Here is a 115,343-nt window from a genome sequence, read left to right on the forward strand (position 1 = left end):
ACGCGTATCCAGTTGATATTTTTTGGCCAAATCAAGAAGGTCTTGTTGTGCGACCGAAGCCATGGCCAGCGTCGCGGGAGCGCCGTTCGTCGTGTTCCTTAATTCTTTTGTACGCGCAGCCTGAAGCGTCGCATTTTGCGTCAATTGATTCTGTAGTCCGCTGATTGCCGGGCGCACAAAGGCGATATCGGCGGATACCGCCACGATAAGCAGCACGCCTACGCCTAAGCCGGGCAATCCCATTACGCCGGCGATCCGATACCATTCCCATTTGAGGCGCAGTGGCAAACGCTGTAGCACCGCTTGCGACATCAGGCTTGATTCTGGATGAGGCACCAATTTAGATGCCAGCTTAGATTCGCCCTGAGGTCCAAGCCGAGCCCCCGCCTGCGCTGCTGACCGGCGTCTCAACTGCGCTACCATGTGCGAAATCGATTGCGATATCGTTTGCGATATCTTTTTTAATTGAAAAGTCGGGACGTTCATTTCCACCCCAGTACCAGACTTGCGTCCAAGATCCAGCCATCCTTGATGACTTCATTTTGAGCATGGCGCTGCAAAAAAACTTCGTTCCCAAACTGTGACTTGAGGCGATCTACCAGACTAAATAGCGCGTCGCTCGATTTCGCGTTGACGTGTAACTGCATGCGGCCACGACCTAAATCGGTCTCGATCCGTAGCAAACTGATGTCGTCCGACATTGCGGCTTCAATCCGCTTAAGGACGGTAATTGCGGATTCCGTCGACGTATTTATCACAGACGTTCCTGCCAATTTAATGGCGCGCCGGTGGCTATCTACCTTGCTCTGCAAAGTAGCCAGCTGGCCGCTTTTGGCTTCCAGGCGATCGGTTTGCCGACTCATCACGCCAATATCCTGCAAAAGCACTAAACTGGCAGCAACGGTAATGATCAAAGCGACGACAATAAAAACAGGAAGAAACCGCTCTGTCGCAACGACCGGGTTAGTACTCCGCTTATAAAGAGACATTTTTACTCTCCTGCGTTATGCTGACATGTGTGCCAACTGTTTCAGCCCCAGCTAATATGCCTAGGTCAAGTTGGCTGCTCTGAGACTGACTAGCGCTAACGACGTAGTCGATCACGTGAATATCGGTCGGGAAATAATTTGCCATCATTGAGGCAGCCATCACAGCTTGTTCCGGTGTTTGCCCGGTGCCGGGTAACGCAAAGGCGTTTACCCACAGACGGTCCCGCCGGAACGCGAACTCGTAACCGTCCGAATGACGGACCACGTAAACAGCATCGGGGTGCGAAGAACCAGAATATGCTTTGATCGACTCTGTCAATACTGTGCTCAACCCTAACAACCGGATTGCGTTTTTTTTGCAGGCGCTCACGATCTCATCGACGATATCGCGCCGAATCGCGCTGGCAATTGCCGCGCAACCAAACCGCTCCTGTGCAATTTCACAATACCAATCTGCCCGTGCGATACCGTATTGCTGTTCCAGCATCGACTCTGCGTAAGCAATGCGATCGGCGGGCACAATAACCTCGTCCTGCCATGGTAAAATCATGTGGTGCACGTAGGGATATCCCACTGAAACCGCTATCGCGTCAAACAGTGACAACGAACCACGCGGCAGCTGAGCAAGAATGGCATCGAGCGTGGCGACGCGATCTGCGGCACTACCCGCCGTCGACAACATCGGAAACGGCTGCGCCTGAGCCATCGGGCTCCCCCCCGGCCGGACTGAACTTTCTGTGCCGATTACGGCAATATATTTATTCCATCGCAATGACACGCTGCACCTCTTGTAATGTAGTTTTTCCTTGCAGAACGGCGGACATCGCCACTTCGCTCATTGATACAAATCCTTCTGCCTTGGCGATTGCCTTCAGTTCACGCATAGGCACCTTCTGGATCACAGCGTCTTTGAAAGCTTCGCTACAACGCAGAATTTCCGCTAATGCGATGCGCCCGTGAAAACCAGTAAAGCGGCAGGCGTCGCAACCTGGCCCAGCCATCAAGTTGGCGTTCTGACCTGTAACGCCGGAATGCAGAGGATGCAAGCCTTCGGTCGGGGGCAGCGCACTTTCAGCAACCGGTACCGAGCATGTGGGGCAATTGCGTCGGACTAACCGCTGGGCCACGACGCCGTTGAGTGCTTCCAAAAGACTAGCGGGCTCAACTCCCATATAAAGAAACCGTTCCAGTACGCTAAACACGCCATTTGCATGGACCGAGGACAGCACCAGATGGCCTGTCAACGCGGCCTGCACGGCGATACCCGCAGTTTCTGTATCGCGGATTTCTCCCACCAGAATGATGTCGGGATCGTGCCGCAAAATGGATCGGAGACCTTTGGCAAACGTCAGGCCTTTCTTATCGTTGACCGGAATTTGTAGCACGCCGTGCAATTGATACTCCACCGGATCTTCGATCGTGATGAGCTTTTCTTCACCGCTGTTAAGTTCAGAAAGCGTCGCGTACAATGTCGTCGATTTTCCGCTCCCGGTCGGACCGGTGACCAGCACCATACCGTGTGGGATCTTGACCAGACTGCGAATCCGATCTAGCGTATGGATATCGAAACCTAAAGTTTCTAGTTTGATGGCCTGATTCTGGCTGGATTTGTCCAGCACGCGCAGCACCGCATCTTCACCATGAATACTCGGCATAACGGATACCCGAAAATCGATATTCCGAGACTGGATACAAGCCTTGAAACGTCCGTCCTGTGGGATACGCCGCTCGCCAATATCCATGCCGCCAAGTACTTTAATGCGTGAGATGGTCTGCTCGGCAAACTCGCTACCCTGTACTTCAGTGATCGCCTGCAAAACACCATCAATGCGATATTTAACGACCAGGCCGTCATCAACACTTTCCAGATGGATGTCGCTGGCACGCGATTGCAATGCATCAAAAAGTGTCGAATTGAGCAGTTTGACGACCGGGCTTTGATCCTGCGAAATCGTACTTAACGATATCTCCACAACGTCGTCGGTTTGTCGCTCAGATTTATCTTGCTGGAACTGATCGATCGCACGCTCCTGCGCCTCAATCAATTGAAGCCGTTGCGTCACCGCATCGGGGATCGTGATCGCCAGCATCGCTGCATGTTCACTAGCCAGCCGTTGGGTCCAGTTTCGCGACGGAATTGAATCGGGGCGCCCCATTACCAGATGGAGCACGCCGTCGACGCGTATCGGCAAAATCTGTTTTTCCAGTACGCGCGCCAAGGGCATAATGTCAAAGTCACAATCCGCCGCTAATACTATCTCGGCGGGGATCGCCACCAGACCCATCATGCCAGCGACCTTTTCGAGCATCTCTGGATGGGTATTTAATAGCTGAGAAATTCCTGGCTCGCCGCTATCCGCCATATAAGCAGATAACCACGCTGGCACATCTATATTGAGGTTATTGGTCATGAGACACTTCCTGCCAACTCAAAAATCGGCATATACAGTAAAAAGACAATAGTTCCGATCAGGCCGCCAACGATAAGCATCAGAATTGGCTCAAATATTTTGCTAAACATTTCGATGGCACGCGTTAGCGCTTCATCATGAAACTGCGCAATCCGCTCACACATTCCGGCCAGATCGCCACTTTTTTCACCGACTCGGAGTAACCGTGCTGCCACCGGGGTTGTTAGATTTGCTTCCACCAACGCGCCCGCCACCCCGCGCCCCTCCTCCACATGCCGAACCACTTGTTGAAGGTCTGCCTGACGGTCTGCCGGGAGCAACTTTCCGGTTAATTTCAGCGCATCAACGACTTGCATTCCGCCCAGCAACAACAAACCGAAAGTCCGGTAAAATCGTGCCAGTACAAACAAAACCCGCTGCTCATTGAGGCGTTTAATACTCCACACCATTTTCCATAAGGCGTTTTTGACCTTGGCTGTACGTAAAGCCATCACACTGGTAGCGACGACGCCGCCCAACGCAATTAATAGTTCCATCCCGTGTTCAGTGACCATCCCGGCCCACCACACCATTAACTGTGCAGTGCCATTGAGGTCTTTCATGCCGCTAAAGACCGTGGCAAAGCGCGGAATCACAAACACCACGAGAAAGCCCAGAATCAACGCGCCGACAGACACGACGATCAGTGGATACATCAGGGCGCTCCAGACTTTCTTTTTTAATCCGGCAATCTGCACTTCATAGTGATGAAACCGGCCCAGCGCCTGCGGTAACTGCCCGCTGTGTTCGGACGACGCGACACTGGCAATCAGTAGCGTCGGAAATATCTCGGACTGCTGCTCCATTGCTTGTGACAAAGGTTGGCCGCGGTATAAATATGTCAGCAGCCCGTCCAGTACTTCTTTATGTTCTTCATTGGCAGATTTTTCGGCCAGTGCCTCTATTGCTTCGACCAATGCCAGTCCGGCATCCAATAGCGCAATCAGTTCCTGAATAAACAGGGCAAGTAAAAATTTGCTGCGCTTTTTAGCGCGCTGCTTTACTTCTTTTATGCGTAATACCTGGCCCAGCTTGGCACATTGACTTGTCGCATCGTTGCCATCTTTAGCTTGCACAATATGGTGCTCAGCATGTCCATCTCGCAGGACCAGCACGTCGAACTGCTTCATCGGGCGCTCGTACTTAATTGCGGGATCGGGGTGAATTTCGCGGCCCCAATCCTGATTGGCCGGTTTTTCAAGACGCGATATTGTCCGGCGACCTTTTTAATATAGCGCCGCCTTGCTACTGTGCGGTTGGCGCCGATGCCAGCGTTATAGGCCCCAACCGCAGTCCAGTTGTACCCAACGCGACCGACAAACTCAGCCAATATCCACGCGCCAACCATCACCGAGGTGCATGGCTCCGTCATCAAGCGTTTCTCTGTGATACCGAATGCGGCCAATCGTGGGAAGTGCAGCTTATTAATTTGCATCAGGCCGACATCATGCGAACCGTCATTGTTAGTGTTGTAAGCGGCTACATTCATACCCGACTCAACATGCGCGATTGCCTGTAGCAAAAGCGGATCAATGTTGTAGCGTGCACCGGCTTCCTCCCAACAGGCAGCATGTGATGGGGCTACTGCCGCGATGCATAAAGTGAGGGCTATCGTTGATATGTTCATACGTTAGAAACCCCTCGTAATATCTTTATTTTTGCCGGAACCTCCGAGTTGACCATCAGCACCCAACGACAAAATTTCAACTTCGTGCGTTGCATTAGCATCGCGCGCCGGGTTATGCCAGACATACGCATGATCCCAGGGATCTTTTGGCACTTCATTGTTCAGGTAAGGGCCTTTCCAGTTATTTTCGCCAGCGGGCTGGACGATCAACGCTTCCAATCCTTGCTCTTCGGTTGGATACTCCCCAGTATCTATACGATATTGGCCCAGCACGTCGGCTAATGTTTTCATTTGCGACGCAGCGGCGCTCTCTTTTGCCTGCTCGATTTTTCCGAATAGTTTTGGACCGACATAGCCTGCCAGCAGTGCCGTGATCAACAGAACCACTAACAACTCAAGCAACGTAAAACCGCGTTGGAATTTGGATTTTAAATTCATCATATACATTTCCTTAATAAATCAGAGGCTGTTGAGCCGACGTAAATTTTTTGTTACCGTCACAAGGTCCCTAAGCTGCTGGACGATGATTCGGCAATAAACATTCCAGATATGGCTTAATGCAATTTTTGCTCAATCGCGGCTGCGGGAGCGTAACCACTAATGCGCGTTCCATCATCAAAGATAAGGACTGGCGTTCCCCGAATATCAAAGCTGCGTCCGAGGTCCAGCAACTCTTGTAGTCGGGATGAGCAAAGTGGATTCCTGGCCGGAGATTTACCTTGCAGCATCCAGTCGCCCCACGCTGCGGATGGATCCGGTGCGCAAAGAACATCGCTCGCTTTATCACGTGAAGATGCTGATAAAAAAGGAAAAATAAAAGTATGAACGGTCAAATTTTTGATCTTGGCAAGCTCAGCCTCGACGCGCTTGCAATAGCTACAGTTGGGATCGGAAAAAACTGCAATTTGACGCTTGCCGGTGCCCTGAATGCGTGTAACCGATTTCTCCATCGGTAGACGGTTCCAGAGGTTTTTATCTGCGCTTTTGACATCATTTAGTGCCACGGTCTGACGAGAAAAAGCGCCGCGAATATTTTTAAATAATTGGTAGTGCTCTGCAGCTGGTGCCGGTTCACCGCTATCGTATTGGCTATCTGTCAACGAAGCAAAAGTACCCAAACGCTGCGCATCATCTGGCTGCAAACCGGCGGCAATATTCGATGCCATTGCGAGGGGGGCAGATACCAGAAGAGAAAACGCTACGGCGGTCATGATGATATTTTTATGCATGGTGGAAGGCTCCTGATGAGATGAGCAACTTTCTGAACTGGCTGATACGCCGGATCTCTTGGCTCGAATTAAATGGATAACGAAGTTTCACAGGGAAAGTGATTCTGGGAAATGGGATTTATCCCAAAGTACGCATCAATTTGGGATGCCATGCACGCCCGTTCAGCCCTATTTTTTTTAAAACGTGAGTCGCACCATTTCGTTAGCCGCTGGTGCGCCTGCAGCGCAATAGGCGTTGTTGGATCAATCAATAAAGTGATAACAGGAAGGCTTCTACCCGAATGGCGCGCAGCCTCATCGATAGTAAATCTGCGACCAGCCTGGACTGCAGTGTTCCGTACATGCCCGTCAAGCATTCGATCATCGGCATTGCTCCGTGGCCCCGCGCTCCTCATCAATGGCTTCAATTCATCGCTGGGGTTCGGCTGAGGTGAGCAATCTATCTCAATAATCCCATGCGCTTGAGGAAGAATAAAAGCGACGAGTATGACGGGGCTCCCGGCGACGCTTGCATCAGCGACCGAGAAAATTTGTTCGATAATTTTGACAATCCAATTGTTTCACCGAGTCTTCAAAATAATTTTCTCGTACAAAAATATGCAAGAGGATAGTAAATATCGGAACAAAAAACAATGAGAATTATCTAAATTTTCCTAAGAATATTCTGTACTTACAAGACTATTCTTAGACCGCCATAGGAGAAAAAATAAGACGCTATAAAAAACCCCATAAATGCCTTATAAAAAAATAAAAATGTGCACACTTTCTATAAAAAAAAATTATAAATCCTATCGGACTGGCTCTAGATATAGCTAATTGAGACTACAGACAAATCTGTAGAAAAACCAGATACCAAGAATTATCTGTAGTGAATATAGATTTATCTCTGTGATTTATAGGATTTATCTAGTTACATTGAGCGCAGTAACTAGTCAGAATGTGTCTCATCATTCGAATCGAATTTACTAAAAATTCGTACTCATCAAGCGTCATAGATGTGTGCCGATCTCGCGTATCAGGACGTACCATAATTTACGTTCCGCCACGTAAGCAAAGCGTGAATCCCATGATAAAGCGGAATAATATTTGAAACAGCATTGCAGTATCCAGAGCCTTTGGCGTGAGACGCTGGAATCGATGAAACGCCGTGACTATAATTTTCTTATTATTTTTGTCACCTTATTTTTGGCCTCGACACTTTTAAATCCTGACCAACTGTGAATACCGATGTGAGACCTGAGCAGCAACATCGCTGCCGGAAAAACATGATCGCAGGTGGACTACCAACTATCCATTACACTATGAAAAATCGTTTCAAACTCACTCCGTTAGCAGTTGTTCTGAGCGTTCTCTTTCTCAATAATGTTCAGGCACAAGCGATTGCTTCTACCGCGCCATCAGAACACCCGCTTATCGCGCAACAAAGCGCGCCTCTGCCAGAGGTCGTCGTGACTGCACCTCAAATGTCCGCGCCGTTGACAGTGGTCACCGATCCAAAAGCACCACGACAACCGGTTCCTGCGCATGACGGTGCCGATTACCTTAAAACAATTCCAGGTTTTTCGATAGTTCGCAAGGGCGGCACCGATGGTGATCCCGTCCTGCGCGGCATGGCCGGATCGCGTTTGAATATCGCGACCGATGGACAACAGATTTTGGGCGGCTGCGGCGGTCGCATGGACCCACCAACTGCGTACATATTCCCTGCGGAATACGACACCATCACCGTCATCAAAGGGCCGCAAACTGTACTTTACGGTCCCGGCAGTTCTGCCGGAACGGTACTTTTCGAGCGCAGCACCTTACGTGCCGCGCCCGGTCTGAAGATGAACACGAGTATTATGGCAGGCAGCTTCGGTCGACAAGATGAGGTCGCCAGCGCACGATATAGCTTGTCCGATTTTTACGCTGAGGCTGGTGCCACGCGCTCACATTCCGACGATTATCGCGATGGAAACGGCAACTCTGTGCACTCTTCCTACACACGCTGGAGCAGTCGCGCAGCATTCGGCTGGACTCCTGACGACAACACCTTGCTTGAGCTTTCTGTTGCGAAAAGCGACGGACACGCCGCCTACGCAGACCGTGGCATGGATGGCGCACGTTTTGCACGCTCCAATCTCGGACTGAAATTTCAAAAGCGTAACATCTCGCCAGTAGTGAAAAAAATTGAGGCTCAGATTTATCGCAATTACATCGATCACGTAATGGATAATTACAGTCTGCGTACACCGCCGCCGAAGAGCATGTTCATGGCGAGCAATCCTGATCGCACCACTGAAGGTGGGCGCGCTGCGATTACCTTGAATCTGACGGACACGACGCAACTGATCACAGGTTTCGATATGCAAAGCAACACCCATACTTCGCGCATGGGCATGGGAATGAACGCCAGCGAAGCCTCCTATCAAAATAAGCCTCGCGTGACTAATGCACACTTCTCAAACGTCGGCATATTTGGTGAATTGACGCAACATCTGGGCGAAAAAGAAAACAGCCGAATCATTTCAGGTCTGCGGACTGACTTTTGGCATGCCTCTGACGAGCGTAAAGCGACTGCCATCGCTGGCAACACCACGCGTCGTAACGCTACGCTAGGCAGCGGATTCTCGCGCTATGAGTACGATCTTGCAGCGGTTCCGATGACGGTCTATGCGGGTCTGGGCGTCGCCCAACGCTTCCCCGATTATTGGGAGCTGATTTCAAAGGAAAGCGCTACCAGTAATAGCGCGTTCGGCACCAAACCAGAAAAAACCACACAACTGGATATCGGCGCGCTATATCAAGCCGGTCCCTGGAGCGTGACCGCGTCCGGCTTTTACAGCCGGGTACAAGACTTTATCCTGATTCAGTCGAATGTGAGTAAAGGTTCAAGGTCCGGCATTTCCATCGCCCGCAATGTCGCGGCGACCACCTGGGGCGGAGAAGTCGGTGCGGCTTATGCGTTAAATCAACTATGGAAACTCGACGGTTCCGTTAACTATGTACGCGGTAACAATCGCACTGACAATACGCCGTTGGCGCAAATGCCACCGCTGGAAAGCAAGTTCGGACTGACCTTCGATAATCAAACGTTTTCTCTGGCATCCATGGTTCGCTCCGTGGCAGCACAAAAACGTTTCGACCTCAACAAAGGCAATATCGCAGGACAAGATCTGGGTGCCAGTTCCGGGTTCACGATTTTCTCAGTGAATGCCGGATGGAAGCCGCGTAAAGACGTACTTGTCTCCGCCGGGATCGACAATCTGACCAACAAAACCTACGCAGAACATCTGAGCCGCCGTGGCGCAGCATTACCCGGCTATGATCAGACTTCGCGTATCAATGAGCCAGGCCGCACGTTGTGGGTTAAGGCGCAGTTTGAATTGAAGTAAGGCGGATGCTTGTGTTTTTTTGATATATCAGCGGCGTAGTAAATCGCTTTCAAAGGTGACGACATTGTCGTCACCTTTTTTGCTTTTTTCGCTATTATTACGTGATATCAGTTAGTAGCTGTATTGACTACCGCGCTACAGACCGATACTCCGCTGTTGAACCCGACTAAGTGCATCGTAGACCTGCGCACTCTGGCGGACTGGCTCGCCCCCGGAGCCTTGCACATTTTCTGCCAATGATTACCTAGATTATCGAGGTCATACGCGACGTTATTACCTGCACCATCAGTGGCAGCAATCAACCGATGCGCGCCGTCGTACACATAATTAATCGCATCACCGCCGGGTAGGGACTTGCGCAACAATAGCCCTGCACCGTCATATTCATAGCTAGTCACCTCCTGCGCGCCATTGGTCGTTACGGTCTTCGCGCTTAACCATCCGCGCAGCGTATAGGCCAACAGCGTCGTCTGTCCGTTGGAAGTCTGCAATGTCCCTGCGCGACCGTTAGCGTCATAATTGGACAGCGTGGTAACGCGGCCCGCCGGACTGGTCGCCTACGTCAGGTTACCCGCGTCATCGCAGGCATAACGCGGAACCTCGGCACGCGGACCGGTGACGGCCGACCTTTGTCCTAACGTATTATAAGTATAGGCCCACGTTTGCGCTTTACCGACCGTGGCACCCGAGAAGTTTTGCGCGCCAGCAGCATCGGTAGTGGCCTGGTAAGCCTTGGTTATTACGTTACCGAAGTCATCGTAGGTCAGCGTAATAATACGATGTGGCTCAGCGATCCTGATCGGCTGTCTAAACACAGGATGCCATTCGGTGGTCGTCGTGCGGGCCTGCGCTGTGCCGGATGACGCCACTAGAGCTTTCCAAAAAAATAAAAACTTCATTCCTCCATAAGAATTATTTCAAAACGCCTTCGTCAAGAAGCGCATCACTTTCTGAAAACACCTAAGACGTGAGTAAAACCGATGACCACGAACTCTGGGGTACATGCAGAAAATTCTTAATCTCTTAAGCGTTTTTCTGAGACAAACAGCGCGCTTGTCAGGTGTTAAGACTTCGTCTAAAACTGCACAATGATGCTCATCAACAGTAACGAAGCGGTGCCATCTTGGTGGCTGCAAAGATACTCACTGAGATTTCTGGTTCATGCAGATTGCACGAATTTTTTAATGCTTTTTCATCCATTAACAAAGGCTCTATTCAATGTCTACTTCAGCGTCAACAAATAAATTCTTTAAACTATCGCTTGGTCTCACACTAGTACTAGGTTCGGTAGTCGCTCAACAAGCTACTGCGCATGGCTATGTCGATTCTCCAAAGAGCCGTTCGCTGGCTTGCTACGAAGGTATCAACTCCAATTGCCGCGCTCCTTACGAGCCGCAAGGCGTTGAATTCGGTGGTGGTGGCGGCGCGTTCGGCGTACTACCTCCTGGTAACGAAGCGTTTCCGGTTGGTGGCCCTAAAGATGGCGACATTGCTGCCGGTGGCCTCACAAGTAAGTACGGCAACCTGAACACGCAAACCGCGGATCGTTGGACTAAAACCAAAGTCAGCACAGGCAAAAATACATTCAGATGGCATTACACGGCAGCGCATCAAACAGCATATTGGCAATTCTTTATTACCAAGAAGGGCTGGAACCCAAATATGCCTTTGTCACGCAGCTCGTTTGAGTCGACACCAATCGGCCAAGAAATTCATAACGGTACTAACGCGGACAGCAAGCTCGGCGGCATGAAATCAACGCATACCCTTAATATTCCTGCTGATCGTAGCGGATACAACGTTATTTTGGCGACATGGAAAACTTCCGATACTTCTGCAGCGTTTTATCAAGTCATTGACGTAGATGTTCAAAACGGTGTAATTGCTGTTCCTTCGAAATGGTCAAAAATTGGTTCGATCCAACCAAGCCAGACAGATCTGAAAGCTGACTCAGTCGTTACTGCGCGCGTTATGGTGGGTGGTGCAGAAGATGTTTCCAAGCAAACTGTATTGACTATCCAAAGCGATGAAGATGGTAAAAGTTCGCAATGGCCGCATAAGTTGGCCACTAAAATCAACGCTGAAGACTTCGGTTACAAGGCCGGCCTGTTGAACAAAAATGATGAAGTTAAGCCAGCCTACGGCCTTAACAATGCGTACGTTCAAAAAGACAGTAAAGTGTCTGGTCTGATCATCGACATTCAACGCGCATCGCCTGCATTCTCGATGGATATTACTGGTCTGAATTCGACCTATAAAATCCAGGACGGCAAAGTAACGCTACATTTTAACGTTAACGCGATTGGTGATTCTAGCCATGTGCAAAATATCGTTTATAACGCACAACGCGAAGAAGTTGCCCGTGGCGAAGCCGATGTTAACGACGGTACAGAGCATTTTTCTATTGACGTGAATAAAGCAGTTGCCGGCAATTATGATCTGGTTACTGTTGCTAAAGCTAAATCGGGCAAAGTCATTCAGAAAACTTCGAGCTTTAAGATGATGGGCGAAGATATCTCGATTCCTGATGATCCGATTGATGTCGTACCACCAGTGAACGACAAGTATGATTTCACCTATCCTAACGGTATTGATTCGTACACTTTCGGAACACGTGTACTGCAACCGAAGGATGGCAGTATCTACCAATGTAAGCCACTGCCGCACGGCTTCTGGTGCAAACAGGGTGCATATGCACCGGGCGGCATCTATTCAAGCGAAGCATGGACCAAGGTCAGCAACTAAATAGTTGATCATCGTTTTCTTTCAACTCAGCTGGCGTCAGATTTTGCAGTATTGACGTCAGACCGACTTGCGCCAAAACACCTCGATTCGAGGTGTTTTTTTTCGCCCGAAACAAGTAGAAATTTTTTCGTCTTAGCACAGCAACGCGGCTATTCATCTTTTTGGGATATATCCCATTCTAAACATTGGCGGTTAAGAATATTCTGTATATCAACCGGCCAGGACCCGTCCTTCTCGTTACGTAACTATTGTTTTTGATAGCGGCGTCACATTCGACGAAGATGTTCTGGCGACAATCTGAATGAATGGAGATTATATGCCGTTGAATATTATTATCGTTGAAGATTCCACTTTGGTCCGCAAGGGCATGGTTTCAATGGTCAGCAATATGTCACTACAAAACGTAACGCATCCGATGTCTGCGGACGAAAAAATGCCTTATCGCGTCGTCGCAGATGTGGCTTCGTCCAAAGATTTGCTGATAGCGCTAAAGGAACATAACCCCGATATGCTGATACTGGATTACTCGTTGCAATCCGACGGGGAGGAGACCCATCCGCTACATACGCTCGATGGACAAAATCTGATCCGACATATCCGCAAGACATACAGCACAAACATGCTGGTTGTATCACTGCACCATTCTCCCGTGATCATTCGCGCGGCGTTGGAAGCAGGGGCAAACGGTTACATAAGTAAAAATGCCAATGAAGAAGTATTAAGTCAGGCAATCCAGGCGGTAATGAAAGGCGACACATTTGTCGAGCATAACTTACTAAAAAATATGCTCAACCGCAGTCCGGAAAGCGCAGTCATCAGTCCAAAAGAAATAGAAGTATTGCGCTTGATAGGAAAAGGCAGTCGTCTGACCGATATCGCGCAACGCATGAGCCTCAGCATTAAAACTGTCAGCGCACACAAGCTGCGTGCAATGGAGAAATTACGTATCCGTAACGACTCTGAACTGTACCGCGTAATTACCGGAATGGCGCTTTGACGACAAACATTTCTTACAGTCATTGCCGATCTCATGACCTGTCCCACACCAATCACAAATACATTAATTTATAAGGTTTTTATGACTACTATAACTCCCGATATCGCCACCCTGCTAAAGCAGCCGACCCGCTACGACCTCCTTACGCGAGGCCTGCATTGGTTCGCCGCGGGCATTATCAGCTATACGATGATCGCCGGTTACTCACTCCAATTTTTGATAGACACGCCTTACTTCCATTTTTTCTCAGTCCTGAATATGTCGCTTGGCACCTTGGTAATTCCAGTTACCATCGCGCGCTATTTATGGAAATTCTTTCGACCGTCGGTCCCTTACCCGGCAGATCTCTCACGCCCTAAAAAAAACCTGGCACATTTTGCACATGAAATGTTCTACCTCGTAATTTTTATCATGTTGATCAGTGGCGTCTTGATGCTGACCCACGGATTCACATTTTTCTGGTTAATCGATATTCCACATCCGCTGGATAACCCTGAAGTCAATGCATTCTTTTTTGAAGTACATCGTATAGCCTGTGCCGCTGTGGCCCTGACGCTCGGCTTGCATGTTGCAGCGGTAGTGAAGCATCAGATTATAGATAAGCGGAATATTCTTGGACGCATGCTCTGAGCGAATACGCAATCTCATCAGGCATTAGTCGTCGTCCGGATCAATATCCAATCGAATCTGCACCAGCATGGTCTGCAATATAGGCGCTAAACGGAATGCTTCTTCGGGCCATTCATACTCTGCGCTTTCTTCTATGGCGCGGCAGAGAGCTGTTGCGGGGCGCATATCCAGTGCCGCCATACCGCCGTGAATGCGATGCGCGACCTCACCCAGATAGGTGAGGTCTGCCCGGGTAATAGCAGCCACCAGAAGAGCAATGTCTTCTGAAATGCCTGCCACAGCGGCACGTAACATTCCTGGCTGCCACATTTGCGATGCGATTGCAGAGGCTTCTGCAATCGCTTTTTCTCGATCAGGCGCATCATCCTGAAACTGATTGCCAGAAATGGTATCGCGCAAGATACCTGGCGCTTCTATGCGTGATCCAATGTGCCGGTCGAGCAGCTTTTCCAAGTCCTCCATCGTGAACGGTTTAATCATATAACCATTCATACCAGCCGCCAAACCGCGCTCCCGCTCACCCGTTAATGCGCTCGCCGTCACCGCCACGATGGGGCAGGTCACGGCACGAGCACGCAACGCCAATGATAATTCATAGCCATTCATCAAGGGCATGTGCAGGTCGCTCAAAATCAAATCAAATTGCAGTCCATCCTTGATCAGTTGCAGGGCTTGAGCAGCGCTGCCAGCGGCTGTAATTTCGCATCCCAGATAGCCCAATTGTTTTTCGAGCAGCAGTCGGTTAATAGCCTGATCATCCACGATCAGAACATGCGCGTTGATTGCGCGGCGATTTCCTTGTAGTGCATCCTGAGCCGGTTCTGCAATATAAATTTTGCGACCGGCGACCATCAGGATCGCATCGACAATACCCGGCCCTGACAAAGGATTGGCGTAGCCTATGTCGTGCTTAAGAAAGGCGCTATAGGACGAGGACAGGTCGAGAAATACGCTGCCGTCACCGGCGGTAAACGGTTGCCTCTCCGTCGCAAACGGGATCGAAGACTCCGTCAGGTTAATGTCTATTCTTGCGTAATGCCCCGCTCTGTCAGATACATCGTCGCCAGTCGCGATCACCCTGCCGCCCTTAGAGGCTAACAACACGCTCAGGTGGGCTGCAAACTCCGCATCGCCCTTATCAATGTTGATCACAAACTTCAAACCACGCAGCGTATCGTCCATAACTGCCACTATTTTTGATGAGATAAGAGGGATGCTTACCACGAAAGTGGTCCCTGTTCCAGGTATCGAGTCAACGCTAATCACCCCGCCCATGGCGGCGACATATTTTTTGCAGATAAAAAGGCCGAGACCGGTACCAGGGAATTGCTGACGGGTCGCGACACCGCTAGCTTGTCCAAATGGTTGAAAAATCCGCTCCATGTCTTCTTCAAGTATTCCCGGACCGGTGTCACGGATCGAAAGAGCGATCCGTAGTGCGCCATGGTCTGATTTATCTGTTGCGCTGGCGGAGTCTCTTTCACCCCCTGCGGCGATGTCGGATGATAGCAGTATGCCTGTCACTACCACTTTTCCTGAAGGAGTAAATTTGACCGCATTATTGATAAGGTTATTTAAAACCTGGATTAATTTAAGCGCATCACCGTACCATATGCCGTTCAGGGCCGGGTCCATCAGGCACACTAACTCTAGATTTTTTAATAGTGCACGTGACCAAAATCCCTGCACTACCGATTCTACTTCTTTGGTTAAATCGAACGGATGGCTGTCGATCTCAACAGCTTCGGTCTCACCCTTCGTAAAGTCGAGCGCATCATTCAGTATATCCTTCAGCGTACGCGCGGAACCGTCCATAGTGTGAGATAACTGGCGCTGGCCTGCATCCAGTCGGGTTTTCGCCATGAGTTCAATTGACGCCAGCATACCGTATAAAGGCGTTCGGATCTCGTGGCTGATGGTGGCCAGGAACAGACTTTTGGAAGCACTTGTCGATTCGGCAAAGCGTTTGGCCTCCGCCAGCGCCTGCTCTGTGCGTTTGTGGTCGGTCATATCGCTGAGCACGCAAATCAATACGGACTCGCCGTCATGCATCGCAGAGGCAATCCCGATTTGGTAAAAATGGCCGCTCTCAATATCTTCCACATGCAGCACGTCCTGAGGACTTTGCTGCGTATGCAGTAACAGCAAAGACCATGCTTTCGCAGAAAGGACCTGCTCCGGGGTATCGATCAGTCGCCAGCGTTCCAGAGGGATAAATTGTGCATTCTGTATGATCACGCCGCAGTCACTGGCGCGCAAAACGGCAAGCCCGACCGGCGACGTCTCAACCACGGTGCGATTGAAATTTTCGCTATCCGCTAAGCGCTTTTGCTGCCGCGCTGCCGGCCCGATCACAGCAAGATTGATTTGGCGCGTGCCTAATAAAACACTTAGCACGGCTAGAAGGTAAATCAATATGCCCGCACCGATCGGCACAGTCTTATCCTGCAATAACGTCCACAACCTGACCGCGTACACCACACGCCACTCAATGTTCGGGACCGCATAGCTGACTTGCAGCATCGCGTCTCGGGGCCGAAACTGTAGAGAACTTCGGTGATATTTGTATTCCTGTTCAGAGTCCAGATTGCGGTAAAAAGTTACCTCCTCGGCGGTCGGCACACGACCGTCGATTAACATTAATCGGCCGGTATAAGCATAAATCAGCACTAGCCCGGCCCTTTGGTAGAAGGCATTGCCGGTAATCCGTGTTCTGGCTAATACGGTGTCCGGCGACATATCGGTCGCAACGTAACCAATGACAACACCAGCACGATTACGAAACGGAATGAAGCAAGTGAACACAGTACGCCCGGTAAAGGGATCAGTCATCGCCTTGGTCCAATACACGCCATCGGCATTTTGAGCATCGGGATAGTCACGCAAAATCCGTTCGAATTCATGACGCTTCTGCGCCGAGAACGCAGCATTTCTGTGTGCGTCCGGTTGAGGGACTGCCAAATCGGGTGATTGCTGGGTAAACACGATCAGCGAGCCATCAGCATTCGACAGAATCGACTGATCGCTTCTGGCTCGATAGCCCCAGAACCCTTTTTGAAAGTCAGCCAGGCGACGCCCAAGCCCCAACCATTCTTGTTGCAGCTTTTCCTGCGCGCCAGCGGCAACCGCCAGGTCCCCCACCGCAGGGCCGTTACGAAGGACCCAGAATTCTTCATTGAGCTGGGCGGCCTCCCCTGCAGACGGCAGCAAAACATGTTTGTCCTGCGTTTCTTTACAACGCGATGCCATCGCACAAATATAATCAGGCGCTAACTCCGCAAATCGCCCAATAAAATATTCCTGTCGGGTTATCTGCCGCAGCAAATCGGCATAATTCTCATGCGCCCATTCACTGCGATCCCATAACATAAATAGCAGAAGAAAACCAATATATAGTGCAAGCAATAAAGTTAGTAAAGCAACAATTAAGTAAGTTCGCGCATGCAGAAAGCGGCGCGAAATCGTCGTTATACCTTCTGCTACATCCGAATGGCTCATAGACATCCTTACCTCACTTTTACACAAGGCGTACTCTCACCCCCATTGTTGGGAGCATAACATTACCCGCAGGAAAATCTCTAAACTAAGAATTCTCTTAACCATTTACAGATAAGTCTGTAGTGAAAATAGATTTGTCTTAGTTCATTTACGATTTTTAACTGAGATAATTCTATTTGCTCAAAAAGGAACTTGGCCCATCAAAAGGGCCATGTACGCGTCCGCCATTTTTGTACAAAAAAAGTAAGGAGAGCAACATGGCAGAAACCGAACAGCAATTAGAAAACCCGCTTTTAAGTCAAATGTGCGACATTATTGTTGCGGACGATCACCCTATTCTTTTGCATGGAATTGAAAAAATATTAGCAACTACTAAGAGTCTGAGAATCGTCGCGACCGCGCAAACGGTCACCGAGATATTCCGGGTGCTTGATTTATATCCATGCGAAATTCTGATTTGCGACTACTCCTTCTATGGTGATGATCTGCCAGACGGTTTGCCGATGATCAAAAGAATCCGGACTCTCTATCCCCATATCAAAATAATTATTCTTTCAGCGCGCGACGATCTGGGCACCGCCCGCAATACGCTTGAATGTGGCGTCTACGGATTTGTGCGTAAAAATAGCGATATGCGCAACGTGATTAATGCTGTGCAAGAGGTCAGGTCGGGCAATAAATTTACTGACACCGCTACCACCCAGGACATGTTAAAAAATCTTCTCTCGCTGGGCAGAAATGAGCGCTCGCCTTCCGAGGGACGCGTCTCGTTTACGCCTAAAGAAATCGAAACTATTCGTTTGCTGCAGCGCGGCCTGACGTTGACGGAAATCGCCGAATTAACCAATCGCAGCGTCAAGACCGTGAGTGCACATAAACAATTGCTGATGAAAAAACTCGGCACCAGAAGCAATCTTGAATTTTTTCATACGCTGAGTAACGAGCAATTGATGGCTGCTATCACTGCACAATGATCAGACCGGGCGCGAACAAACCTTTCTCCACGCTGTACACACCACTGCATCGCTCTAACGGCAACAGCCCGGTCCAGCTTTTAGGCCGATACCATCGATGGATTATCTATGGCGGTGCCACGTTAGTGACGGTAGCTGTACTTCTGGCCGCTGTGATCGCCATGGCCTTGTATGCCGAAAATTTCATTCATGCGCAACGCCTGTTATTTGACGCAGAACAACGCCAGGTAGAAATCAAAGTACTTTCTGCCAATTCCAAGATGCGCCAGACCATCGTCCGCCAGCAATTCCTGCGCGTGCACCGCGGAACAGATATGGCACCGCAATCGACCACAACGCTGGCTGCGCGACATCCCCGCACCCACAGGCACGATACAGTCGGACATAAAAACCTTGAAAAGTCGATTGAGAACGCAACCGTCAATGCGTCGGTCAACGCTGCAATAAACGCCATCAATGACCCCGATACTATTTCTACTGAGTCTTATGTGACCACGATCCTGGACGCCACGAGTCGCCCATCAGCATTAGAAGCCTTGTTGACGCAATTTTATGATGTCGTCCCCAGCGCCGTGATGAATACCTCGCCCGCGGAACAAGGAACTACCATCATGCTCTATGATAAAAATCTGACATTTCTGGGTATGCATATGCCGCAGGCTGAAAAGCCCCATTTGCTCCAGAAAAAAAATCGGGCGGCAACGCGCGCTGCCATCGCTAAGGCAGTTGCGCCAATCGAACACGCGTTACAATCTATACCGCTGGAACAATTACGCGCTGGCAAAACGGTGTGGCTGGCACCCTATGTGGACGCCCTGACCGACACCTTAATGTTAAGTCGCGCCGCCGTGGTTTTTCACGGCAAACAGCCTTTCTCGGTTCTGGTTATCAGCGTCCCTGCAGAGCAGTTCAGCCAACATTTTCTATCACAGCCGCTTTCACACGGTTTTGCCGTAATTACCGCCGCTGGTCGGGTACTGTCAGGCAAGCTGATTAATCATATTTCGACTGCTGCGGTGCTACACCACCAAGATCGGGAGGAAACCTCAAAAACCTATACCAGTTCCCTTAATAGCTTATTTTCCGGCGACGCCACGTTGATTGCATTAAGCCATCCAATCGGCGCAACCGGATGGACGATGGTGTATACATTTGACTGGGCCATGTTATGGGAGGCTTTGCACAGCGAAATCCTTTTTGCGATGGCGGTCGCATTGACGCTCTGTACAATCCTGTGGACGATTGTCATATTATTCAATCGCCTGATATTTATTCCGGTCATGCGGGAGGCGCTACGTGTCCACGATAGCGAAGCGTTTTCGCGGGCGATGATGGGCGTTGCACCACTCGGATTTTTTGTATTGAGCTATCCGACCGGCGCACTTATGCTTGACAATGAGCAAGCCCGTGCAGTCGGCAATCAGGATTACAACTCGCCTGATCTGGCATCGTTTCACCAAAGACTTATGGCATGTTATAAAAATCTGGGAGCAGCCATCGAGGCCGATCAGACGCTCGCCCACGCTGTGCTGGAGTTGTGCGGTGAAGACGGCGATTACACCTATGCGCTGGCCGCGTTTACCCGTACGCGATATTTGCACAATGATGTATTGTTATGCTGCCTAAGCGATATCACAGTTCAAAAACGCGCTGAACGCACGCTTGTACAGGCAAAAACAGACGCAGATGAGGCGAACAAAGCAAAATCGATGTTTCTTGCGTTAATCAGTCATGAGATACGCACGCCTTTGCACGGGGCTGCAGGCCATCTTGAGCTGTTGGAGATGGCTACTTTACCGGACGCCGAACATGAACTGGTACAGACCATCCGCGGGTCGTTTGACTCACTTTTGAGAATCATCAATGACATACTCGACATATCGAGAATAGAGGCCGGACAGTTAGCGCTGAATAACGCACCGTTCAATTTGCATGAAGTCGTGACTTGCTGCACGCATTTATGGACCCCGGCGCTTGACGCCAAGTCTGTTGCCTTTATTTGCCGCACGGCGCCAAACGTTCCCACCTATTTGCTTGGCGACGCTGGTCGAATCAAGCAGATATTAAATAACTTACTATCAAATGCGGTTAAATTCACCCATCAGGGCAGCATCGTTCTGGATATTTCAGGAAGCCCAAAAAATGGCGGATATGTACTCCAGATCGGCATACGCGATTCTGGAATCGGTATTTCCCAGCACGATCAAAAACGCTTATTCACCCCGTTTAGCCAAGCTAACGCCAGCATCGCGGGTGAGTTCGGCGGCACTGGGCTGGGATTGTCCCTATGCAAACAACTTATTGATGCCATGCACGGCAGAATTAATATCGAAAGCACCTATGGATCTGGCACCATCGTGATGGTCACGCTTTTGCTTTGTCATACAGAGACGGATCGGATTACGCCTGCGATCAAACGCGCAATTCGAGATACGTCACCAACCAAAGCCCGCCCACTAACCGATCTGATTAGTAACGTATCCCCAGTCTCAGCGCCGTTCCAGCAATTGCATTCTCTTACCGACTGGCTGGCTGCCGCCAACCGCTTACGGGTGCTGGTCGTCGAAGACGATCTGGTCAGCAGTAAACTAATGGAAAAACAATTATTGGCACTAGGATGCATCCATGTCGATTTCGTCAATAACGGGATGGAGGCGCTGGAACGTGCCACTTCGCGCCAAGGCGACTTCGCCTATGATCTGATATTGACCGATATGAGCCTGCCCCAAATGAGTGGCCAAGAATTGGTGTTATCGCTACGCCAGATCGGGTTATCGACCCCTATTATCGTCATCTCGGCTAGCGTGTCGAATAGCCAGACCACGGCGATTCTACCTGAGATTGATGCTTTTCTAATCAAGCCGGTTTCCTTAAACAAACTCAAGGCGGCGTTGGCCCCCTATGTGTTGGCCGCAACAACGCACGACCAAAAACTTATGCCGGCTCTTTATCTATCACCTGATGCAGCAGCCGAATCCACCTTCGATACAACCGGTGCGAGGCGCTGGCCCGTTGTAGATGCCGACATTGCTATTATTTTTTTAGATACTTACCGCGACGATTTACGCTCACTATTGCAAGCGTACCAGGTCGAAGATGTGGCAATTCTGAGCGCACGGCTGCATCGCCTCAAAGGCGCGCTATTAGTCATACAAGAAGATGCTCTCGCGCAACACGTCGAGCGATTATGCCATGCCATTTTTAGCAACGGATGCAATCCGAACCGAGAAGATTTACGCCTGTTCGTTAAAGGGTTGCTTTTCGTGGTTCGCCATTTGCGGGTAGCTTTACTGGCCGATCCTGGGGTGACCAAACCTATAACCTGATCACGGCGAACGTTGAATTGAATGGCGGAAGGCAGCAAGAGTCGAACTTACGAGAGGACGGCTGACGCCCCCTACCGGGTTTGAAGCCCGGCCGCACCACCGGATGCGTGTGCCTTCCAAGGGAATCGGCTTGCGACATGGGATAGTACTGCTTAATGGAAAACTGCGCGACCAAAATCAAGTCAGCCACCTCTATTCCGTCGTATCGTGTGGCTAATCTGACGCCCTGTTAACTGTCGCTTGCCCACAGGCCCGCAGAACGCAAAATATGTGCATCTTTAAAGCGTCGGGTATAACCTACTCTATCAAAAAACTCCAATAACTGGATTGCACGTTTACGACCGAGACTGCTTGCATCTCGAAATGCAGCCGCGCTCACCGGATGTCGGGTAGTAGCCAAAGAAACTATGCGACCGTTAGCCCCGTCTTCGTTCCCTGTGCCCAGTTCACCGGTATCGTTTTTTGAATTTTCCTGGCGTGCAACGACGTCATCTGTACCTTCCGCAAGTTTAGCAATCATGCGCGACAGCTCCTCAATACGGGACGGATGATAGAACAAATCCGGCACGACTTGACTGGCTTGCCCGCGTTTGGCGCATTTGCAGAGCAAATCTCGCACGACGGTTTCACTCACGTCACACAGGCGTGCCAAATCGCGTACCCAGGGCGGATTGAATCCGGCTGCGTGGATTGCGCCTAGCATACGTGCAGCGAGGGCCTGTTCATCGGCGCCCAGTTCCACGGTATGCTCGGATAGATGCACCCAGGGGCCCTGGCGGATGATCAATGCCGAATCACATAAGAAAGTCAGTAGCGCGCGCCACAGGGGCTCATCAAGCGCTGGCTCGACGATACGTCTGAGACGTCCGGTTTGCGGGCCGATATCATCCGGCGCACTTGCATGAAAATCCCGTAGAGCATCGATAGTACGGCCAGCGAGGGAACCCCATGCGACGTCCGACATCAGCAATGCATCGCCATCCCGAAGAGGAATAATATGCGTCTCGTTTGGTAATCCCAGCCGTTCTTGCGACACCTGCGACAACCGGACCAGCGTAGACCGGGACAGGCCAAGGGGACTGCAGTCCAGAAGCGCAGCGCTGTCACCGGATAGGATAAAAGCCGCAAGGGCGTCGCGCCACACATCGCTGGCAGCGCTTCGCCGTTTATAGGCAGGGCCGAATGGATTGAGCACCTGCCCGCCGCCGATAGTGCGCGACGCTTGCGCGTTCCGGATCACAAAGCGATCGCCTGGCACCGCATGCACCGGCTCGTTAAATACAAGTTGTACCCTAGTCCGCTGTCCGGGTTTCAACAGCTCGCCTTCGAGTAACACGACATGCGCAGTGCGATGCGTCGCACCCAGATGTACATGCACCGGCGACCATGATTTGAGAATCAGGCCAGCGTCGCCCAGCAAGCGCAAGTCCACATCAATCCGCTCTGAGCATTCTGCGAGTGCCGGAGATAAAATCCAGTCGCCCCGATTAATCTGTTCGCGCGCAATACCGACGAGATTCAACGCCAATCGTTGACCCGCATGACCACTGGTGGCAGGACGATTTTGCGCATGAATACTGCGCACGCGCACCCGTTCACCGCCCGGGACCAGCATAAGCGTGTCGTCTACACACACGCGTCCCGCCAATGCCGTTCCAGCCACTATAGTGCCATGTCCAGCCAACGTGAAGACACGATCTATCGCAAGGCGAAACAGGTGCGTCTCTGGTTGAATACGCTTGGTTAGCGTGGCATCGGCAACCGTCGCAGAAGTAATTGCCGAGTCACCGTGGTTATCACTGTTACAGTCGTTACCATTGTTACCATTGTTACCATTGTTACCATTGTTACCATTGTTACCATTGTTACCATTGTTACCATTGTTACCATTGTCATCGCTTTTGCCATTATTGGTACAGCCAGCAAAATGCGTAAGATACGCAAGCAGTGCGGCAACGCCTACATCGCCGGGGATATGTGCCCGCGTGCGAAATATCGGTACGCCGACGAATACGGTGGGCGCCAGTAACGCATTAATATCGTTTTCGACCACAACGATGCGATCACTATCCACCCGATCAATTTTGGTCAGTGCGACGGCAGCACGGGTAATGCCTAGTAACTCCAGTATTGCAAGATGCTCCCGGGTTTGCGGCATGATACCGTCATCGGCAGCAATTACCAGTAATGCAAAATCGATTCCACTGGCGCCGGCGGCCATCGTATGGATCAATTTTTCGTGGCCCGGGACGTCGATCAAACCTAGTATTTCCCCATTGGGTAAAGGCAAATAAGCGTAGCCAAGTTCGATAGAAATACCGCGCTCTTTTTCTTCCTTGAGGCGATCAGTATCCACGCCCGTCAAAGCGCGCGTTAAAGTAGTTTTGCCGTGATCAATGTGTCCTGCAGTGCCGACAATCATGAAGATAATTTATTTAGCTGTGCAATGAATTGGGCTTCATCAGCATTTTCCAGGCAGCGCAGATCCAGCCACAGTGCGTCGTTAGCGATGCGTCCGACTACCGGACGCGGCAACTCACGCAGCATCTTTTCTATTCGACCGAGGCCGCGGCCATGCCGGGATTTACCACTCGTGCGTAACGTCAGCCCATAACTAGGCAACAAGTCTACCGGCAAGGCGCCACTGCCGATTTGACTAAACATTGGCTCCGCGGAAATGACATATGCCGACCCGAGCACTTGTTGCAATACTGGCAAGATCCGCTCTGCCTGCAAACGCATTGCCGACTGATGCCGGGTGAGCAAACGCAATGTGGTCAAACGTTCCGGCAGAAATTCCGGACTACGATATAACGCTAAAACCGGTTCAAGGGCAGCCAGCGTAAGCTTACCCACACGGAGCGCGCGTTTTAACGGATGGCGCTTTATTTTCTTGATCAGATCGGCCCGACCGACGATCAGACCAGCCTGCGGTCCGCCTAATAATTTGTCACCGCTGAAGGTCACCAGGTCGGCGCCTGCTTCAATGGTCTCGCGCACCGTGGTCTCGTGCGGCAATCCGTATTGCGTAAGGTCAACCAACGTCCCGCTGCCTAAATCGACGACGGTTGGTACACCATGGGTGCGGCTGAGTTGTGCCAGTTGGTCAATCTCAACGCTTTTCGTGAATCCCTGCACTACATAATTACTGCAGTGAATTTTCATCAGCAATGCGCTACGCGGGCCGATGGCCTCTGCATAGTCGGACAAATGGGTGCGGTTGGTAGTACCGACTTCGCGCAATTTCGCTCCTGCCCGCAACATCACATCCGGGATGCGAAACCCACCGCCGATTTCAACCAACTCGCCACGAGACACGATCACCTCGCGGCGCGGTGCCAGCGCGCTAATCATCAATAGCACGGCGGCAGCATTGTTATTGACAACGGTCGCCGCTTCAGCGCCTGTCAGTTCACATAACAGGTCTTCCACCAGATCGTCGCGATCACCGCGTTTGCCGGTCGACAAATCGAACTCAAGATTCATCGGAGAGGTCAACGCGGCAACCACTGCCTTTATCGCGACGTCCGGCAACAAGGCTCTGCCAAGATTGGTGTGCAACACGGTGCCAGTAAGGTTGAACACCTGTTTTAAAGATGAAACCGCAGCGGTTGCCAGACGCTGAGTCAGAACCGCATTGAGACCAGCGATCCCGGGCAAACCGTCGCCATTAACCATAGCTGAGCCGATAACAGCGCCATCGGCGGAATTAGGCGCCTCGACCTTCCCGGCCAACATTTCTGCACGCAATTCACCGAGCAATGTTCGTAGTGCCGCCAATGTTTGCGTTCGTCCATATTCTGCGATTAACGGTGCGCTCGATGGATCGGAGAGAACCCGCTCGACTGAAGGCAAACGTATCGAAAAAACGGCATCGCGTTCCACCGCTGATTGCGGTTCGGTCATTCGGCGGCGCTAAACCAGAGTAACGGATTCATACTGGCGCGGGTATATCCGGCCTCGGTAACCAGTACGTCAAGCGTCAGGCTTGCCAAGTCATCCGCTAGCGGTTCCACCTCGTAGTCGTGCTCCTGATTCACAATTTTTCGATAATTATGGCAGTCATCACAAGTCTCGGCGCGGATCACTTTTTGTGGATCATTCGCTTTGTTAAGTTTGTTCGATAGCGGCTTGGCGGCGCTATTAGCGTCACTGTCTGACGCAGCAATCTCTTCATCGCTACGATTGTCCACACCCTGATAGGCGATGTTGGCATTTTTCTCGCAATATGAACACTTAACCCGCACCATGTGCCACTCACTCGCGCACAATTCACAATGCAGATAACGATAGCCCTGCGACTGACCACCAATGCGCACAACGCTTGCGACCGGATGTGAACCGCAAACCGGGCACAAGGTAGCTGCCTCCAGAACAGGCACATCTTTAAGCAACAATTTGCTGGCACGATGCGTCCAAAGTACCTGCAGCGCGGCGGCAACAAAAGGTGCCTGGGCGGCATCGAGGGTTTCTGTCCGCTGGGCCAGCACGTCATCCGCTAGTGCATTCAGCGCATTTTTATCGAGCGCATGTAGCGCGGCAAGTACCGGAACCAATTGCGGACGCTCCGCCGCAGTCGGCACCAGAAACGTGAGCAGTCGGTCAAAAATAGTGGGCCATATTGCAGGCCGTTCGCGCGTTACAGGCAGTGGTGGCATTGCGTACTGGCGCGCCCTATCCAGCGCATTCTGATCAGGTAATTCTGCGTCGGCGTCTGTCAGGGATTCAAACACCGCATCCTGCGCGTCCACCAATTCAGCCATCAGGTCCAGATAACCGCTCAATTCAGGACTAACCGGCGTCCCTAAAACTTCACCGGCTGCTAACTTGCGCAGCCGCGCTGCGCGTGCTCCAAATACGCCATCCGCTGGTGGTAACCGCAGACGGGGAATGGTAGTGTGATCAAGCGACTCAATTTCTCCGCGTTCCAAAATTCGCTGCACTAAAACTTCCTTTACATGACTTGTTCGGACAACAACCTCGGGCCGTTTACACGGCACCGAGGCGAATTTACACACTGTTTTGTCATTGCATTAGCGTTGTATTGCATCCGCAACACATGAGCAAGGCTGCATTATTTCTTTTTAACAACATCATTAAACCAGCGTGGATGATGTTTTCTGGCCCAGCCATAGGTCACGCTGCCACGTACCATTGCGCCCATTGATCCTTTAATCCAGAGACCTGCATAGATATGAATAATAATACCCATGATCAGTACAAATGCGCAAATAGCATGTAACAAGGCTGCCGCCCGTATCAGCGGGATAGGAAAATAAAACGCAAAATACGCCCGCCAAATGACAAAACCTGACAGCAATAGCCCGAGCATGCAAATAATCAATGTGAAGAATAATAGTTTCTGACCGGCGTTGTAGCGACCAACCGGCGGCAATTTTTCTTCGCGATTGGCGAGAACGTCGTCAATCTGTTTTAACCATTGAACATCGCCCGGTTCCAGCAGGTTGTGATGCCAGAAGCGCAATACCAAAAAAGCGAACGATACAAACATCACCACCCCGGCAAAAGGATGGAGAATCCGCGTCCATTGCCCGCCACCAAACAGCGCCGCCAGCCAGGACATTGAAGGATGGAATAGCGCCAGCCCCGATAACGCCAGTAGAACAAACGTTATCGCGGTGACCCAGTGGTTACTCCGTTCGTTAGGCGTGTAACGCAGGATCAGTGGCGTCGGCAACTCCAGCGCTGTGTGCTCGGCATGCGCAATATACCCCGGCTGCCCGGGTGTTGTTTCCGGTTTCATTTTGGGATTCATGTCACCTCCCCGCGCTGCTCTTCCTTAATTTTAAGCGCAGCTTCCTGCGCCTCGCGCTGCTCTTCCTTAATTCTAAGCGCAGCTTCCTGCGCCTCGCGCTCCTCTTCTGCACTCACTTCGGACGGTCCGACCCGCGTGTAATGGAAGAACCCAGACAAGGCCGCTAACGCCATCCCGGCCACCGCCAATGGCTTGGCGATCCCTTTCCATACCGACACCATCGGACTAATGCGGGGGTTATTGGGCAGGCCATGATACAGAGACGGCTGATCGGCATGATGCAACACATACATCACATGCGTGCCGCCCACCCCTGGTGGATCGTACAATCCCGCCTTATCGAACCCACGCGACTTGAGATCAACAATACGCTCTTCTGCATGCTGCTTCATGTCCTCTTTGGTGCCAAACACAATCGCCCCGGTCGGACAGGTTTTTACGCATGCCGGTTCTTGTCCGACGGCAACACGGTCTGAACATAATGTGCATTTGTAGGCACGGTTATCCTGTTTGGATATCCTCGGAACGTCAAAAGGACAACCGGCGATACAATAACCACAACCGATGCAGTTTTCCTGATGGAAATCAACAATACCGTTGGTGTATTGCACGATGGCGCCGGGTGCCGGGCAGGCTTTAAGGCAACCCGGATCCTCGCAATGCATGCAGCCGTCTTTACGAATCAGCCACTCAAGGTTCTTTTCCTGATTCTCGTACTCCGAGAACCGCATCACCGTCCACGACTTATCGGTCAGGTCACGCGGATTGTCGTAAGTACCGGCGGTATCGCCAATCTCATCCCGTATATCGTTCCACTCCATGCAGGCGGTTTGACAGGCTTTGCAACCGATGCATTTGGAGACATCAATCAGTTTGGCGACGGTTCCGGTAGACGGTTCCCTCACCGAAGGCGGCTGGACCGTCGTTGCCGACAGTCGCCGGATATCAAGTGATTGCATTGACATCGTTATTCCCCTCTTTCAGAACACATTAGGTGGTTGATCATGCTTTTTCCACCTTCACCAGGAACGATTTAAATTCCGGTGTCTGAGAGTTCGCGTCGCCTACCGAAGGCGTAAGGGTATTTATCAGATAGCCGGGCTTTGCAAGACCCGTGAAACCCCAGTGAATCGGGAGTCCGACTGTATGCATTTTTTTACCTTCAATCATCAATGACTTAATCCGTTTGGTCACGACCGCTTTGGCAATGATATGACCGCGCTTGGAACTGACACGCACGCGCTCACCCGCTACAACACCGACTTCTTTGGCTAGCTCCTCGCCTATTTCAACGAATTGCTCAGGCTGAACAATGGCGTTCAACTTGGCATGCTTGGTCCAGTAGTGGAAATGCTCGGTTAATCGATAGCTGGTTGCTATATGCGGAAAATCCTCATGCTTACCAAATTGCGCGCGGTCCTGCGGAAATACCCGTGCCGCTGGATTACTGGTGGCAAGCGGATTTTTAGGGTGCATCGGGTTATAACCGAGCGGATTTTCAAATGGTTCATAATGTTCCGGGAACGGACCTTCCGCCATCGCACCGCGGGCAAAGAAGCGCGCGACGCCCTCGCCTAACATGATGAACGGACCCATTCCGTTTTCCGGCGGTTCGTCCGCTTTAAAGTCGGGAATGTCCGGGCCGTTCCAGGTCGTTCCGTTCCAGGCTATGAGCTTACGTTTGGGGTCGAACGGTTTACCTTTGACATCGCACGAGGCACGGTTGTATAACACCCTGCGATTTAAGGGCCAGGCCCACGCCCAGTTCAGCGTCTGACCAATACCAGTTGGGTCGGTGTTATCACGCCGCCCCATTTGGTTACCGGCCTGCGTCCACGCACCGCAAAATATCCAGCAACCGCTCGTCGTCGATCCGTCGTCACGCAACATGGAAAATGAAGACAATTGCTCGCCTTTTTTTGCCAAAAGCTTGGTCGCATCTTTGGGATCGTAAAGATCGACTAATGCCTTGCCGTTAAATTCCTTGGCCAGCTCTTCCGGCGTCGGGCTTTCGGAATTGGCATAGTTCCAGGTCAAATTAACGATAGGGTCGGGAAACTTGCCACCGTCGCGCTTATACATGGTGCGCATACGCAAGAAGATGCCGGACATGATATCCAGATCGCTGCGGGCCTGGCCGGGCGGTTCGGAACCTTGCCAATGCCATTGCAACCAACGCGCCGAACTAACCAGCGATCCACGCTCTTCAGCGAAACAGGTTGTTGGGAGACGGAATACTTCGGTTTGAATCTTGGCGGGATCCACCTCATGAAATTCGCCATGCGGCTTCCAGAACTCGGCCGTTTCCACAGCCAGCGGATCCATTACCACCAACCATTTCAGTTTCGACAGCGCTTCGGTGACTTTTTGCTTGTTTGGCGCAGAAGCCAGCATGTTAAAGCCTTGCGCAATATAGCCGTTCATTTTGCCCTGATGCATCAGCTCAATCGCTTGCAATAAGTCGTAGGGCTTATCAAGCTTAGGCAGATAGTCGAAGGCCCAGTTATTTTCTGCCGTGGCAGCATCGCCCCACCACGTCTTCATCAAACTGACATGAAAGCTGCGGTAGTTTTTCCAATAGCTCAGCTGGTTAGGACGCAGCGGCTTGGTTGCGCGAGTGGCGATATAGGCGTCGAAATCCTGTTCTTTCTCGTTCGGCAAGGTCATATAGCCCGGCAACAGGTTCGACATCAATCCCAGATCAGTTAAACCCTGGATATTAGAGTGTCCCCGCAAAGCGTTCATACCACCGCCAGCGATCCCCATATTTCCGAGTAACAACTGTATCATCGCCCCGGTCCGGATAGTCTGCGCCCCGGTCGAATGATGGGTCCAGCCCAATGCGTACAAAATCGTGCCGGCACGATCCGGCGTGGCGGTCGACGCTAACGCCTCAGCTACCTTATGAAATTTATCCGAAGGCACGCCACAAATACGCTCCACCATTTCTGGCGTATAGCGTGAATAGTGGGTTTTCATCAACTGATACACGCAACGCGGGTCCTGCAAGGTAGGGTCAATTTTGGCATAGCCATCACTGCCCATCTCATAATCCCACGTGCTCTTATCCGGATACCCGCCAGCCTTTTCGCTATAACCTGAGAACAGGCCGTCCTTGAACGCAAAATCGTCACGCACAATAAATGGCATGTCGGTGTAATTGCGGACGTACTCGTGCTGAATCTTATCGTTGACCAATAAGTAATTGATGATCGCGCCCAAAAACACGATATCGGTACCGGTCCGGGTCGGGACGTGAAAGTCCGCTACCGAAGCTGTACGCGTAAAGCGCGGGTCGACCACGATCAGGCGCGCTTTGTTATGCGCCTTTGCTTCTGTTACCCATTTAAATCCACATGGGTGTGCTTCAGCGGCATTGCCGCCCATTACCAGGATCACATCGGCATTCTTGATGTCAACCCAATGATTCGTCATCGCACCACGGCCAAACGTCGGGGCAAGACCTGCCACCGTCGGTCCGTGTCAAACGCGCGCTTGATTATCGAACGTCAACATTCCTAAACTACGTATTGTCTTGTGCGTCAGATAACCGACTTCGTTACTGCCCGCTGATGCCGCCAGCATGCCGGTGGTCAACCACCGATTAACCGTTGCACCTTGTGCATTTTTTTCAATGAAATTCTCGTCGCGATCTTTCTTCATCAGACCCGCGATCTTATCAAGCGCATCATTCCACGATATTTTTTGCCACTTGTCGTCACCGGGGGCGCGATATTCCGGCGCCAGCAATCGACTAGGGCTATGAATAAAGTCAATCAGACTGGCACCCTTAGGACATAACGTGCCGCGATTAACGGGATGGTCTGGATCGCCCTCGATATGAATAATACTGGCAGAGGCATTTTTCGCACCATCGCCTAGCCCGTACATCAGAATGCCGCAACCCACTGAACAATACGGACAGGTGTTGCGTGTTTCCGTCGTGCGGGTAAGTTTATATTGTCGGACTTCCGCCAGCGCCGCTATTGGCGCAAAGCCAAGTAAAGCGAGGCTGGAACCCGCCAGCGTAGAGCCAGTAACCTTGAGAAACTGGCGCCTTGATAATTGGACCATGGTGAATGCCTATGTGGGTACTACAAAGAAATGTGTCAGATGATAAAAAATATATCACGCTTTTGTAACTATTGCGCGGCAACGTAAATCCGGGCGAGCGTCAAAAAAAGCAGAGGCTGTACAGGTGTTAACCTTCGAACGCTATTATCGCATTTTCGGAGGAAATATTTTATTTACGCATAATTTTTTACTATTGTTATGCGTAAATTGCCGTACATGGGGTGGATTTTAGATGTAAATACGACACCACAGGCCAACGCAAGCGCGCATTAAAAACGGCCCCCTATGACTGAGACCCAGCCGCGCGATTTATTTTTAAACTATTTTATTTAACTTTTGTCTATTTTTACTGATACATCTGTTGCCGCGATGTGTCAGTGTTCGCCTGAGTTTATCCAACCGGCCAAAGTCACAGCAATGCAACTATCCAAGCAAACAACGCCGCTCGGACGAGTTCACGTAAGTACGATCAAACGTAACCAAGGAGTGAGCAATGCCCTCAACTTTTTCAGACGTCGATAATATTTGCGTTAATACTCTGCGTTTTCTTTCCGTCGATGCCGTTCAGAAAGCCAACAGCGGGCATCCGGGATTGCCATTAGATGCGGCACCGATGGCGTACGTGCTTTGGTTACAAGTGATGAAACATCATCCGGCCAATCCGCACTGGTTTGACCGTGATCGCTTTTTTCTCTCTGCCGGCCACGGATCGGCGCTATTGTACAGCTTGATTCATTTGAGCGGTTACGACTTGCCGCTGGAACAAATTAAACAGTTTAGGCAATGGGGCAGTATCACGCCCGGCCATCCAGAACGTGGTTTGACTGCTGGCGTGGAAATGACGACAGGCCCGCTTGGCCAGGGCTTTGCTAACGGTGTCGGCGCGGCAATGACGGAGGCGCATCTCGCGGCGCGTTACAACCGCGATGGTTTTCAGGTCATCAACCATTACACGTACGGCATTGTCAGTGATGGCGATCTGATGGAAGGCGTCGCTTCAGAAGCTGCATCGTTGGCGGGGCACCTGCAACTGGGCAAATTAATTTATTTATATGATGATAATAACATAACTTTATCAGCAGGCACCGACATGGCCTTCAGCGAGGATCGGGCCCAGCGCTTTGACGCTTACGGCTGGCACACCCACATTGTCGAAGATGGCAATGATCTGTCGGCCATTGCGCAAGCGCTAGATATCGCCCGCGCCGAAACCAGACGTCCATCACTGATACTGGTGCGCACACATCTGGGTTATGGCTCGCCCAATAAGCAGGATACCTTTGAGGCGCACGGCTCACCTTTAGGGTTAGACGAGGTGCGCTTGACCAAGCGTAATCTTGGGTGGCCGGAAGAGCCTGCCTTTTTAATTCCCGAAGCCGCACGCGCCCACTTCAAGACCATCAATGCGCGTGGCGAACAAGCAGAAGCAGAATGGACTGCTCATTTCTCAGACTACGAAAAACAATTTCCTGACCTCGCCCATGAATTAACACAACGGAGGAGCGGCGGTACGGCAGCGTTTCCAGACGGATGGGATACCGATATCCCGCTGTTTCCGGCCGACGAAAAAGGCATGGCAACACGCATTGCGTCGGGCAAGGTCATGAATGCCATTGCGGCACATTTTCCCGCACTGATCGGCGGCTCGGCGGATCTTGACCCATCGACCATGACCGCGTTAAAAGGCTTGGGTGACTTCCAGCCCAGCGGCGTCAGCGCCCGTGACCGCCAAGGCTCCAATGGCGGTGGCTGGAGTATGGATGGGCGCAACCTGCACTTTGGCGTCCGTGAACATGCCATGGGCGCGATTATAAACGGCATGGCAGGACATGGCGGCGTCGTTCCTTTTGGGGCAACCTTTCTGGTTTTTTCCGATTACATGCGACCCTCAATTCGACTGGCAGCGCTGATGGGATTGCACGTGATCTTTGTCTTTACCCACGACAGCATCGCGCTGGGAGAGGATGGTCCGACTCACCAGCCGGTGGAACAACTTGCCAGCCTGCGCGCGATACCGCAATTGGTCGTCATCCGTCCCGCCGATGCAAACGAAACAGCGATAGCCTGGCGCGTTGCGATACAGTCGATTGATCGCCCCGTAGTGCTTATATTAACCAGACAAAATGTGCCGACGCTAGACCGCACCCAATTTGCCAGCGCCGACGGCTTGCAGCGCGGCGCTTACATTCTGGCAGACGCGACCGGCGGCAAGCCCGACCTGATCCTGCTGGCCAGTGGTTCGGAGGTAAAGTTAATTGTCGCCGCGCAGCAACAGTTATCGGCCCAAAATATTCAGGCGCGCATTGTATCCATGCCAAGCTGGGAGTTATTCGAGGACCAGCCACAGGCATACCGAGACGCAGTGCTACCGCCCGCATTCAATGTCAGGCTTGCGGTCGAGGCTGGCGTCGCCCAAGGTTGGCATCGCTATGTGGGCGATGGCGGCGACATCATTTCGGTAGACCGCTTCGGTGCCTCGGCGTCCGGCGATACGGTGCTGCGAGAATATGGGTTTACCGTTGAAAATGTCTGCGCACGCGCCGTTGCGTTACATCAAAATAAGCGCCAAAGTTAACACTGTATTCACGCGAGCCTTGTAATGCGGCGCATCTGGTACTTATGCAGTACGTTAGCTTGATTCGTTAGCTGGTGCCAAGCCAACCGCCAGTAAAACCGGCCCGTCGTAGTCCGCTCACGATGAAAGGACAGTCGCGCATCAGCTGCCATAAAAATCCAGACCGGTAGTTCTCAATCATCAAAATCATCGGCCCTTCATTGATGCCGAAATGCCACGGCGAAACCCAGCCATAGCGATTATGTGATTTTTCCGGGAAGGTCGGATTAAAGGTGGCCTTGAAGCCATAGGGATTGCCAGCTTTCAGCCCGACCTGGTGAACAAAATAATCGATAGTCGGCAAAACGATCTCTGGCGCAAAAGGAAGCGACGCCACGACCACCCACGGCGCAATGGTCCCATCATCCGGACCGTATGGCACGCCCCGCGCCACGTAATCGTAAAACTCTCGTTGCACGCCGTTGATTTCAAGCGATGTCGGACCGGGCCCATCACTGGCCGTAATACCCCAGCAACATTCCCCAAATCCGGAAAATCCGCGAGGATTATCGATCGCATACTTTTGCTGCACGAGCGTTGCGCGACGACTGTTTTCAAAATAGTCCAATCCTTTGGTACGCATGAAGGTGTCCTGAATGCCGCGAAAATCTACCCATATATGAGAAAGTTGGTGAGTAAAAAGCGACCCGGCGTACAAATAATCAATGCCATAACTTTGCTCCCATTGATAAGCCGCTGCCCACTCAGCGTAACTGCTCACGCTGAGCGGATGGGTCGGCGAACCGAATCCGAGGATGTATAACAGCAGCGCCTCGTCATACCCTTTCCAGCGGTACGGCGAAAACCCGTTCTCCGGCGTCCATCCCAGCGACACCGCGGCACCTTCAGCTTGTGCCCATTGCCAATCGGCGCGCAGATATAGGTTCTCAGCCAGCGCCCGAATTTCGGTCTCGTCAGCCGTACTGCCATCAAAATATCTACCTGCCGTCAACGCCCCCGCTAGAAAAAAAGCGCTATCGATAGTCGATAATTCACAGTTCCAGACCCGCCGCCCAGTGGACATATCCAGAAAATGATAATAGAAACCTTTATATCCGGTAGCGTCGGGTGCCGTTCCTTGTGGACTATTCCAGAAAAATCGTAGTGTCACCACCACCCGCCGGACCGCCGCGGAGCGAGAAATGAAACCACGTTCCACCGCCACCGGATACGCAGAAAGCCCGAGACCGACTGCAGCGATACTCGCTGGCGACCCGGGCGCGCTTTTATCGATTACCAACCCATTTTCGGGATTAGTCTCATGCATAAAATAGCTGAAGGATTCACGCTGAAGCAAGATCAGTTCAGCTTCGGTAGACAATTTTCGGGTCATGATCATGGTCAGAACAATACTAATCTCTACGTTAGTGCCATCAAATTAGTACCAACGTAGCAACGCACTAATATACCAACGCACCAACGCGTTCATTCGCCCGACAACACCAGTCGACCTTCCCGATAATCCATGGCCCTGATCAAATCACACACCCTCTCAACTGTCAGATCAGCTGCCGGATAGGTGGCGATAACATCGGGATCCCGCGCGTAGTGTCCCTGCCGTGGGAATACCGTTGTCAGCCGTTCCTTCATCACGTTTTTCATAGCAGCCAAAATACGTAATTTATCGTCGACCATTACGTACTGACGCGCCGGATAACGTTGCTGCAGGTCATCCAGCATTTTTTCCTTATGAATATAGATCAGCACCCGCCCGCAAACGGCATCCCATAATCCCGAGCGCTGGATTTTACGAGGCTGAAAAACAACGTCACCATCCGAAAGAATCACCGTTGGTCCCCATTTACCAAGGTGCGCGACGACGTCCAGCGCCTCAGGATAAAGGCGTTCGGCAAACGGGTAATCCATTAAAAAAGCGGACATTTGCAGCAGACGTGGATCAGTCATAGCGCATAACCGATAGCGCTGTAACGCGCCTAGATAATCTGCGTAACCCAGCTCAGTGCGCAATTGTTCAAAAATCTCCCAATACCGAGTGCGATTTTCTGCCCCAAATTCTTGTTCCAGATGCGTTTGAAGGTCAAATTGCACGCGGTCATTGTCCAGCAGCGTGTTGTCGCAGTCGAACAAAAAAACAATCTCGCTTGGCGTGGTCATGGCGGTGTGTCCTTCAATGCAGGGTTATGCCACCCGTCGTTAGTGTCCATAATTTGCTCTGCCGCTTCCGGCCCCCAGGTGCCGGGCGCGTAAGAAATTACCGGCATAGTCTTGGTTTGTCCCGTCGAGATAGTCACTGTATTCAGCACAGGATCAACCACGCGCCAGGCAGCCTCTACCATATCGCCGCGTGTAAATAACGCCGAATTTCCCTGCAACGCATCCCCAAGCAGACGCTCATAAGGCGTCATTTCTTGACCCGGTTGGCGATGGGCGATTAGTGGCGTCGCCATGCCTACCATTGCTTCGCCGGGCAATTTAGTGCGGGTGCCGAGTGCGATCAAAAAATCAGGGCTGAGCCGAAATAGAAAATAATTCGGATGCTCGGCACCGGTTTTATCAAACAAAGTACTAGGCGGAGGTTTGAGTTCAACCACGATTTCCGTACAGGTCACCGGCAATTGTTTGCCCGCCCGAATGTAAAAAGGTACGTCTTGCCAGCGCGGGTTATCGATGTGTAATTTTAAGGCTGCGAAGGTTTCCACCTGAGAATCGGACGCTACGCCCGGTTCATCACGATAGCCCTGAAATTGCCCACGCACCAAGTCTGTTAGCAGCAGTGGGCGCATTGCACTTAAAACGCGACATTTTTCATCGCGGATGGCGTCCTGCGCCGTATTTTTTCCTGCTTCCTGCCATGCCCCGAATGGACTCACAGGCGCATCACCCGTATGATTATCTATGTCAGCTATCGGCATCTCCATGGTGAGTAGCGCCATCACTTGCAGCATATGATTTTGCACGACATCCCGGATTGCGCCGACTTCTTCATAAAATGCGCCGCGACCCTGAACGCCGAATTTTTCCGCCATGGTGATCTGTACGCTCGCGACATAATCGCGATGCCAGATTGGTTCTACAAAGGTATTGGAAAACCGAAAATACAGCAGATTCTCGACCGCCTCTTTCCCAAGATAATGGTCTATCCGAAAAATGGCGTCCTCCTCGAAGGCGGTATGCAGCATCTGATTGAGCGCTTGTGCGGAGGCAAGATCGCGACCGAAAGGTTTTTCAACTATCACGCGGGCGTTTTTTGTCCCTCCTGATTTGGCAAGACCCAGCGTCACCGGCTCGAACATGCTCGGCGGAATAGCGAGGTAATACAAAGGTCGCACCGACTGGCCGAGTGCTGAACGTATTTGAGCGTACGTCGCATCATCTTGATAATCCCCATCAATATAAATGAGTTGCGCAGATAACCTGGCAAACGCCCCTGCGTCAAAGGTACCGCTATTCTGGATGCTATCTCGCGCGCGTTCGCGCAATTGATGGACCGTCAAACCGGATTTGGCGACGCCGATAATCGGAAGATTTAGATGACCGTGCCTTATCATCGCCTGCAAGGCAGGGAAAATTTGTTTGTAAGCCAGATCGCCGGTCGCACCGAAGAAAACTAATGCGTCAGAATGGGATGCAGTCATGATCCATCCTTCTGCGACTTGTGACTTGGCATTGACTCAGGAGCTGCTTCAGGAACTGGTGCTGGATCGGACGCCGTAGTCGGCCCGGTAATGGGTGCAAGACCAGACGACCCATCTGGGGGGAACAGTTTTTCTGTATGCCCGCCGAACCCATACCGCATCGCCGATAAAACCTTATCTGCAAAATCGGCTTCGCCACGCGAACTGAAGCGTTCATACAAAGCGGCGCTCAAAATCGGCGCTGGCACGGCCTCATCAATGGCAGCGGTGATTGTCCAACGTCCTTCGCCAGAATCCGACACGCGGCCAGCATATTTTTCCAGTATCGGGTCTTCGACAAGCGCTCTGGCGGTCAAATCAAGTAACCAGGAACCGATCACGCTACCGCGGCGCCACAGTTCTGCGATCTCGGGCAAAACCATTTCGTACTGGTAATATTCTGGATTGCGTAAAGGCGTGGTTTCGGCGTCTAGATCGGATGTCTTCAATCCGACGTTAGCGTTGCGGAGGATATTTAATCCCTCGGCATACGCGCCCATGATGCCGTACTCAATACCGTTGTGGACCATTTTTACGAAGTGTCCCGCACCTTGCGGTCCGCAGTGTAAATAACCTTGCGCCGCGGTGCTTCTGGTGTTGTCCCGCCCCGCCGTCGGCGGGGCAGCGTCCACTCCCGAAGCAAGGGTCGAAAATATCGGGTCGAGATGTGCAACGATGTCTTTGTCGCCGCCGATCATCAGGCAATAGCCGCGCTCTAACCCTGCTGTGCCGCCACTCGTCCCGACATCTACAAAATGTAGCTGCAGCGCGTTCAATGATTTGCCACGCCGGATATCGTCGTGATAATACGAATTGCCGCCGTCAATAATGATATCGCCAGCGTTCAGTAAAGGCATCAGCAAAGCTAGGTCGTCATCCACCAAAGCGGCGGGTACCATTACCCAGATTACCCGGGGCTTTTGCAGTCCGGCAACCAACTCCGTCAATGTAGAAGCACCCTTGATGCCTTTGCCTAGGAGCGTATTAATCGCATCTACCCTAACATCGTAAACCACGCACTCGTGGCCGCCTTGCTGCAAACGTCGGACCATATTGGCCCCCATGCGCCCCAATCCAACCATGCCGATTTGCATTGTGAACCTCCTTGTAAGGGGACCGTTCAACGGTATCTGTTCGGTATCTGTTCGGCATCTTGAGCTGGACTGAAATGGGCCGAACGCACACTCTGCGTTATTCGCTAATCCTGTTAAATACTCACAACGCTTGCAACATGCAACGAGTTAGATTCAACGCAGAAAAGATGATAAATGATATTCCATCAAGGCGCCTCCCGCCAAGGTAAGCTATGCCAAGCCGCACTACGCACGAGGCGTCGTAACTACACAAACCGCTCCAGCCCACCGCAAATTTACGTAGAATTATTCTACGATGAATTTGACCGTTAATGCAGCGGTTATTAGCAGCTATTGTCGGCATACAGTTTCCATGCCTTCCAGCAAGCCTATGGTTGCGCATCGTCTGACCAGCCTCCTTCACCCAAATTTCTTGCCGGATATAAAAATTATTTAGCGTCCAGCAACAAAGGCGGCAAATCCAGATTAGCCAATGTATCAAGGAAAGTCCTGCACCACCAATGTATGTCCTGATCTTTTATCCGTTGCAACAGCGCAGCGTGGCGGGTACGTCGCTCATCCAGAGGCATATGCAGCGCCTGCTGAATGACTTTGGCCGTATGCTCGATGTCGTAAGGATTGACCAGCAGCGCCTCTTTTAGTTGTTCCGCGGCCCCGGCGAAACGCGACAACACTAGCACACCGGGATCCTCGGGATCTTGCGCGGCGATATATTCCTTCGCCACCAGATTCATGCCATCGCGCAACGGCGTCACCAGTCCGACCCTGCTGGCGCGGTATAAACCCGGCAAGCGCTTGCGTGCTACCGTGCGGTGAATATAACGAATCGGCATCCAGTCCAGTTCACCGAAATCGCCGTTAATGGCACCGCACAGATGCTCCATTTCAGTCCGGATATTGGTGTAGGCGTCTACATCTTCCCTGCTTGGTGACGCAATCTGAATCAACGTTGCACTATTTTTATTTTCAGGAAAGCGTGTAAGCAATTCACGGAAGGTGCGCATGCGTTGCGGCAATCCCTTGGAATAATCCAGTCGATCAACGCCCACCAATAGTTGACGCCGAGAATACTCCTCGCGCAGGCGCTTAAACATTTGACTGCCCTCCTTGGTCTCAGCCAGGCGGATGAGTTCATCAACGTCGATACCGATCGGAAAAGCACCCGCTTGCACGGTGCGGTCGAAAGCGCGGTAACGGCCATCGGGCAGCACATCCGCATGCGCCTCGCTCTGGACGTAATGAGAGAAATTTAAAAGATCGGCGTCGCTTTGAAAGCCCAGAAGATCATAGGCAAAAAGCGTGCGCATTAGCCATTCCTGATGCGGAATAGTGGCGGTAATGAGCGGCGGCGGCATCGGAATATGCAAAAAAAATCCCATCCGGTTGCGGCATCCCATAGCGCGTAAATTGGCTGCCAACGGGATCAAGTGATAATCATGGACCCAAATCTGGTCGTCTGGCCTGAGTAACGGTAATAACTTGCGTGCGAAGAGCTCATTTACCCGACGATAACCTTCTGCAAAACCGGGTTCATAATTACCCAGGTCCAGTCGATAATGGAACACCGGCCATAACACGCCGTTGGCATATCCAAGATAATAAGCGTCATGATCTTCGCGGCATAAGTCAACTGTAACCAGCTCAATATTGCCGGCTTGCTCGGTATGCAGCCGCCCTTCACCAGGGACGCCACCATCGGCTTCTTCGATAATTTCTCCGCTCCAGCCAAACCACAGCGCCCCGGTTTTTTTCATGCTTTCACCAAGCGCTACAGCCAGGCCACCCGCAGCGGGTTTGCGCGGATCGGCAACCCGATTAGATACGATTACGAGACGTGACATAGTTTTCCCTTCAAGGCTTTTATATGGCGCTATCCCAAGGTGCGGAGAGTCGCACCGCACAGTTAATCAGCCCTACCATTGAGTAAGTCTGCGGAAAATTCCCCCACATTTCACCGGTGTCCGGATGCGTATCTTCCGATAATAATCCTAGATGATTGCGGGCCTTAAGCATAGTCTCAAAAATTTCACGCGCTTGCTCTTTCCGGCCAATCCGCGCTAGTGCATCAATACGCCAGAACGTGCAAATATTAAACGTTGTTTCGGGCTTACCAAAATCATCCGGCGCCTCGTAGCGGCGCATATACGGCCCGTCGCAAAGCGATTTCTCAAGTGCATCTACTGTGGCGACAAAGCGCGGATCTTTGGGATCGATAAAATTAACTTCTGCCATCAATAAAACGCTTGCATCCAGATCATGCCCGCCCAGACTTTCGGCAAATGCCTGCCTTTCTTCACTCCAAGCGTCGCGCAGCAAGTGTTCGCGGATGATTTGGGCGCGTTCTTCCCAATGTAATGCACGTTCAGTCAGACCAAGCGCATGGGCAATTTTGGACAAGCGGTCGCACGCCGCCCAACTCATCAACACCGATGAGGTATGCACCCGTGCGCGCGAACGTAACTCCCACATCCCTGCATCCGGCTCGGCATACACCCGAAATGCCTGGTCGCCCACTGCTTCGAGATATTTAAACTCTGCAACACCGGCCCGATGAAACAAACGCTTATCAAGAAACGCCTGCGTCGCACCCAGAATGATATTTCCGTACACATCATGTTGATAATGTTCCTGCGCCTGATTGCCTATCCGCACCGGGGCGTGATCGCGATATCCGGGAAGATGCTCAACGATGGACTCCGCCAATGACTCTTCCAGACCGATGCCATACAAAGGCTGAATATGGCCGCCTTTAGAGCGGGCCACGACGTTGGTCAGCCAGCGCATATAATCTTCCATCGTGCCGACTTCGGACAAGCTGTTAAGTGCACGCACGACAAAAAATGCATCTCGCAACCAGCAATAACGGTAATCCCAGTTGCGGCTGCTACCCGGTGCCTCGGGGATGCTGGTAGTCATCGCGGCTATAATCGCGCCGGTGTCCTCGTACAAGGACAACTTTAGCGTAATGGCCGCACGAATAACAACATCCTGCCATTCCAGTGGCACCGCAAGGCGTCGGCTCCAGGTCAACCAATAGCTGATGGTTTCTTTTTCAAACATGCGCGCCGTGTCCTCGATTCCGTCGGCCAGCGTTTCATCCGGTCCTAGCAAGAAATTGGCGGTCTTATCGAGCACAAAGAACGATTCCGTAAGGATATAACTCAGGGGCGCATCCGTATTGAGCCGTAATGTATCGGCTTGGCCGACATAGCGTATATGGTGACTTCCCTGCGTAATTGTGGGAATCTGCCGCCCCCAGTCAAACCTTGGTCTGAGTTTGACCTTGATGCGTATCGCGCTATCCAGCGGTCGCACCCGACGGATCAGCATCAGCGGACGGAACATGCGGTCGCGGCTCAGAAAGCGCGGCGCAAAGTCGGTAATTTCTACACCGCGACCTTTTGTATCGTAAAGGCGCGTCTGTAGTACGGCGGTATTGGGTTCGTAAATTTGCTCGGAGCGGGCAAAATTCTCAATTTCGATACTCCATAAACTGCCGTTGTCGGATTGATCGAGCAGCGCATTAAATACCGGATCGCCATCGAAACGCGGCAGACAACACCATACCATTCGCCCCATCTTGTCTATCAGTGCGCTGAATGCACAATTGCCGACCACCCCACAATCAAGGGTAGAAGTGCCTTGCTGCGGTTCAATTTTCGGTGTTGCAGATTCCTCAAAGAGCTTGGTCATATCAACACCCTTTAGACAAAGTCGGGACGCTTTGCGCCGGTTGTACGGATGTTGACGCCTGCGCCAAGGTGGCCAACTCGGCCAGTTGGAACAGTTCTGCGCGCAATGCGTGAGGTGACGCGATGCGATATCGTGCCACGCTGTTGCCTTCTCCTATCTTGATGCCAATACCGCCAGTTTTCTGTACATACTCGAACCCACTTTCGTCCGTCGTATCATCGCCAGCAAAAATTGGGCTGGTACCCATAAATGGTGACTCCGCCAAAAATTTCTCGATGGCAGCGCCTTTAGTGACGGTGGCGGGCTTTACTTCAAATACCATTTTTCCGTGTAATAAAATCATCCCCGGGCAATCGCGCAAGGCTATAGTTAATTCAGACTGACAAAGCGCCTCCAACTCCGGTGCCTGGCGATAATGCAATGCCAAGGTGCCGCGTTTTTGCTCCACGCGTAATGTTGGGTGACTCTCTTCAAGCCGTAACGCACATGCCTGCACCGCAAAAAAATCGGGTATAGGCGCATAATGAAGTGCCATTCCAGCGTCGCGGCGTTCCATACCGTGCACCCCCGCTACCGGTAATATCAACGGTGAAAGCATGGTGTCGATCTGCGCGATCGGACGGCCCGAGACAATTGCCAGGCGACCATCGAGAAAATCATACAGTGACCTTAACGTATCAATGAGTTGGGGGCTAACAACGACTTCTTCTGGCCTGGGTGCAAGATCAACTAGCGTCCCATCAAAATCGAGAAAAAGAGCGGAGGCGTGAAGCGCGCTCAAAATGCGCTTTAAGGGGAATTCAGACAGCGGAGTTTGAGGGGGTGAAGCTTGCATCGCCGACGATTCAGGAGATGAATCGCCGATAACATTTTCTTGCGATTTTGAACTTTTTTCTGAATGTTGTTCTGCTTGTTTTTTTATGGGTGCTTCTGTAGAGCCCGTAAGATTTACATTTTTCATTTCTGGATGATCCCAGTGAATAAAGCGAAAATGGTAACCTTTTTACGTCGCTGAGGTTAAATGAAACTACGTGGCACAAGGTATACATCTCGTTGCAAGCGGCATGAGGAGTCTGCTTCGCACTAAAAAAATATCCAAATTGCATCACTTCAGTTCGAGCAACCTTTAGATAGTTTAGTTCACAATTATTTTTTTTAAGCTGGAAAACTAGATGTAATGAAGAAGAAAAAGGCGGTTCGCGTAATTAATACGTGCGGCCCACCTGACTGCCTTTAGCTAGCCTCTCTTAACGTCAGCATCACCTTGCCAATCCTTAAGCCATGCATGTTTCATTTTTGGAACTTTTTAGGTGTTTTACTTTGAATACGTCGTCTAAGAAACGTCTCAAGTTTCCCCGCGCGTAAAATTTATTGCGCGGATTACATCCAGAATTCACGAAGCCTGAATCACGCCACGTCTGATCTGATCGCGTTCGATCGATTCAAACAACGCTTTGAAGTTGCCTTCGCCAAAACCATCATCACCCTTGCGTTGAATGAATTCAAAAAAGACCGGGCCCAACATTGTTTCTGAAAAAATCTGTAGCAATAACCGTTTGTCTTTTTGTTCGACCGAACCGTCCATCAAGATGCCGCGTACCTGCAACCCTTCCACGCTCTCGCCATGACCCGGCAAGCGGCCTTCGAGCATTTCGTAATAGGTGGCGGGCGGCGCGCTCATCAAGGGCACACCGGCTTTGCGCAAACTGTCGACGCTGGCAATAAGGTCGTCGGACAGCAACGCAATGTGCTGAATGCCTTCACCGTTAAACTTCATCAGAAATTCTTCGATCTGGCCACCGCTGCCGGAGGCTTCTTCGTTCAATGGAATCCGGATTTTGCCATCCGGTGCCGTCATCGCGCGTGAGGTCAACCCCGTGTACTCGCCTTTGATGTCGAAGTAGCGGATTTCTCGGAAGTTAAAAATGCGTTCATAAAAACTGGCCCAGTAGGTCATGCGTCCGCGGTAAACGTTGTGCGTCAGGTGGTCAATCAGCTTCAGACCGTGCCCGACCGGATGGGGATCGACGCCGTCGATAAATTCAAAGTCGATATCGTAGATTGCCTTGCCTTCGGTGAAACGGTCAATCAGATACAACGGTGCACCACCGATGCCCTTAATGGCAGGCAATCGCAGTTCCATCGGTCCGGTCGGCAGTTCCAACGCTTGCGCGCCCAGCGCTAACGCGCGGGCGTAGGCTTTGTGAGCGTCCTTAACCCGAAAAGCCATGCCGCAAGCTGAAGGTCCATGCTCCGCTGCAAAAAAGGAAGCCACGCTATTCGGCGCATTATTAATAATGAAATTAATGTCGCCCTGGCGATATAAAGATACGTCCTTGGAACGGTGTTGCGCTACCTTGGTAAATCCTAACAGCGTGAAGACCGGTTCCAGCGTATTAGGGATAGGAGAGGCAAACTCAACGAACTCAAAGCCCATAAGTCCCATTGGATTTTCAAAAAGATCAGGCATTTTTAGTGTTCCTTATCAGATTAAGTCCTATATTAACGGGATATTGGATCAGCGACCTAGTGTTGACGCGACGGCGCAGGCAATTTCAAGCAAGCAGTAGCCGAGAGGTTGGAGCGGATGAAAGCTACCATCTTCCGCGCCAACTGGGCGTCGTAACAAAAGAAGCCACAGCGGCAGCGGTAGTTAAAACAGGAGTCGGCACTCGAATCTTTAACGGTGGAAATAACATTCTAAGGAACGCTAACCTGCCATTCCCTGCTTAGTCACCAATTAGTCGCCCATCAACTCGCCCGATCCTTAACCAATCACGCAATCAAACGAGCTCCGTATCCCGGGCTATCTCCGCCATGATTTCGTAAGAACGCAGTCGTGCCGCGTGGTCGAAAACGTCCGAGACGATCATCAATTCGTCCGCGCCAGTCATATCGATCAATCGTTCCATCCCAGCGCGAACGGTGGCCTTTGATCCAACTATGGAGAAGGCTAACATGTGTGACGCTTGCGCCTTTTCTGCGCCTGACCAATAGGTTTCAATATCATCAATTGGCGGCTTGCTGAAGCCCCGCGTACCGCGAAACATATCGGCGAATGACATTTGCTGCGTCGTTGCCAGGCGCTGCGCCTCGGCATCGGTCTCGGCCGCGATGATGTTAATGCCGACCATTGCATGTGGCGTCGACTGCTGATCGGATGCTTCGAATTGGGCGCGGTAAAGCTGCAATGCAGACTCTAAAGAGTCGGGCGCAAAATGGGACGCAAATGCATACGGCAACCCCAATTTAGCTGCAAGTCTGGCGCCAAATGTACTCGATCCCAAAATCCACAAAGGCACTTCGGTCCCCACACCAGGCACGGCCACGATACGTTGACCCGGTTCAGCTGGCGCGAGAAAGGCTTGAAGTTCCAGCACGTCTTGCGGAAACGACTCTGCACTGGCGGGGTCGCGTCGCAGCGCACGCGTGGTGATCTGATCGGTGCCCGGTGCTCTGCCCAAACCAAGGTCAATACGTCCGGGGAATAATGAGGCAAGCGTTCCGAACTGCTCGGCAATAACTAGTGGCGCATGATTGGGGAGCATGACGCCGCCAGCGCCGACCCGGATTGTGCTGGTTCCAGCCGCGACGTGCGCGATAGCCACTGCAGTTGCCGCGCTGGCTATGCCTATCATATTGTGGTGCTCTGCCATCCAGAATCTGCTATAGCCCCAGTTCTCGGCATGAAGTGCGAGATCGCGCGCATTATCGAGCGCATTACGGGCGTTGCCACCTTGTCTAATACGGACCAAATCGAGAATCGATATGGGGATCATTGGTCGTTCCTTATCTAACTGCTTATGAAGAATAAGTATAACCGTTATGAGCAATTCGATTTTGCAACGGTCAAGAGTGACCAATTACTGTCTCGACCAAAGCAATGCCGTCGGCTTTATCCAATGCATCACGACGCAAAAAGTCAACGAACAAGCGCCGCGCAGATGTTCACGCTACCATTCCGTTCGCCATTCCGTTAATTTCGGATGCCTTGACCGCTCGAGAATTAACGCGGGTTACGCGCTGAACGTCGACAATTTGAGCTGGACGTCGGATCGCGCGTTCTCAAGCGCTGCGTGATTTGCCGTTCCGTGCGTCGGGAGTCCCTCCGCGATATTCGCCCGCGTCCAGGGAATTTTTATTTCACCCTCTTTGCTGACAGAGTATTCCGCTGCCCACACGTCGCCTGTCGGGACGGCACGCGTGTGTATTTCATAACCTTCGTAAAGTGTTACTGTGATGGCGCTCATAGGGTTCTTTCTGTCGAAAAGGGGCTTTATAATGTCCTTTAATCCGGTATTTCAATCCTGTACTTTAATCCCGTACTTTTGAATCGTGCGTGGCATGTAAGCCTATTGTGGTTTTTAAGGCAACTATATGTAATGATGTGTGGTTTTCGATGGCTACCTGTCTGACCAGAATACACGCAATGCCGACAGGCGTTCCGATAACCGGAGGTTCACATTCCAGAAGACAGCATGCACGCATTAACTTCAAATTGTAGAAGCCTCGCCCGTGCATTCCTGCGCCTGCCGTCAGATTCATACAAGCTATAGGGAGAACATTCCATGGCGCATGGATAATACAGAGGAGCGATCCTGAGTTAAACTAGTTCCCGCATGGAAGACTCCGACTGCATCAAAAAATTCCCTTATGAACGTGTTGGCTTTATACACTATCACCGAGACCTTCATGCAGCGTATAGAGAACTTGAAGCATCTATTTCATTGCCTTGGATCTGCCTCGCAACAATTAACCACTTAACAATTAGCAATGGAAAAGTATGAAAGAACCATGTCCGGGCAAAGTCTTTCTCGGTGCCATTCTGAGCGGCTTGACAGGGATGGCATTAGCGACCGGCGCGGTGACGCAAGATGCCCCTCCTCAAGACGCGAGTCTCGTTAACATTGAAGAATTTCCTCAACACGTCGTGGGTGATCTGGGGTTTGGCGCGTTCGAGTCACCGAGTGACACGCGCGGAGAAATTCGCAGCAAACGCAGTTCCACACGAGTGCTGCCTTATGCGTACCTTGATTACGGTCGTTTTTTTGCCCGGGTCGACACGTTTGGGATCAAGACTTTTAAAATGGGTTACGGCTACTTTGAACTTGCTGGCCGTATCACTTTCGATGGCTTTAAAACGTCGAACTCCGCACTACGTGGGCTGACCAACAGAAAGAACGATATCCCGTTAGGTATCGGTACCTTCCAGGAAACGCCGATAGGTGCGTTCTTTCTTAACGCTTTTTATGATGTCAATCAATCCCATGGCACGATGCTCGAAGGGCTCTACACCGCGGAAGTAAAAGCGGGATCAATTAATTTCTATCCCCAAATCGGCGCTGAATACCGGAATGCGAATTTCGTAAATTACTACTATGGCATCACGCCCGCCGAGTCGGCCGCCAACGGACATTACAAGGTTTATGAAGGCAAGGGCACGATTAATCCCATGGTTGCGCTACAAGTTGAAATTCCTTTAAACAAATTTTGGGTAGTCAATTTATACGGGCGCTATAAATGGCTAGGGGATGGCATCAAAAATAGCCCCATCGTGGTTAAAAAAACGTCGCAAAACTACTTCGTTTCACTAGCATATCGATTTCAGTAAACTGTCAAAGTATACGGGAATGAATAATCGTTGCAAAAAGCGATATAAGGTCGCGCTTGAAGTCCGCTATCATTGAAGTCATACAATGAGAGATGATGTGAGCGCAACCTCAAAAACACGTCGTGCGACACAACCGCTCACCGCCACCATTAACGGTCACCTTCTGGAGGGAAACAATGACTAAACAGATTATCGGTGTGATTGGACTGGCCGTCATGGGCCGCAATCTTGCACTTAATATTGAAAGCCGGGGTCATGCGGTGTCGGTCTACAACCGCAGCCGAGAAAAAACCGATTCGCTAGTGGCCGAATTTCCCGACCGCAATCTCGTAGCGACCTTTTCGCTAGAAGAATTTATCAATTCGTTAGATAAACCACGACGGATACTTTTGATGGTTAAGGCAGGGGCGGCAACAGATGAGACTATCGCCGCCGTCAAACCATTATTGGAAAAGGGCGACATCCTGATCGACGGTGGCAACACGCATTTTACCGATACAATTCGGCGCAATGACGATCTGGCTAAATCCGGCATCCACTTTATCGGCACTGGCGTTTCCGGCGGCGAAGAAGGCGCGCTGAAAGGCCCGGCTATTATGCCCGGCGGTCAACGCGAAGCTTACGATCTGGTCGCACCAATCCTCACTGAAATCGCCGCAAAAGCGCCCGATGGCGTGCCTTGCGTGGACTACATCGGCCCCAACGGCGCAGGGCATTTTGTCAAGATGGTGCACAATGGCATCGAGTATGGCGATATGCAACTGATTGCCGAAAGTTATGCAGTACTCAAGCATGTAGTCGGCCTGTCAAATCACGCGCTGAGCCAGGTATATGCGGACTGGAACAAGGGCGAACTAAATAGTTACCTGATCGAAATAACCTCACAAATTTTCCGCAAAAAAGATAGCGATACCGCTCAAGATCTGATTGACGTCATCCTCGACCGTGCGGCGCAAAAAGGTACCGGCAAATGGACCAGCCAAAACGCACTGGATTTAGGCGCACCACTTCCACTTATAACCGAGGCGGTTTTTGCGCGGGTAATTTCATCGCTCAAAGATGAACGGTTGATTGCAAGTAAAGTACTCAGCGGACCTCCACAGAAAGCTTTCCAGGGCGACCCCGCGGTATTGATTGAAGCGGTCCAGCGTGCGCTGTATTTCAGTAAAATTATCTCCTACGCGCAGGGATTTGCCCAGTTACGTGCAGCATCGGACGAATACAAATGGGATCTTGATTACGGCAATATCGCCAAAATCTTCCGCGCCGGATGCATTATTCGCGCAAGTTTTCTGCAAAAAATCATGGAGGCGTACGCTGAGGACAAACAGCTGACTAACCTGTTGCTGAATTCTTATTTCTCCGACATAGCAGCGAAATATCAATCGGCATTGCGTGAGGTTGTTATTGCCGCATTGAATGCGGGTGTTCCTGTACCGGCATTCTCATCCGCGATTGCTTATTTTGACGCATATCGTACGGCAAGCCTGCCCGCTAATCTGATTCAGGCGCAACGTGACTTTTTTGGCGCGCACACGTTTGAGCGGACGGACAAAAAAGGTAGCTTTCACGCCAGCTGGCCTTAACAGGCATCCCGGCGCTGTTCCCTGACAGGCGCAGCGCCTTTTTCTTTTATGCATCCACATTTCAATACCAGTGAGTAGACATTACTCAGCTTTCTGTTCGTCGCTATGAAGTCATCTTGTTCGCTATCGAAAGAATATAATGCCATTTATAAACAAAGCAGCGGAAGAAAAGAAACAGCAACAGCTTGCCGATATGTTGAAATTTGCTGCGGACCGTTTGCCAGCCGACGGTTTTGCCATCGTGCAGCCGTTCATGGCGGATTACTACTCTCAGGTTGGCGAGGAGCAGGTACAAAGTCGCAACATCGCCGATCTCTACGGTGCTGTTATGTCTCACTGGCAGTTTGCACGCCATTTTAAATCCGGTGCGGCGCGGGTGCGCATATACAACCCCCAAATTGATGAGCATGGCTGGGAGTCTGCCCATAGCGTGGTCGAAATCGTCAACGACGATATGCCATTTTTGGTGGACTCGGTCACCAATGAAATTAACCGCCTTGGGCTAACTCTGCACGCCGCAATACACCCGGTGTTCCGGGTCTGGCGCGACACATCCGGCCAGATCGAGAAGATCCAGTCCGCCGCTGAAAATGGCACTAAGGCGAACGGGATCGGCATCGGAATCGGCGCACATAACCCAAACGCGAGTAATCCCAAACTCGAATCTTATATCCATTTTGAAATTGACCGCTGTACCGAGGCCGTCAGGCTCGAAGAAATTCTTGCCGGCATCAACAAGGTATTAGCTGATGTCCGTGCCGCTGTGGAGGACTGGCGTGGCATGATGAACAGCGCCAGCGCCGCTGTGACCGATCTGAAGGACCAAGCCTGCAACGGCGAAAAAGTACAGGCAGAAACCGATGAAGCCCGGGCTTTCCTTGAGTGGATGATCAATGATCATTTCACCTTTCTCGGTTGCCGCGATTACGAGCTCGTTATCAATGCAGGCGAAAATTATCTGCAGGCAATACCCGGTTCCGGACTAGGCATTCTTCGTGATGCGCTCCGCGATACAGCGCGCACCTCCGACAGCGGCGACGTTACAAAATTACCGAGCGGTTCACAGGCAATTATCGATTCGCCCTCCCCCGTGTTTATCACCAAAGCGGATTCGCGCGCGACCGTACATCGCCCGGGCTATCTCGATTACGTCGGAGTCAAGCGCTATGACGCCACAGGTAAAGTCATCGGTGAGCGGCGCTTTGTTGGCCTTTACACTTCCATCGCTTACATGGTGTCAACCAGCGATATCCCGATAGTCCGGCGCAAAGTAGCGAAGGTACAGGAGCGCGCCAGTTTTGTGCCAAAAGGACATCTGGCAAAAACACTGGCGACTATCCTTGAACAGTATCCTCGCGATGAACTGTTTCAGGTTGATGAGGATAATTTATACGATACCGCCATCGGCATTCTGCGTCTGGAAGAACGCCAGCGCACCCGCCTGTTTGTGCGGCGCGATGCGTTCGGGCGTTATGTCTCGTGCCTCGTGTACGTGCCACGCGACAAATTCAATACCGAACTCCGGGTCCGAATTCAGACCTTGCTAACAGAAGCGTTTAATGGCGTCAGCATTGAATTTACGCCGTTACTGTCGGATTCAGTATTGGCCCGCATTCAATTTACGGTCCGCACCGAGGCCGGTACGGTTACAGAGGTTGATATAGCCGCGCTTGAAAAGAAAATCGTGCAAGCCACACGGCGCTGGCAGGATGATCTGGCCGATGCCCTGCTTGAGAGCCGCGGCGAAGAGCGCGGCAATCGCCTGTTACGTCGTTATGCGGCGTCCTTCCCTGCTGGTTTCCGCGAAGATTACGCAGCCCGCGCCACGGTACGTGATATCGAATTAATGGAAGTCGCCCAGCAGCAGGCCGGACTGGCGATGAACCTGTATCGCCCTATCGAAGCCACAGCTTCTTCGTTGCGCATGAAGATTTATCACGCCGGAAAGCCGATTGCGTTATCACAGAGTTTGCCGATGTTGGAACATATGGGCGTCAAAGTTCAGGAAGAACGCCCGTATCGGATTGAGTTGCAAGATGCGGCACCGGTATGGATTCATGATTTCGGGATGCAAACCGCGGACGGCGGCGAGGTCGAGATCGACCGTATCAAAGAAATATTTGAAGATGCTTTTTCCCGTGTATGGAGTGGCGAAGCCGACAATGACGACCTCAATCGGCTGGTGCTGGGTGCCGCACTCAGCTGGCGTGAAGTTACGATACTGCGCGCCTATGCGCGATATCTGCGCCAGGTGGGGTCAACCTTTAGTAACGCCTACATAGAGCAGGCCGTCACCGGAAACCCGGCGATTGCACGCAATCTGGTAGAACTGTTTATTGCTCGCTTCGATCCTGCCGCTGCCGGTTTGACAGACGGCAATTTCACCGATGACATCCGCCCCAATACGGAGCGCGTCAACACCCTCCTGAAGCTGACTGAAGAGGCGATGGATCAGGTGCCGAATCTGGACGAAGACCGCATCCTGCGCCAGTTCCTCGGCGTGATACAAGCGACCACCCGCACCAATTATTTCCAGCGCGACGCCAATGGCAAACCTAAGCCCTACCTATCGTTCAAGTTCGATCCCGCCAAGATTCCGGGCCTGCCTGCTCCCAAGCCCATGTTTGAGATTTGGGTGTACTCGCCCCGTTTTGAAGGCGTCCATTTAAGAGGCGGCAAGGTCGCCCGCGGTGGGCTGCGCTGGTCTGACCGGCGCGAAGATTTCCGCACCGAAGTATTGGGTCTGGTCAAAGCGCAAATGGTCAAGAACGCAGTCATCGTGCCGGTCGGCTCCAAAGGCGGATTTGTACTCAAGAATGCACCCCCGGCATCCGAGCGCGAGGCGTATTTAAAAGAAGGTATTGCTTGCTACCAGAACTTCTTACGCGGTTTGCTGGACCTGACTGACAACTTGGTGGGCGGCAAAGTCGTACCACCGACCGACGTGGTGCGCTACGACATCGACGATCCATATCTGGTCGTCGCAGCGGACAAAGGCACCGCCACGTTCTCCGATTTTGCCAACGCGATTTCAGCCGAGTACGGATTCTGGCTGACCGATGCCTTTGCATCCGGCGGATCGGTCGGCTACGATCATAAAAAAATGGGCATCACCGCGCGCGGCGCATGGGAAGCCGTCAAGCGCCACTTCCGCGAACTTGGCGTCAACACGCAGGAGCAGGATTTTACCGTTGCCGGCATCGGTGACATGTCTGGTGATGTGTTCGGTAACGGAATGCTGTTATCACGCCATATCAAACTAGTAGCCGCGTTTGATCATCGGCATATTTTCCTTGATCCCGATCCTGATACCAACGCCAGCTTCAACGAGCGCGAACGTCTGTTTGCATTGCCACGGTCGAGTTGGGCAGATTACACCACCGCATTGATCTCACGCGGTGGCGGGATCTATCCCCGCACCCTGAAAACGATTCCTTTATCGCCTGAGATGCGTGTGGCGTTAAACGTTACCGCGACCGAGTTGGCACCCATCGAACTGATTCGCGCCATACTGGTGGCCCCGGTCGACTTGTTGTACAACGGTGGTATTGGCACCTACGTCAAGGCCGCCTACGAAACCCATGCGCAGGTTGGCGACCGCGCTAATGATGCCATCAGGGTCAACGGTGCCGAGCTGAACTGTAAAGTAGTGGCAGAGGGTGGGAACCTGGGGCTAACTCAGTTTGGGCGGATCGAGTTTGCGCAAAAAGGCGGCCGGATATGTACCGATGCAATCGATAACTCCGCCGGGGTCGATTGCTCTGACCATGAAGTTAATATCAAAATTTTGCTGGGTCTTGTCGTCACCGAAGGCGAAATGACCGAAAAGCAACGCAACAAGTTACTTGCCGAGATGACCGATGAGGTCGGTAAGCAGGTATTGACCGATAACTATTATCAGACCCAGGCATTATCTGTCGCCGGGCGCTGCGCCGCGACATTACTTGAACCGGAAGCACGCCTGATACGCTTTCTGGAGCGCGCCGGACGACTTGACCGCAGCGTCGAATTCTTGCCATCAGATGAAGCAATCGCCGAGCGCAAGACCGCCAAGCAGGGATTGACGGCACCGGAACGCGCCGTGTTAATGGCCTACAATAAAATGTGGCTATATGAGGCCTCGCTCGCTTCCGATTTGCTGGATGATAGCTTCATCAGTCGTGCACTTGCACAGTACTTTCCGCAAGCGCTGCGTGAGCGCTATCCCGACGTCATGACGCGTCACCCGCTGGCGCGCGAGATCATTGCGACCTACGTGGTGAACACGTTTACTAACCGGGTCGGCACTACCTTTGTGCACCGTCTCAGCGACGAAAGCGGCGCCAGCCCGACTGAGGTAATCAGGTCCGCCATTATCGCACGCGACGTGTTTGGCTTTGAAGAAATCTGGCGCGATATCGATGCACTGGATAACCTTGTGCCCGATGCACTACAGGCGCAAATGTTTATCGAAATCAGTCGTTTGATCGAGCAGGCCAGCTTCTGGTTCTTGCATCGTCATGCTAAAGCAGAGACGATTGAAGCAACGGTCGCCCGCTTCCGGCCTGCCGCCGATCAACTCGGACCGATACTGGTGTCGTTGCTGACACCCACCGATGCAGATGCGTTAACTGCTAAACAAGCGGCGCTGGTACAAAGCGGCGTACCGGAAACCCTGGCACGCCGGGTCGCCAGCGCCGAACTAATCGGTGCGGTACTGGATATCGCTGAAGTGGCGACGATAACCGGTCGTAGTCTGGAAATGGTGGCACAAGTCTATTTCGCGCTCGACCTGAACCTGAACTTCGGCTGGATGCGTGAACGGGCGGCGACACTTCCGGTCGATACCTATTGGCAAACGCTGGCTCGCACGGCATTGCAAAGCGATTTGACGACGCTACAGCGTACATTGACTGCCAACGTAATCCAGCTGTCGCCGGTCATTGACCAGTCTGCCGATATGCTGGAAGCGTGGCAAACCGCCCATCGCCCTCAGCTTGAACGCTATCGTCGCTTGCTGATTGATTTTCAATTAGGAGGTAACGTGGATCTGGCGATGCTATCGGTTGCGGCACGAGAAATGCGGGCAATAGAAACCTAGCAGAAGAAAGTTAGTGTCCTGTATGGAGGGTGACGCAGGACACTACATAGGAATTGCTATAGGTTACAACGCATAGGCTTCTGCCGTTTAAGTTGAGAAAAGTTAATTCTCGTATTTTTTCGCCATTGTGCGGAGCTAATTAGCCTAAGGTTAATCAGCTCCCTGCTTTACAGCGCTTCCATCTCAGCCGAGTACTGCCCGCGCACCGCAGCGCTATTCAATCGTGCACGCAAATACAGCGCCTGCTGCGCGGCCTCTTTATTCGACGCCTCGCCGTGCCATGACTTGATTGCTGAAGATTGCAGCGCCCGCCCGTAAGAAAAACTGACCTGCCACGGAAGCGGGTTTTTGATACCCAAAACATTCATGGCGTTCAAATTCTCCGTGGCCGCAGCATCGGTTTGTCCTCCAGAGAGAAAAGTAATCCCCGGCACTGCCCCTGGAACGGTACGCCGCAAACACCTGAGCGTGGCGTCCGCAATTTGTTGAGGCGAAGCCTGGACTGTGCATTGCACGCCGGGCACCACCATATTCGGTTTCAAAATCATGTATTCGAGCACCACGCGCTGCTTGTTTAACGCATGAAACACGACATTCAAAACCTGTTCAGTGACTGCAGCGCACGTCTCGATTGTATGATCGCCGTCCATTAATACTTCTGGCTCAACGATTGGCACTAATCCAATATCCTGACAAATTGCAGCGTAACGGGCCAAAGCATAGGCATTGTTGGCGATCCCCCCATGCGTCGGAATGCCATTAGCTATCGTCAGCACTGCCCGCCACTTAGCAAAGCGCGCACCCAATTGTTTGTACTCGGTGAGCCTTTTGGCCAGTCCATCCAGCCCCTCGGTCATTTTTTCTTCCGGAAATCCCGCCAGAGGGACGGTGCCGCTATCAACTTTAATACCGGCCAGCATACCTTGCGCCTTTAATAAATCAGGCAACGGCACCCCGGTGGTATTTTGCTGTTTGATGGTCTCGTCATATAAAATCACGCCACTAATAAATTCGTTGAGGCCCGGCGTGGAGAACAAAAGTTCACGATAATCTCGCCGTGACTCTTGCGTGGATGCTACGTTCACCGCGCTGAACCGCTTTTCAATGGTGCCTCCGCTTTCATCGGCAGCGAGAATGCCCTTGCCTGGGGCAATGAGTGAAGCGACAGTTTGCTGGAGCTCTTTTGCAGTTGTCGACATACTTCCTCCAATGGGTTATTTCCGGCGTGGGTAATCCTTTTTATCTCTGGACCCCGTTCTTTTATTTAATGCTACTAAGCGTATTGATTCGGCCATTCACACACGTTTGATGCTTATATACAAGCGCCACTTTTTTAGGTTTTTGCTACAAAACCTGTGCGATTTTCACGGTGACTCCGGCGCAATTCCTCCTTTAGCATTTGCCAAAATCGTAAAAATATCCATCGGCACCGGGAAGATAATCGTGGAGCTTTTATCTCCGGCAATATTAGTCAATGTTTGCAGATACCGTAGTTGCATTGCTTGCGGTTGTTGCGCCAGCATCTGTGCCGCTTGCAATAGCTTTTCGGATGCCTGAAGCTCGCCCTCGGCGTGGATGATTTTGGCGCGCCGTTCACGTTCGGCTTCCGCCTGACGGGCGATTGCGCGAATCATGGTCTCGTTGATATCAACATGTTTTATTTCGACGGTAGACACCTTGATCCCCCAGGCATCGGTTTGCGTATCCAATACTTTCTGGATGTCCAGATTAAGCCTCTCGCGCTCAGACAATAATTCGTCCAGCTCGTGCTTACCCAGAACGGAACGCAACGTCGTTTGGGCTAACTGACTGGTCGCGTCTAAAAACTTGACCACCTGAATCACCGATTTCTCGGGATCGACGATCCGAAAATACACCACCGCATTGACCTTGACTGAGACGTTATCCCGGGTGATGACATCCTGTGGTGGTACATCGAACACCACCGTGCGCAAATCGGTTCGCACCATTTGCTGGATGACCGGAATTAACAATACCAGACCGGGACCTTTGACTTTCCAGAATCGGCCCAGCATAAATATTACGCCACGTTCATACTCGCGCATAATCCTTACCGACGAAATGAACAGCACGCCAATTATCAACAATAAAATGCCACTGAATCCAAATCCGAATGCCCTCTCCATTATCAACCTCCAGGTTCCACCTCATTAATCGGCACCACATTTAAAATCAAACCGGTTCGCGCTGTTACCCGTACCCGTTGTCCTTGCAGTAACGGAAGCGGGCTCTGGGCACGCCAGCGCTCACTATGCACCCGTGCCCACCCCTCATTGATCACACCGTCGGATTGCATATCGCTGAGCATGATCCCTGCGCTGCCGAGCAGTTGTTCGGCTCCGCTCACTATCGGTCGCTTGCGTGATGTCAGGACCGCACTGGACACAAAGTAGATAAAAACCGCTGCAAACGCAGCCAGCCCCACAATTAGCCCCAACGGAATGCCATAACCGGGCAAGTCCGTATCAATTAACATCGTCGCGCCAAACCCAAACGCAATCAGTCCACCTATTCCCACTACACCAAAAGTGGGCAAAAACACCTCCGCAACTAAAAATCCCAAACCCAGCAGAATTAATCCCAACCCGGCATAATTTATAGGCAGCATCTGGATGGCGGACAATCCAAGCAATAAGCAAATGCCCCCGACCACACCTGGCAGTAGAAGGCCCGGTTGCGTGAATTCAACAATCAAACCGAAAACGCCGACCAATAACAAAATCAGCGCAGTCCCCGGATCGGTGATGACCGCCAGGAACCGCGTTCTGTTGTCTGGTTCTCTGGTGAGAATGTTGGCACCCCCAGTGTGTAGTACGTGCATCCCGTTGGCTGTAGTGACCTGACGCCCGTCTAGCTTGCGCATTAAGTCAGGGATATCCTGCGCGGTGAGATCGATCACTTTTTGTGTCAAGGCTTCATTCGAGGACAGGCTGACGGCTTCACGTACTGCGCGCTCTGCCCATTCCGCGTTACGCCCGCGCAGTTGCGCCAATCCACGAATATAAGCTGCCGCGTCCTGTATCTGTTTTCTGCGCAACGTACTCTCGCTATCAGAGGCCAGTTCTGGTGCGGAAGTATTGCCTATCTTTGGGTCAATGTCATGGGGAGCGTTATTGATTGGCGGTCGCCGCGGGGGGCCACCTTGCCCGGAAATTCTAATTTGAACAGGACTGGCAGCACCCAGATTGGTGCCCGGCGCCATCGCCGCAATATGGCTTGCGTAGAGAATATAAGTCCCGGCGCTTGCAGCGCGCGCACCGCCGGGAGCCACAAAGGTAGCTACCGGTATCGGGGAGGCAAGTATCGTCTGAATAATCTGTCGCATCGACATGTCAAGACCGCCCGGCGTGTCCATTTGCAGGACGATTAACTGCGCACCCTGTTTCTGCGCTCGCACAATATTACCGCTAACAAAATCTGCCGTCGCCGGTCCGATCACACCTGTGACAGGTATCACCAAAACCGGCCCCGTGACTGGTATTCCCCGCAACGCTGGGGCTGGGGCGGCATTTGCACACGCAACAGACCCAAGGCTCAACGCGAACCCAATACATAGCACGCCTGCGGATCTTAAAAACATCAACATGATTGCGCGAAGGATAGGTGGCAAATTGTCTTATCTGTTGCGATAAGACCATCGTATGCAAAATAATATCCCAAACTCGAATGTAATTATTAAAAATACACTATTTCCGTGAACTCTACCTGCACCGATAAGTCCTCAATACCATAACTGGTTTGACAATACCTGTACCGGGCATTAATACGCCTTGGTGTTTAGTGCACACATTGGGTTACAAGCCACTACAGTAGTTATTTCTCGATGAGGCGCGTATAAACCCTCATCCGGCCGAACAGGAAGGTACCGTAGGCTTCATTGATGAGGCAAAAGGCACCGGATCTTGAAAAATAGCTTTAGGGTGCAGTAATTTCAGGATGTGCCAGCAATACCTGCGCCGAAAGCGTCCCGTCAGATTGCGCATCTGCATGATAAGAAGACCGCACCATCGGACCAGACGCCACGCGCGTGAAGCCAAGCTTTAGGGCGACAACACGAAGCCCTTCAAATTCGGCCGGGGTCACATAACGTATGACCGGCAGGTGATGCGGGCTGGGCTGCAAATACTGGCCGAGTGTTAGCATATCGACCTGATGGGTCCGCAAATCCCGCATCACATCTTCTATTTCTTCCAGCGTCTCGCCCAATCCCAGCATGAGTCCGGATTTGGTAACGACTTGGGGATGGCGATCCTTAAACCGGCGCAGTAACGTTAAGGAATTTTGATAGTCTGCGCCGGGGCGAGCCTCGCGATATAGACGGGGGATAGTCTCCAGATTATGGTTAAAAATATCGGGTACGGCCAAACCTAGTACGTCGAGCGCAGTATCGATCCGCCCACGAAAATCAGGTGTCAGAATTTCAATCCTTATCTCTGGGCTGAGGGCCCGGGTCTGTTGCATGCATTCAACAAAATGCGCCGCACCGCCATCGCGTAAATCGTCTCTGTCTACCGAGGTAATCACCACGTAGCGCAAACCCATCGCCTTGATGGTTCGCGCCAGATTTTTAGGTTCTTCAGCATCCAGGGGATTGGGACGACCGTGCCCGACGTCACAAAACGGACAACGTCGGGTGCAGATGTCACCCATGATCATAAAGGTCGCGGTACCGTTTTTAAAACATTCGCCTATATTCGGGCAATTTGCCTCTTCACAAACAGTATGCAGATGATTCTGGCGGAGAATATCTTTTAAGCGCAGTACTTCCCGCGTGCCTGTGAATTGGGCACGTATCCAGGCTGGCTTGCGCAGATATTGCCCTGCCTCCGTCGGAATGATTTTGATCGGGATACGGGCCATCTTTGCCGCCCCGCGAAGTTTTTCGCCCGCTTCCACCGGACGCTGTATTACGGTTGATTCAGGCATAGCACCCCCGCTGTTGGTCTCGTTTTAATATTTTTACCCGCGATAGTAGTGCTGGGGTGTGAACGGCATTTTGGTAACGACCACCGGAATTGGTTTGCCGCGCACAATCGCGTGTAGTGCGCTGCCACTGCTGGCATAGGCGGTCTCGACGTAACCCATCGCCACGGGTGCGCCTACTGTCGGACCAAAACCGCCGCTCGTTACTATGCCGACAACATGACCGCTGGGATTAACAATTTCTGCACCTTCGCGCACAGGCACCCTGTCTTGCGGCAACAAGCCAACGCGCTTGCGCGCCACGCCTTCTGCCAGTTGGCGCTGGATAATTTCTGCCCCAGGATATCCACCGCCACGCGGCTGGTCGGCGCGGCGTACTTTGGATAAGGCCCAGACCAGACTTGCCTCTACCGGTGTCGTGCTGACATTCAGGTCGTGACCGTACAGACACAACCCGGCCTCTAGCCGCAATGAGTCGCGTGCTCCTAGTCCGACGGGTGCGACTTCCGGTTGCGCCAACAACAAGCGTGCCAAGGCTTCGGCATGGTCATTGGAAACGGATATTTCAAAACCGTCTTCGCCAGTGTAACCGGAGCGACTAACCACGCAATTGAAGCCCGCGAGCATCACGCTAGAAGTTTGCATGAATAACATTTGAGCCGTTTTAGGGGCGAAGCGCGCTAGTACCTTTGCAGCCTGTGGCCCTTGTAACGCTAATAATGCGCGATTGGTCAACGCTTCAATCGCGCAACTATCCGGCAAATGATGCTGCAAGTACGCAAGGTCCTGGTGTTTGCAGGCGGCGTTAACTACCAACAATAAATGATCGCCTGAGTTCGTTACCATCAGATCGTCCAGAATGCCGCCACTTTCGTTGGTGAAAACTGCATAGCGCTGAGTATTGGGACGCAGGCCGAGAATATCGACCGGCACCAGCGCCTCCAGCGCCGCGGCGACATCCGCTCCGCTCAGGCGAATCTGCCCCATGTGCGACACGTCAAACAGGCCTGCCTGCGTGCGGGTATGCGCGTGCTCTTTGAGGCCGCCCATTGGATACTGCACCGGCATTTGGTAGCCGGCAAACGGCACCATTTTTGCTCCCAATTCAAGATGCAGATCATACAGCGCGGTACGTTTAAGGGATTCTGGCGTGATATCCATAGTCGTTGTCCTTATTCTTTACGAACCTTTCGTCCTGTTATGCGGGCAGGCGGCCCTGCCGCAGATCAAGCGTCGCGCGCCAGCAGTTCCATCAACATTCAATGACGTTAACAGCCAGTCCGCCACGCCACGTTTCTTTGTATTTGGTTTTCATGTCTGCGCCGGTATCGCGCATGGTTTTGATCACATTATCGAGCGAAACATGGTGGCGACCATCGCCGCGCAAGGCCATCCGTGCGACATTGATGGGCTTGACCGAACCCATTGCGTTCGGCACCTCTCCTGGCAAACCCGACAAAATCGCCTTATCGCTGCCATGGCCTTTGCCCGTCCCGCCCGGCGAGCCGTACAAGGCCGATTTAATCGACTGTGTCCGCGCCAGCAGGCCGTTATTTTTAAACCGGTGACAAACAGTAGTGCCGCACGCATTGGTCCGACGGTATGCGAGCTGGAAGGACCGATACCGATTTTTAAATAAATCAAATACGCTGGTAGCCATGGACCGACATTTCCTTTGTTTAGCGCTTAAAACAACAGACTACTGGCACAATCTGGTACACACGTGGTTATTGGTAATCCTATTTGTAATCACTATTCGTAATCGGACATAGGCGGGCAAGAGCACACCAGATTGCGATCGCCATAGACATTATCAACGCGGCCAACTGGCGGCCAATACTTGTTAGTCGTCTTTAAATTGAGAACCGGAAACACCGCCTGCTCTCGCGTGTAGGCGCGATCCCACTCTTCGGTCAAATCGAGCGCTGTGTGCGGCGCGCGCCTTAACGGACTATTGTCGGCCGTCATACGGCCCTCTTCGACCGCCTGAATCTCATGTCTGATCGCAATCATTGCAGCACAAAAACGGTCGATTTCTTGTTTCGATTCACTTTCTGTAGGCTCGATCATCAACGTCCCGGCGACCGGAAATGACATCGTCGGCGCATGAAAACCAAAATCGATAAGACGTTTCGCCACATCCTCCACCGTCACGCCGGTCTTGTCTTTCAGCAGTCGCAGATCGATGATGCATTCATGCGCCACGATACCGTTTTTACCTGCATATAGAATCGGGTATTGGGGCGCAAGACGATGGGCAATATAGTTGGCATTCAGAATTGCCATTTGACTCGCTTGCCTGAGACCGCGCGCGCCCATCAACGTAATGTAGGCCCAACTGATCGGCAGGATGTTTGCACTACCCCAAGGTGTCGCAGCCACCGGTGCAATGCCAGTCTCTAATAACCCATGTCCGGGTAAAAAAGGCGCAAGGTGCGACTTCACGCCAATTGGCCCGACGCCAGGACCACCCCCTCCGTGTGGAATACAAAATGTCTTGTGCAGATTGAGATGCGATACATCGCCGCCGAAATGACCCGGGGCGCACAGGCCGACCATTGCATTCATGTTCGCACCATCGATATACACCTGGCCGCCGTGACCATGAATGATGTCGCAAATTTCACGGATCGCCCCCTCAAATACACCATGGGTAGACGGATAAGTGACCATCAATGCCGCAAGGTCGCCCGCATGCTGTTGCGCTTTGGCGCGGAGGTCGGCCACATCCACGTTACCGTTGTCGTCACAGCGCACCACCACCACTTTCATGCCAGCCATGTGCGCGGTGGCCGGATTGGTTCCATGCGCAGAGCTGGGGATCAGGCAAATATCACGCTGTCCTTCGCCGCGACTTTGATGATACGCGCGGATCGCCAGCATCCCCGCATATTCGCCCTGCGATCCGGCGTTGGGTTGCAATGAAACCGCATCGTAGCCGGTGCACACGCATAACATCTGTTCAAGCTCAGAGATAAGCTGCTGATAGCCCTGTGCCTGTTCGAGCGGTGCGAATGGATGGATCTGGCTAAACTCTTTCCATGTTATTGGAATCATTTCGGTACTGGCGTTCAGCTTCATGGTGCAGGACCCCAGCGGGATCATGGTGCGGTCAAGCGCCAGATCCTTGTCGGCCAGGCTACGAAGATAGCGCATCATTTGGGTCTCGGAGTGATGGCTATTGAAGACCGGATGCGTCAGAAAATCGCTGGTGCGCCTTAACGTCGCCGGAATCCGCTCATCAGCATTGGCCTCTATGGACGCAAAAGATAGCCCTGGATCACCCCTGTTAGAAAAAATCCGCCACAGTGCTTCAACATCCGCTGCGGTTGTGGTCTCGTCGAAGGACACGCCGACCGTATCACTGGCAACAATCCGCAGATTAACGGACTGCGCGCGCGCCGCCGCGTGGATGGCTTGCGTATGGCCAACAGTGCGGACCGTGATGGTGTCAAAAAAATGGGCCGTCAACACTTCATTATTGCATTTAGTCAAACCAGCTGCGAACGTTGCTGCTAGCCGATGTATGCGCTGGGCGATAGTTTTTAAGCCTTGCGGTCCGTGATAGACCGCGTACATGCTGGCGATGTTCGCTAGTAAAACCTGCGCTGTGCAAATATTGCTGGTAGCTTTTTCGCGACGAATATGTTGCTCGCGGGTTTGCATCGCCAGACGATAGGCCTGGTCGCCCCGACTATCGATGGAGACGCCCACCACACGTCCCGGCATCTGTCGCTTATGCGCATCCCGCGTAGCGAAATAGGCGGCATGCGGTCCACCATAACCGAGTGGCACGCCAAACCTCTGAGACGAGCCGATAGCAACATCTGCGCCGAATTCTCCGGGCGGCGTTAATAACGTCAGCGCGAGCAAATCTGCGGCAACGACGACTAGCGCGTCCTTGCTATGGGCGCTAGCAACGGTCGCCGAATAATCGTGTATCTCACCGCCGAGGTTGGGATATTGCAGCAGGATGCCGAAATAATCGATTGCATTGGTGGCATTGGTGGCATTGGTGGCATTGGTCACATTCAGCGCGGTCCGGTGATCACCGACGACGACGTTAATGTTCAGCGGCACGGCTCTGGTGCGCACTACAGCGATGGTTTGCGGAAAGCAGTCTTGCGATACAAAGAAGGTGGTGCTCTTGCTTTTGGAGACGCGCTGACAGAATGTCATGGCCTCCGCTGCCGCAGTGGCTTCATCCAGCAACGAGGCGTTGGCGATTTCCATACCGGTTAAATCGGAGACCATCGTTTGAAAGTTCAGTAGCGCTTCTAAACGCCCTTGCGATATCTCGGGCTGATACGGGGTATAGGCGGTGTACCAGCCGGGATTTTCCAGCAGGTTGCGCAGGATGACGGTCGGTGTGTGGCAGTTGTAATACCCCATCCCGATATAGGTTTTAAAAACCTTATTTCTTGCGGCGATGACCCGCAGCGCGTCCAATGTCTCCACCTCGTTTAGCGCGGCACTCCCAGTCAAAGGCAATGGCGCATCCAGCAAAATCGCTGCAGGGATCACATCTTTTATCAACGCATCAATAGACGCATACCCTAGCGCCTCCAGCATGCTTTGTTGATCTTTTGCGCCCGGCCCGATATGCCTGCTGACAAACGCCGTATGCTGTAACAAATCATCAAATGCGAGCCGTGGCTGAGTCATTATGCTCTCTCGAAATTAGTATTTTGCCAAGCATCTGGGAGTGACGCACTAATCGCCAGAGCCCTACTAGCTTAATCGTTGGCTGGATTTATTGCTTTAATTATTGTGCTGGACGTCCCATCGAACTAAATAGCATGAAACTCGCAGGATCTTTCCCAGGACATTGACGCAATGCAACCCACCACACACGTGCACACGCAACGTCAGCCTAAACCTGCGACGAACGCTTTATAAGCGTCCCCGTCCATCAAGTCCGCCAGTTCCAGGGGGTCGCGCAACTGAAACCTAAAAAACCAGCCGTCACCTAAAGGATCTTCGTTAACCCTGCCGGGCTCCTCAATCAACGATTCGTTGACTTCGGTCACGATCCCGGCGGCAGGCATCAGTATCTCGCTCGCGGTTTTGACCGACTCAATGACGACTACTTCCTCCCCTTTTTTTAGCTCTCTGCCGACATCTGGTAACTGAACGTAGACCAGATCTCCCAAATGATCCTGGGCAAATTCGGTAATGCCGACCGTCACCAGACCGCCATCCTCAACCTTCAACCACTCATGCTGCTTTGTGTATTGCGTCGCACTCATTGCTTATCTCCCACAAAAGTTGGCATTATAAAGTTGGCGTTACCTGATGCCCTTACCCCGGATGTACAGCGCACAGGTCTTACACCACACATAAAATTGTAGAGTTTTTAGCGCCATTTATGCAATCAAATGCGTGGTGCAAAAGTTTGTTCACAACAATAATATATTTAAAAAAATTTAAAAAAATAAAATCCATATCGCTATATTTTAAAAAACAAAGCCAAAAAAATATTTCATTCCTTGTTGCGAAAAACCCAGACACCGATCAAAAATATCAAAGTCACCGCGTTCGACGTAGACTTTGCATGTAACTACCCTAAAAAGGAGGGGTTCCATGGATATTTTTGAGTTAATGAAGCGCTTTGGCGTTCCGCAAACGGTACTACAAAATGGCAATCTTCCAGTGCGCAGTCCTATCGATGGCGCGCTGCTTGCAAACATCAGAACACACAATGCTAATCAGACTACGGCCGCGGTAAATCGTGCACATCAAGCGTTTCTTGCATGGCGTATGGTTCCCGCTCCTCGGCGCGGCGAACTGGTGCGCCTGTTAGGCAATACTCTGCGTGTGCATAAGAAAGATTTAGGTACGTTGATCACCCTTGAGACCGGCAAAATTTTGCAGGAAGGATTAGGTGAAGTACAGGAAATGATCGACATCTGTGATTTTGCAGTTGGTCTTTCACGGCAACTATACGGTTTGACGATTGCGTCCGAACGTCCGGGGCATCGAATGATGGAAAGCTGGCATCCGCTAGGTGTCTGCGGCATCATATCGGCCTTTAATTTTCCTGCAGCGGTGTGGGCGTGGAATGCCGCTCTGGCTTTCGTTTGCGGCAATAGCGTGGTATGGAAACCGTCAGAAAAATCGCCGTTGACTGGCTTAGCTTGCGCGGCCCTATTCGAGCAGGCGTGCGTCGCTTTCGGGGATGCGCCTGACGGCTTACTGGAAGTGGTTCAAGGTGCCCGCGCCGTTGGCGATGTATTGGTTAACGATGTGCGGGTGCCGTTAATTTCTGCCACTGGATCGACCCGTATGGGCCGTGAAGTCGGCGCACGTGTCGCCGAACGATTTGGTCGCAGCATTCTTGAACTAGGGGGCAATAACGCCGCGATAATAGCGCCTAGCGCCGATCTTTCTATGGTGGTGCGCGGGGTATTGTTTGCCGCCGTGGGCACCGCTGGGCAACGCTGCACGACGCTACGTCGACTAATCGTCCATAACGACGTTTACGACACACTGATCCCACAACTCCGACAGGCGTATGGCAATATCAAGATCGGTAACCCGCTGCATGGCGACACCTTGGTGGGCCCGTTAATTGATGTGAAGTCTTTTGACACCATGCAGCAAGCTTTGCACGTTGCACGCAGTCAGGGCGGCAAAATAACTGGCGGTGCGCAGGTGGATGTCGCAGGATGTATGGACGGCTTTTACGTCCGGCCCGCGTTGGTTGAGATGCCGCAGCAGACAGAGCTGGTCCGGCATGAAACCTTTGGGCCGATTTTATACATCTTGCGCTATGACGATTTTGCCGAAGCGATCGCATTACAAAATGGTGTTTCGCAAGGACTATCATCGTCGATCTTCACTATGAATATGCGCGAGGCCGAACTCTTTGTTTCTGCCGTTGGAAGCGATTGCGGGATCGCCAACGTTAACATTGGGCCATCGGGTGCCGAAATCGGCGGCGCGTTCGGCGGTGAAAAAGACACCGGCGGAGGTCGCGAATCGGGCTCGGATTCCTGGCGGGCCTATATGCGTCGGGCCACCAACACTATCAATTACTCAGATACGTTACCGTTGGCGCAAGGCATTGTATTTAACCTTTAAAAGATCATGCATAAAAGAGTGGTATTTTTGGATGTGTAATATTTACCTATTTTGATCTGAAATTTCTGGATGCATTGCTGACGGCATCAATGCATCAATGCATCAATGCACCAATGCGCAAGGCACACGGCACTGCACCAATGATCGCCGCTAGGTTGCGCCTTTGCTTAAGACATTTTCTGCGTCCGCAATGCCTGCTCTCTGATTGAGGATAAACTGCTTGTGGGCGTGATCACTTCAGGCGATAGTCGAATCTCAATAAGAGCGGGCAAACCGCTGGCGCACGCTTGTTCAAAAGCCGGGATAAAGTCCTCAGTCTTTTCAACTGTCGCACCCAACGCGCCGAATGAGCGAGCATATGCAGCAAAGTCCGGATTGGTCAGCGTTGTGCCATGTACCCGGCCCGGATAGGTGCGTTCCTGATGCATACGTATGGTGCCGTATATGCCATTATTGACAACGATAAAAATTACCGGCAAAGCATATTGCATTGCCGTCGCCAGCTCCTGACTGCTCATCATAAAACAACCGTCGCCTGCGAAAGCAATCACCATCCGTTCGGGATAAAGTGACTTCGCAGCAATGGCAGCGGGTACGCCGTAGCCCATCGCGCCACTGGTCGGCGCAAGCTGTGATCTGAAATACCGATAGTAATAAAACCGGTGCACCCAGGTGGCATAATTACCCGCGCCATTACAAATGATCGCATCGGACGATAAGTGTTCACGCAGATATCGCATAATCTCCCCCATTTGCACCGGCCCTGCAACTGTTGGCGGCGTGCTCCATGCCAGGTAATCCGCATGCGCAGCTTCGGCCTGCCCGCTGTGCCCTGACTGGCCCACCCACGCTAGCGGGTTGACTGGCACGAGCCGGGCGGCAACCGCAGCGAACTCGGGCATCCCCGCATTAATCATCACCTCTGCCGCGTACACGGAACCTAACTCCTCGGCACCGGCATGTACATGCACCAGATGTTGCCGCGGCGTGGGTATATCGAACAGGGTATAACCGCTGGTAGTCATTTCGCCCAGGCGAGGACCGATTGCCAGCACCACGTCAGCGTCCTTAATCCGCTGCGCTAATACAGGATTAATCCCAATACCCACATCGCCCGCATACAAAGAATGCGTATTATCAAACAAATCCTGAAAGCGAAAAGCACAGGCCGTGGGCAGCTGCCACGCTTCACTAAACCGGCGTATATCGTCATATGCTTGCTGGGTCCAGCCGCTGCCGCCAAGTATCGCAATCGGCCGTTGTGCAGCGCTGAGCAGTGCCGCCAACTGCTGCACGGCCTCCACAGTTGGTGCAGCCGCGACGCGGGTATAAGTTGGCGCTGCAAATGCCGTAGTAATCTCAACCAGCATATCTTCCGGCAATGCCAGAACGACCGGCCCCGGTCGTCCGCTCACCGCGGTTTGAAACGCACGGCTGACATATTCCGGAATACGTTTGGCATCATCGATTTGAGCCACCCATTTAGTTACCGGACCAAACATGCGCCGATAGTCGATTTCCTGAAACGCTTCACGGTCCATGCAATCGCGTGCGACTTGGCCAACAAACATAATCAATGGTGTTGAATCCTGATAAGCCGTATGCAGTCCTGTCGCCGCGTTCATCGCGCCCGGACCCCGAGTCACCATTACAATGCCCGGCTTGCCAGTGAGTTTGCCATATGCCTCGGCCATGTTCGCGGCGCCGCTTTCATGGCGGCAGATGCGCAATGCTATGCGCTCCCTGACGTCATATAAAGCATCAAGTGCATTGAGATAACTCTCTCCCGGTACACAAAACACATGGTCGACATGATGCGTCAGTAGACACTCAACTAAAATCCGCCCACCGCTTCCAGAAATAATCACTTTAGCGTTGATTGTGCTCTCCTCGTTGTGATGGGTTATTTGATCTTGTTGTTGCACCTATCGGCGCTGTGGTTCCATATCATCAGAGCGTCGAGGGACGGTCGCTTCGATTTATGTCTTCCCCGGCATGCGATAAAGTGCGTTCCTTTACCAATACCACAGCGCTTAAATGTTCCTTCAGGCTTACATTTAAATAGGTGTTGCAACCGTCATCGTTTAGCATAAAAATACAATCAAGCAGTCACAGCGTACCCGTTTGTGCGTGGAGTAGGCTTATGGTCAAAGCATGCGTCGCACTTCATTTTATTATTTTCGTCGGGAGCAAGGCCATGCGTTCCACACCTAAACTGCACAGTTTTCTTGCATTAATGCTACATCCCCCGATCACAATCGTTCTAGGAATCATGACAGCGATCTTCGTGACCTTTTTATTTTGCGTAGGCATTATTCTCTTTAACGAGACCCCTATCTTACTTTTACGCCTGTTGCAGTGGATAGGGAGAGACTGTGTTTGGTGCACTGTGACCCCCCACTAATTTTTACTTGTTTCTTTTACCTTATTTTGTACTTAATCTCAGGTTGATATTAGGTCGGTCTCACGGTAATCTCCATAAGAACAAAGCTTATATCCCTTACTCAGCCTCTACTTTTGTTTTCTGAGAGTAATATAAGAGTTAAATAAACACTTAAAGAAGCTTAAGGTGGGCTTTGAATGTCGCAAAATAACATCAACTAGCACTACCCGCGCGAATCACCGCCCCGCAATCAATACGCGCTGTTACCATACTGATATGACCTGTCAAAGAGCAAAAAGGGTGACCAAAAGCCTACGATTCAAGAGTCATTTATACCTTGATGTTTCCTACTCTGGCTTAAACGCTGATGATCTGATTGTCTTTACACTTGTAAAGGAAAATTTATGAACATGCTCAAACGTTTATTTACGCCAACACATCTCTCTATCGTCAACGATGAGCTAATTGCTGCTCGGTTGCAATTGCTATCCGCAGAGAATGATCTGGAGCATGTACAAGCGCAGGTTTCTCTGCTTAATGCGCGGATTGCAAGACTGGAAGGAAAATTAAAAACTGCAGACGCGCATAGTTCCATGATGGACGCACAATTTTACGCGACCAGACTGCGCAGCGCCATGCCGTCTGAAACCGGCAATCGTTCGCAGCAAGCCGAACACGATATTTCGGAATTGCGTCCCAAACTATCGGGAAAATGAGGTGGTGCGGTATCTCGTTATACCGCACGCATTCCAATGCGGGTTACTCTCAGTAACGCACTATTCACCGCAGTCAGGCGCGGCTAGCTAGTGTTACCGGCGGCAACGGCGCTCACAACGCGTTCAAATTAGGCTTAAAGGTCGCCGAACATGCCGCCGGGTTGCCCGCCATTTGAGCATTAAAGAGCGGCTAGCTTTGCCCGCAACGCATCCTGGACTTCTGGATCGCTTAATCCCAGGTGTCCCTTGGTTTCGATTAATTTATCACGACACCATATCGGCCAACCGAAAGCATCGTCATCAATTGCGCACCAGTTATCTGGCTTGCGCAGCTCGACATCATTCCATATCTGCATGCCCCGCGGCATAATATCGAACTCGCTTTGCAATAATTTAGGGTGATGAAAGGTGGAACCCACGACCCTCGAACGTAACGCCTCGCTCAGCTCTTGCCGGGTGGCATCAAAGCCTAGCGCACGTATCCAACTGGTCGATAATACGATTTTCACGTCAGGATATGGTTCCAGCAATTCTTCAAGGATAGGCATCCATTCAAAAAAGGAGCGCTCCGGGGTGCTGATATACATACCGCGCTTACGATTGCGAATTACCATGCCATCATGTAGCACGCCGTTATAGTCTAAATATAAAATTTTCATCAGGTATTAATTTCTCGTTTAGTAATCAGATTTCCATATTGCGTGGATCTCGATCAATTTTTTGATAATGTGCTTCGTTTTGTTTATTACGGCGTCTATGCCCGGGCCGAACCTGTTAACGGTCATTGGGAAAATTTTAGTGGCCTACCCGCTTTACAAAAAGAAGCCCTGTGCCGATTGCCATCAACAGGCCTCCAAAAATCCGATTTTGAATTTTAATGGCGCGTACATTGCGGAACAAATTTTGCATTGAACGACCGGCGAATGCATAGCCATGCATCACCACTACGTCGGCCGTCACCGTGGTCAAAGCCATCACCAGTAGTTGCCACCCTAAAGGTCGGTCCTGACTAATAAATTGCGGCAGTACGGCGACCATAAAAACAATCCCTTTTGGATTGGTGACGTTGGTGAAAAATCCGGTCGCGCAGCGGCGTCCCCACGTAGGCATCGCTGAAGCACGTGATAGCGAGCGGGCGACAGCTAATTCAGACGCGCCTGGAAACCTGATTTCGGAATCAATCTCGAGGCTCGAGCCGGTAGCCCGCCACTGCGTAAAGCCAATATAAATCAAATAGGCGGCACCAAGGAGCTTTACGATATTAAATGCTACTTCTGATGCCACCAGCAAGGAACCCACACCGGCACCTGCAATAAGTAGAATCACCACCAGACCGCATTGCAGACCGCATATCGTGGCACTGGTGCCCTTTACGCCAAAACGGATGCCGTGACTCATGGACAAAATTGCACCCGAGCCGGGCGAGACCGCAATCAGGATGGACGCAGCAATATATGTTGTCCAAAGATGAATATCCATACTAATTTCTTGAAATTAATTTTATAGTCCGCTATTTTAGCGGTGTAGGTGAAATAGGTGTCAAACATGCCGCCTCTTTTCACACCGAATGCTGATTTTCTCAAAACGACCAAGGCATTGGGTCCCCCGAAATGGCGGTAACGCCGCGCTCGATGGTCAATAGAATCAGTTAATTCGTTTTCTTAACAGATATGGGGCGTATGCCCTATATGTTTCCAGAGGAACAATGATCATGATAAAAGATCAAAGTTGGCTTACTGATGCAAGCCCTTGTTGCGCTACCGCGATGCGCAAGGCGTCTAGACGACTGACGCAATTCTATGACGATGCCCTAGCCTACTCGGGCATCAGATCAACGCAATATGCGATCCTGGCAGAACTGAATCGTCGCCCGATGTTTCCGCCAACCATGCAGGAACTCGCTGACGTGATGGTCATGGACCGCTCGGCCCTTGGCCACAATTTGCGTCCCTTGGAGCGCGATGGTCTTCTGACACTAAGACAAAGCAATAGCGATCGCCGAAGACGCCACGTTGTGCTGACCCAAAAGGGAACAGAAAAAGCGCGCGAAGCCGAGCAACTCTGGCGCACTGCGCAAAACCGGTTTGTTGCGTTATTTGGAGAACCCAATGCGGCAGAACTCCGCGCAACCTTACTTGAAATCGCCTATGACGACAGACTGTCAACGTTAAAATATTGACATAAATATAACAAATAAAAAGTATCGATATTCAATGCAGAGTCTTCGGCAGGTGGGCAAAGAATCCCACAGGCCGGGGGTTCTGCAGCAAGGTGTCTTGCTGCAGATAAAACCCAGCCGACAATTTTTAAGTTGTGCTCGTAGCCGCTTCCCGCGCACGCTTTGCTTCGCAGGTTTTTAGAGGCATCAAGCTATATGTAACAATCTGAAATCCTGTTTTGATCCGTCTTACCATCAAGCAAGTCGACCACGATACGATGGGCTTTAATTGCTGCACCGCGCCCGATATCCTACTTCATTCTTTGAAATCGATAGTTGACTTCAGGACATCAGTTCCATTGGGAAATGCGGTATTTTATCCGGCGAAGCACGCCTCATCGCGGCATAAGCCATCCGATTATGTACGCCATTGCTCGCTGCTGGTCCCGCTGCCAAAATATAGTCGTCCCCAGCGATAACTTTCCCCGTTTTAGCGTCGACAAGGACTGGATCAACGATTTCCCCGGTGAGTAAATCCGTCAGCACTACGCTCACCCCGTCGGGCGCAAATTGGCTATTCCCCCATGCCAATAGCGCGATCATCACGGGTTTGAACGCCTTGCCGCTTTTGGTCAGCATGTATTCATAACGTGGTGGTTTTTCCAGATATTGGCGCCGTTCCATTAGTCCCGCAGCCACCAACGACGTCAGGCGTCGTGTCAAGACATTCGGCGCGATAACTAAGCTTATTTGAAACTCATCAAAGCGCGTCATCCCATAAAACGCATCGCGCAGAATAAGAATACTCCACCATTCCCCAACGCGCTCCAGGCTACGCGCTATCGGGCAACTCAAGTTACTAAAACTTTTGCGTTGCATCAAATGTCTCCCTTACCGTTCATAGGCGCTAAAGCATAGACGTGTCGCTATCATAGTGCAAGTAGGATTCCCTCCCTGTTTGTGCAAAATCGTGGGAACGTATTGTCGATGCACATTGACAGATGGGGCTTCGGAGACGTAACTTTTTATTCAAAGGAACCAAAAGCCGTCTACCCGAAAAAACGTATCATTATGAAAAAAGGGTCTCCGGAGGTCTGCGTCCGGGCTTCACGCAAGGGCAGATTCCACCATTGTTTTAACGCAACAGAGGCGATCGGAAGTATTTAGGCCCCAGCTATTCAGATGATTGCTGGTGGTTTGCAACATTTCGCCCATGACTTCACTGTATTTAAATGTCAAGCCATGTGCAAAAAGTGCAAATTGGTGCGATCGTTAAGGACCGTACGACGCACGGCAATCCCGATCACGCCTCAGTATGAACGTTGCTATCCGCGATGTCTTTTAGACGATCGGGAGCTCGTCACCTTGCAGTTCCAGCAAGTGGCGCTCTATCTCAAATACATGGCGATCATCCCTGCCAAGCGATCGTAAAGCTTCAGCAAGCCCCACCAGATATTCTTTATTATGTCCGCTAGGGCCGACCGATCCGGCAATCTGACGCGCAATATCCCGTTCGGTCGCGGGCCCCAGAAAGGCAGGATTTTCTTCCGTTGCGATATATACCAGCCCCTCGGCCACGCTGCCATCTTCAAACGTCATCTCTATAGGCAAACGTAAATAACCATTCTTTTCCCGCTGGTCAAGATGCTCAAAAACGTCCGGCGTGATCAAATAAGCCATGCCTTCACATATCTCGCCCGCTTGGGCAATAAGCGTTACGACTCTGCCAGGTGCCGCCTCTGTTCCGCGATGGTCGTACGATCCCTGCCAAAAGCGTCGACTCCAATTGACAATAGATGCCGGTCGTCGATCTACAAAAGGAAAACCTGCTTTAAAAATCAGCGATCCGTAGCCAAATAGCCATACACTTGGATGATCGTCAAATTTATTCATCATTTTATTCACCGCGGTGGTATCTGCAGGCATTGGCAAACCTTTATGTTTTTCTTGCTAGCATGAAGATGCAGGAAAGTGCATTTCCAAAAGCAGATTGAGAAATTTTGCAAATAAACGCTGTATTTGCATAAGTAGATTTATTCGCAATATTACCGGCTTCTTTGATGAATTGCTTGCGATAATGTATTGGAAGCAGCAAATTCTGACGATTTTATCGCGACCATGATGTGAGCAAATCCAGTATGTACATTATCCATTTGGTGCGAGGCTATAATTCGGGGACCGTAATCATGTCTCCGACCTTATTGTGAATGCGCCGTTCAATGCAACTTTATCCTGCCTCATCACCATTGCAACAGTTTGCACCGTGCTCGCTCCTCAATCGCACGCTATGGATTAAACGGGATGACCTGCTGCATCCCAGCATTTCCGGAAATAAATTTCGCAAACTTAAATTTGCGTTGATGGCGCTAAAAGAAACGCAAGCGCAAAACCTGCAAAAGGTTACGCTGACCACCATGGGCGGCCCTTGGTCGAATCATTTGCACGCGCTGGCGCATGCTGGTGCAATAGAAGGATGGCCAACGCGCGGACTGGTGCGCGGAACCGAAAATATTCACACAGCAATGCTGGACGATTGTCGCAGCCTTGGCATGGAAATACAATTTGTGTCGCGCGAAGACTATCGCACTCTGCGCGAGGTGTCTGGCGCCTGGCGCCGTCATGTGCCTGGCGCGGATGATAATTCGGTCTGGTTTCCCGAAGGTGGCAGCACCCCGGATGCATTACGCGGCGTGGCAGAGATTATTGAGGAACTCCCGTTTATTCCCGAAATCATGATGGTCGCGTGCGGTACCGGCGCAACCATGGCAGGTCTTCTGGCGGGATTAGGCGGTCGCGGACACGTGATCGGCATTGCCGTCCTCAAAAATGCCGATTACTTACATAAAGAGATCGCAATATTGCTACAACAATCAGGACACCCATCCTATACAAATTACGACCTCATCACGGATGCGCATCATGGCGGATACGGAAAAGCGCCACCAGAATTGAGACAATTCTGCCGGGATTTTTCGATAGAGATGGGCGTTCCGATAGAACCCGTCTACACCGGAAAATTATTCTATGCATTGAAAAAGATGATCGATGCCAGCGCATTTCGGAAAGAAGAACGGATCGTCGTGGTCCATACCGGAGGACTCCAGGGAGCACGTGGATTTATTGGCTGAACAGGAGGCTGAGAACCGGTGTTATGCACTATGATTTACTGTGGACCAAGCGCTGACGACCAAAAAAGAATTTTCTCGATCCCTACGCCACGTCAGAACCATTATTATGGCTCCCCTCCCCCGAGCAAATGGGGCTGCAAACCAAACGTTGGGACCGCACTCGACTTCCACCTCACGCACTAACCTGCGGATCATTTTTACTAAATCCCGTAATCCCAATCGAACTAACAATAATACACAGCACCGCTATCCCTTGTGACAAGGTCAGGCCTTCCTTCAGGAACAAATAACCGGACACCGCCCCCAACGCTGGCTCAAGACTCATCAACGTACTAAACGTTTTTGAAGGCAATCTGGTCAAAGCGATCATCTCAAAACTGTATGGCAAAGTAGAGGAAAACAGCGCCACCAGCAACGCAACGGGCAAAATCGATAATGAAAATAACGCCGTTCCGGCGTGGATTAGTCCAATCGGAAAAATAAACATCGCGGCAACCAGAGCACCCAACGGCACACTCATGCGCCCATTTGCATCGCCCGCCTTCTTGCCCACGACAATATAGACCGCCCAACAGGCACCCGCAAATAGCGCCAGCAATACCCCAGTAGTGTCCATGCCACCTGATATCTGGCCAAATGGAAGTAATAAATACAAACCGAAAACAGCTAATCCTAACCATCCTGCATCGCTCAGGCGGCGCGAGTAAAAAATAGCCACGGCTAAAGGCCCGGTGAACTCTATGGCAACCGCCGGCCCCAGCGGAATCGTTCTAAGGGCCATGTAAAACGCCAGATTCATGCTACCCAGCGCAACGCCGTAAATGAATATGGGGCGCCATACAATCTGATTGAGCGGCATCCGCCACGGACGAAAAATTAAACATAAAAAAATCGCCGAGAACCCAATTCTCAGCGCGGTAACGCCTTCCGCCCCGATGCCCGCGAACAAGCCCTTAGCCAGTGCGGCACCGCCTTGGAGGGATGACATTGCGACTAACAGACAAATGACGGAGACGGCTTTTCCGTGGGCTTTAGGGGTAGTGGAAACGGCGACTTCTTGAGGTTGCTGCATGCATTGTCTTTTTTTGTGATGAACCGGGAAACACGATTATCCCGGTAAGAGAACTGTTCAACAAAGTAAACTAATGAAGTAAATTATTTGCGCCCGGGTCATTTCAACGGTCGGCTGGCCTAGCAATGAGAAATGTAGCTATCTGAAATACACGAGTAATTTTACGAGAAAAAAAAGACGAACTAAGGTTCGCCATTTTTTAAACACACCTAAAGATAATTATTTTTTCTTTTTTGCGCCATTGACGGCGTCTTTAAATGCTTTACCCGCGGTAAATTTAACGGTAGTGGCTGCCTTGATTTTGATCGCCTCGCCAGTACGTGGATTACGACCGGTGCGAGCCGCACGCTTGCCGCTGCCAAATGTACCGAAACCGATCAATTGAACAGAATCGCCTTTCTTGACAGCTTTGATAACGTTAGCTATCAAAGAGTCGACGGCACGTTTAGCAGCCGCCTTTGATAATTCACAATCTGTAGCAATACCTTCAATTAATTCATTTTTATTCATTTGAGGACTCACTCTATAGGTTGATATAACAAAAATTCTAGCACTTCATTGCTAAAAAGAAAATCAATGTCTTTCAGGAAGGAAAAATAGATTGAAATTGGCACTATTTAACTTAAATCCTGACAGGGAACGCCAGTGTCGCTCCGTAAAATGCTTTGGTAAGGGATAATAATGCACATATTAACGCATGCGCAATGACTTCATCAATGCCTTGCCACCAGATTTACGTCACTCTCACACGACGCAACACGCGACATAACACACACCATAATCATGCCAAAAAATAAGCGACCAGCGCCGAGAAAATCGGGACCTTCGGACGAGGAAATTCAAGATGCACAGGTGCAACAACTGTGCGATCTTTCCATCGGTCTGGCGGAGCAGGAAGTCAACGTCATTACTACAGATAACCAAGCACCCGGAGATTTACTTAAAGAGCAGGAACGTGAAATCTATAAGATTATCAAAAAAAGCCTGCAGCAAAAGAAAGATGATGTCCTGTACGAGTCTCTGGACCGGTTAAAACACGCGGACACCGCGGTCTATCAACTGCTCAAAGCGCGTATAGAAGAAGCCGCTGAAGTAGTGCTGGTGCGTCGCGATGAGGGCATTACGGTTGAAATTAATGCCTTCCTGATCCCGCTATTTGTGCGAACTCTTGGTGGCCTTGACAGGGCACAGGCTTTTCAGGATCAGAACGCGTTCGATCTGCTCACCCAAAGTTTGCAAAAGGCGCAACTGGAAAGCCCCGACGCTTCGGTGGTTCTGGTCAGCTACGCTTATCATCTGGATGAAATCGATAGCATTACTTACAGTCATCTGAATGCCATGATCCGTGATGCGTTTGCGTCCATGACCGATAAAAAGGTTGCGGCAACGCCTGCTATCGAAGATAGCTTTACTGGCTGGCCTGAAAGTAAATTCGGGCCGGATGATATGGCGGTGGAACTGCGATTTTTGCTCGGATTTACGTTGAAGAGCGCCGATGACGCGTTCTATCATGTGCCTGAGGACGATGCTGCGATAGACGCCTATTTTGAGGTGCGTGAGAAGCGCTTTCAAAGCTGGACCGAGCAGGCTGCCCCACTGGTACGACAATGCCTGGTGACGGATGGTCGTAAAATGGATGTAAATTCCGACATCAACTTTCTCTACCAAGACCTGTTCCATGGCGGCAAAGAGCGCGGTATCGCAGAATACTTCATGTTACAAATGATGTCCGAATTAAATCATGGTCTGTCCCAGCACGAGCTCGCTGCAGAAAGCACGATAGCGATCATCGGACCGGCTGAAGCAGGCGGCGACGTGGTATTACGGGTCAACCTGTACAAAGAGTCGGACGGCAGTCTGGTCGCTACCTCGGAAAAGCCGTCCGCAGTGACGCGCGATCTCGATCTTGAAATCGATGATACCTACGACGCCCTGATGACAATCGGCGTCAAATCATTGGCTATCGCACTTAAGTTTGATGTTTACGGACAGGCCGTAGACGTTCAGGCCTACGCGCAACAAGTGCGGGAAGACTAAAAGCGGGCGCGTAAAACGGTTAACAAAGCTGCATAAAGCGATACCAAGAAGTATCTTCCTAAGCACTAGTTGTGCTTAGGTATGCATTACTTTTTGCTCGGCGATTATTGACTGCCGCTCGGCTTAGCAGTATCAGGTGGCTGGATGACAATCGGTGGCCCGACTTCCGTCATCACGCTTTCTCTTAAAATCCCACCCGACCTTGCGCTCCCGTCCACCACCCCACCCGGTTGCATACGGCTGATACAATCCGGGCGATCCTTTTCAGGCAGTACATTACAACGCTCCAAACGATTTTTATCGTATTGTGATGGCGTGTCAGCTAATTGTCCTTGCTTTGCCGCTTGTAGCGCAGCGCCCGCTTCGCGCAAACAAGTCGCTCGGTTCTGGTTTGAGGAACCGTTCGTACAGGCCGTGCGCTGTCTTTGATAGGCCGCATCAGCGTCCGGGTTATTCCCCGCCGCATGAATCGCGCTTGCAAAAAATACAGTACTGAATGCAGCGAGCGCTAACAACCAGCGCACAAACTGCCTGTGGGTAATTGCTTGAGAAACTGGATATGAATTCTGGACCGGATATTGAAGGGATAGCATAACAACCTCCTTATGGCAGCAGCTCACTATGCTATTGAGCAGCGAGCCGCTACAGATGGGTGATGTCAATTACCTGATTTGACAGCGCGGAAAATACGTTTAAACGATTTTCTGATCGAACTAAAATAATCTGCTTCCCAAGTGATCAAAATCGCTTCAGTATATTTTGGTGAACAATTGGCAAACAATATCATCAGATACAGCAGCGATCCACATTAGATGATACCAACGATCGCGGTCGACTGCTCGATCAGGGGGATTACAAATACCCGTCCGACTGAGCAATCGCTTTTTTACGCTGGTTAATTTGCAGGTAAAACTTTCCCTGCAGGCTGTTTTTTTGCGGCAAGCGCCTGATGATCTTCTGCCATGAACAGATACATCGCCGGGACGATAAACAACGTGAACAATGTGCCGATTGATAGCCCGGTAAATATCACCAACCCCATCGCATGACGTCCCGCTGCACCTGCACCGGATGCAATCACCAATGGCAGCACGCCAAATACCATCGCGGCTGTGGTCATCAAGATCGGACGCAAACGCACCGCGGCAGCTTCTTCAATTGCACGGCGTTTGCTGATGCCGGATTTTTGCAATTGATTCGCAACCTCCACAATCAGGATGCCGTGCTTGCTGATCAAGCCCATCAAGGTAACTAGTCCTACCTCCGTGTAGATGTTGATAGAGGCAAACCCCAGAAAGATAAACATCGTCGCGCCGAACAAGGCCAACGGCACCGATACGAGAATCACGATCGGGTCCCTGAAACTTTCAAACAATGCCGCCAACGCCAAAAATACGATGATCACCGCAAATAGCATTGTCACCACAAATCCGCCAGATTCCTGCATAAACTGGCGCGACTGCCCCGAATAGTCGACCGTATATCCAGTGGGCGCCACCTCTGCAACAGCGCTACGCATAAAATCCAGCACATCGCCCTGCGACGAGCCAGACACGCCCGACAAGGTCACCGAATTGAGCTGCTGAAAACGGCTGATCGACTCTGGCACCACGTCATACTTAATGTGTGCCACAGTGCTGGCGGGGATCATGCTGCCACTCGGCGTCTTGATATAAAAATCCAGCACCTCAGAAGGATTTAAACGATCAGTCTGCAACACCTGTGGGATGACCTTATACGAGCGACCCGCAATCGAAAAATAATTGACATAGCCACCGCCCAATGCCGCACCTAACGCTGCACCAACATCCTGCTGCGTCATGCCAAGTGCCGCAATTTTGTCGCGATCTACCACCACCGTCGCCTGGGGCTTATCGATCTTAAGATCGGTATCGATAAAATAAAACTTACCGGAAGCACGTGCCTTATCCAATACCTGTTGCGCGATTGTATTCAGATTTTCGAAAGGTTCAGTGGTGGTAATAACGAACTGCACCGGCAATCCAGATGAACCGGGCAATGCAGGAAACTGAAACGCCGCAACCCTTGCACCCGCGATTTTGTTCCATTGCGCCTGCAAATCCCGCTGTACTTCTTTAGCGCTACGGGTTCGATCTTCCCAAGACTTCAGTAGTACTCCACCGAAACCTGCATTGACAGTCGGCACGCCGGTGATCTGAAACATCTGGCTATACTCGGCCATTCCATTTGCTACCTTGTAGACTTGATTGGCGTAGGTTTGCATTTGATCGGAAGTGGCCGTCGGAGCGCCGACTACCTGAGACAGGACGATGCCCTGGTCCTCCTCCGGCGCTAATTCCGATTGCGACATCTTGAACATCAAACCTAGCACCAGCATCAATATTACCGCCAGCACGATCAACACCAGCCAGGTATCAAGCAGTGAATGCAGCGTGCGCTGGTAGGCATGATGCACCTTCTCAAAAACCCGATCAATTACCTTAACAAAGCGTCCGGTATCTTGCTCGGGCCGGAAAAATCGCGAGCACATCATCGGTGACAACGTTAGCGCCACTATCCCCGATACCGCGACCGCACCGGCCAGCGTGAATGCAAACTCGGTGAATAACGCCCCGGTCAATCCGCCCTGAAAACCGATCGGGATATACACCGCGATCAACACGACGGTCATTGCCAAAATAGGGCTTCCAAGCTCACGCGCGCCCAACAGCGATGCCTCCATCGGCGTTTTGCCTTCCTTCATATGGCGGTCAACGTTTTCCACCACAATAATGGCGTCATCCACCACCAACCCGATGGCAAGAACGATCGCTAGCAGTGTCAGCAGATTGATCGAATATCCCAACGCCAGCATGACGGCAAACGTTCCGATGAGTGACAACGGCATTGCAATGACCGGCACCAGCACCGCACGAAAACTGCCAAGGAACAGGAAAATCACAATCGTGACAATTAACAATGCCTCCACCAGTGTTTTGATCACTTCCTTGATCGAGGTGTTAATGAATGCGGTCGAGTCATACACAATTTCGCCCTTCAGACCCGCCGGCAACTGGGCTTGAATTCCGGGAAAACTTGCACGGACCCGTTTTGCCACGTCCAGAATATTGGCATCCGGCGCAACTTTGATACCAATAAATACCGACCGCACGCCACCAAAGGCGACGTTAAAATCATAGTTTTCCGACCCCAAAGAAACGGTCGCCAGATCCTCCAGCCGAACGACCGAGTCGCCGCTGTTCTTAATGACCAGTTTTTTAAATTCTTCTACGGAGTGCAAATCGGTACCGGCAGTCAATGGAATCGTCACCATCTGACCTTTGCTGGCCCCTAACGCTGCCAGATAATTATTGTTCTTCAACGCCCCAGTGACCTCAGCAGCAGTGACGCCATAGGCCGCCATTTTTGCTGAGTCCAGCCATGCCCGCAGGGCGAACAACCGCGCGCCCAAAAGTTCCGCCGTCTGCACCCCATTGACGGAATCCAATTTAGGCTTGACCACCCGGCTCAAAAAATCTGTGACGTTGTTGGTTGGCAATGTATCGCTATAAAACCCTAAATACATCGCATCGGTGGTTTGCCCTGTCTGCACCGTCAGCACCGGTTGTTGCGCTTGTGCAGGCAACTGATTCTTGACTGAGCCAACCTGTGTATTAATTTCAGTTAGCGCGCGGTTGGCATCATAGTTGAGCCGCAAAGTAGCGGTGATTGTGGACACGCCGCTACTACTGGAAGACGACAGGTAGTCAATCCCCTGCGCCTGCGCAATCGCGCCCTCCAGAGGCTGGGTAATAAATCCCGCGATAGTTTGGGCATCCGCACCGTAATAAGCGGTCGAAATGGTGACCACTGCGTTCTGCGTTTTTGGATACTGATTGATGGGCAAACTAAATAGCGAGCGCAATCCCAGCACCACCAGGAGCAAGCTCACCACCACGGCCAACACAGGTCGGCGGATAAAAATATCGGTGAAGTTCATGGAGTGTCGCCTCAGTGTTCCTGCGGAGTCGGATTGGGATTATCGAGCGGCTCGACTTTATTATTGATGACTATCACGGTGTTATTTTTTAATTTAAGTTGTCCGCTGGTTACCACGCGCTGACCCTCCTTTAGCCCGGTCAGAATTGCGACCTGATCTCCGCGTGTTTCACCGGTCGTCACAAACACTTGTTGCACGACGAGGTCCCCATCCTTAGGGGCGCCCGGCGCTTCTTTGGCGGCATCTTTGGCAACGTCATTTTGGGCGGGCGGCTTTTTAAACGACGTTACAACGAAGACCGTCGAGCCGTACGGGTTGTAGGTGATGGCCGTCTGCGGCAGGGTCAAATAGGACTTTTTCCCTCCGATTTCAACCTTGACATTGGCAAACATCCCCGGCAACAGCTGCCGCTTTGCATTAGAAACAGTGGCCTCTACTTGCACATTGCGGGTAGCGGGATCCACCTTGGAACTGATGGCTGTCACTTTGCCAACAAACGCGGTATCGGCATAAGCATCGTTCGTCAAATTCAGCGTCTGCCCGGTCATCAAACCACTAAGTTGCTTCTGCGGAATAAAGAAATCGACGTAGATAGGATCAATGGTTTGCAGCGTTACTATCTTTTCGCCGGGATTCACATATTGGCCCGGATTAATCGTTGTAATACCTAATTTGCCCGCAAATGGCGCGCGAATAGTTTTTTTGGCGACCGTGGCGGATTGCTGAGCTGCCAGCGCCTGCTTGCTTTTCAGGTCCGCAAGATCGTTATCAATCTGTGCCTGGCTGATGGCCTGCACCGCAAGTTGTTGCTTATCACGGGCCAGCACCGAGGCCGCCAATTCAGCATTAGCCTCCAGCGCATGCAATTGCGCAATATCGGAATCGGCATTCAGTTGAACCAGCAATTGTCCCGCTTTGACATCCTCACCGGATTTAAAGCTAACGGTTCGCACCAACCCTGCGATTTCGGTCGATACATCGACGCCGCGCACTGCTACCATTGTGCCTACGGATGATAATTGCGGCTGCCACTCAATCGCTTTTATCGTTGCCACAGATACGCTTTGAGCGCCCGGCTTGGGTGCACTGGCGATCAATTTTCTGATGTGCAGAAAAAATCCCAGCGCTAGCAAAGCGATCAGCAAGACCACTCCTCCCAACATAATGAGCATGCGTTTAGTCATGGATGCATCCTTTTAATATTCTGAATTCAGCTTTAGCGAGGTTGGCGAGGCGGGACTGTTGGTCGCGGAAATTTCATATTTTTTTATTTAAAACAGGCACGGCAAAAAGAATAAAGCACCTAATCGGTAACTAATTGATGCCACGCTTGTGAACTAGCCTGCCAGCAGCCCTCTTCAGGAACCCGCAACCGCCAAGAAACTTCATCTAAAACAATCAATCATTTGAAGGAAGCGGTATAGGCAATGTCGTTCCAGTCGCTGCTGTTGGCAACGCAGGGCGGTTCCACCAACCGCCGCCTAACGCTTGAAATAACGCCGCACTGTCGGCATAGCGCGCTGCCTGCGCCTGCACCAATCCCACTCTGGCCTGCTGATAGGTACGCTGGGCGTCCAGCAAAGTCAGAAAGCTAATCGCGCCAAGTTTGAATTGTTGCGTGCTGAGATCAAGCGATTCCCGTGATAGCGACTCGACCTCGGCTTGCTGCTTCAAGGTCGAGGCGTCGGATTCCAGCGTGCCCAAGACATCGGCGACGTTTTGAAATGCCCTCAGCACGGTCTCCCGATAATTTGCCGCCGCCACGTCATAGCCGGCTATCGCCGCGCGTCGGCGGGCGGTCAATGCACCGCCATTAAAAATCGGTTGTGTCAATCCGGCTGCGATGCTCCATATCATCGCGCTACCATTGAACAAATTAGGAAACTGCGTGGTGACCGGGCCGTAACTGCCGGTCAAATTAACCTGAGGATATAAGTTAGCGGTCGCCACGCCGACCAAGGCGCTGGCCTGATGTAGCAGCGCTTCGCTGGCGCGAATGTCCGGTCTTTGGCGCACCAGAGCAGAAGGCAATGACACCGGCAAGTCTTCCGGCAAGCGCAATGATGCCAGATCGAATTCAGGCAAACCTGCTTCGCTCGGCAATCTGCCAGCGTAAACCGATAATTGATTACGTGTTAAAGCGAGGTTTTTTTCCAGCGCTGGTAAAGTAGCGCGGGTTTGTGCCACCGTATTACGTTGAACCAGGACAGTTGAGCGCGGGATCGCGCCGAGAGTAAATTGCTTCTCGATCACGTCGAGCTGTTGCTCTCGCGCCCTTAAAATCTCGCGCGTTGCCTGCAACTGAGCACGCAACGATGCCTCCTGAATGGCGGCGGTCACCAGATTGGAAGAAAGTGTCAGATAAGTTGCCTCGACCAGAAACTGCTGATAATCCAACGTCGCCCTGCTGCCCTCTATCTGGCGACGGTTAGCGCCGAACACATCGAGCGAGTAAGACACATTGACTGAGGCGTTATACAGGTTGAATACACCCGCCCCTGTCCCACTCACCGGACTGGCTTTTTGACGCGTTGCGCCGATCTGTCCTCTAACACTGGGCAAGAGCAGACTTCCGGTCTGCGCACGCAAGTTTTCTTGCGCCTCACGCAGTGCGGCCTGCGCTGAAGCCATGCTTGGACTACGTTGCAAGGCATCACGTATCAGTTGATCAAGCGCTGCGGACTGAAACAAACTCCACCATTGCCCGGGAATATCTTGTCCCACCGAAAATTTCTGCGCCACGCCCGCGTTTCCCGGGGACGCTTCAGTCGCCGCGGGAAGCGGCGTCGACGTGATGTCATCCCCACCGCCGGGAGCGTCTGGACTTTTGAAGTCTGGACCAACGGCGCAACCAGTGATAAGCAACGCCGCGGCAATACCCACGCAGGTAACAGCGAAGCTGCCCGCTGCACTTTTCAGATAAGTTTGCGGCGCACGCAGAACACCCCAACCAGAAGCGTTAGAATGGACAATTAAAGAAGGACTGAACTTAGGTGACTTGTTATTGCTAGTGCTCATCATTCTCATCAGACTTTAATACGTGTATCGACCAAACGCTAAAGGAGATATTTCGAATAGCTGCGTAAATACCGATCTACTTACGTTGTATATATTTTAATTAAGTTTAACGACAAAGAACAAGCCGATTTAAAAGGACATTCCAGGAACATTTCAGGCGTATTCGCGGAATATTTGCTCACCAGTTATGGTATCCAGCAGCGTCTCAAGAGGTATTTAACTATGGAGAAATTATGCGCATCAGATCACCGTATGCATTTTTTTATTTATCCTTGATATCGCCTTCAACAACACATTATGCTCATGAAGGATAAAAAAGAACTGTGTTAATGTAGCATGGATTAAAAAAATCAAACGTTTTATTTCTTGTTTTATACTTATCCATGGCAATTACGCGAAAAAAAGACAAACAAGAGATACATCAGCCTGCGACTCCAACGATGCCAGGCCTGCCAAAAACGCGGGTTGGACGCCCGCGTTCCGGTACCGAAGCAGAACGCCTTAACTTGTTACTCGACGCAGCGACAACCGTATTTTTGAACGAAGGTTACGGCTTGGCCAGCATTGCCCAGATAGCAAGGGCAGCAGGGGTTTCGACACGAACAATCTACCAGATGTTCCCCAATAAAGCGGCGCTATTGATCGCCGCCGTCAAACGGCTGGTCGTCAACGAACTAACCGTCGTCATTGAAAACGGCGTCCTGAATACCTGTACGCCAGAAACCGCCCTCACCACGTTAGGCACCATTATTGTTACCCGAGTAACTACTGCAGATGCCGTTAGTCTCTATCGTCTGGGACTTACGGAAGTTGCGCGCATTCCCGATCTGGCAGAAAAAATATGCGAAGCGGGGCCTATGCATACCGAGAAGCTGGTCGCCACCTATCTTCAGGCGCAAGTCAGTCGGGGCACATTACAAATGGCGGATCCTTTAAACGCTGCGCGATTGTTTATCGGGATGGTCACCGCCTCCCCGCTTCAGCATGCGTTGTTTAGAGGGGCGCACTTAATTCATCACGCCGAGCTAGACCAACACATCAAAAGCGCGGTAAAGTTATTTCTTTCTGGCACGCTTCCCAGAGGTAAATAATGCAAACGTGTACGACCTTTTCAACCGGTGCGGTTCGCCAGCCGGGCACACGCAATACCAATGTAATCGCAGGCATCCTTATTATTTAGTGTCACAATCGAGGAGCATTTACTAAACGTGTCGAGAATCCCAACTTCAAACCTAAACATGCAAGCAGCCCTGCCATGCGCGAACTCCCCGACCTGATCGCTTGCGAAGGCTGTGATGCTGTTTATCAAAAGCGCGCCTTGCAACACCGTGAAGTCGCGGTCTGCTTGCGTTGCGGTGCTGAGCTGGAGCGCGATTTTACGCATACCCGAGCGCGCATCCTGCCGCTGTCGGTGGCTGGCTTGATCATGTTTATCATTGCGAACGCGTTCCCCATTGTCCAGATTGAACTGCAAGGATTACATAATCAGACGACCTTATTTGGCGCAGTGCTGGCGTTATATAAGGAAGGTATGTCACTGGTCGCGTTTCTGGTCCTCGCCACCACCATTTTCTCACCCATGATGCAACTGGTCATTCTGATATACGTGCTGATACCTCGTACCTCCGCCGAGCGACCTCCGGGCTTCGGCTGGTTGGTACGCGCTATGCAAACGCTGCGCCCATGGGGCATGATCGAAGTATTTTTACTGGGCGTTCTGGTCGCCATCGTCAAGCTATCTAACATGGCGACCGTGTTACCGGGAACTGCATTGTGGGCGTTCGCCGCATTGACCATCTTGTTAACGGCAATCATTTCTTTTGATCCGCGTTATTTGTGGCAGATAACACCGCCGACCTTGCAAGACAAAAATCCATGAAGTGGTCATTTCTATCCTTCCGCCAGCATGCCGCCAGTGATTCAGGGCCCGGAAATCAACTTGAGAATCAACCTGACCGTCAATATGAGGATGACGATAGCGAGGACATGCCGATACAGACCGCCGCCAGTCTCGGCCTGGTCTCCTGTCATCACTGCGGCACGGTCTGGAGCGAGGTGCAGGAAGAAGCGCGCTGCGAACGCTGTGAAACGCCCTTACATAGCCGCAAACCAGACAGCTTTAACCGTACCTGGGCGTTGCTGATCGCCGCTTGCATTATGTATGTTCCGGCTAATTTAATGCCTGTCATGATTACCAGAACGCTTTTGAACGTTCAGCATGACACTATCTTGAGCGGCGTCATTTATTTTTGGGTATCAGGAGACTGGGAGCTTGCCGCGATTATTTTCATCGCTAGTTTTCTGGTACCGTTATTCAAACTCAGCGCGATGATCCTGATGACTTTTACGGCGCAACGCCAAAGCCGCTGGCGGCGCTTGCAGCGCGCAAAGCTATACCGTATCGTCGAGTTAATTGGTCGTTGGTCAATGCTAGACGTTTTTGTGGTGTCGTTGCTGGCGGGTTTGGTGCAAATCAGCGGATTTGCCAGAATTACTGCTGGTGTCGGCGTGGCGGCGTTTGGTTCGGTGGTGGTATTGACCATGCTGGCATCCCTGACCTTTGACCCGCGCCTGATTTGGGATGGCGCAGCCCGCAAACCACACAATGATCCGGCGCACGATGCATTGGCGCACGATCAAACACCCAATACTGAAAAGCATCAACAGGAAAATAAACATGACTGAAGAAAAAGAAACGCCCGCTGCGCCTCAGCTACCGACGCCCAAAGTGAAGCGTCAGCGCAACTGGCTACCCTCTCTGGTCTGGCTGATTCCTATCGTCGCCGCCCTGGTTGGGCTGATACTCGTCGCCAAAATAATCATTGAGCGCGGGCCCGTCATTACGGTAACGTTCATTACCGCAGAGGGTCTGGAGGCGGGGAAAACCAAGGTCAAATATAAGGATGTAGATATCGGGACGGTCGACAAAATCTCTCTTAGCCGGGACCATTCACACGTCATCGCGACCATCCAGTTGCTAAAGGAAGCCAAGAGCTTTACTGCGGAAGATGCCCGTTTTTGGGTAGTGCGCCCACGCGTCGCTGCATCTGGCATATCGGGTCTGGGCACGCTCCTGTCGGGAGCTTATATTGGTGCCGACGCAGGCAACTCCGAGGAAACCAAGGACACGTTTATCGGGTTGGAAGTGCAGCCTATCGTGACGCGCGATTCTGCGGGACTGCGATTTTTGTTACATGCCAGCGATATAGGATCACTGGATATCGGGTCTCCTATTTATTACCGCAGGATCAAAGTCGGGCAAGTAGCCGCTTACGATCTGGATAAAGACGGCAAAGGCGTCACGCTGAAAATTTTTATTAACTCTCCGTACGAGAAATTTGTTGGTGTTAACACCCGCTTCTGGCATGCCAGTGGCTTTGACATGCAAATCAGTTCCAGCGGTTTTAAACTCCGCACAGAGTCCTTGGCTACTGTCGTTTTGGGCGGTATTGCGATGCAGTCGCCAGATGACAGAATCGGCCCTATGGCAAAGGAAGACACCGCATTTATACTTGCACAGGATCAGTCCGATGCAATGAAACCGGCAGACGGCCCACCGCAAACCGTCCTGCTATATTTTAATCAGTCGTTACGGGGCCTGTCACCGGGCGCGGTAGTTGACTTCCGTGGCGTCGAACTCGGGGAAGTGAAGTCGATTGGCGTTGAATACGACCCTAAAACCCGCGTATTCCTGATGCCGGTGCTGGTCCAGATCTATCCACAAAGACTTGGACGCCACATGGTGGAAGAGCAAAAAGAATCGCCCTACTCTCAGGAGCAGCGACTGCAATATATGATTGGTCGCGGATTGCGCGCTCAACTTCGCACGGGTAACCTGCTTACCGGTCAGATTTATGTCGCGCTTGATTTCTTTCCTAAAGCGTCGCCGGTAAAAGTTGACGTCTCAAAAACGCCGCTGGAACTACCCACTATTCCAAATAGTCTGGATGAAATCCAGTCGCAGGTTGCCGATATCGCCCGTAAGTTAAGCAAGGTACCCTTTGATCAAATCGGCACTGACCTTCAAACAACTCTGGGAACGCTGAACCGAACCCTTACCAACACAGAGAAGCTGACCGGTACGCTCAACACAGATATCGCACCAGAGGTGTCTGCTGCGATGAAAGATCTGCGCAAAACCTTGTCGGCGGCCCAGCAAACGCTATCCTCGGACGCACCGTTACAACAAGATATACGCCAGACTTTGCAAGAGTTATCGCGCTCGGCGGCTTCGTTGCGGGTGTTGACCGACTATCTGGAACGCCATCCCGAATCACTGATCCGCGGTAAGCAAGAGGACAACAAATGACATCGCCACTTTCTCACTTACATCGTCAAATTAATGTAATTACCCATGTGACGGTCGCCACCGCTCTGACTGCTGTGCTGGCGCTGTCGGGTTGCTCCACGCCGCAGACACGGTTTTATACGCTGGCAGTACCTTCGGCGACTGCAGCGTCCCGCGCGGAGTCGGCACAAAATATCTTCATTGAGGTGCCCCCGATCAGCATGCCAGAACGTCTGGCGCGACCGCAACTGGTGGTGCGCGCACGCAACACGCAGGTCGATATTCTGGAGCACGATCGCTGGTCATCATCCTTTAATTATGAGCTGCGCGACGCCTTTGCCAGTGGGCTTGCCAACAGGCTTGGAGCAATTGACGCCACGCGCAGCGGTCGCCCGGCAGGCTCGCCAGGCTATCGAATCGCGATAGATTTACGTGAGTTTGATGCCGCGCCCGGCGATAAGGTGCAGGCGTTGTTCGGATGGACCATCACACGCTCCGACGATGGGCGCAGCGCGTCTTGCCAGTTGGGAGTGACAGAACCAGTCAACGCCGGCACCGGGGCTCTGGTCGCTGGCGTGCAACGCGCAGTATCGGATGCCATCGACGCGATTGCGGCCGATATCACCAGAATGGCAGCAAGGCGCACCGACGCCGGCAGCGCCGCCATTCCTTGCAAAGGAACTTGACCCCCGGCCTGCGTACTTGTCCGTTATTGGTGGGTCACAAGTCTGGCGCGAACGAAACCTATATGTTCGCGCAATACATAAAATTGATTGGCGAAGGCCAGCGGCATTTTCATGCGATTAACGGCCTCTTCAATCTGATCGATCCGTTGCAGCATCGCCGCCTGCTCTTCCGGCGTATGCGCAATTGTCCCCCGCTCAAGCGCAATCAGCGATCCATACCAGCGATAAATCCGCGATTTGATGCGCCAGCCATACAACAGCGGCACCAGACGGAACGCAGGAATTAATAGCAGAATCAGCGGCAACAAGATCACGACGGTGCGATCAACCAGACTGGCCAGCCAAAACGGCAAGGTCCGATAAAAAAAACTTTTACCTGACTTGTAATAACGGGTCGCATCATCGCTTATACGAAATTCGTGCGCCAGCGGTGCCGGAAACTCATTAGCGCGCTGGAGGACGCTGGCCTTACTGTGGACTTCCTTGGCCGCGTCAATCAACAAGTCCGATAACGCTGGATGCAAGTCGTCACGCGCCACCAGCTCAGCAGTCGGGGCGATCAAATGAATATCATGATCCGGGATATTTTTACCAAAATCAAAAACGCCCTTGGGAATACTCAATTCATTCAAATACGTAAACCGCCGCGCATAAGCATCCGCCTGCGCAAAATCCAGTAAATGGATCCCAGGTGCCCTTAATAACTTGCCCAAGGTTGGCGGTGCCGCGGAATCGCCCATCAGAAAAGCGGCGTCTACTCTGCCCTCGGTAAGCGCCTTTGCGGCTACATCGCCACCCAAATCCAGTAACGCAGTTTTACCGCCTGCCTCAATACCGTTAGCCTTTAATAGTGTCAGCGCCAGCACCCGTGAACCGCTGCCCTGCAATCCAATGGCGACGCGTTTGCCCTTCAGTTCGGATAACCGGTCAATCAATTTTGTACCGCGATAAAATACCGAGACCGGGACATAAGCAATACTACCCAAAGACATCAGTTTATCTGTCGACATCTCGGCGGCTATACCACCCTGCACAAAGCCAAGGTCGACGCCAGCCATGGGATCGTTAAGTTTTCTGAGATTGTCCAACGATCCTTCGGACGTCACGATCTTCAACTTGACCCCATTGCGCGCTAATATTGTGCGATATTTCTGCGCATCATTCCAAAAGGTGCTGTTCTCCGGACCGGTAGTAATAGTGATGGTCTTTGGCGGTGCAGGATCGATTAACCAGATCGCCAACCAGATAGCCACCACTGCCAACAACGCAATCGGGCCAAAACTAATCGCCAGATCACGCCAGGAAATCGCAACAAATCTCGCCTTGATGCTTTTAATGGGAGGCTTCGGTTCAGAGGGAGTATGTGGTATCGCCATGGCGCTATTTTAACGTTGAAAAACGACTGGGATGCTTAAACTGCGGTGTGCGGACGTCTCCAAAAGGTCGGCGCGTTGCCCACGTGGTGAAGCTGCTGAGTGGCAGCTGTACCCATCGATAAAATAGTGCGCCCGCGGCAATACTGGTCATCCAGGCCAATATCATGCCAAAGGCCTGTAGCAACGGTTGCGGTGCGACGAAGCGCATGAACACTGCATTCACCATCAGGCAAACCGGAAAGTGCACCAAAAAGATACCATATGAAATGTTGCCCAACCCGTGAAACCGGGACCATCCCTTGTCTCTCGAGGCCCAACCACTCCGGCGACTTCCGCTACGGCTCACCCACACCAAAGCGCAGGCGATAATCAAAGCAACCGCGATCCGGCTGCGAAAATCCAGGAGTAGCGCGCCACAGACTGGTACTAACATAGCGGCCATTAGCAGTGTCACCATGCTGCGCGGCCTTTTCGGATCGCTTGCCCACCACGCGATGACGCCCAGCCCGTAGCTGCCAAAGAAGTATACCGCCCAGGCGTCCCACCGCGTATCTCGATTAAAGTACAGGAGTGAGAGGCACACGCAGCCAATAATAATCACGGGGACCAGCCATCGAAAAGCGTGGCCCGACACCCACTTGCCCGTTAACCATAACAAAAGCGTCAGCAAAGCGTACAGTTGAAAATCAATGGCCACGTACCAGGCGCCTGCTGAGACCGACTCATAATCCAGAACGGTATGCAACAAAAGCGCATGGGCCGCGAGCTGCGGCAACGTTGGTACAGCAGAAATAGAAAAATGCGTCATCCATGACCCAGCCCAAAGAGAAGCCCCAACCGCTAAACCGGTAGCCACCATGAAAGGCGGCACCAGCCGAATGTATCGGCGCCAAACCGTACCCAGTGGATTAACAACGCCCGGCAAGCCGTGCGGTGAAAGAGACTTCGCGGCCAAAAAACCGCTTGTTACCAAAAAAACTTGTACTGCAATACGAGCGTAAGTGTCCAGCCAACCGATAAACATCGGCGCAAATGGCCGCACGTAGTCGGACATCGGGCCATAAAAGGCCAGATGGTGCAGAACTATTAATTGTGCGGCAATAATTTTTAAAAGATCAATAAAGCCGCTTTGAAAGTGACGGGCATGGTGACTATGCATAGCCGAATTCAGTGGTAGTGGTCTATTTAACGGTAAAGGCGAAAATCCACTCATTGTTGCTATTTCTAATATCTGATATCTGATGTTTCAAGGTGCTCGTTGCACGCTTTCAGGCAAATGTCTGGCCGCCATCATACTGTCATAGTTGGCAGGGTCCTACAAAATTTACAGTTTCCGCCAAAGTTGTCGTTAGGAAATTAATAAAATCTCGCTATAATTTGACACTTGGCTATTCACTATCCCTACACATTTCTGGGGAACAAAAAATTTTGAATGTGCAGACCGATTATGGAGAGCCTTTCATGAATTCCCATCACCTATCGCTTTTGGTCAGCCTTGAAATGCCATTTGGCCAATACAAGGGGAGTTTGATCGCTGACCTGCCGGGTTATTACCTGAGCTGGTTTGCGCGTGAAGGGTTTCCGTCAGGAGAACTTGGCGCTCTCTTGGCGTTAATGTATGAACTGGATCATAGTGCGCTTCGACATCTGCTTGATCCGTTGCGATTCGCCCATCAACCCCGCAAAAACACCCTCTATCCGCCCAAGCGCGGATGAGGACTGAGCAACACCGGTCATATAAAAAACGCCGAGTCCCAAACAGGTGTCCAAAGCCTGACAATCTAATGCTTATTTTTAGCGCTTAGTTTCTATTTTTTTGCGAAACTCGCGACGTATTATCGCATTTCCGTAGCGTTGAATTTGCTCCTCTGTGACCGGCACCAGCGGCGTAACCGGGATGGGCTTACGGTTCTGGTCTACTGCCACCATTGTAAAATAACAACTATTGGCATGACGGATCAGGCGTTTCTGAATGTTTTCAGTGACCACCTTAATTCCGATTTCCATCGAGGTGGTACCGGTGTAATTAACCGACGCCAAAAACGTCACTAGCTCGCCAACATGGATAGGCTCGCGGAAGACGACCTGATCAACCGATAACGTCACTACATACGTAGCAGAGTAGCGGCTCGCGCAGGCGTAAGCCACGCTATCAAGATATTTGAGGACGGTCCCACCATGAACGTTGCCGGAAAAATTGGCCATGTCGGGCGTCATTAAGACGGTCATCGTTAATTCGTGTGACGGAGAAGCGATCATAAATCCAACCTTTTGTGATATTGCAGATTTTTAAGGTTGTCATGCAACCCAATACTATTTTGTATTATGCCGCAGATACGGAATTGGCAAACCGAAACATGCTGCACCACAGCAAATGATCGTAAACGCTCCACGTTCTTAAAAGCGCGTTGGCAATGCGATGATATAAATTAGTCACACCGACTATTCCGAACGCCTTGCGCCCTTCAAAATTTCAAAGGTTTAACATATCCTGTGAGCTCAAAATATCCGCGACCGACCGACTTTCCCGACCGACTGATGGTCACCGCACCTTCCCAATACACCGACCCTGTCGACTCACGCGAATCCAGCTCCTGGTCATCTTGCAGCGGGGTCAAAAGCCACTCCACCGCCCCTGTTCGTAAAATCGATTGCACTGGATAGCTAGCGTCTGTACGGGGCGAACGCCAATTCCTTTGCGGCACAAAATTGACCTGATCCTGATTGAACTGCGTGGTTCTTCCATTTGCATCCCGCAACGCAGCATGCGCCCACAGTTTTGACCCATCGCCACGCCTGATCTGAAATGCCATCAGCGCCGAGCCATCATCCAGATTAGCACCGAGCCAATCCCACCCTGAAGCACCCTCCGCTAGCACGCTGGTCGACCACTCATGATCAAGCCAGGCCGTGCCTGTGACTGCGTCCCGGCGACCAGCGTGCGTCACCGTGCCACTGACACGCAATTGCGGTTCACTATAGTAATAGCTGGCTTGCGATGACAGTGGACCCTTGCGGGAGTACCCCTGTTCTCCCTGCAACAATGGTAATTGCGTCGGCGTCAACGCAAACCTGAAACTAAAATCGCGGGCATCAACACTGACCTCGTACTGACCATCGGAACCTCGCACAATGCGCCAGTCATCGAGCGCAACATCGGTATTGCCGGTTTTGGCATAAGCAAGACCAAAACCGGACCGCGCAGTTTTTTGGTCATGGAGCAACTTGCCCGAAGCAGGATCAGACAGCGCAGCGTGGGCGATAACCAGTTGGGTCGGCGCAAAGGCGCTTGGATTGGCGCGATCGTGATCCGTCGCAGATCGGAAAAACGTGATCTGAAATCCTAACGGCTTGCCGTCCGGCGTCGTCAGCCATCCGGTCGCGTACCACCACTCCGTACGAAAGTCGGGATGCGCGCCAAAGTCCTGCGGCAGGCGGACCCTGTGCCCGGGTGTAACCTGCGCAAACTGCGGCGGCGCTGCGTTTGCAGCGGTCATGGCAATTAACAATCCTGCAATGACTAGCCAAACGAAGGTTAACCAACGTAGCGGATCAAATGTCGGACAACGTCTCATTACCAGTCCTCCTTCACTGCACGCACCGCGTCAATCGCCACCGCCCGCAGTCCAGAAACGACCGCCGTAATGCTAGCCGACATCAGTAACAGCAGCGCCACCATTCCCAGACTGCGCCATGGCATGTGTAATTGCATGGTCCAGTGAAAGGACTGCGGATTAACGATAAACACCAGAATCAGGCTGATGGTCCATCCGAGCAAAAATCCGACCGCAATCCCCGCCAATGTCAGCAAGCCGCCCTCCACCGCCAGGATCGACAAAATTTGACGGCGTGACACACCCACATGCCGCAACATGCCGAACTCTTGCGACCGTGCCAGCGTTTGTGCAGAAAATGTCGCGGCAACGCCAAACAAACCGATCACGATGGCGACTACCTCCAGCAAATAGGTAACGGCAAAACTTCTATCGAAAATCTTCAGACTGATATCGCGGATATCGCCCGGCGTAGAAAACTCTAACGAAGCGCCAAATGGCAGTTTGCGCATTGCATCAACAACAGCGGTCGCGTTAGCGCCCTGCTGCAACGTCACGGCTGCCTCGGTCGCGTCTGTCTCACCGCTAAGACGTTGATAGTCTTTCAGTCGTAACTGAATCGCACCGGTTTGTCGCGCATAATCGCGCAATATCCCCGCCACAACAAAAGAATGGAGGTTGTCGCCTAGGGGAAGCTGCACGCGTTGACCAACCTGATATCCGAAGATATCGCGCGTTGCTTCAGATACCCAGATCGGTAATGCATCCGACGGAATCGCTTTAACCGGAATCATCTTGCCGATAATTGGCAAGCTACGTGCCGGATCGGCGTCGGCGCTGTTGTCGCTGTTGTCGCTGCTGTCAATATCTCGCGCGATCAGTGTCACCGGTGGTCGTGCCGGATTTAGCGTCAACGATGAGATGTGTGAAAACCTTATGCGATCAACGCCCGTAGTCGCTGCCAGCAATGTTTGCTCGGCTGGCAGAAGCGCGCCGGTCTCGCCATTACTGGCAGAGCGCACATACAAATCAGCAGATAAAAGCTGTGTCAGCCAGTCGTCCACCGAGACCCTAAAACTTGACACCATAATCGCCATCGCCACGATCAGGCTGAAGCTTGAAAGCACGCCGCCCAGTGCAATCGACGCCTGTCCCGGCACATTGGCGAGACGCGCCACCGCTAAGGTCCAGACGACGCCACTGCGGCCGGTAAGTTTTTGTACCACGGGAAATACCATCGCCGATAAGCGCGGCGTCAGTCCAATTCCACCAATCAATAACAGCGCCACCGCAACGTAACCAAAGATCGGCAAATCAAATATTGGCGGTAGTTGCGTTAGCACACCCCCAAATGCCAGGCACATTAGCGCGGGCCAAAAGGTCATCAAGCGCGTCAACGCCATTTCTTCACTTCCGGATTTAAGTGCTGGAGCGGGTCGTGCCCGCGAAGCTTCAAGTGCCGGGACCAAACTGCCAAGTAACGCGATACCGGTCCCTAGCAACAAAAAAATAACCGCAGCGGGCAAATCAAACGCCACCTGCGGCTGCACCCCACGAAAGAACCCCCCACCCAAATCGCCACCAAAAAAATGTAATGCAGTCGCCGCCATCAAATACCCTAAGGCAATCCCCAATAGCGACCCCAGACAACCCAGCAGAGCGCCCTCTAACAATATCTGCCATAGCAATTGACCGCGCTCCAAACCCATTACCCGTAATAGGGCGAATTGCGCACGCCGACGAATCACCGATAGCGCCTGCGTAGAAAACACTAAAAAGGCACCGGTAAATAGCGCGACCAAAGCCAGCACATTCAGATTGACGCGGTAAGCACGTGACATGTTATTGGTCCGGTCCTCCTGGTCCTGATTTTCCGATATCTGTAAAAGCCCGGGAATCTGCGCTTGCAGGTTCTGGCGAAACGTGTCCCGGTTGACGCCCGGCAAGAGCCGCAGGTCAATCCCTGATAACTTACCAACCCGATCGAATCGCCATTGTGCTGCGGCAATATCCATCACGCCTATCCGTTGACCTTCACGTGCGCCCAGCAATCCCCCGGCCACCCGCAAATTGACAATGCCGGTGCCGCTGCGTAACGCAAGCTGATCGCCCGGCCGCACTTTGAGCCAGGCCTGTGCGGCAGTAGAAAGAAATATCGCGTCATCAGCAATCGTGTCTAGCCGACGCTCAGCAGCCGGCACACCAGTCAGGTCGGGCGTAATAAGCGATGCGCGAAAAACATCGATTCCCATCACCTTTAACGCATTGCGCTCACCCGGCACGGTGACATCAAGCTCTAATACCGGGCTTGCCACGGCGACGCCTTTTTCACGGGCGATGCGGGGATATAAGGCTTCGTCAAAGAGCGGCTGGACACCGTGCACCTGCAGATCGGATGCGCCGGACAAGCTCCTCGCGGCGGCCGAGAACTCATTAAAGGCGGCGCCGTTAATCAGGTCAACGGCGTAACCTAAAGATACACCAAGCGCAATGGCGATAATCGCCACTAACGACCGCACAGGATGTGCGCGCCACTCCGCTAACAACAGCCAGCGCGATAGCCTGCGCATCGCGCCCGGGCCGGGTTGAGAGGATGGCTTATCCAGCACCAGGCCGGTAAGCTGCATCATTGCCGAAGCCTTAACAATTTCATGCTGTGGCCAGCAGGGGATGCAAACCCGTCGCGGTCATTTCAAGGATCCGGTCTGCCGTGTTGGCCGCCGCGATGGAATGCGTCACCATGATTGCTGATGCACCATTAGCCTTGATCTCGTTACGCAGCAACATCAATACCTCATGCGCTGTTTCGGGATCGAGATTACCGGTCGGCTCATCCGCCAAAATAAGCTTAGGACGATGCACCAGCGCGCGGGCGATCGCAACACGCTGCATTTCTCCGCCCGATAACTGCCTTGGAAAGTCATCGCCGCGCCCGCCCAAACCCACTGCCGCCAGCATCTCGGTCGCGCGCCCAAAGTCCAACCCGTTTAATAGCAGCGGCAAGGCGACGTTTTGTTGCAGCGTCAAATGCGGCAGCACATGGAAGGCCTGAAAAATAAAGCCTAACTTTTGCCGTCGCAAACGGGTCGCGGCAACGTCATCCAGAGTGGACATGGCAACGCCGTCGATCATTACCATACCGGCGTCGCCAACGTCTAGCCCGGCAATCAAATTTAGTAGCGTCGATTTACCGACCCCGGAGTCACCCATCAAAGCCACGTATTCCCCGGGCTGAAGAGCAAAATCGAGGTGCGCCAAAACGGTGCGCCCATGACCATAGGACTTTTTCAGACCACGACATTCAAGCGCGGGAATGATTAGATTTTTCATTTGATATCATCATTTTTGTATGTCATTTTTTGCACCTCATTTTCGCATCGTGCGGTGTGGTATCGACGTGAGGTCCTAAAAAGCATCGGCATTGAACCGCAGGCGGAAGGACTAAGCTGAACTGAGTGTAGCGGATCTTGCGTTATCTCGCAGCGCACTGCGGCAAGTGTCGGGACTCGTTTTTTTCGAACCAACAAGGTTCCGACCAAGCAATAGTACCGATCGCAACTCTAGCTAATCAGGTCACTTTGCGGAATGTCAGATTGATGCGGTATTCGCCAGTCAACGGATGAATTCCGTGTTTGATCGGCGATACGCCATGAAAAAATAATCGGGCAGGGCCTCCCCACACCACCACATCGCCGTGCGTTAGCGGTATGCGCAAGGGTTTCATCTCACGCCGCAGGCCACCAAACTGAAAAGTGGCCGGCAACCCTAAAGATACCGACACTATAGGCGCGTCCAGATCAGGCTCATCCTTGTCTTGATGCAACGACATACGGGCACCGACTGCATAACGATTAATCAGACACGCGTCAGGCACAAAGTCAGGATATCCGGCGCTGCTGGCCGCAGATGCGGCCAGTTGCTGTAACGCGGCAGGAAGCGCAGGCCATGGCAGTCCGCTCTCTGGATCGGTCCCGGCGTAACGATAACCGCGGCGATCAGTCACCCAGCCATGCGTGCCGCAGCTGGACATCGCCGCCGACATCGTCAAACCGCCCGGCGTGATCATATGGCGAAATGGCGCTTGCGTAACCACTTTCTTGATCGCAGTCAACATCAACGCGTCATCGGCCAAAGCAAACTGCCGCAACACTACCGCACCCGGGCAGATTGGCTCATGCCAAAGACGACGGGACTCTTCTTCTTCAAATAAATTGAACGTCATTGTTTGACCGCTTTACCATCGTTTGATCGTTGAATTTTTATTCTACGGTAGCTGACTCATCGCTCGTTACCATAATTTTACGCTCATCTTCATACGCTCTACTGACGTCATATTCTTTGAACACACAAGGTAAGAATTCAGATTTGGCTGCGGCAACTTTCCTGCGCTCTAAGCAAGATGTCTTGGAACCGAACAGCATCGCGCCAGAAGGTTGTCGTCTGTGTGTGGTTGAATGGTTGCAATAAATGCGGGCAAGGATGGCTTAACGTACCCTATATTACGTCACTAAGCGGTCGTCCTTTTCAAGGAACAACGGGCTGAAAAAAAGCCCGCATAACCTTACGGTAGCGGGCTAATCCAAACCTTAGAGGTGTTGGAGGAGACAACTTTACTATAGCATGTGCTTGAAGCGATGCAATATAAAAAAATATTATTTACAAGTAATTCTGGATTAACGCGGCATTGCCCACGGCATTGCACCTACTGTCGCGCTATGGCGACTGGTAAACATTAGTTGTCTTCATTTACAAAATTAGAACCCCGTTCCTGGGACGCAAGTATAAGCGACAGTATCTCGATGCCTCCGCACCCATGCCAGTCCCAGCGCAGTCTTATTTGATAAATAGCAGGGTTGGCCTTGAAGAACTACGTAAGAAGATGTCCGGCGCGGCGCGGGGTAGCCAGTGGAACAGGTGTAAAAGAAAATATCAAAAAAGCCTCGCACGTAACATCCTGGTATTCAAACCAGCCCCCTTATGATATAGTCCCCTACCCTATTACTGGAACTAAAGACATGGGCCACACTATCCGCGACAAACAAAAACTACTCAATCGCGTACGGCGCATTCGGGGGCAAATCGATGCGATCGAGCGGGCCTTGAGTGACGAAAGCGAGTGCATTACCGTTTTGCAGCAAATTACCAGTTGCAGGGGTGCGATGAACGGCTTACTGGCCGTGGTGCTAGAAGACCATATTCGCACGCACTTAGTCGATGCGGACCCGCATGCCCACGCCGGAGAACAAGGCGATGCCAAAGAGCAACTGATCGAAGTTGTTCACAGCTATTTTAAGTGAGCTTGCAATGAACAATCTTTATGATGCCCCGTTTGAGCTTGACCATCAGCACGTTTTTTTAGGTGAAGGCCATGACAAAAACGAACGTAAAACCTGGGCTGTAATCGTGCTGTGCAGTGCGATGATGCTGGCCGAAATTATTGGTGGCCACCTATTTGGCTCTTTGGCCCTGGTCGCCGATGGCATGCACATGTCTACCCATGCGGGGGCGATGCTGATCGCGGCGCTGGCGTACACCTACGCGCGCAAACATGCCAACGACAACCGCTTTGTATTTGGCACCGGTAAGTTAGGTGACCTGGCGGGATTTTCCAGTGCAATTATCCTTGCGATGATTGCTTTACTTATTGGCTATGAAGCCGTGGTCCGACTGCTGTCACCGATACCGATCAGCTTTAGTGAAGCCATTCCGATTGCGGTGGTAGGATTATTGGTAAATATTGCCAGCGCATGGTTATTGAGCGGCGGCGACCATCATGGACACAGCCACGGACATGCGGACGGTGCGCCACATGATAATGCCGCGCATGACCACGGCGATGAAGCACACATCATCAAGACGTCCGCCGGTGTGTTCGTACTCTCGATTTTTGAGGATGGCGTTTCACCTGTTTTTCGTATTCACGCAGAAACTACAGATGCCAATTTATCCCCTGGCGAAATGACGGTCACGACCGTGCGTCCGGAGGGTACACGTCAGCTATTTTCGTTTGCAAAAAAAGCGGATTTTTTGGAGTCAACCACTGATATTCCTGAACCTCACGCGTTTAAAGCGCTAGTTACTCTGGCCCGAGATGTTCACAGTGTTGCCTTTGAAGAGCACGCTCATCACCCAGAAAATGACGGCATTGATCGCCGCGACCACAATATGCGCGCGGCCTATGTTCACGTTATCGCCGATGCTGCAGTCTCGGTATTAGCGATCATTGGGCTTCTCTTAGCAAAATCATTTGGATGGTTATGGATGGACCCGCTCGCTGGTTTAGTCGGTGCGTTGGTCATTGCTAACTGGTCCTACGGCCTGATCCGGGATACAGGCGCAAACCTGATGGACGTCAGCCCTAACGATGTATTACCAAGCAAGGTCAGGGCAATTGTTAACAGCGCGGGTGATAAGTTAATTGATTTGCATGTTTGGCGTCTGGGCCCTGGTCACTTTGGTGCAGTTGTTTCTGTCGTCACCCAGGAGACGACGCACGGTCCAGCGTTCTATCAGCGTCTGTTGCGGAAAGTCACAGGGTTATCGCACATAACAGTTGAAGTCCATACGCCACAGTCGGTCTGATATGAGTGTCCGCTCACCCTGCATTGAGATATGTAAATTTGACGGAAAAACCGGTTTCTGCATTGCTTGCCTGCGCACGCGCGACGAGTGCAAAGAATGGAAAAAAATGAAAGATAACCGACGTCATCAAATCATTAATGACCGACCAAGAAGAGAATCAAAATTGCCCGGCGATGTCCAATCATAGCCACAGCTCAACACTAGTTGACTGGTAAGACATCCGCAACTAGCAGGAATAATACCTTAATGTAGTTAACCATCGGAAATATCATGCATAAAGGCGTTATCTACGCGTTCCTGGCCGCAGCATTATTTGGTGCCAGTACGCCGTTTGCCAAGTTACTGGTGGGCCAAATGGCACCCGTTATGGCCGCCGGACTGCTTTATCTGGGAAGCGGTGTCGGTCTGCTCGCCTGGTATGCACTCCGGTCGATCGCAACTTACGGCCGGGAAAAGCGCACGGACGGACTAAAGGGTCGCGATCTACCGTGGCTAGCAGGAGCCATCCTGTTCGGTGGTGTCGCGGGGCCTGTCTTGCTGCTGGTCGGTCTGATGCACACGCCGGCTTCGTCCGCGTCGTTATTGCTCAATATGGAAGGCGTATTAACGGCCTTACTAGCCTGGTTTGTTTTTCGTGAAAATTTCGACCGTCGTATCTTTTTGGGGATGATATTTATTGTATCGGCGGGCATTTTATTATCCGGGCAACTCGGTAGCGAGCTGGGTACACCGTGGGGCGCGCTGGCGATCATTGCCGCCTGTTTATGTTGGGCTATCGATAATAATTTGACGCGTAAAGTATCCGGTAGCGATGCCGTGCAAGTAGCGGGAATCAAAGGGCTGGTAGCTGGCCTGGTGAACCTCTCGATTGCGTTCTCTCTCGGTTATGCGGTGCCGGAAGCGCGCAGCATATTGAGCGCCGGAATCGTCGGCTTCTGTGGATACGGCCTTAGTCTGGTGATGTTTGTATTGGCGCTGAGGCATCTGGGCGCAGCACGGACCGGTGCCTACTTTTCTGCTGCGCCGTTCGTCGGCGCGATCATGTCATTGTGGATGCTGGGTGATATTCCCGGTAATGTGTTCTGGATCAGTGCGGTACTGATGGCAATCGGCATCTGGTTGCATGTGACCGAAAGACACGGGCATGCGCACACCCATTTACCGATGCAGCATCCGCATTCTCATCTGCATTACCATGATAGTCATCATCAGCATACGCATGACTTCCCATGGGACGGCGAAGAACCGCATAACCACGCGCATCAGCAGCAACATTTGGTCCATACCCATGCGCATTTTCCAGACTTGCATCATCGCCATCGCCATTAAAGATTACCCACTTCAATCGGCGTCGTAAAAAGTACTGATTTCTCGTACTCTGAGACCCTCTTGAGGTGTTAAGCCATCGGCACGAACACACGGACGCACAGACCGGACTGCCTTACCTCGTCTGAAAACCCTAGTTGAATCTCAGCGCCAATCCGGTCGGTGACGGCCTTAACGATGGAAAGGCCCAGGCCCGATCCAACCTGATCGCTCCCAAGCGTGCGATAAAACGGATCAAACACCCGCACCCGTTCGGCGAGTTGAATACCTGACCCCGTGTCCTGAATCCGCAATATTGCACGGCCTTTCTCAGTAGTAACAGAGAGGTCAACCCTGCCGCCATCAGGCGTGTAACGGATGGCGTTATCCACCAGATTCTTGACTACCGCCATCAGATCCAGTTCATTCACCCAGAGTTGTGCGTCCTGGTCCCCTACCACCCCAATATCAATACGCTTGGCTTCTGCCAGTGGCAGCAGGTCTTCTAATACGTGTCTATAAATGTGTTGTACCGATACCGACGCATTGGGTTGGTCGGGTGCGGATTGGGCTTTGGCCAAGGTGAGAAGTTGATCCAGCAGGTTGCGGCCGCGTTCGATGCCCCGACGTAGCGTCAAAAGACGTTCGCGCGCAAGGTCAGACATCTCCGCCTGGTCCAGTCGCTCCGCTTGCAATGATAAGGCGGTCAACGGGGACCGGAGCTCATGCGCCGCGTCCGCAACAAACCGCCGCTGCGTTTCCATCGACTGATCAACGCGGGCTAATAGCCGATTGATCGCCACCACGAACGGGCGCACTTCCGCGGGAAGATGACTTTCCTCGATCGGGTGTAAAGCTTGTTCGGCGCGCTGGTCGATCTCCGCCGACAAAGAAGCAATGGGCCGGAACATCTTGCGTACCAGGTCGGCCACAATCAAAAGTAAGATGGGAACCAAGATTAAAAATGGCATCAAGGTGCGCAACGCGCTTTCGCGTGCAATTTCATCCCGAAAACCAGTTTCCTGCGCCACGGCGATGCGCTGGCCGCTGGGCGTTGTTTTGACCAGCACACGGAACGGCTCGCGGTTAACGTCAAGCGTATGCAAGCCATCGATAAGCGTGATCGGTAAATTTAGCGGCCCGCCCTCGATACCTTCACCGACAGTCCTGCCCTTTTCCAGATATTGAACGATGACGCGCGACTCCTCATCGCTGCCTTTGGCACGTCCATCGTCGCCGAAATGCTCAAGCGGGAGATGCCGCCGATCAAACAGCGCCGCCACCTGGCGCAGCATGTCGTCCTGTAACTCATGGGCCTCGTCAAAGGCGGATACAAAAGCAAAAATACCTGCTACCAACGCGATGAGCAAAATGGTCAGAGATAATGAAACAGACAATTTAAGCTGAACCGATTCATTTAAGCGTTTTTTGAAACCATCCATCCAACCCCCCGCACATTCTTAATAACCTCGCTGCCCAACTTGCGCCGTAGCGCATGGATCAGGAATTCGACAGCATTGCTCTCAACCTCTTCGCCCCATCCATAAATACGGTCTTCAAGATCGCTGCGCGAGAGAATAGCACCGGGACGTGCCAGCAAAGCTTGCAACAAGGCGAACTCACGGTTAGAAAGTTGTACTGAAGGGCCATCTTTGACCGCAGCCTCGCGCGTGGCCGGATCGAGTGACACCACGCCGTTGCTGAGCATCGGTGTTGCGCTCCCTCCCTTTCGCCGCAGTACTGCGCGCATACGGGCCAGCAGTTCGGCCATGGCAAACGGTTTGAGCACGTAGTCATCAGCGCCACCGTCCAGTCCGCGCAGTCGGTCATCAAGGCTGTCGCGGGCGGTGATGATGAGCAGTGGAACCGGATTATCTTTCGCGCGAATGCTGGTCAGCACTTCTAGCCCATCCTTACCTGGAAGGCCAAGATCAAGTAGCACCAGATCGTAGTGCTGCAAACTTAGTGTGTTGAGGGCAGTTTGCCCGTTCTTGACCCAGTCGGCAGCGTAAGAGGCGTCTTTCAATGCCGCCTGGATAGCCTCGCCAATCATCGTGTCGTCTTCCACCAGCAATATTCGCATTTCTCATCCTAGGGCCGATAGTAACTCAATGCACGGTGCTTGCAGTTATTGCTTGAATAATCAGATAGTGATTAGTATAAAAGCAAACAAGGCCGCTAGGTCAGAGTTTTGCCTGTAGTGAGTCAAAAGTGGCCAGCAGGTCTGCCATCGCCTTCTTGCTGTCGATTTGATTCGGCGTATCTGCCCGCAGCGTACTCAGGGCATGGTCGATGGACTTATCCAGAATGTGCCAGTCATTCGCCGCGCGTGGTTTCAAGCCTGCTTCTGCCGAGTCCCATGCCAACTCCAGATCTTTGATCCTCGTCTTCGCGGCGGGTAGATCGCCTTTATCCACCATGGCGGCAACATCTGCCGCGATACCCCGAAAAGTAGACAGATCGCCTAATTGAGATGCCTTGCTGTTCTGCGTTGCAGCGTCAAGTTGGGCCGTCGCTGTTGAGGCAGATCCAGCAGCACCCGTGTCGGCAGGCTTGGAACATCCCGCCGCCAAAACTAATAAAGCCAAAGCAGATGCACCAATAACCGAGCGGTTTAGTGAGTGTAAAAATCGCATTTTTTTCCTTAAGTCAATGAGTATCGGGAATTCGACGGTTTGCGTTGCTGCGGCTGCCATTGTTGAACTGCGCAAAGGCGACCAGCAGCACGATTACTGCCAGGAATAGCGCACTGGTCCACATGGCGCCCATGCCGAGACCGCCATAGGCGTTGGCCTGCGTTAGCAAGTCCCCAAGTGCGGCACCGAAAGGACGGGTCAGGATATAGCCAATCCAGAAGGTTAACACCGCGTTGCCGCCTATGCGCCACACAGCATAAGTGATCGCGATCAGTGCACCGAATGATAGCGCGCCCCATCTAAATCCGAGACCGATCGCTTCGGTCGCCAAATCGCCTGCCGCAGTGCCCAATGCAAACGTGCAAAGGATGGCACCCCAATAAAACAGCTCCCTGCGCCGCGTAAAAATCGCATGGATGGACAAACTGCGCTCCACCCAATACCAAATAGCAAAAATCGCCGCAAGCGCGACGGCAAAAGCCGCAGTACTGATATACAAACTCACCCCCAGCCCATCGGTTAGCAGGTCGGTGATCTGAGTGCCGACGACGCTTACCAGCACCACGGTGAGCCAATAGGTCCAGGGAGTGTAGCGCCGCGTGCGTAACTGCATAAGCAAGGCAATCGCCAACAGCGCGCCCATCACCGCACGGGTCAAGCCTTGTCCGAAGCCCGCATTTACAGCCAGGAAGTCGGCCCCGGTTTCTCCGACTGTTGTCGACATGATTTTTATGACCCAGAATGAGAGCGTCACTTCCGGAACTTTGTTAAGCCAGCTTGATGCGAATGGTGGTGTCAGTGTTTTCATAGTTTTATCTCCGTCCAGAGTGCTGGGAATCTGAAGCAAGTCTGAACAATCAGACTTAGCCGGGCCATAGGTCCCATCACTTTCACATCCATCCTTTGCGGAGGATGCTTTCCAAAGATAATGCGATGAAGGCGCAGGGTCAGAATCTAAGTGGCGGCAAATACCAGCCCACTGCACGCAAGGCAAGCCGTGCGTAGAGCGCGGCGCGGCGCGGCGCAGCGCGGCGCAGCCGGCCGCACCGGCCGCACCCACCATATCGAAGTCAGAATGGACGCGGAGAAAGCTAATTAGCAGTATTCACATAGCGCAACGAAGTAAGGCTGGGCGGCTCCATGAGCCGACCCAGGATATCTGTGATCGGTAGCGTTCGTTTCATTAGATACAGGAATCATATTAAATTGCCGATCTGTCGCCTCAAGCCTCAATGTAAAGTTAATCAATGTCAAATTATAAGATTCAGCCCTTACTTCACTACCAGGCGGGACTGGACAAGATTCACTTTGGCATCTAAGACTGGTGTCACAGATTGCTATCGTCATGAGGGCGAATTTTCTACACCGCTTAGTTCCCGTATTTCTTTTAGAAGTTGGCGGCAAATGCGCATTTCCGAAGAACTAATGAATGCGTTGGCCGAATTCAATGAGCGCTCAATTTCTATCATGCGCAATAGATTCTGATTAATTTTTCCAAGCGCGTCGTACGATTCGCGCGCTAGTTTTTCCAGTTCCACGCGGTCGTCAGTGCGGCTTCCTAGCGCATACAGGTCGCTAATATTTCGCAATCTCCGCTGGATTGATTTAAAAATTTCGGGGATCAACGCGGCCATTTTCCTCTCCTCCCGACCGGCCCTAAGCTAAGGCTGGGACCGGTCCGCTGCAGTAACAACACAAATACACAATTAAGCAACGTTCACTTCAATCCTTCTTGGTTTGGCTTGTTCCAGCTTAGGCATAGTGAGCGTAAGCACACCGTCGTGCATTGATGCGACGATTTGAGATGTGTCCAATTCCGGACTCAACGTAAAGGTACGCTTGTACTGCGCCGCCTGCTCTTCTACGTAAACCGGCTGCAAATAATCAGCCTCGCCAAGCTTCACTGCGCCTTCAATGATCAGCATATCGGCATCGACGCGGATCGCGAGGTTTTCTTTGGTGACACCGGGCAAGTCAGCGATTAGCGTAATACCATTTTCGTCCTCGATTACATCCACAAAGGGACGGGACACTTCTCCTTCGTTACCACTTGTTTCACGCTGCATCAATTCATTTTTGTTTTCCATCTTTTCCTCCTCTCGCTTTAATTTTCATTTAGAAAGCGTTATTAATTTCCCGCTTAACACCAATATAGGACCTGCCTAAAACGGTTTCAAGACCACTTAATTTCTATAATAATACGTACATTCGCGGGCATCGGAACGACTCGTTACCCATACGAATAACTTGAACCAATCCTACGGTTGCCGTCTGAAATCCAGATATCCAGATATCCAGATATCCAGATATCCAGACATGCAAAAATGCAAAAATGCAAAAATGCAAAAATGCAAAAATGCAAAAATGCCAACCAGCCTAAGCGCTAAGCTGCGGAACTTCCGATAGAAAATATACCGTTGGCAACATTATTTCCCTGTATGGCTCGGCGAACTGGCGGTTCCCGCGCATCCGGAAATCAGAGGGTAGCCTTACCAGAATTTATCTTTTCCCTTATGGCATCACGCTGACAAATCGACCTGATAGACGCGGCCCTAGCCCAGAGGCCCACGCAAAGAGCCTTCCAGCCTTCACGCCGCTAGTCTGGTATCCGAAAACATGTTCGGTGCCAATAAACGTTCCACCACGTCGGACCAGCTTAACAGTGCGTTTTCAGCTGGCAACCGCGGTGCAGCAAGCGCACGACGCATGGCGCACAAGATAGATTTTGCATCGCCGGGCGTATAACCAAAGCGCGACCTATGGCCACCCATCACGCTACTCGGACAAACCGCTGGCAATTCAAAGAAATCATACTGCATCAGCTTCATAGAAGTATCCGAAAGATAGCGTGGAACGTGCGCCGAACGATACGGTGAGATTCCGACCGTTGCATGTTTGATGTACGGTAACGTGAGGCGGTGCGGCATTTCCTCATGCAGGACAACGTTTTTTCCAAAATCCGGATGTGCCCCGATACCACAACCAATAATATGGAATGTAACCTCCGGGAATAGCCTTGATGCGATCACAAAAAAGTCCGGATCAAACAACATGGAGCCAACCGATACCGCATGCTGACCGGGGCCGTAAGGAGATGGATCTGCGTAATCTCCCAACGAATAATCAAATCCATGCGGTACCACATAACAGTTATCCACGCTAGGCATGCCCTCGGCCATGTAGCGCGATGTCAGGCAAATAGCGTCCATTTTGGGCCCGACTTGTGCGAACGTTTGCTTGACATACGGTGCAACATTGATCGTTTCAAGATCATGAGAAGCAAGATAAATCGTCTTCGCACTCGGGTTCAAACGCTTTACAAGATCGAAAAAAATTGGCGCCATACCACTTTCAAAGATAACTACGTCTGACTCTTCTATCCACTTGACCAAAACAGGATGCGGATTATTGACATATCTCCTGAATAAGAAATTTTCTATCGACGCGAAGATACTCTTACCTGTATTAAACGGAGGAATGACCGTCTGCCAAAGGAAGCAATGAATCCCATCTCGCAAGCCGACTTTGTTGGCGAGACTGCTTAACGATGCTCTAGGATCGGGTTTGAACCGTGAGAACAAACTATACGGGCAAGAAAAAAAACTAGTCGGACCGTATTTTTTTAATTCAGCCGCAATAAAATGCACATTAACACGACGTCGAGATCTATAGTCATGGGCCGTTATCATTAAAGATCGCATACTTATCTTTCTGAAATCCATTTTTGTGTATTGGCAATCAAGGCGCGCAAGGGCCGAATAAAAGCGCATTCAAAACGACTTCGATCAAAACTGAAAATGACCTTGCGGATCCTTAGCGGGCAGCTGACGCTACAAATCATAAACAGTGCCGCAAAGGACCCTCATAGGCGTTTATACATATCCTCGAAGCGGACGATATCGTCTTCACCAAGGTAGCCGCCGGATTGAATTTCGATCAGATGCAATGGTAATTTCCCGGGATTTTCGAGCCGGTGCTTTTCGCCGATCGGGATGTAAGTCGATTCGTTTTCAGAAAGGAGTTTTTCCTCATCACCGCTGACAATTAGCGCTGTACCGCTCACCACTACCCAGTGTTCGGCGCGGTGATGATGCATCTGAAGCGACAGCTTTCCGCCCGGGTTAACCGTGATGCGCTTGACCTGGAAACGTTCGCCAATATCGATCCCCTCATAGCTTCCCCAGGGTCGATAAACCTTGGTGTGATTAAGATGTTCAGTACGACTATTTTTCCTCAGGTACTCGACGATTTTTTTGACTCTTTGCACCTGGTCTTTGTGGACTACCAGGACCGCATCCTTGGTCTCGACCACGATCAAATCGTCGACCCCGACCACTGCCACGAACCGGCCTTCGGCGCGAATCATTGAATTCTTGACCGCGTCGGTATAAACGTCACCGCGTATCACGTTGTCGTTGACATCGTCCTTCAGTATTTGCGACAGCGCAGACCACGACCCCACGTCGCTCCAGCCGATCTCTGCGGGCACTACGACTGCGTGCGCAGTGTGTTCCATGACTGCGTAGTCAGTGGACTCCGGCGGGCATGCGGCAAACGAAATCTCATTGAGACGGCAAAAATCCAGATCGCGGTGGGCGTCGTTAAACGCGTTACGACAACACTCGGCAATAGCGGGACGGAATATCTGCAACTCTTCCAGATAGCGCGCAGCAAAAAATAAGAACATGCCGCTGTTCCAGCTATAGGCCGGGTCGGCAATAAAAATTTCAGCGGTCGAACTATCAGGTTTTTCTACAAATTTCTCGACCACGTAACAACCCTCGATACCTTCCACGACCTTGCCCCGGCGGATATAACCGTAACCGGTCTCAGGCTCCGATGGAACGATACCGAAGGTGGCCAGAGCCCCACCGTGCGCTGCTTGCGCCGCACGCCACACGGCCACATGAAAAGACTCGACATCAGCGATCATATGGTCGGCGGGCAGGACTAACATCAGCGCCTCTTTATCCTCTTTCAATAAAAAATGTGCCGCAGCAGCAATTGAGGGAGCTGTATTTTTGCTCTCTGGTTCCAGTAAGATACCGATCGGCGTTACGCCGATGGCGCGCAACTGCTCGGCTACCAAAAATCGATGCTCATTACCGCAGGTGATCAGGGGCGGCATCAACTCTGGCCAGTCTGATAGCCTCAACAAGGTTTCCTGCAGCATCGAAAATTTAGAGCAGAGAGGCAACAGTTGCTTAGGTAAAGCCTCTCGCGAGAGCGGCCATAAGCGGGTACCGGCACCACCGGCGAGTATAACGGGATAGATTCTCATACAAATCCTAAAGGTATAACCGGATTAACATCCGACCTGGGATTTCTCTGAAGTGACAGCGTTGGATTTGCTTGCGGCACCGGCTGCAGTGCCTGCTGCACTTCTTGCACTTCCTTCTGCTTACCACGCGCATCGCCCCATCCATGCTCGCCAGACTCTGTCAGTCTTAGCATCTCCCCGGCGCGGTTCACGCTATATTTTTTAACGACTACCATTTCTTCCAAACAGGCACCAGGGAATATCCGCGTGTATTCAAATAACGCGCTACGCACCACCTTTGCGCCTGAACATATATGACTGCCATGGCCGATCCAGGTCGGTCCGATAATCGTGCTGCCAGCCTCAATGCGGCAACCGGCACCGATATAAACCGGTCCCAGAATGGTCGTGCCGTGCCAATCTATGCTGGTGTTAAGGCCCACCCATACACCGTCGGCGGTACTTACTCCCGGGACTTGGAGCGGGGCTACCTCACCTGACAAAATCCTTTGCATGACACTTAAATAATCGGTCACTGTACCGATATCAATCCAGTTGAAGAAGCGCTGTTGCGCGTAAAACGGTAAGCCCTTTGCGGCCATTAGCGGAAACAGATCGGAACCGATATCGAACGTCGTGTCAGCCGGTATCAAATTAATGGCCTCCGGTTCGAAGATATAAATGCCGGTACTCGCAAAATTGGAAAGCGCTTCCGCTTGCGTAGGCTTCTCCTGAAACGACTTAATTCGTCCGTTGGAATCGGTCACTACCACACCGTAGTTATCAACTTTATCCCACGCTACTTCCTTGGTGATGACACTGGCCATTGCGCCCTTTTGCTTATGCTCGAACAGTGCTGACCTCAAATCCAGATCAATCAGCGCATCCCCGCATATCACAATAGTTGTGTCATCGAAGAAGTTGGCAAATTCCTGAATTTTTTTAATGCCGCCCGCCGAACCCAATGGCTCGGGAATAACTTCGCCGCTTTCATTGGTATAACCCTCAAAAGAATAACCAATCTGCACCCCGAACTGACTGCCGTCACCAAAATAATCTTCTATTTTTTTATGCAAGTAACTGACATTCACCATAATGTCGCGAACACCATAACTGGCCAGAAATTCGACCAGATAGGCCATCACAGGCTTACCTAAAATGGGTATCATCGGTTTAGGAAGATCATAGGTCAAAGGACGAACGCGCGTGCCCTTGCCAGCCGCCAATATCATTGCTTTCATTTTTTACCTCGAAAATTAATTGCGAATATTGTTAACATCTTCAGTGCCGCCTGTTTTCGTCCAACCAGAACGGTCCATCAATTCAGACTTTCAAGTTTCCGGCAGGCCTTGTATGCCTATTGGAAACGTCGGCACGATGCTTCCGACACAAAAGCAAAAATCGCATAATATCTATGGTGTAGCGGCGTAATAATCGCTGGGGTTCGAGACATAACCGATATAGCCATTCGAGTCGCGTACGTTGTAAAAAATCGGGTGCACGAGTCTTATCGCCACTCCAAAAATCGAATAATGCACCTACTCCGATCACTACATTGGCGTGCAGCATCTGACGACTTAACAGGATCCACTCTTCCTGAATCGGATTACCTAGCGCCACCAACACCACCTCCGCCTGCGAGAGGTTGATAGCAGTAACTAATTCGGCATGATCATGTTCGATCCCCGTATAGCCGTCGCAGGTGCCGACCACGGTCTGACCCAAGGTCACGCGGACATGGTGAGCTGCTTTGGCCAGAACCTCTGGCTTACCGCCCAACATGAACACCCGCAACGGTCTTGCCAGTCCAGAAAAAAAATACGGTATGAAGTCAGTACCGTTCAAATTTTCCTGGAACCTGTCGCGCCGAAATAAAAATGCAGCGATATCCATTCCAATGCCGTCATTGACTATCGTTACTGAATCACCTTTCATGGTGCCCAATAGATATCTGCACTGAACGATGAAATTTGTGTTGGCAAAAAACAGCGATACTTTTTTTTCCTTCTTGACGGTTTGGCGCAGGTATCTGGCCAGTACGGGGGATGTCGTTTTAGAGACCGGATAGCCTGCGATAGGAATACATTTTTCGTCACTCATCGATCACTCCTAAAAGACTGCCAATAAACACCAAAATCACCTATAAGCACTGTTGCCATGCGCCTACTCGCTAGCCACCAAAAAGCAGAAGTTCGAGAACGACGACCGCTGGGTGACTTTTTTATTACACAAAGAAGCGACGAAATCGCAGTCCAGCCAATAGCATCTCGTGCCATGAACTGTTTACCACCCTGATCTGCCAGCCGGTAATTGCGACGATGGATGGATACAGCAAACAGGCGAGCAATACTCCGCCTGCAACCACAGCCACATCGGTCAAGTGGTCAGGTATCACCAGCAAATAGGCGCTTAGTCCCGCACACAAAATGATGCTACCCACCAAAGGTGGCGCCAGTGCGTACCACATCAGCCGAACGTTCAAACCAAGCAACCGATTCAACAACGTTTGTGAAACTGGATATACCAGCAAAAATGCGCCACAAAATGACAAACTCAAACCGATCAATCCAAAGCTTTGAAAGATGGCAGCTAGTCCGGCCGCTAACAGCATTTGGGCAATTCCCAAAAATACCGGCACACGGTTCTTCCTCATCGCGAAAAACAGATAATCATTTAACTGGGTAATCGACGATAACAGATACAAAAGTGCCAACGCACTGATCGTCGGTGCGGCAGGCAACCACTTCTCACCAAACGCTACCGCTACCAAAGGCTTTGCCAACACCGCCTGAAAACACAGTAAGGGTGCGACGCAAAAAAATGTAATGCCGTGTATCGTTAAATACCCTTTGCGCAACGCTGTCACATCTGTTCCCGCATCCGAGAACACCGGCAGCGCGACTTTTTGCATAGAGCTAGCGATAACCAGATACACAGCCGAGGTAACACGCTTGGCGAGGTTGTAAAGGCCGGTAGCGTATGGCCCAAGAAACAGGCTGACCAATAATGCGTCACCGTTGACGTTGATGTAACCCAATAAACCGGATAATCCGACCTGACGGATATCATCCACGTAGCGGCGCAGCAGCGTAGTGTCAAAAACCAGCCGGGGTAACCAGCGACTCTGAAATACAACTAACAACAGGCCGAGACCGGATGCCACCACCTGTTGCACTACTAAAGACATACCACCTAATCCGTTAGCAGCCATCGAAATGCCTATCACGCCACCGATCAAGATCGAGAAAATCGATCGTACAGCGAGCTGCCGGAACATCATGTTGCGCACTAACCTAGCTTCATAGGCCCGCACCAATCCATAAAAAACAATCGACGCACTCATGCCTTGCAACACCAATTTCAGGTCCGGGGCGCGGAACAGTGCGGAAACCAATCCCGCTGAAAAAAACATCAAGCCTGCAAGTGCCAAACTCGCCAACATGCAGTAAGTAAACACCCATGAATAAAGTCGGTCATTCGGTTCTTTTGTCCGTACGATAGGCATTGCAATCGCATCAAACACGACCACGCGGGTAAACAAAATAAAAAGATGAGCGACCGTCAACAAGCCAAAAGCATCCGGTGCCAGAAACCGTGCCAGCACTGCGAAGATAATAAATGACAAGACCTGTTGCGCCAGGTTATCCACGATCGCCCACATCGACCCTGACGCAACCGCATTTGATTGCTTAAATTTCATCGGACCGCTCCTTCCAACTTGAGTTTCAGTTCAAACATCCTGTGCATTCCTATTTGTGCATCTATTTTTTTGGGTTATTAACGTTACCTAAGTGCTAATAAGCGTTACATTGCCAGTTTTAAAATCGCCATTTGCGGCTTTTCACCATTAAGGTCGGCCTGCAAGCTGAACGGGTAATCGCCTAACCATTGCCCTGCCGACCAATAAGTCCAGCCGCCCCATGCTGCAGTATTCTTTGTACCGTTCACTATTGCCGCTAACGCTTGCAGGCAAGGCGCATTGGGTTGCACGCCGACCTCACCAAGAAACAAACGTTGCCCGGTAGCGATTGCCCATTCCGTCAGCTTTGACATTACCGTGCTTAACAATGCGGGATCAATACAGGTGTTGTGGGTGCCGGAGTAATCGGCATCCGCATATTGGTGGGTCTCGATCAAATAATTATTCGCCGGGT

At 51.6% G+C, this 115,343-nt stretch carries 89 protein-coding genes, 1 tRNA gene and 1 pseudogene (2 of these 91 cut by a window edge); 25 read left to right on the forward strand and 66 right to left on the reverse strand.

Annotated features, from left to right (window positions below):
• The 8 genes from HAV38_RS08815 to HAV38_RS08850 form a co-directional block, all read right to left on the reverse strand.
• On the reverse strand, window positions 1-486 hold the 5' portion of the coding sequence (locus HAV38_RS08815) for a hypothetical protein (RefSeq protein WP_168054529.1). Its footprint begins 366 nt before the window's first position; 486 of the gene's 852 nt are visible here — the first part of the coding sequence; it begins with the start codon at window positions 484-486; its stop codon lies off the left edge, out of view.
• The gene (locus tag HAV38_RS08820) at window positions 483-989 is read right to left on the reverse strand and encodes a hypothetical protein (RefSeq protein WP_168054531.1); all 507 of its coding nucleotides are present in this window, start codon (window positions 987-989) and stop codon (window positions 483-485) included. The genes HAV38_RS08815 and HAV38_RS08820 overlap by 4 nt, the downstream gene beginning before the upstream one ends.
• Window positions 976-1,695, reverse strand: coding sequence for a hypothetical protein (locus HAV38_RS08825; protein ID WP_168054533.1), 720 nt, complete (start codon window positions 1,693-1,695; stop codon window positions 976-978). Before HAV38_RS08825 ends, HAV38_RS08820 begins: the two co-directional genes overlap by 14 nt.
• 52 nt (window positions 1,696-1,747) lie before the next feature.
• The gene (locus HAV38_RS08830; RefSeq protein ID WP_168054534.1) at window positions 1,748-3,400 is read right to left on the reverse strand and encodes a GspE/PulE family protein; all 1,653 of its coding nucleotides are present in this window, start codon (window positions 3,398-3,400) and stop codon (window positions 1,748-1,750) included.
• Window positions 3,397-4,569 carry a type II secretion system F family protein gene (locus HAV38_RS08835; RefSeq protein WP_168054536.1) on the reverse strand — a complete coding sequence of 391 codons (1,173 nt, stop codon included), beginning with the start codon at window positions 4,567-4,569 and terminating at the stop codon, window positions 3,397-3,399. The genes HAV38_RS08830 and HAV38_RS08835 overlap by 4 nt, the downstream gene beginning before the upstream one ends.
• A complete protein-coding gene (locus HAV38_RS08840) occupies window positions 4,566-5,066 on the reverse strand; it encodes a transglycosylase SLT domain-containing protein (RefSeq protein ID WP_168054538.1) in 501 nt (166 codons plus the stop codon). The genes HAV38_RS08835 and HAV38_RS08840 overlap by 4 nt, the downstream gene beginning before the upstream one ends.
• A 3-nt stretch (window positions 5,067-5,069) precedes the next feature.
• A complete protein-coding gene (gspG, locus tag HAV38_RS08845) occupies window positions 5,070-5,507 on the reverse strand; it encodes a type II secretion system major pseudopilin GspG (protein ID WP_311734908.1) in 438 nt (145 codons plus the stop codon).
• Between the two features lie 113 nt (window positions 5,508-5,620).
• A complete protein-coding gene (locus HAV38_RS08850; RefSeq protein ID WP_168054542.1) occupies window positions 5,621-6,295 on the reverse strand; it encodes a DsbC family protein in 675 nt (224 codons plus the stop codon).
• A 1,265-nt stretch (window positions 6,296-7,560) separates the two neighbouring features.
• On the opposite strand from HAV38_RS08850, the gene HAV38_RS08855 reads away from it, so the two are divergent.
• Window positions 7,561-9,669 carry a TonB-dependent copper receptor gene (locus tag HAV38_RS08855; protein ID WP_245182278.1) on the forward strand — a complete coding sequence of 703 codons (2,109 nt, stop codon included), beginning with the start codon at window positions 7,561-7,563 and terminating at the stop codon, window positions 9,667-9,669.
• A 107-nt stretch (window positions 9,670-9,776) separates the two neighbouring features.
• Here HAV38_RS08855 and HAV38_RS08860 read toward each other — a convergent pair whose 3' ends face one another.
• Both HAV38_RS08860 and HAV38_RS08865 read right to left on the reverse strand, forming a co-directional pair.
• A complete protein-coding gene (locus HAV38_RS08860; protein WP_168054544.1) occupies window positions 9,777-10,160 on the reverse strand; it encodes an RHS repeat domain-containing protein in 384 nt (127 codons plus the stop codon).
• A gap of 66 nt (window positions 10,161-10,226) precedes the next feature.
• A complete protein-coding gene (locus HAV38_RS08865) occupies window positions 10,227-10,568 on the reverse strand; it encodes a hypothetical protein (RefSeq protein ID WP_209216685.1) in 342 nt (113 codons plus the stop codon).
• A 319-nt stretch (window positions 10,569-10,887) separates the two neighbouring features.
• Between HAV38_RS08865 and HAV38_RS08870 the strand changes: the two genes are divergently transcribed.
• From HAV38_RS08870 to HAV38_RS08880, 3 genes are all read left to right on the forward strand, one after another.
• Window positions 10,888-12,414: a lytic polysaccharide monooxygenase gene (locus HAV38_RS08870; RefSeq protein WP_168054548.1), complete on the forward strand. Its 1,527-nt coding sequence runs from the start codon at window positions 10,888-10,890 to the stop codon at window positions 12,412-12,414.
• 316 nt (window positions 12,415-12,730) lie between these two features.
• A complete protein-coding gene (locus HAV38_RS08875) occupies window positions 12,731-13,411 on the forward strand; it encodes a response regulator (protein ID WP_168054550.1) in 681 nt (226 codons plus the stop codon).
• 81 nt (window positions 13,412-13,492) lie between these two features.
• Window positions 13,493-14,041: a cytochrome b gene (locus HAV38_RS08880; protein WP_168054552.1), complete on the forward strand. Its 549-nt coding sequence runs from the start codon at window positions 13,493-13,495 to the stop codon at window positions 14,039-14,041.
• Window positions 14,042-14,065: 24 nt separating this feature from the next.
• Here HAV38_RS08880 and HAV38_RS08885 read toward each other — a convergent pair whose 3' ends face one another.
• Complete coding sequence (locus tag HAV38_RS08885; RefSeq protein ID WP_168054555.1) at window positions 14,066-17,539, reverse strand: ATP-binding protein; 3,474 nt, start codon at window positions 17,537-17,539, stop codon at window positions 14,066-14,068.
• Window positions 17,540-17,796: 257 nt separating this feature from the next.
• On the opposite strand from HAV38_RS08885, the gene HAV38_RS08890 reads away from it, so the two are divergent.
• Window positions 17,797-18,513 carry a response regulator gene (locus HAV38_RS08890; protein WP_168054557.1) on the forward strand — a complete coding sequence of 239 codons (717 nt, stop codon included), beginning with the start codon at window positions 17,797-17,799 and terminating at the stop codon, window positions 18,511-18,513.
• The gene (locus HAV38_RS08895; RefSeq protein ID WP_168054560.1) at window positions 18,510-21,839 is read left to right on the forward strand and encodes an ATP-binding protein; all 3,330 of its coding nucleotides are present in this window, start codon (window positions 18,510-18,512) and stop codon (window positions 21,837-21,839) included. Before HAV38_RS08890 ends, HAV38_RS08895 begins: the two co-directional genes overlap by 4 nt.
• Before the next feature lie 22 nt (window positions 21,840-21,861).
• Here the strand turns inward: HAV38_RS08895 and HAV38_RS08900 are convergent.
• The 7 genes from HAV38_RS08900 to fdnG form a co-directional block, all read right to left on the reverse strand.
• Window positions 21,862-21,957: transfer RNA gene (locus HAV38_RS08900), tRNA-Sec, on the reverse strand.
• Between the two features lie 111 nt (window positions 21,958-22,068).
• A complete protein-coding gene (gene selB / locus HAV38_RS08905; protein WP_168054562.1) occupies window positions 22,069-24,261 on the reverse strand; it encodes a selenocysteine-specific translation elongation factor in 2,193 nt (730 codons plus the stop codon).
• Window positions 24,258-25,745 carry an L-seryl-tRNA(Sec) selenium transferase gene (gene selA, locus HAV38_RS08910; protein WP_168054564.1) on the reverse strand — a complete coding sequence of 496 codons (1,488 nt, stop codon included), beginning with the start codon at window positions 25,743-25,745 and terminating at the stop codon, window positions 24,258-24,260. Before selA ends, selB begins: the two co-directional genes overlap by 4 nt.
• On the reverse strand, window positions 25,742-26,782 hold the full coding sequence (gene fdhE, locus HAV38_RS08915; protein WP_245182279.1) for a formate dehydrogenase accessory protein FdhE: 1,041 nt from the start codon (window positions 26,780-26,782) through the stop codon (window positions 25,742-25,744). Before fdhE ends, selA begins: the two co-directional genes overlap by 4 nt.
• A 131-nt stretch (window positions 26,783-26,913) precedes the next feature.
• Window positions 26,914-27,567, reverse strand: a complete 654-nt coding sequence (locus HAV38_RS08920) for a formate dehydrogenase subunit gamma (RefSeq protein ID WP_375791695.1) — start codon at window positions 27,565-27,567, stop codon at window positions 26,914-26,916.
• Window positions 27,568-27,611: 44 nt separating this feature from the next.
• The gene (fdxH, locus tag HAV38_RS08925) at window positions 27,612-28,580 is read right to left on the reverse strand and encodes a formate dehydrogenase subunit beta (RefSeq protein WP_168054566.1); all 969 of its coding nucleotides are present in this window, start codon (window positions 28,578-28,580) and stop codon (window positions 27,612-27,614) included.
• 37 nt (window positions 28,581-28,617) lie between these two features.
• The gene (gene fdnG, locus HAV38_RS08930; protein WP_168054568.1) at window positions 28,618-31,689 is read right to left on the reverse strand and encodes a formate dehydrogenase-N subunit alpha; all 3,072 of its coding nucleotides are present in this window, start codon (window positions 31,687-31,689) and stop codon (window positions 28,618-28,620) included.
• Window positions 31,690-32,182: 493 nt separating this feature from the next.
• Here fdnG and tkt point away from each other — a divergent pair, with 493 nt between their 5' ends.
• Complete coding sequence (gene tkt, locus HAV38_RS08935; protein WP_168054570.1) at window positions 32,183-34,264, forward strand: transketolase; 2,082 nt, start codon at window positions 32,183-32,185, stop codon at window positions 34,262-34,264.
• Between the two features lie 67 nt (window positions 34,265-34,331).
• On the opposite strand, the gene HAV38_RS08940 is transcribed toward tkt, so the two are convergent.
• The 10 genes from HAV38_RS08940 to HAV38_RS08985 all read right to left on the reverse strand — a co-directional run bounded on the left by HAV38_RS08940 (window position 34,332) and on the right by HAV38_RS08985 (window position 46,975).
• Entirely contained in the window at window positions 34,332-35,636 is a 1,305-nt protein-coding gene (locus tag HAV38_RS08940) for a glucoamylase family protein (protein ID WP_168054572.1), read from the reverse strand.
• A gap of 92 nt (window positions 35,637-35,728) precedes the next feature.
• On the reverse strand, window positions 35,729-36,418 hold the full coding sequence (locus tag HAV38_RS08945; protein WP_184013457.1) for an HAD family hydrolase: 690 nt from the start codon (window positions 36,416-36,418) through the stop codon (window positions 35,729-35,731).
• Window positions 36,415-37,899 (reverse strand): glucose-6-phosphate dehydrogenase, encoded by a 1,485-nt coding sequence (locus HAV38_RS08950; RefSeq protein ID WP_168054574.1) that lies wholly within the window; start codon window positions 37,897-37,899, stop codon window positions 36,415-36,417. The genes HAV38_RS08945 and HAV38_RS08950 overlap by 4 nt, the downstream gene beginning before the upstream one ends.
• A complete protein-coding gene (gene gnd / locus HAV38_RS08955; protein ID WP_168054576.1) occupies window positions 37,896-39,032 on the reverse strand; it encodes a phosphogluconate dehydrogenase (NAD(+)-dependent, decarboxylating) in 1,137 nt (378 codons plus the stop codon). The genes HAV38_RS08950 and gnd overlap by 4 nt, the downstream gene beginning before the upstream one ends.
• Window positions 39,033-39,460: 428 nt before the next feature.
• Window positions 39,461-40,873 (reverse strand): alpha,alpha-trehalose-phosphate synthase (UDP-forming), encoded by a 1,413-nt coding sequence (gene otsA / locus HAV38_RS08960; protein WP_168054578.1) that lies wholly within the window; start codon window positions 40,871-40,873, stop codon window positions 39,461-39,463.
• A gap of 19 nt (window positions 40,874-40,892) precedes the next feature.
• Window positions 40,893-42,725, reverse strand: coding sequence for a glycoside hydrolase family 15 protein (locus HAV38_RS08965; RefSeq protein ID WP_168054580.1), 1,833 nt, complete (start codon window positions 42,723-42,725; stop codon window positions 40,893-40,895).
• Between the two features lies 1 nt (window position 42,726).
• Window positions 42,727-43,686 carry a trehalose-phosphatase gene (gene otsB / locus HAV38_RS08970; protein WP_245182281.1) on the reverse strand — a complete coding sequence of 320 codons (960 nt, stop codon included), beginning with the start codon at window positions 43,684-43,686 and terminating at the stop codon, window positions 42,727-42,729.
• A gap of 432 nt (window positions 43,687-44,118) precedes the next feature.
• The gene (hppD, locus tag HAV38_RS08975) at window positions 44,119-45,195 is read right to left on the reverse strand and encodes a 4-hydroxyphenylpyruvate dioxygenase (RefSeq protein ID WP_168054582.1); all 1,077 of its coding nucleotides are present in this window, start codon (window positions 45,193-45,195) and stop codon (window positions 44,119-44,121) included.
• A 313-nt stretch (window positions 45,196-45,508) separates the two neighbouring features.
• Entirely contained in the window at window positions 45,509-46,504 is a 996-nt protein-coding gene (locus HAV38_RS08980) for an LLM class flavin-dependent oxidoreductase (protein WP_168054584.1), read from the reverse strand.
• A gap of 237 nt (window positions 46,505-46,741) precedes the next feature.
• Window positions 46,742-46,975 carry a hypothetical protein gene (locus HAV38_RS08985; protein WP_168054586.1) on the reverse strand — a complete coding sequence of 78 codons (234 nt, stop codon included), beginning with the start codon at window positions 46,973-46,975 and terminating at the stop codon, window positions 46,742-46,744.
• Window positions 46,976-47,508: 533 nt separating this feature from the next.
• On the opposite strand from HAV38_RS08985, the gene HAV38_RS08990 reads away from it, so the two are divergent.
• From HAV38_RS08990 to HAV38_RS09000, 3 genes are all read left to right on the forward strand, one after another.
• A complete protein-coding gene (locus HAV38_RS08990; protein WP_168054588.1) occupies window positions 47,509-48,336 on the forward strand; it encodes a MipA/OmpV family protein in 828 nt (275 codons plus the stop codon).
• A 176-nt stretch (window positions 48,337-48,512) separates the two neighbouring features.
• A complete protein-coding gene (gene gndA / locus HAV38_RS08995; protein ID WP_168054590.1) occupies window positions 48,513-49,922 on the forward strand; it encodes an NADP-dependent phosphogluconate dehydrogenase in 1,410 nt (469 codons plus the stop codon).
• Between the two features lie 148 nt (window positions 49,923-50,070).
• On the forward strand, window positions 50,071-55,002 hold the full coding sequence (locus HAV38_RS09000; protein ID WP_375791696.1) for an NAD-glutamate dehydrogenase: 4,932 nt from the start codon (window positions 50,071-50,073) through the stop codon (window positions 55,000-55,002).
• A 167-nt stretch (window positions 55,003-55,169) separates the two neighbouring features.
• Here HAV38_RS09000 and HAV38_RS09005 read toward each other — a convergent pair whose 3' ends face one another.
• The 8 genes and pseudogenes from HAV38_RS09005 to gcvH form a co-directional block, all read right to left on the reverse strand.
• Window positions 55,170-56,201, reverse strand: a complete 1,032-nt coding sequence (locus HAV38_RS09005) for a class I fructose-bisphosphate aldolase (protein ID WP_168054594.1) — start codon at window positions 56,199-56,201, stop codon at window positions 55,170-55,172.
• A gap of 165 nt (window positions 56,202-56,366) precedes the next feature.
• Complete coding sequence (locus HAV38_RS09010; RefSeq protein WP_168054596.1) at window positions 56,367-57,149, reverse strand: slipin family protein; 783 nt, start codon at window positions 57,147-57,149, stop codon at window positions 56,367-56,369.
• Between the two features lie 2 nt (window positions 57,150-57,151).
• Complete coding sequence (locus tag HAV38_RS09015) at window positions 57,152-58,480, reverse strand: NfeD family protein (RefSeq protein WP_375791697.1); 1,329 nt, start codon at window positions 58,478-58,480, stop codon at window positions 57,152-57,154.
• 458 nt (window positions 58,481-58,938) lie between these two features.
• Window positions 58,939-59,949 (reverse strand): lipoyl synthase, encoded by a 1,011-nt coding sequence (lipA, locus tag HAV38_RS09020; RefSeq protein ID WP_168054600.1) that lies wholly within the window; start codon window positions 59,947-59,949, stop codon window positions 58,939-58,941.
• A gap of 33 nt (window positions 59,950-59,982) precedes the next feature.
• Window positions 59,983-61,107: a glycine cleavage system aminomethyltransferase GcvT gene (gcvT, locus tag HAV38_RS09025; RefSeq protein WP_168054602.1), complete on the reverse strand. Its 1,125-nt coding sequence runs from the start codon at window positions 61,105-61,107 to the stop codon at window positions 59,983-59,985.
• 91 nt (window positions 61,108-61,198) lie between these two features.
• A pseudogene (locus HAV38_RS21875) lies at window positions 61,199-61,606 on the reverse strand (serine dehydratase beta chain).
• Between the two features lie 92 nt (window positions 61,607-61,698).
• Window positions 61,699-64,611, reverse strand: coding sequence for an aminomethyl-transferring glycine dehydrogenase (gcvP, locus tag HAV38_RS09035; protein ID WP_168054604.1), 2,913 nt, complete (start codon window positions 64,609-64,611; stop codon window positions 61,699-61,701).
• A gap of 203 nt (window positions 64,612-64,814) precedes the next feature.
• A complete protein-coding gene (gcvH, locus tag HAV38_RS09040) occupies window positions 64,815-65,195 on the reverse strand; it encodes a glycine cleavage system protein GcvH (protein ID WP_168054606.1) in 381 nt (126 codons plus the stop codon).
• Window positions 65,196-65,529: 334 nt separating this feature from the next.
• Between gcvH and amaB the strand changes: the two genes are divergently transcribed.
• Window positions 65,530-67,029 carry an L-piperidine-6-carboxylate dehydrogenase gene (amaB, locus tag HAV38_RS09045; RefSeq protein WP_168054608.1) on the forward strand — a complete coding sequence of 500 codons (1,500 nt, stop codon included), beginning with the start codon at window positions 65,530-65,532 and terminating at the stop codon, window positions 67,027-67,029.
• A gap of 167 nt (window positions 67,030-67,196) precedes the next feature.
• Here the strand turns inward: amaB and HAV38_RS09050 are convergent, their stop codons facing one another.
• Window positions 67,197-68,909, reverse strand: a complete 1,713-nt coding sequence (locus HAV38_RS09050; RefSeq protein WP_168054718.1) for a thiamine pyrophosphate-binding protein — start codon at window positions 68,907-68,909, stop codon at window positions 67,197-67,199.
• 907 nt (window positions 68,910-69,816) lie between these two features.
• Here HAV38_RS09050 and HAV38_RS09055 point away from each other — a divergent pair.
• Entirely contained in the window at window positions 69,817-70,128 is a 312-nt protein-coding gene (locus HAV38_RS09055) for a hypothetical protein (protein ID WP_168054610.1), read from the forward strand.
• Window positions 70,129-70,307: 179 nt separating this feature from the next.
• On the opposite strand, the gene HAV38_RS09060 is transcribed toward HAV38_RS09055, so the two are convergent.
• Window positions 70,308-70,787 (reverse strand): HAD domain-containing protein, encoded by a 480-nt coding sequence (locus tag HAV38_RS09060; protein ID WP_168054612.1) that lies wholly within the window; start codon window positions 70,785-70,787, stop codon window positions 70,308-70,310.
• A gap of 136 nt (window positions 70,788-70,923) precedes the next feature.
• Window positions 70,924-71,607: a LysE family transporter gene (locus HAV38_RS09065; protein WP_168054614.1), complete on the reverse strand. Its 684-nt coding sequence runs from the start codon at window positions 71,605-71,607 to the stop codon at window positions 70,924-70,926.
• Between the two features lie 232 nt (window positions 71,608-71,839).
• Here HAV38_RS09065 and HAV38_RS09070 point away from each other — a divergent pair, with 232 nt between their 5' ends.
• A complete protein-coding gene (locus HAV38_RS09070) occupies window positions 71,840-72,307 on the forward strand; it encodes a MarR family winged helix-turn-helix transcriptional regulator (protein ID WP_245182282.1) in 468 nt (155 codons plus the stop codon).
• A 321-nt stretch (window positions 72,308-72,628) separates the two neighbouring features.
• Here HAV38_RS09070 and HAV38_RS09075 read toward each other — a convergent pair whose 3' ends face one another.
• Together HAV38_RS09075 and HAV38_RS09080 are read right to left on the reverse strand one after the other, a co-directional pair.
• Entirely contained in the window at window positions 72,629-73,165 is a 537-nt protein-coding gene (locus tag HAV38_RS09075; protein WP_168054616.1) for a winged helix-turn-helix transcriptional regulator, read from the reverse strand.
• A gap of 462 nt (window positions 73,166-73,627) precedes the next feature.
• Complete coding sequence (locus tag HAV38_RS09080) at window positions 73,628-74,212, reverse strand: gamma-glutamylcyclotransferase (RefSeq protein WP_168054618.1); 585 nt, start codon at window positions 74,210-74,212, stop codon at window positions 73,628-73,630.
• Window positions 74,213-74,505: 293 nt separating this feature from the next.
• On the opposite strand from HAV38_RS09080, the gene HAV38_RS09085 reads away from it, so the two are divergent.
• Entirely contained in the window at window positions 74,506-75,414 is a 909-nt protein-coding gene (locus HAV38_RS09085; protein ID WP_168054620.1) for a 1-aminocyclopropane-1-carboxylate deaminase/D-cysteine desulfhydrase, read from the forward strand.
• A gap of 172 nt (window positions 75,415-75,586) precedes the next feature.
• Here HAV38_RS09085 and HAV38_RS09090 read toward each other — a convergent pair whose 3' ends face one another.
• Both HAV38_RS09090 and HAV38_RS09095 read right to left on the reverse strand, forming a co-directional pair.
• Window positions 75,587-76,402, reverse strand: a complete 816-nt coding sequence (locus HAV38_RS09090; RefSeq protein WP_209216693.1) for an EamA family transporter — start codon at window positions 76,400-76,402, stop codon at window positions 75,587-75,589.
• 303 nt (window positions 76,403-76,705) lie between these two features.
• Window positions 76,706-76,996 (reverse strand): HU family DNA-binding protein, encoded by a 291-nt coding sequence (locus HAV38_RS09095; RefSeq protein WP_168054624.1) that lies wholly within the window; start codon window positions 76,994-76,996, stop codon window positions 76,706-76,708.
• A 273-nt stretch (window positions 76,997-77,269) separates the two neighbouring features.
• On the opposite strand from HAV38_RS09095, the gene HAV38_RS09100 reads away from it, so the two are divergent.
• Window positions 77,270-78,523: a DUF2863 family protein gene (locus tag HAV38_RS09100; protein WP_168054626.1), complete on the forward strand. Its 1,254-nt coding sequence runs from the start codon at window positions 77,270-77,272 to the stop codon at window positions 78,521-78,523.
• Window positions 78,524-78,627: 104 nt separating this feature from the next.
• Here HAV38_RS09100 and HAV38_RS09105 read toward each other — a convergent pair whose 3' ends face one another.
• The 4 genes from HAV38_RS09105 to HAV38_RS09120 form a co-directional block, all read right to left on the reverse strand.
• A complete protein-coding gene (locus tag HAV38_RS09105; RefSeq protein ID WP_168054628.1) occupies window positions 78,628-79,116 on the reverse strand; it encodes a hypothetical protein in 489 nt (162 codons plus the stop codon).
• Window positions 79,117-79,418: 302 nt separating this feature from the next.
• Window positions 79,419-82,484 (reverse strand): efflux RND transporter permease subunit, encoded by a 3,066-nt coding sequence (locus HAV38_RS09110; RefSeq protein ID WP_168054630.1) that lies wholly within the window; start codon window positions 82,482-82,484, stop codon window positions 79,419-79,421.
• 11 nt (window positions 82,485-82,495) lie between these two features.
• Window positions 82,496-83,668 (reverse strand): efflux RND transporter periplasmic adaptor subunit, encoded by a 1,173-nt coding sequence (locus HAV38_RS09115; RefSeq protein WP_168054632.1) that lies wholly within the window; start codon window positions 83,666-83,668, stop codon window positions 82,496-82,498.
• A gap of 214 nt (window positions 83,669-83,882) precedes the next feature.
• Window positions 83,883-85,505, reverse strand: coding sequence for an efflux transporter outer membrane subunit (locus HAV38_RS09120; protein WP_245182283.1), 1,623 nt, complete (start codon window positions 85,503-85,505; stop codon window positions 83,883-83,885).
• 380 nt (window positions 85,506-85,885) lie between these two features.
• Here HAV38_RS09120 and HAV38_RS09125 point away from each other — a divergent pair, with 380 nt between their 5' ends.
• From HAV38_RS09125 to HAV38_RS09145, 5 genes are all read left to right on the forward strand, one after another.
• Window positions 85,886-86,593 carry a TetR/AcrR family transcriptional regulator gene (locus HAV38_RS09125; protein ID WP_168054634.1) on the forward strand — a complete coding sequence of 236 codons (708 nt, stop codon included), beginning with the start codon at window positions 85,886-85,888 and terminating at the stop codon, window positions 86,591-86,593.
• A 164-nt stretch (window positions 86,594-86,757) separates the two neighbouring features.
• Window positions 86,758-87,381 (forward strand): paraquat-inducible protein A, encoded by a 624-nt coding sequence (locus HAV38_RS09130; protein ID WP_168054636.1) that lies wholly within the window; start codon window positions 86,758-86,760, stop codon window positions 87,379-87,381.
• A gap of 107 nt (window positions 87,382-87,488) precedes the next feature.
• Complete coding sequence (locus HAV38_RS09135; RefSeq protein WP_245182289.1) at window positions 87,489-88,187, forward strand: paraquat-inducible protein A; 699 nt, start codon at window positions 87,489-87,491, stop codon at window positions 88,185-88,187.
• The gene (locus HAV38_RS09140) at window positions 88,180-89,811 is read left to right on the forward strand and encodes a PqiB family protein (protein ID WP_168054640.1); all 1,632 of its coding nucleotides are present in this window, start codon (window positions 88,180-88,182) and stop codon (window positions 89,809-89,811) included. Before HAV38_RS09135 ends, HAV38_RS09140 begins: the two co-directional genes overlap by 8 nt.
• Entirely contained in the window at window positions 89,808-90,476 is a 669-nt protein-coding gene (locus HAV38_RS09145) for a PqiC family protein (RefSeq protein ID WP_168054642.1), read from the forward strand. The genes HAV38_RS09140 and HAV38_RS09145 overlap by 4 nt, the downstream gene beginning before the upstream one ends.
• A gap of 23 nt (window positions 90,477-90,499) precedes the next feature.
• Here HAV38_RS09145 and HAV38_RS09150 read toward each other — a convergent pair whose 3' ends face one another.
• Both HAV38_RS09150 and HAV38_RS09155 read right to left on the reverse strand, forming a co-directional pair.
• The gene (locus tag HAV38_RS09150) at window positions 90,500-91,852 is read right to left on the reverse strand and encodes a TAXI family TRAP transporter solute-binding subunit (protein ID WP_168054644.1); all 1,353 of its coding nucleotides are present in this window, start codon (window positions 91,850-91,852) and stop codon (window positions 90,500-90,502) included.
• 4 nt (window positions 91,853-91,856) lie between these two features.
• Complete coding sequence (locus HAV38_RS09155) at window positions 91,857-93,011, reverse strand: acyltransferase family protein (protein ID WP_168054646.1); 1,155 nt, start codon at window positions 93,009-93,011, stop codon at window positions 91,857-91,859.
• 302 nt (window positions 93,012-93,313) lie between these two features.
• Between HAV38_RS09155 and HAV38_RS09160 the strand changes: the two genes are divergently transcribed.
• Window positions 93,314-93,568: a DUF3820 family protein gene (locus HAV38_RS09160; RefSeq protein WP_168054648.1), complete on the forward strand. Its 255-nt coding sequence runs from the start codon at window positions 93,314-93,316 to the stop codon at window positions 93,566-93,568.
• 78 nt (window positions 93,569-93,646) lie between these two features.
• On the opposite strand, the gene HAV38_RS09165 is transcribed toward HAV38_RS09160, so the two are convergent.
• The 5 genes from HAV38_RS09165 to alkB form a co-directional block, all read right to left on the reverse strand.
• Window positions 93,647-94,111: an acyl-CoA thioesterase gene (locus HAV38_RS09165; RefSeq protein WP_168054650.1), complete on the reverse strand. Its 465-nt coding sequence runs from the start codon at window positions 94,109-94,111 to the stop codon at window positions 93,647-93,649.
• 206 nt (window positions 94,112-94,317) lie between these two features.
• Window positions 94,318-95,427 (reverse strand): lipocalin-like domain-containing protein, encoded by a 1,110-nt coding sequence (locus HAV38_RS09170; protein ID WP_168054652.1) that lies wholly within the window; start codon window positions 95,425-95,427, stop codon window positions 94,318-94,320.
• Window positions 95,427-98,033, reverse strand: a complete 2,607-nt coding sequence (locus HAV38_RS09175) for an FtsX-like permease family protein (RefSeq protein ID WP_168054724.1) — start codon at window positions 98,031-98,033, stop codon at window positions 95,427-95,429. The genes HAV38_RS09170 and HAV38_RS09175 overlap by 1 nt, the downstream gene beginning before the upstream one ends.
• 22 nt (window positions 98,034-98,055) lie before the next feature.
• On the reverse strand, window positions 98,056-98,736 hold the full coding sequence (locus HAV38_RS09180; protein ID WP_168054654.1) for an ABC transporter ATP-binding protein: 681 nt from the start codon (window positions 98,734-98,736) through the stop codon (window positions 98,056-98,058).
• 238 nt (window positions 98,737-98,974) lie between these two features.
• Window positions 98,975-99,628, reverse strand: coding sequence for a DNA oxidative demethylase AlkB (gene alkB / locus HAV38_RS09185; protein WP_168054656.1), 654 nt, complete (start codon window positions 99,626-99,628; stop codon window positions 98,975-98,977).
• A 793-nt stretch (window positions 99,629-100,421) separates the two neighbouring features.
• On the opposite strand from alkB, the gene HAV38_RS09190 reads away from it, so the two are divergent.
• The 4 genes from HAV38_RS09190 to HAV38_RS09205 all read left to right on the forward strand — a co-directional run bounded on the left by HAV38_RS09190 (window position 100,422) and on the right by HAV38_RS09205 (window position 103,317).
• Entirely contained in the window at window positions 100,422-100,703 is a 282-nt protein-coding gene (locus tag HAV38_RS09190) for a metal/formaldehyde-sensitive transcriptional repressor (protein WP_168054658.1), read from the forward strand.
• A gap of 7 nt (window positions 100,704-100,710) precedes the next feature.
• Window positions 100,711-101,988 (forward strand): CDF family Co(II)/Ni(II) efflux transporter DmeF, encoded by a 1,278-nt coding sequence (gene dmeF / locus HAV38_RS09195; RefSeq protein ID WP_168054660.1) that lies wholly within the window; start codon window positions 100,711-100,713, stop codon window positions 101,986-101,988.
• Between the two features lies 1 nt (window position 101,989).
• Window positions 101,990-102,175 (forward strand): DUF1289 domain-containing protein, encoded by a 186-nt coding sequence (locus tag HAV38_RS09200; RefSeq protein WP_168054662.1) that lies wholly within the window; start codon window positions 101,990-101,992, stop codon window positions 102,173-102,175.
• Between the two features lie 83 nt (window positions 102,176-102,258).
• Window positions 102,259-103,317 (forward strand): DMT family transporter, encoded by a 1,059-nt coding sequence (locus HAV38_RS09205; RefSeq protein ID WP_168054664.1) that lies wholly within the window; start codon window positions 102,259-102,261, stop codon window positions 103,315-103,317.
• Between the two features lie 68 nt (window positions 103,318-103,385).
• Here the strand turns inward: HAV38_RS09205 and HAV38_RS09210 are convergent, their stop codons facing one another.
• The 12 genes from HAV38_RS09210 to HAV38_RS09265 form a co-directional block, all read right to left on the reverse strand.
• The gene (locus tag HAV38_RS09210) at window positions 103,386-104,735 is read right to left on the reverse strand and encodes an ATP-binding protein (protein WP_168054666.1); all 1,350 of its coding nucleotides are present in this window, start codon (window positions 104,733-104,735) and stop codon (window positions 103,386-103,388) included.
• Window positions 104,711-105,376: a response regulator gene (locus HAV38_RS09215; RefSeq protein ID WP_168054668.1), complete on the reverse strand. Its 666-nt coding sequence runs from the start codon at window positions 105,374-105,376 to the stop codon at window positions 104,711-104,713. Before HAV38_RS09215 ends, HAV38_RS09210 begins: the two co-directional genes overlap by 25 nt.
• Before the next feature lie 100 nt (window positions 105,377-105,476).
• The gene (locus tag HAV38_RS09220) at window positions 105,477-105,929 is read right to left on the reverse strand and encodes a hypothetical protein (protein ID WP_168054670.1); all 453 of its coding nucleotides are present in this window, start codon (window positions 105,927-105,929) and stop codon (window positions 105,477-105,479) included.
• Between the two features lie 13 nt (window positions 105,930-105,942).
• The gene (locus HAV38_RS09225) at window positions 105,943-106,737 is read right to left on the reverse strand and encodes a COG4705 family protein (protein WP_168054672.1); all 795 of its coding nucleotides are present in this window, start codon (window positions 106,735-106,737) and stop codon (window positions 105,943-105,945) included.
• 535 nt (window positions 106,738-107,272) lie between these two features.
• A complete protein-coding gene (locus HAV38_RS09230; RefSeq protein ID WP_168054674.1) occupies window positions 107,273-107,563 on the reverse strand; it encodes a hypothetical protein in 291 nt (96 codons plus the stop codon).
• 72 nt (window positions 107,564-107,635) lie between these two features.
• Window positions 107,636-108,016, reverse strand: a complete 381-nt coding sequence (locus HAV38_RS09235; protein ID WP_168054676.1) for an Hsp20/alpha crystallin family protein — start codon at window positions 108,014-108,016, stop codon at window positions 107,636-107,638.
• Window positions 108,017-108,517: 501 nt separating this feature from the next.
• Window positions 108,518-109,699, reverse strand: coding sequence for a GumK N-terminal domain-containing glycosyltransferase (locus tag HAV38_RS22270; protein WP_375791694.1), 1,182 nt, complete (start codon window positions 109,697-109,699; stop codon window positions 108,518-108,520).
• A 92-nt stretch (window positions 109,700-109,791) separates the two neighbouring features.
• Window positions 109,792-111,210, reverse strand: coding sequence for a mannose-1-phosphate guanylyltransferase/mannose-6-phosphate isomerase (locus HAV38_RS09245; protein ID WP_168054680.1), 1,419 nt, complete (start codon window positions 111,208-111,210; stop codon window positions 109,792-109,794).
• A complete protein-coding gene (locus HAV38_RS09250) occupies window positions 111,207-112,430 on the reverse strand; it encodes a nucleotidyltransferase family protein (RefSeq protein ID WP_168054682.1) in 1,224 nt (407 codons plus the stop codon). The genes HAV38_RS09245 and HAV38_RS09250 overlap by 4 nt, the downstream gene beginning before the upstream one ends.
• An 82-nt stretch (window positions 112,431-112,512) precedes the next feature.
• On the reverse strand, window positions 112,513-113,289 hold the full coding sequence (locus HAV38_RS09255; RefSeq protein WP_168054684.1) for a WecB/TagA/CpsF family glycosyltransferase: 777 nt from the start codon (window positions 113,287-113,289) through the stop codon (window positions 112,513-112,515).
• 124 nt (window positions 113,290-113,413) lie between these two features.
• Complete coding sequence (locus HAV38_RS09260) at window positions 113,414-114,889, reverse strand: lipopolysaccharide biosynthesis protein (RefSeq protein ID WP_168054686.1); 1,476 nt, start codon at window positions 114,887-114,889, stop codon at window positions 113,414-113,416.
• Window positions 114,890-114,993: 104 nt separating this feature from the next.
• A protein-coding gene (locus tag HAV38_RS09265) for a glycoside hydrolase family 5 protein (RefSeq protein WP_245182284.1) crosses the window boundary here: on the reverse strand, window positions 114,994-115,343 show its 3' end. 604 nt of this gene lie beyond the right edge of the window; 350 of the gene's 954 nt are visible here — the last part of the coding sequence; its start codon lies off the right edge, out of view; its stop codon occupies window positions 114,994-114,996.

This window comes from Glaciimonas immobilis (genome assembly GCF_011947285.1).
GTDB classification, from domain to species: domain Bacteria; phylum Pseudomonadota; class Gammaproteobacteria; order Burkholderiales; family Burkholderiaceae_D; genus Glaciimonas; species Glaciimonas immobilis.

Bases quoted from the DNA above. Each gene is read 5' to 3' on its own strand.
- HAV38_RS09150 (WP_168054644.1), bottom strand. From the start codon at position 91,852: ATGGCGATACCACATACTCCCTCTGAACCGAAGCCTCCCATTAAAAGC.
- HAV38_RS09205 (WP_168054664.1), top strand. From the start codon at position 102,259: ATGCATAAAGGCGTTATCTACGCGTTCCTGGCCGCAGCATTATTTGGT.
- HAV38_RS22270 (WP_375791694.1), bottom strand. From the start codon at position 109,699: ATGCGCTTTTATTCGGCCCTTGCGCGCCTTGATTGCCAATACACAAAA.
- HAV38_RS08865 (WP_209216685.1), bottom strand. From the start codon at position 10,568: ATGAAGTTTTTATTTTTTTGGAAAGCTCTAGTGGCGTCATCCGGCACA.
- HAV38_RS09255 (WP_168054684.1), bottom strand. From the start codon at position 113,289: ATGAGTGACGAAAAATGTATTCCTATCGCAGGCTATCCGGTCTCTAAA.
- HAV38_RS09220 (WP_168054670.1), bottom strand. From the start codon at position 105,929: ATGCGATTTTTACACTCACTAAACCGCTCGGTTATTGGTGCATCTGCT.
- HAV38_RS08885 (WP_168054555.1), bottom strand. From the start codon at position 17,539: ATGAGCCATTCGGATGTAGCAGAAGGTATAACGACGATTTCGCGCCGC.
- gndA (WP_168054590.1), top strand. From the start codon at position 48,513: ATGACTAAACAGATTATCGGTGTGATTGGACTGGCCGTCATGGGCCGC.
- tkt (WP_168054570.1), top strand. From the start codon at position 32,183: ATGCCCTCAACTTTTTCAGACGTCGATAATATTTGCGTTAATACTCTG.
- selA (WP_168054564.1), bottom strand. From the start codon at position 25,745: ATGACCGAACCGCAATCAGCGGTGGAACGCGATGCCGTTTTTTCGATA.
- HAV38_RS09090 (WP_209216693.1), bottom strand. From the start codon at position 76,402: ATGTCATCCCTCCAAGGCGGTGCCGCACTGGCTAAGGGCTTGTTCGCG.
- amaB (WP_168054608.1), top strand. From the start codon at position 65,530: ATGGATATTTTTGAGTTAATGAAGCGCTTTGGCGTTCCGCAAACGGTA.
- HAV38_RS09065 (WP_168054614.1), bottom strand. From the start codon at position 71,607: ATGGATATTCATCTTTGGACAACATATATTGCTGCGTCCATCCTGATT.
- dmeF (WP_168054660.1), top strand. From the start codon at position 100,711: ATGAACAATCTTTATGATGCCCCGTTTGAGCTTGACCATCAGCACGTT.
- HAV38_RS09160 (WP_168054648.1), top strand. From the start codon at position 93,314: ATGAATTCCCATCACCTATCGCTTTTGGTCAGCCTTGAAATGCCATTT.
- HAV38_RS08835 (WP_168054536.1), bottom strand. From the start codon at position 4,569: ATGAAGCAGTTCGACGTGCTGGTCCTGCGAGATGGACATGCTGAGCAC.
- HAV38_RS09105 (WP_168054628.1), bottom strand. From the start codon at position 79,116: ATGCTATCCCTTCAATATCCGGTCCAGAATTCATATCCAGTTTCTCAA.
- HAV38_RS08965 (WP_168054580.1), bottom strand. From the start codon at position 42,725: ATGACCAAGCTCTTTGAGGAATCTGCAACACCGAAAATTGAACCGCAG.
- HAV38_RS09120 (WP_245182283.1), bottom strand. From the start codon at position 85,505: ATGATGAGCACTAGCAATAACAAGTCACCTAAGTTCAGTCCTTCTTTA.
- HAV38_RS09070 (WP_245182282.1), top strand. From the start codon at position 71,840: ATGATAAAAGATCAAAGTTGGCTTACTGATGCAAGCCCTTGTTGCGCT.
- lipA (WP_168054600.1), bottom strand. From the start codon at position 59,949: ATGCCTGAATCAACCGTAATACAGCGTCCGGTGGAAGCGGGCGAAAAA.
- HAV38_RS09010 (WP_168054596.1), bottom strand. From the start codon at position 57,149: ATGGAGAGGGCATTCGGATTTGGATTCAGTGGCATTTTATTGTTGATA.
- HAV38_RS08820 (WP_168054531.1), bottom strand. From the start codon at position 989: ATGTCTCTTTATAAGCGGAGTACTAACCCGGTCGTTGCGACAGAGCGG.
- hppD (WP_168054582.1), bottom strand. From the start codon at position 45,195: ATGCCTGATCTTTTTGAAAATCCAATGGGACTTATGGGCTTTGAGTTC.
- HAV38_RS09210 (WP_168054666.1), bottom strand. From the start codon at position 104,735: ATGGATGGTTTCAAAAAACGCTTAAATGAATCGGTTCAGCTTAAATTG.
- alkB (WP_168054656.1), bottom strand. From the start codon at position 99,628: ATGACGTTCAATTTATTTGAAGAAGAAGAGTCCCGTCGTCTTTGGCAT.
- HAV38_RS09135 (WP_245182289.1), top strand. From the start codon at position 87,489: ATGCCGATACAGACCGCCGCCAGTCTCGGCCTGGTCTCCTGTCATCAC.
- HAV38_RS09075 (WP_168054616.1), bottom strand. From the start codon at position 73,165: ATGCAACGCAAAAGTTTTAGTAACTTGAGTTGCCCGATAGCGCGTAGC.
- gcvT (WP_168054602.1), bottom strand. From the start codon at position 61,107: ATGGATATCACGCCAGAATCCCTTAAACGTACCGCGCTGTATGATCTG.
- HAV38_RS08870 (WP_168054548.1), top strand. From the start codon at position 10,888: ATGTCTACTTCAGCGTCAACAAATAAATTCTTTAAACTATCGCTTGGT.
- HAV38_RS09245 (WP_168054680.1), bottom strand. From the start codon at position 111,210: ATGAGAATCTATCCCGTTATACTCGCCGGTGGTGCCGGTACCCGCTTA.
- HAV38_RS09190 (WP_168054658.1), top strand. From the start codon at position 100,422: ATGGGCCACACTATCCGCGACAAACAAAAACTACTCAATCGCGTACGG.
- gspG (WP_311734908.1), bottom strand. From the start codon at position 5,507: ATGATGAATTTAAAATCCAAATTCCAACGCGGTTTTACGTTGCTTGAG.
- HAV38_RS09200 (WP_168054662.1), top strand. From the start codon at position 101,990: ATGAGTGTCCGCTCACCCTGCATTGAGATATGTAAATTTGACGGAAAA.
- HAV38_RS08940 (WP_168054572.1), bottom strand. From the start codon at position 35,636: ATGACCCGAAAATTGTCTACCGAAGCTGAACTGATCTTGCTTCAGCGT.
- HAV38_RS09225 (WP_168054672.1), bottom strand. From the start codon at position 106,737: ATGAAAACACTGACACCACCATTCGCATCAAGCTGGCTTAACAAAGTT.
- HAV38_RS08980 (WP_168054584.1), bottom strand. From the start codon at position 46,504: ATGATCCCCATATCGATTCTCGATTTGGTCCGTATTAGACAAGGTGGC.
- HAV38_RS09155 (WP_168054646.1), bottom strand. From the start codon at position 93,011: ATGCATAGTCACCATGCCCGTCACTTTCAAAGCGGCTTTATTGATCTT.
- HAV38_RS09230 (WP_168054674.1), bottom strand. From the start codon at position 107,563: ATGGCCGCGTTGATCCCCGAAATTTTTAAATCAATCCAGCGGAGATTG.
- otsA (WP_168054578.1), bottom strand. From the start codon at position 40,873: ATGTCACGTCTCGTAATCGTATCTAATCGGGTTGCCGATCCGCGCAAA.
- gnd (WP_168054576.1), bottom strand. From the start codon at position 39,032: ATGCAAATCGGCATGGTTGGATTGGGGCGCATGGGGGCCAATATGGTC.
- HAV38_RS09115 (WP_168054632.1), bottom strand. From the start codon at position 83,668: ATGACTAAACGCATGCTCATTATGTTGGGAGGAGTGGTCTTGCTGATC.
- selB (WP_168054562.1), bottom strand. From the start codon at position 24,261: ATGATTGTCGGCACTGCAGGACACATTGATCACGGCAAAACTACTTTA.
- HAV38_RS09100 (WP_168054626.1), top strand. From the start codon at position 77,270: ATGCCAAAAAATAAGCGACCAGCGCCGAGAAAATCGGGACCTTCGGAC.
- HAV38_RS09165 (WP_168054650.1), bottom strand. From the start codon at position 94,111: ATGATCGCTTCTCCGTCACACGAATTAACGATGACCGTCTTAATGACG.
- HAV38_RS09080 (WP_168054618.1), bottom strand. From the start codon at position 74,212: ATGCCTGCAGATACCACCGCGGTGAATAAAATGATGAATAAATTTGAC.
- HAV38_RS09145 (WP_168054642.1), top strand. From the start codon at position 89,808: ATGACATCGCCACTTTCTCACTTACATCGTCAAATTAATGTAATTACC.
- HAV38_RS08895 (WP_168054560.1), top strand. From the start codon at position 18,510: ATGATCAGACCGGGCGCGAACAAACCTTTCTCCACGCTGTACACACCA.
- HAV38_RS08890 (WP_168054557.1), top strand. From the start codon at position 17,797: ATGGCAGAAACCGAACAGCAATTAGAAAACCCGCTTTTAAGTCAAATG.
- HAV38_RS08945 (WP_184013457.1), bottom strand. From the start codon at position 36,418: ATGACCACGCCAAGCGAGATTGTTTTTTTGTTCGACTGCGACAACACG.
- HAV38_RS08985 (WP_168054586.1), bottom strand. From the start codon at position 46,975: ATGAGCGCCATCACAGTAACACTTTACGAAGGTTATGAAATACACACG.
- HAV38_RS08825 (WP_168054533.1), bottom strand. From the start codon at position 1,695: ATGGCTCAGGCGCAGCCGTTTCCGATGTTGTCGACGGCGGGTAGTGCC.
- HAV38_RS08880 (WP_168054552.1), top strand. From the start codon at position 13,493: ATGACTACTATAACTCCCGATATCGCCACCCTGCTAAAGCAGCCGACC.
- gcvP (WP_168054604.1), bottom strand. From the start codon at position 64,611: ATGACTCAGCCACGGCTCGCATTTGATGATTTGTTACAGCATACGGCG.
- HAV38_RS08875 (WP_168054550.1), top strand. From the start codon at position 12,731: ATGCCGTTGAATATTATTATCGTTGAAGATTCCACTTTGGTCCGCAAG.
- HAV38_RS09085 (WP_168054620.1), top strand. From the start codon at position 74,506: ATGCAACTTTATCCTGCCTCATCACCATTGCAACAGTTTGCACCGTGC.
- fdxH (WP_168054566.1), bottom strand. From the start codon at position 28,580: ATGTCAATGCAATCACTTGATATCCGGCGACTGTCGGCAACGACGGTC.
- HAV38_RS09215 (WP_168054668.1), bottom strand. From the start codon at position 105,376: ATGCGAATATTGCTGGTGGAAGACGACACGATGATTGGCGAGGCTATC.
- HAV38_RS09180 (WP_168054654.1), bottom strand. From the start codon at position 98,736: ATGAAAAATCTAATCATTCCCGCGCTTGAATGTCGTGGTCTGAAAAAG.
- HAV38_RS09110 (WP_168054630.1), bottom strand. From the start codon at position 82,484: ATGAACTTCACCGATATTTTTATCCGCCGACCTGTGTTGGCCGTGGTG.
- gcvH (WP_168054606.1), bottom strand. From the start codon at position 65,195: ATGAGTGCGACGCAATACACAAAGCAGCATGAGTGGTTGAAGGTTGAG.
- HAV38_RS08990 (WP_168054588.1), top strand. From the start codon at position 47,509: ATGAAAGAACCATGTCCGGGCAAAGTCTTTCTCGGTGCCATTCTGAGC.
- HAV38_RS09260 (WP_168054686.1), bottom strand. From the start codon at position 114,889: ATGAAATTTAAGCAATCAAATGCGGTTGCGTCAGGGTCGATGTGGGCG.
- HAV38_RS09095 (WP_168054624.1), bottom strand. From the start codon at position 76,996: ATGAATAAAAATGAATTAATTGAAGGTATTGCTACAGATTGTGAATTA.
- HAV38_RS08950 (WP_168054574.1), bottom strand. From the start codon at position 37,899: ATGACTGCATCCCATTCTGACGCATTAGTTTTCTTCGGTGCGACCGGC.
- otsB (WP_245182281.1), bottom strand. From the start codon at position 43,686: ATGAAAAATGTAAATCTTACGGGCTCTACAGAAGCACCCATAAAAAAA.
- HAV38_RS09175 (WP_168054724.1), bottom strand. From the start codon at position 98,033: ATGCAGCTTACCGGCCTGGTGCTGGATAAGCCATCCTCTCAACCCGGC.
- HAV38_RS09170 (WP_168054652.1), bottom strand. From the start codon at position 95,427: ATGAGACGTTGTCCGACATTTGATCCGCTACGTTGGTTAACCTTCGTT.
- HAV38_RS08840 (WP_168054538.1), bottom strand. From the start codon at position 5,066: ATGAACATATCAACGATAGCCCTCACTTTATGCATCGCGGCAGTAGCC.
- HAV38_RS08850 (WP_168054542.1), bottom strand. From the start codon at position 6,295: ATGCATAAAAATATCATCATGACCGCCGTAGCGTTTTCTCTTCTGGTA.
- HAV38_RS09125 (WP_168054634.1), top strand. From the start codon at position 85,886: ATGGCAATTACGCGAAAAAAAGACAAACAAGAGATACATCAGCCTGCG.
- HAV38_RS09055 (WP_168054610.1), top strand. From the start codon at position 69,817: ATGAACATGCTCAAACGTTTATTTACGCCAACACATCTCTCTATCGTC.
- HAV38_RS09005 (WP_168054594.1), bottom strand. From the start codon at position 56,201: ATGTCGACAACTGCAAAAGAGCTCCAGCAAACTGTCGCTTCACTCATT.
- HAV38_RS08830 (WP_168054534.1), bottom strand. From the start codon at position 3,400: ATGACCAATAACCTCAATATAGATGTGCCAGCGTGGTTATCTGCTTAT.
- HAV38_RS09235 (WP_168054676.1), bottom strand. From the start codon at position 108,016: ATGGAAAACAAAAATGAATTGATGCAGCGTGAAACAAGTGGTAACGAA.
- HAV38_RS09140 (WP_168054640.1), top strand. From the start codon at position 88,180: ATGACTGAAGAAAAAGAAACGCCCGCTGCGCCTCAGCTACCGACGCCC.
- HAV38_RS09060 (WP_168054612.1), bottom strand. From the start codon at position 70,787: ATGAAAATTTTATATTTAGACTATAACGGCGTGCTACATGATGGCATG.
- HAV38_RS08855 (WP_245182278.1), top strand. From the start codon at position 7,561: ATGATCGCAGGTGGACTACCAACTATCCATTACACTATGAAAAATCGT.
- HAV38_RS09130 (WP_168054636.1), top strand. From the start codon at position 86,758: ATGCGCGAACTCCCCGACCTGATCGCTTGCGAAGGCTGTGATGCTGTT.
- HAV38_RS09250 (WP_168054682.1), bottom strand. From the start codon at position 112,430: ATGAAAGCAATGATATTGGCGGCTGGCAAGGGCACGCGCGTTCGTCCT.